The sequence below is a fragment of the Micromonospora sp. NPDC049282 genome, assembly GCF_043197045.1.
Lineage (GTDB): Bacteria > Actinomycetota > Actinomycetes > Mycobacteriales > Micromonosporaceae > Micromonospora.
The window spans coordinates 87826-199277 of the sequence record NZ_JBICSL010000009.1 but is presented as its reverse complement, the minus strand read 5'-3'; the positions used below and the strand labels follow the sequence as shown (position 1 = coordinate 199277).

Sequence of the window (111452 nt, the reverse complement as noted above, 5' to 3'; positions counted from 1 at the left end):
GAAGGAGGGAACGCCGCTGCGCGCCGTCACCACCGCCGGCAGCGCCGAGTCGGCGGCCATCCGGCGCCACAGCGGGGGCAGCCGCTCGTCGGCCTCGTCGAGCAGCTCGCCGCGGATCCGGCGGACCATCCGCCACGCCGTGCCCTCGTCGACGGCGAAGGAGACCCGGTCGGCGTCGAACGAGTGCAGGCAGTAGCGCAGCGTCACCCGGGCCACGTCGTCCAGGGTGAGGGTGCCGGAGAGCGCCGCGGCGAAGTCGCTCAGGCTCTGCAACTGCCGGGTGAGCTGGGTGGTCTGTGCGGAGACGGTGAGCACGCCGACGATGCGGTCGGTGGAGTCGCGGACCGGGGAGTGGCCGCGGGTGAACACCGCCGGCTCGGCCTGCCGGTCGGCCGGCAGCACGGCCTCCCGCTCGAGGAAGGGCTCGCCCAGCCGGTACACCCGCTCCAGCGCCTCGCCCGCGCCGTCCTCCCGCCACACCTCGGCGAACACCTCCGCCGCCGGGCGTCCCAGCGCGCCCGGGTGCCGGTCGCCGATCAGCTCGGCGTAGCCGTCGTTGTAGAGCAGGACCAGGTCGTCGCCGAGGAGCAGAGCCATCGGTACGGGGGAGGACAGCACCACGTCCGCCACCGCGCGTACCGCCGGGTCCCAGCTCTGCGGGTCGCCCAGCGGCGTACCGGCCCACGGGTGGGCGGTCGCTACCGGAGTGGGGACGGACGGGGTGGGAATCCGACCGACGGTGCCTGGCATGACCGCAGCCTAACCGGAGCGTGGCCGGCGGGTTCCGATCATGCGTCCGCGACCGGGTCCGCTGCCCGGCGGCGGGGACATCAGGGCAGTTCAGAGCCCGTTCGGCAGGTCATGTCGGGAAATTGCCCCGGTCCGGTCCGCGTGCTGCCGAGAGCACTGGGTATGCGGGCGGCGCAGTTCACGCGACAGGAGGGACATCATGCCGAAAACCCTCGCGGTCGGGCAGGTCGACATCAGTGCGGCCTGGACCGACTTCTGGAGGTCGGTGCTGCTCTTCGTACCGAGGGCCATCGCGTTCATCGCGATCCTCGTGGTGGGTTGGCTCATCGCCCGAGCCGTCCTCAAAATCGTGGACGCGGTACTGGAACGGGTCGGGTTCGATCGCGCCGTGGAACGCGGCGGGATCAAACGCGCCCTCGAACGCACCAAGTACGACGCCAGCGACATCCTGGCCAGACTGGCCTACTACGCGGTCCTGTTGTTCACCCTGCAGTTCGCCTTCGGGGTGTGGGGACCCAACGCGATCAGCGACCTGATCCGTGGGGTGGTGTCCTGGCTGCCACGGGCCTTCGTGGCGATCGTGATCGTGGTGATCGCGGCCGCCATCGCCAACGCCGTCCGGGAACTGGTATCCGGCGCGCTGGGTGGGCTCTCGTACGGCCGGATCCTGGCCGACGTGGCGGCGTTCTTCATCCTGGCGCTCGGTGTCATCGCCGCGCTCAACCAGGTGGGCATCGCCACCACGGTGACCACGCCGGTGCTGATCGCGTTCCTCGCCACGGTGGCGGGAATCCTGATCGTCGGTGTGGGCGGTGGCCTGATCAAGCCGATGCAGAGCCGGTGGGACGGCTGGCTGGAACGGGCCACGGAGGAGTCGCGGGCGTTCCGGCAGCAGCGGCAGGCGCAGCAGGTCGGTCGCAGCGACTACGACCGGCAGATGGCCGACCGGGGCGGACAACCCGCACCGGCGAATCCGCAGTCGTCGATGTCCGGAGCGGGCACCTACCGCTCGGGAGAGACGGGCGACGAGACGCAGCAGTTCCGCCGGCCCAACGGCTGACGGCAACGGGTGACGGGGTGTCCGCGGGGCGATCGCGGGCGCCCCGCGCCCGTGTCTCAGGCCAGGTGGCGCGGGTCGAGCGCGCGGGCCAGCAGGCACACCGCGAGCAGTCGGGTGAGCAGCCAGTCCGGCGCCGACCAGTCGACCGAGCCGGCGGGAGGGGTCCAGCCGTGCGCCGACGCGGCGTCGCGCAGCCCCTCGGCGTATCCCGCGAGAGCCGCCACGGTCAGCGGCCGGCGGTCGCCGTGCAGGCTGTCGCGTACGCCGGCGGCATGCTGGTCGACTGCGGCGAGCAGGCCCGGGTTCGCCGCGGCCGCGGCGAGGCCGGCGGCGCCGACGGCGGTGGTGAGCGTGGTGAGGGTCGACCGCGCGGCCACCGCCGCGGAGCGGGTCGCGATCCGGTTGGGCACGCGCATGGTGACCGAGGCTAGCCCCGTGCCGACCGGCGTGGTCTCGGCCGACCGGACGATGGCCGGATCCCCCGGCTGTGCGGGCGGCGTCGGTCGCCGGGATTGAGCCGCCCGTGGCGGGGCAGAAGGGAACCACGCAGACGACGCAGCCGAGTCCGCGGAGGCACACGATGGCACAACAGGTCGACGGACCGGACCGGGCGCACCGGCGGCCGGACGGGGTGAGTGACGCCACGGTCGAGGCGGTGGGCAAGCTCGGTGAGGCGCTGGAGTGCGTCGAGCGGGCCCGTGGCCACCTCTACGAGCTGCACCAGCTGATCGGCCACGCCGACCTGATGTTGGACGAGGCGGTGGAGCTGTTCCGCGCCGCCGGCCACCCGGAGATCGCCGAGCGGATCGACCGTGACCTGCTGGGTCGCAACGTCATCGCCGGGCGGTGGACCTTCCAGCTCGTCGAGGAGTTCGACGACGGCTACCACGCGCTCTTCCGGGAGATGGACCGGCGGGCCCGCGACGAGCTGGTCGGCGGCCGCCGGCACCTGTACGAGGCGGAGATGAAGGAGCGACGCCGTAGCCGGGGCCGGCCGGGGCACGAGGCGCGCCCGGCCGAGCGGTGATCAGTCGGAGGAGCGGGCCTGCGCCGGTCGGCGACGGGCGCCGTCGTCGGCGATGATCACGGTGGCGACCATCAGCGCCACCACCACGCTCAACAGCCAGGAGCTGTCGTCGCTGAACCTCGCCGCCACCGGCGCCTGGACGGCGGCGAGCAGGAAGCCGAGCCAGGCGAGGCGGCGCTGACGAGTGGAGAGGAAAGAGGAACCCTGATCCATCCCGAAAGTCTTACGCGCGACCGGGGGTATGCCGTCAGCCGTTCGGCCGATTCTGGATGGGCTGTCCGCTTTCCCGGCCGGCCGTACCGCATTTTCTGTCGTTTCGGCCGAGCATGACAGGAACGGCTCCGGGCACCGTGCCCGGTGCCCGGAGCCGAGTGGTCACATGCTGTCCGGGCCGGTCCGGCCGGTGGTCGACGGCCGGTACGCCCGGTCCGCGTCGGTCATCTCCCGGCGCTCGGCCTCCGGACCCGCACCCCGGTCCACCGCCTCCGGGCCGTGGCCGAACGCGGCCTCCTCGCCCGCGTCGTTGCCGGTGGCGTCGTCGGCCTGGCCGTCCAGGGTCGACCGGGCGATCGCCTGGTCCAGCTCGTGCAGGGGAGTGCGGTCCTCGTCGCGCCACACGTGGCTGTCGTTGTCGGTCATTCCCCTGCGGTACCCGGGCGGGATGATCGCAAACGGCCGCCGGTGACACCGCGATGGCCGCCGGATCACCGGCGGCCATCGAAGTTCGTGCGGGGGTACGGGGCTCAGGGGGTCGGCCGGTCGACGGCGCCGCGCCAGGCGCCGGTCTCCTGACCGCGCCGCTCGATGAACTGCTTGAACCGCTCCAGGTCGCCCTTGGCCCGGCGGTCTACCACGCCCAGCTTGTCGCCGGCCTGCTCGACCACGCCGTGCGGCTCGAACTCCATCTGCAGGGTGACCCGGGTGTGCCCCTCGTCGAGGCGGTGGAACGTCACCACGCCGGCCTGCTGGGTGCCCCCGGTGGAACGCCAGGCCACCCGCTCGTCCGGCAACTGCTCGGTGATCTCCGCGTCGAACTCGCGCTTCACGCCCGCGATCTCCACGGTCCAGTGCGTCATCTTGTCGGAGAGCTGCCGGATCTCCTGCACGCCCTCCATGAAGTGCGGGAACTCCTCGAACTGGGTCCACTGGTCGTACGCGGTCCGGATCGGGACGTCCACGTCCACGTGTTCCATTACGCCGCTCATGTCGGGGTTCCTCCTGTTCCGCCGGTGTCATCTCGCGAACCGTGGGCCGGTCCACTCACCAGCGCGTCGTCTCGTTCCTGTGCCCGAGTGCGGCCCACACCTCGGAAACCGTCTGGTAACGGGTGCCGTCCGGCAGGCCCTCCAGGGCGGCGACGATGTCCGCCGGCGCCTCGTTCTCCCGCGCGTTGGCCACCAGCGCGTCCCGGTCGCCCGGCAGGGCGGTCATCGTGATGAACCGGCCGAGACGGCTGCGCGCCTCCACGTCCTCCGAGCTCATCCCCTGCGGCGAACCGGTGCGCAGCTCGCCGGCCGGAGCCGTGGTGGCCTCGGGCTGGTCCTCGCCGGCCGGCTCCGGCTGGCGGAACTCGTCGACCCGGGAGCCGCCGACACCCGGGCCCTGGACCAGGCCGCTGACCTCGCTGCTCATCTGATCGTCGACCCTGGGCGAGTGCTTGCTGCTGCCACGTTCCATGCCCCCAGAGATGCCCCGGGTGACCGCCGGTAAACCGGGGCCGCCCCGGCAAGGCGGTCACCCGGTCCGCAACCGGACGCGCCCTGGTCAGGAGCCCGCCGGGGTGCGCGGCGGCAGCACCGGCTCCGCCGGGTCCTCGACCCCGGCCTGCATCGCCCGGCCCCGCTGCAACTCCGCGTTGACCTGCACGCCGAGCATCAGCGCGCAGTTGGACAGGTAGAGCCAGACCAGGAACGCGATGACCGCGCCGAGGCTGCCGTAGGTGACGTCGTACGAGGCGAAGTTGGCCACGTAGAGGCCGAAGCCGAAGGACGCCGCCACCCAGGCCACCAGCGCCAGCCCGCCACCCGGGGTGAGCCAGCGGAAGCGCGGCTGCCGCACGTTCGGCGCGATCCAGAACAGCAGCGACAGCAGCGTCATCGCGACCAGCGCGAGCACCGGCCACTTCGCCACCGACCAGGTGGTCCGGGCCAGCCCGCCGGCATTGATCCGGTCGCCCACCGCGTCGGTGACCGGGCCGCTGACGATCAGCGCGGTGGCCACCACCGCGAGCAGCAGCAGGGTCACCGCGGCCATGCCGATCTGCAACGGGCGGAGACGGTAGAACGGCCGGCCCTCCTCGACCCCGTAGATCGCGTTGGAGGCCCGGGTGAACGCGCCGATGAACCCGGACGCCGACCAGAGCGCCCCGAGCAGGCCGAAGCTCAACAGCGCCTTCGCCGGGCCCTGCTGCTCGACCACGTTGCGCACCACGCCGACGAACGCGTCGTTGCCGACCACCGAGCCGGCGCCGATCTCCCGGGCCAGGTCGATCACCGTGTCCACCGTGCGCGGGCCGTCGGAGACCAGGCCGACCAGGGCCACCACCACGATGGTGGACGGGAAGAGCGCCAGCACCCCGTAGTAGGTGAGCGCGGCGGCCCAGTCGGCGCAGTTGTCCTTGACGAAGCCCTGACCGCTGCGCGCCAGCACCCCCCGCCAGGTGCGCCAGTTGAGCTGGCGCATCCGCCGGGGGAACCGGGGCCGCGCCGGGCCGCCGACCGCCGGTGGTGTCGTCGCCGTCATGACCGCCTCCTCCACGCGCCGGGTGCGCCACCGGGGCGTGGCCCGGCGGTACCCCCCGGCGGAAATCGACAAACCGGCCGTCGGTTTGCCCCGGGAGCGGGCGGGAACGACAAGGGGCACCCGATCGAGCGGAGGTGGACGAGATGCCCGGGCGCGAGGTGATGCCCAGCACGTTGAAGCGCTCCCCGGCCAAGGCGCAGCGGACCTGGGAGAAGACGCACGACTCGGCGGTCGAGACGTACGGCGAGGGGGAGCGCGCGCACCGCGCCGCCTTCGCCGCGGTCAAGCACCGGTACGAGAAGGTCGGCGACCACTGGGAGGCCAAGGGCCGCACGGGACCCAGCGACGAGCAGGCCGCCGGAGGCGGCCCGGCCCGACGCGCCCCGACCGCCGGCGGAGTGGACGCCAACGCCACCAAGGACCACCTCATGCAGGTGGCGAAGAAGCTGGACGTGCGAGGCCGCTCCCGGATGACCAAGCCGGAACTGGTGAAGGCGATCGAGAAGGCGAACAACAACGCCACCCGCAAGGCACGCGGCGGTCGCTGACCCGCCGTCACCGGTACGACCACGAGCCCGGGACCGCGGTGGTCCCGGGCTCGCGCGTACGACTCACCAGTGGCCGCCGCCCGGCGCCTCCAGGTGCACCACCTTCACGGTGCTGAACTCGTCGAGCAGCTCCGGGCCGTACCCGAAGCCCTGGCCGCTTCCCCGGCGCGGCTGCCCGGCGCCGCCCGGCGCGCCGCCGAACACCGAGTTGACCTTCACGGTCCCGACCGGCAGCTCACGCCAGGCCCGCTGGGCGTGACTCATCGAGCCGGTCAGCACGGTGGCCGCCAGGCCGTACGGGGAGTCGGCGGCGCAGCGCAGGCCCTCGTCGAACGAGTCGACCACCACCACCGGCGCGACCGGGCCGAACGTCTCCTCGCGGACCAGCGCCATCTCGTGTCGGCAGCCCTCGACCACGGTGGCCGGGTAGAACGCGCCCGGCCCGTCCGGCAGCGTCCCGCCGGCGCGTACCCGGGCGCCCTGCGCCACCGCGGCGGCGACCTGCCCGTGCACGTGGTCCCGGTGCCGCCGGTCGACCAGCGGGCCGAGCTGCGTGCCCGGGTCGGCGCCGGCGCCGACGGTGAGCGCCTCGGCGCGGGCCACCAGCGCGTCCACGAAGTCCCCGGCCACGTCACGATGCACGTAGACGCGTTCCACCGCGACGCAGATCTGCCCGGCGTTGGCGAAGCAGCCCGTCGCCGCCTGCTCGGCCGCCCAGGCGGGGTCGACGTCGGCGTCCACCACCAGCGGGTCGCTGCCGCCGTTCTCCAGCAGCACCTTCGCGCCGGTGCGCGCGCCGGCGGCGGCGATCGACCGGCCGGTGGCGGTGGAGCCCACGTGCGCCACCACGTCCAGTCCGTCCTGGCCGGCGAGCGCCGCGCCCACCTCGCCACCGCCGGTCAGCAGCGACAGCACGCCGGCCGGCAACGCCGAGTCCAGCGCCCGGGCCAGCAGCCAACCGGTGGCCGGGGTGCGTTCGCTCGGCTTGTGCAGCACCACGTTGCCGGTCACCAGGGCCGCGCCGAGCAGGCCGCAGGAGACCGCCACCGGGTCGTTCCACGGGGTGATCGCGGCGATGACCCCGCGCGGTTCGGGCGCCATGAAGTCCAGTGCCGCGTGGCCGCCGTGCAGCGTCCGGCCGCCCCGCACCGGGGCCAGCTCGGCGTACTGTCGCAGCGTGCCGACACCCGCCGCCACGCCACCCCGGGCGTCGTCGAGCGGCTTGCCCATCTCCGCGGTGGTCGCCCGGGCCAGCTCCTCGGCGGCGGCCTCGACCGCGTCCGCCGCGCGGTGCAGCGTCGCGGCACGTTCGGCCGGGGCGGTCGCCGCCCACTCGGCCGCCGCGTCCCGGGCCGCCTCCACCGCCTTGGCCACCTCGTCCGCGGTGGCGACCGGCGCCCGGGTCACGGGCGTCCCGTCGGCCGGATCGTGGACGACCAGCTCGCCGCCCTCACCCCCGGCGCCCCACACCCCACCGATGAGCTGCGCAACCGTGTACATGCCCGTGCTTGCCCCGGTTCGGGTCGGGCAAACGCGTTTCGCCCTATGAGCGGCCGGGTAGGCGGATCGGATGATTTCCACCGCCGACGCCGTCGTCATCGGGGCCGGACACAACGGGTTGGTGGCGGCGAACCTGCTGGCCGACGCGGGCTGGGACGTCCTCGTGCTGGAGGCCACCGAGGCGCCGGGTGGCGCGGTGCGCTCCGCGCACGTGACCGCGCCCGGCTACCTCAGCGACCTGTACAGCTCCTTCTATCCGCTCGGCTTCGCCTCCCCGGTGCTGGGCGGGCTGCACCTGGAACGTCACGGCCTGTCCTGGGCGAACGCCCCCGACGTGCTGGCCCACCTGTTCCCGGACGGCCGGGCCGCGGTGGTCAACCGCGACCTGGACGTCACCGCCGCGTCGCTGGAGGCGTTCGCCCCGGGCGACGGTGAACGCTGGCGGCACGCGTACGCGGACTGGCAGCAGGTGGCCGAGCCGATGCTGGACGCCATCACCAGCCCGTTCCCGCCCGTGCACGGGGGGCTGGGCCTGCTGCGCCGGCTCCGGGTGGGCGGCGCGCTGCGGATGGCCCGCCGGTTGGTGCTCCCGGTGCGCAAGCTCGGCGCCGAACTCTTCGACGGAGAGGGCGGGCCGGCGTTGCTGGCCGGCTGCGCCCTGCACACCGACCTGTCCCCGGAGGAGGCCGGCTCCGGGGTGTACGGCTGGCTGCTCGCCATGCTGGGCCAGCAGATCGGCTGGCCGGTGCCGGAAGGCGGCGCGCAGCGGATCACCGACGCGCTGGTGGCCCGGCTGGTCGAGCGCGGCGGCCGGATCGAGTACGACGCCCGGGTCGAGCGGGTGCTCACCGCCCGCGGGCGCGCCATGGGTGTGCGTACCGCCGACGGTGCGGACTGGCGGGCCCGCCGCGCGGTGCTCGCCGACGTTCCCGCCCCGGCGCTCTACCTCGACCTGGTCGGCGCGGCCGCGCTGCCGCCCCGACTGGTCGAGGACCTGGCGCACTTCAAGTGGGACGGCTCCACGCTCAAGGTCGACTGGGCGCTGTCGACGCCGGTGCCGTGGCGGAACCGGGACCTGGCCGGCGCCGGCACCGTGCATCTCGGCGCGGACATGGACGGGCTCACCACGTACGCCGCGGCGCTGGCCCGGGGTGACATTCCGCGCGACCCGTTCCTGCTGGTCGGGCAGATGACGGTGGCCGAGCCGAGCCACTCGCCGCCGGGCACCGAGTCGCTCTGGTCCTACACCCACCTCCCGTTCCGCCGGAAGTGGCGGGCCGAGGAGGTCGCCGGGCACGTGGAGCGGATGGAGGAGGTGCTGGAGGCCGCCGCGCCGGGCTTCCGCGCGTCGATCGTCGGGCGGCACGTGGCCGGCCCGGCCGACCTGGAGGCCGCCGAGCCGAGCCTGGTGGGTGGCGCGCTGGGCGGCGGCACCGCGGCGGCCTACCAGCAGCTGTTCCTGCGGCCGATCCCCGGCCTGGGCCGCGCCGACACCCCGGTGGACCGGCTCTACCTGGCCAGCGCCTCGGCCCACCCGGGCGGCGGGGTGCACGGCGCGCCGGGCGCGAACGCCGCCCGCGCCGCGCTGGCCCGCGACCGCGCGCTCACCGGCGCGGTGTACGCCCGCGCCATCGCCGCCGCCCACCGCACCGTCTACCGCTGACCGACTGACTGCTGACTGCTGACCGCTGACCGCTGACCGCTGACCGCGTTAGGCGTCCGGTTGTCGGCGGCGCGGCTGACGGTTGTCACCCTTGGTGACGGAACTCGGGGGCGACACGCTTGCCCGTCGCGGCCTTTGCTCTGCAGCCCCATACGCATCGGTTGCGCTGCGTATGGGCGCGTGGGCCCGCTGTGCGTTGAGCTTCCCCTATCGGTGCAGCTCAGCGGGGTGTTGCATGGATGGCTGCAGAGCAAAGGCGGAGAGTGCGCGCCTTCCGGGCCGGCACGGACATCACGCCGCGTCACAATGACGCGGCGTGATGATCCGACGGGCGGGTCAGGAATCGATGTTGCGGTGGCGGGTGCGCAGCTTGAACGGCATCAGTGCGCTCTCGATCTTGGTGGCGGTGGTCATCTTCGAGTCGCCGTCGCGGCGCTCCTCGAAGCGGATCGGCACCTCGAGGATGGTGTGCCCGAGCTTGGTGGCGAGGTAGTGCATCTCCACCTGGAAGCTGTAGCCGTTGGACTGCACCCGGTCCAGCCCGATGTCCCGCAGGGCGTCGGCCCGCCAGATCTTGAAGCCGGCGGTCAGGTCCCGGATCCGCACCCGCAGCAGCGTGTGCACGTAGAGGTTGGCCCAGCCGCTGAGCGCCCGGCGGTAGAGCGGCCAGTTCTCGTCCAGCTCCCCGCCGGGCACGTAGCGGGAGCCGATGACCACGGACGCCTGGGTCGAGAGCAGGGCGCCGAGCATGCCGGGCAGCGCCTCCGCCGGGTGGGACAGGTCGGCGTCCATCTGGGCGACGAACTCCGCCCCGCCGTCGATCGCGCGGCCGATGCCGTCCACGTACGCCCGGCCGAGGCCCTCCTTGCCGGGGCGGTGCACCACCAGCACCCGGTCCGGGTGCTCGATGGCCAGCTTGTCGGCGACCTCGCCGGTGCCGTCGGGCGAGTTGTCGTCGGCGACGAGCACCTTCAACCCCGGAAGCGGCAGCGCGAGGAGGCGCTCGACCAGCACCGGGAGGTTGCCCGCCTCGTTGTAGGTCGGAACGACGACGGTCAGGCGCGCGTCCGCCCACGGGGAGGGCAACTGCACGGGTTGGATCATCACGGACTTCCTCAATCGGCCGACAGGTTCACCTGAGAGGGTAGCCAGTCCGCTTCGCAGGGTTCGCAGTGACGCCCCGGGACCGGCGCGCTCACCGATCCGGCCGCTGCCGCGTCGCGATGTCCGACAGCCGGGCCAGCGTCTCCTTGTTGCGCAGATGCAGCACCAGGTCGTTCAGCTTGGTCCGCACCCAGCGCAGCGGCCCGGCCGCGAAGTCCTCGCCGATGGTGACCCGGGTCCGGCCGTCCGGCAGCGGCTCCAGGACGAACGCCACGATCGCCTCACCGGCCGGCCAGAGGCCGGCGCGCAGCACGAGTCGCTCCGGCGGCCGGCACTCCAGCACCGTGGACGCGTCCTGCAGCGAGAGCGGCCAGGGGCCGGCCCGGTGGTGCAGCCGGCTGCCCACCCGGGGCCAGGCGTCGTCGACGTCGCGCACGTGCGCGGTGCCCACCACCCAGTCGCTGTAGGTCCACCCGTCGGCCAGCACCTCGAAGATCCGCTCCGGGGACGCGTCGATCACTTTCTCCACAACCGCCACGCGGAGTTCGGTACCCCGCCGGGCCCCTCGCTAACAACGGCCGGGTTAGCTTCTCGGGGACGGCGGGTACCCGAAGCTGACGTTTACTCCTCGGGGCGTCGGGAACCCGCCGCCCGTGCGACGGGACCACGAGCGGGATCAGTGCAGGTCAGCCGGGGTCGACCCGGCTGGCGGGCCCCCGCCCGGCCTGTACCAGGCGGTGCTGCTCGACCGGGACGGCACGCTGGTGGAGGACGTGCCCTACAACGGCGATCCGGAAAAGGTCCGGCCGGTGCCGGGCGCCCGCGAGGCGCTGGACCGGCTGCGCGCGGCCGGGCTGCGACTGGCCGTGGTGACCAACCAGTCCGGGCTGGCCCGAGGCCACTTCACCGCACACGACCTGCGCCGGGTCAACGCCCGGGTGGAGGAGCTGCTCGGGCCGTTCGACAACTGGCAGATCTGCCCGCACGCGGAGCCGGACCGGTGTGCCTGCCGCAAGCCGGCGCCGGGGATGGTGCACGCCGCGGCCCGCGCGCTCGGCACCACGGCGAGCCGGTGCCTGCTGATCGGGGACATCGGCGCCGACATGGCCGCCGCCGCGGCCGCCGGCGCCGCCGCCGTCATGGTGCCCACGCCGGCCACCCGCGACGCCGAGGTGGCCGCCGCGCCGACCGTCGCCGCCGACCTGCCGGACGCGGTCGACACCGTGCTGGCCCGGATGCGGCTGGTGGCCGCGCCGGACGTACGCCGGCCGGGGCGGGGCACGGTGCTTGTGGTCCGCAGCGACGCGGCGGGCGACGTGCTGGTCACCGGTCCCGGGATCCGGGCGGTCGCGGCCGGCGCCGACCGGGTCGTCCTGCTCTGCGGCCCCCGCGGCCGGGCCGCCGCCGACCTGCTCCCCGGCGTCGACGAGACCATCGAATGCCCGCTGCCCTGGATCGACGCCCCCGCCCCACCGGTCGACCCGCGCGCGATGCGCGCGCTCACCGACCGCCTCGCCGCCGTGCACGCCGACGAAGCGGTCGTCTTCACCTCCTTCCACCAGTCACCCCTGCCCCTCGCCCTGCTGCTACGACTGGCCGGCGTACCCCGCATCAGCGCCATCAGCGACGACTACCCCGGCGCCCTGCTCGACGTCCGCCACCGCGTCCCCGTCGGCGTACCCGAACCGGAACGCGCCCTCTCCCTCGCCGCGGCCGCCGGCTACGCCCTGACCCCCGACGACGAACCCGCCCTGCGGCTGCGCACCGACCGACTGCCGCCCGTCCCGGCCGCCGCCGGGCCGCCCGGCTACGTGGTGCTGCACCCGGGATCCTCGGTGGAGACGCGCGCCTGCCCGGTCGAGCTGGCCACCCGGGTGGTCCGGGTGCTCGGCGCCGCCGGCCACCGGGTGGTGGTCACCGGCGGCCCGGACGAGCGGGAGCTGACCGCGCGGGTCGCCGCGGCGGGCGGCGTCGACCTGGGTGGACGGACCGGGCTGGACGAACTGGCGGCCGTGGTCGCCCGGGCCGGCGCGCTGGTGGTCGGCAACACCGGGCCGGCGCACCTGGCCGCCGCGTTGGGCGTGCCGGTGGTCAGCCTCTTCGCCCCGACCGTCCCGTTCGGCCAGTGGGGGCCCTACCGGGTGCCGACGGTCCGGCTCGGCGACGCCGCGGCGCCGTGCCGGGACACCCGCGCCACCACCTGCCCGGTCCCCGGGCACCCCTGCCTGTCGGCGGTCGAGCCGGGCCGGGTGCTGGAGGCGTTGCGACTGCTCGGGGTGGGCGGATGAACATCCTGCTGTGGCACGTGCACGGCTCCTGGACGACCTCTTTCGTGCACGGCAAACACCGCTACCTCGTCCCGGTCAACCCCGACCGCGATGCCTACGGGCTGGGCCGGGCCCGCACCTACCCCTGGCCGGACAAGGCCGTCGAGATCAGCCCGCAGGACCTGCGCACCGCCGACGTCGACCTGGTCGTCCTGCAACGCCCCGAGGAACTGCAACTCGCCGCCGACTGGCTGGGCCGCCGCCCCGGACGCGACCTCCCCGCCATCTACGTCGAGCACAACACCCCCAAAGGCGACGTCCCCCACACCCGCCACCCCATGGCCGACCGCGACGACCTGCTGCTCACCCACGTCACCCACTTCAACGAACTGTGCTGGGACAACGGCGCCACCCGCACCGCCGTCGTCGAACACGGCGTCGTCGCCCCGGCAGGCGACTGGACCGGCGAACTGGACCGCCTCGCCGTGGTCGTCAACGAACCGGTACGCCGCTGGCGGGTCACCGGCACCGACCTGCTCGCCCGGTTCGCCGCGGTGGCGCCACTGGACGTCTACGGCATGAAGGTGGCCGGGCTCGCCGCCCACCTGGGGTTGCCGGCCGACCGGCTGACCAGCCACGACGACGTGCCGCAGCACGCCATGCACGCCGAGCTGGGCAAACGGCGCGCCTACCTGCACCTGTGCCGCTGGACCTCGCTCGGGCTCAGCCTCATCGAGGCCATGACCATCGGCATGCCGGTCGTCGCGCTCGCCACCACCGAGGCGGTGGAGGCGGTGCCACCGGCCGCCGGCGCGCTCTCCACCCGGGTCGACGTGCTGGTCGACGCCGCCCGGGGTCTGCTGGACGACCCGGCGGCCGCCCGCCGGGCGGGCGCCGCGGCCCGGGCCGCCGCCCGCGACCGCTACGGCCTGGAGCGTTTCCTCGCCGACTGGGACCGGCTGCTGGAGGAGGAAGTATGCGCATCGCGATGATCTCGGAACACGCCAGCCCGCTCGCCGTCCTCGGCGGGGAGGACGCCGGTGGCCAGAACACGCATGTCGCCGAGCTCTCCGCCGCGCTGGCGGCCGCCGGCCACGACGTCCGGGTCTACACCCGGCTGGACGCGGTCGACCTCCCGCCGGCCGTCCACACCCCGGGCGGCTACCAGGTGGTGCACGTGCCGGCCGGCCCGGCCGAGCCGGTGGCGAAGGACGACCTGCTGCCGTACATGCCGGCGTTCTCCGACTGGCTGACCTACCGGTGGAGCGCCGGTGACTGGCAGCCCGAGGTGGTGCACGCGCACTTCTGGATGAGCGGCCTGGCCGGGCTCGCCGCCGCCCGGCGCGCCGGCGTGCCGGTGGTGCAGACCTACCACGCGCTCGGCACGGTCAAGCGCCGGCACCAGGGCGCCCAGGACACCAGCCCGCCGGGCCGCATCGACCACGAGCGTGAGTTGGGCCGTTCGGTGGACCGGGTGGTCGCCCAGTGCCAGGACGAGGTGGCCGAGCTGGTCCGGCTGGGCGTGCCCCGGTCCCGGATGACGGTCGTGCCGTCGGGGGTGAACCTGTCCACGTTCGGCCCGCTGGGCCCGGTCGCCGACTCCGACGGTGGCCGGGCCCGCATCCTCACCGTCGGCCGGCTGGTCGAGCGCAAGGGCTTCCAGGACGTCATCCGGGCCGTCGCCGGGGTGCCGGACGCCGAGTGCGTGGTGGTCGGCGGACCACCGGCCGGGCTGCTGGAGAACGACCCGTACGCGATGCGGTTGCGCGCGCTCGCGCACTCGCTCGGCATCGCCGACCGGGTACGCCTCGTCGGCGCGGTGCCGCGCGAGGAGATGGCCCGCTGGTACCGCTCGGCGGACGTGCTGGTCGCCGCGCCCTGGTACGAGCCGTTCGGGCTCACCCCGCTGGAGGCGATGGCGTGCGGCGTGCCGGTGGTCGGGACCGCGGTCGGCGGGCTCACCGACACGGTGGTGCCCGGACGGACCGGTGACCTGGTGCCGGCCCGCGAGCCGGCGGCGCTCGGCGCGGCGATCCGCGGCCTGCTGGGCGACCGGATCCGCCGCTTCGCCTACGCCACCGCGGCGCTGGAACGGGCCCGTACCCACTACTCCTGGGCCACCGCGGCGGAGCGGCTCGGCGAGCTCTACGGCGAGGTGGTCACCGTGCGCCGGCCCTCCCGGGTGGTCGCCTGATGGCGGCCACCCCGGCCACCGGTCCGACGGTGCTGGAGGACCACCTGACCCGGCTGGCCGCCGCCCTGCTGCCGCTGCGCGACGCGGAGCACCTGCTCGCCCGCTGGGGCGGTGAGCTGGCCTGGACGCTGGCCCGGGGCGGACGGCTGCTGGTGGCCGGCAACGGCGGCAGCGCCGCCGAAGCCCAACACCTCACCGCCGAACTCGTCGGCAAACTCCGCCACGACCGCCAACCCCTCTCCGCCATCGCCCTGCACGCCGAAACCAGCGCACTCACCGCCATCGGCAACGACTACGGCTACGACGAGATCTTCGCCCGCCAGGTCCGCGCCCACGGCCGACCCGACGACCTCCTCCTTCTCCTCTCCACCAGCGGCACCAGCACCAACCTCCTCACCGCCGCGCACGCCGCCCACGACACCGGCCTCCGCTGCTGGGCCTTCACCGGCCCCGCCCCCAACCCCCTCGCCGACCTCTGCCACGACGCCCTGGCCGTGCCGTCGGACGACAGCCAGGTCGTGCAGGAGCTGCACCTGGTCGCCGTGCACGTGCTCTGCGAGTACGTGGAGACGGCGCTGCCGGCGGCGCTCGCCGCCCGCGCCCCGGCCGGCGGCGTGCGCACCGGCGTCGAGGTGGTGCTCGGCGACCCGGATCCGGAGGTGCAGGCCCGATGAGAAGGTCGAGCATGACGGGACCCGTGGTGGTGCTCGGTGACACGTTGCTGGACCGGGACGTCGAAGGTCTGGTGAACCGGCTGTGCCCGGACTCCCCGGTGCCGGTGCTCGACGAGACCACGTCCGTCGACCGTCCCGGCGGCGCCGGCCTGGCCGCCGTCTTCGCGGCCGCGCAGGGCGCCGAGGTCGCCCTGGTCACCGCCGTCGCCGACGACGCCGGCGGGGCCCGCCTCGGCACCCTGCTCGCCGCCGCCGGGGTGCAGCTGTACGCGCTGCCGCTGGCCGGCGCCACGCCCGAGAAGATCCGGCTGCGGGTGCGCGGGCGGGTGCTGCTGCGCCACGACCGGGGCGGCGCCACAGGCGTGCCCGGTGAGCCGAGCGAGGCCGTGCTGCGGCTGCTCGCCACCGCGTCCGCGGTGCTGGTCAGCGACTACGGGCGGGGGGTCGCCGGCCAGAGCGCGCTGCGCGCCGCGTTGGCCGCCACCCGGGCGCCGGTGGTCTGGGACCCGCACCCGCGCGGCCCCGCGGCCGTCCCCGGGGTGCACCTGGCCACCCCGAACGAGCCGGAGGCCCGCGAGTTGGCGAAGACGCCGCCGGGCGGTTCCCGCCTGGCGACCGCCTCCCGCAGCGCGCAGGCGCTGCGCCGGCGCTGGCAGGCCGGCGCGGTCGCGGTGACGCTGGGCGGGGACGGCGCGTTGCTCTGCCACGCCGGCTCCACCCCGCTGGTGGTGCCGGCGCCGGCCGCCGAGGGGGACACCTGCGGCGCGGGGGACCGGTTCGCCGCCGCGGCCACGCTGGCGCTGGCCCGGGGCGCGCTGGTGTCGGAGGCGGTGCAGGCGGCGGTCACCGAGGCGTCCGCGTACGTGGCCGGCGGGGGAGTGGCCACCGCGCTGCCGGCGCCGCCCCGGACCGTGGCCCCGGCGGCGGTCACCGGCGGCGGTGAGCGGATCGGCGCCGGGGCCGCCGGTGAGGTGGTGGCCCGGGTACGCGCGGCCGGCGGCACCGTGGTGGCCACCGGCGGCTGCTTCGACCTGCTGCACGCCGGACACGTGGCGACCCTCCAGGCGGCCCGCCAGCTCGGCGACTGCCTGATCGTCTGCCTCAACTCCGACGTCGGGGTGGCCGGGCTCAAGGGGCCGGAGCGTCCGGTCGTGCCGCAGGGCGACCGGAGCCGGCTGCTCGCCGCGCTCGGCTGCGTCGACGCGGTCCTGGTCTTCGACGAGCCGACGCCGCACGCGGCGCTGTCCTGGCTGCGCCCGGACATCTGGGTCAAGGGCGGCGACTACGGCAGCGGCGGCGGCGCCCAGACGCTGCCCGAGTCGGAGATCCTGGCCCGCTGGGGCGGGCACACGGTGGTCGTGCCGTACCTGGACGGGCGGTCCACCACCGACATGATCGCGGCGGCCCGGGCCGGACGCGGCAGCGCCGGCTGGCCGGCCGGCACGGTGGCCCCGACGGGAACCGCCCCGGAGACGGTCGTCCGCTCCACGGCGAAGGGAGCACGATGAACGCACCACGCATCCGGCCCGGTGAGGTGCCCGGCGCGGGGCCCACCGTCCTGGTCACCGGCGGATCCAGCGGTCTCGGCGCGGCGGTGGTCGCCGCGGTCGCCCGGGCCGGCGGCCGGCCCCTCGTGCTGGACCGCCAGCGCCCCGCCGACGGGGTGCCCTGGGTCGAGTGCGACCTGGCCGACACCCGCGCCGCCGAGTCCGCCACCCGGGAACTCGCGGAACGCTCCGGCGGGCTGGACGGCGTGGTCACCGCCGCCGGGATGGACGTGCCGGGCAAGCTGGCCGACGTGCCGGCGGAGACCTGGGAGCGGATCGTCACGGTGGACCTGCTCGCCACCGCGGCGGTGATCCGGGCCGCGCTGCCCTACCTGGAGGCGTCCCGGGGCACCATCGTCACCGTCGCCTCCACGCTCGGCGTCAAGGCGGTGGGCGACGCCACCGCGTACTGCGCGGCCAAGTTCGGGGTGGTCGGCTTCACCCGGGCGCTCGCCGCCGAACTCGCCGGCGCGGTGGGGGTGACCCTGCTGGTCCCCGGCGGCATGCGCACCGCCTTCTTCGACGAGCGGGACGCGCAGTACCGTCCCGGCCCCGACGCGGTGCTCAACGAGCCGGCCGACACCGCCGCCGCGGTGATGTTCGCGCTCTCCCAGCCAGCCGGGTGCGCGGTCCGCGAGATGGTGGTCTGCGCCGAGCAGGAGTCCTCGTACCCGTGATCCTGGTGCTGCGCGCGCTCGGAGTCGGTGACCTGGCCACCGCGGTCCCGGCGCTGCGCGGGCTGCGTGCCGGACTCCCCGGGCGGGAACTGGTGCTCGCCGCCCCGGCGTGGCTGGCGCCGCTGGCGGAGCTGACCGGGGCGGTCGACCGGGTGCTGCCGACCACGGGGCCGCACCGGGTCGGGTGGACCGGGCCGCCGCCGGAGGTGGCGGTGAACCTGCACGGCCGGGGACCCGAGTCGCACCGGGCGCTGGCCGCCATCCGCCCGGGGCGGCTGCTCGCCTACCGGAACCCGTCGGCCGGCCACCTCGACGGCCCGGCCTGGGACGGCGACGAGCACGAGGTCCGCCGCTGGTGCCGGCTGCTGCACGCGTACGGCCTGGCGGCCGACCCGGGTGACCTGGCGCTGCGACGTCCGGCCCGGGCCGGCGTACCCGCCGGCGTGACGGTGCTGCACGCGGGCGGCAAGGTCCCGGCGAAGCGCTGGCCGGCGGACCGCTTCGCCGGGCTGGCCCGGGCGCTTGCCGCGTGCGGGCATCGGGTGGTGCTCACCGGCTCGGCGGACGAGCGGGCGCTCGCCGCCCGGGTGGCGGCCGACGCCGGCCTGCCGCCGTCGGCGGTGCTGGCCGGCCGGACCGGCCTGGCCGAGCTGGCCGCGTTGGTCGCCGACGCGCGCCTGGTGATCAGCGGCGACACCGGCGTGGCCCACCTCGCCACCGGCTACGGCACCGCCTCGGTGGTGCTGTTCGGGCCGGTGCCGGCGGCACACTGGGGTCCGCCGGCCGACCGGCCCCGGCACCGGGTCCTCGGCGTGCCGGAGCGTGCCGGACCCGGCGGTGACCCGGCGGGTTCCGGCGGGGCGGGAACGCACCCGACTCTGGACGCCATCGGGATCGACGAGGTGGTGGCCGCGGTGGCCGAGGTGGAGCGGGTGCCGGGTGCGGTTGCGGCGTAGTGATCCGGGCCGGCCGGGGTACGGGCGTCGGCGACGCGGCAAGGGCTGGCTCTTCCTCGACGCGAAGGGCGAGCCGGTCCGCGACGCCGACGAGCTGGCCCGCCTGGGCGAGCTGGTGATCCCGCCGGCCTGGCGGGACGTGTGGATCTCGCCGTACCCGAACGGTCACATCCAGGCCACCGGCATCGACGCGGCCGGGCGCAAGCAGTACCTCTACCATCCGCAGTGGCGCCGCAAGCGCGACGAGGCCAAGTTCGACCACGTGCTGGAGGTGGCGCACCGGCTGCCGGCGCTGCGCGACCGGGTCGCCCACGACCTGGCGCTGCGCGGCCTGCGGCGGGAGCGGGTGCTGGCCACCGTGGCCCGGCTGCTCGACATGGGCGCGTTCCGCGTCGGCAGCGACCAGTACGCCACCGGCGACGACCCGACGTTCGGCGTGGCCACGCTCCGCCCCGAGCACGCCCGGTCCCGCGGCGGATGCGTGGTCCTCGAGTTCCCGGCCAAGGGCGGCGTCGAACAGGTCCGCCGGATCGAGGACGCCGAGCTGTGCCAGGTGCTGCTGAACCTGCGCCGGCGGCGGCAGGCCCAGGAACGGCTGTTCGGTTACTGGGACGGGCGGGCCTGGCGTGACGTGCGCAGCGACGAGGTGAACGAATACCTGCGCGACGCCAGTGGTGGGGAGATGACCGCGAAGGACTTCCGCACCTGGCACGCCACGGTGCTGGCCGCCGCGGAGCTGGCGACGGTGGGCCCGCAGCGGTCCGCCACCGCCCGGAGGCGGGCCGTGGCGGCGGTGATGCGCTCGGTCGCCGAGCTGCTCGGCAACACGCCCACGGTGGCGCGGACGTCCTACGTGGATCCGCGCGTGGTCGACCTCTACCACGACGGGGTGCTCGCTCCGGTGCGCCCGGAGATGCCGCGGGACGCGGTGGAGAGGTTCGTGCTGACGCTGCTCGAGGAGGAGACCGACTGACCCGACCGACCCCGTCGGTCCTGGGGGGAAGCGACGGGGTCGGAGACCGGGGTTGTGGGTCGCCGGGGGCCACCGGGGCGGGCCGCCCGCGGCTGGACAGCCGCGGGCGCCACGCCACGGCCCCCCGTTACCAGTGGGCCGCCGCCGATGTGCCCGGCGTCGGCCCGGGTTCAGTGTGTACGTGGCGAGTTGACGTCGGATGCCGCGCTGTTGACGTTCCGTGCCTGTTCCAGATGACGCGCCCGGTACGCCTGCGGTGTCTCCGCCTGTGCGGCCCGGAAGGCGCGGCTGAAGTGGGCCTTGTCCCGGAAGCCCCAGCGGCCGGCGATGAGCTGGATCGAGCGGCTGCCGAGCGCCGGGTCGGCGAGGTCCCGGCGGCACCGGGCCAGCCGCTCGTCGCGGATGTACGCCGCGACCGTGGTCTCCTCGGCCTCGAAGAGCCGGTGCAGGGAGCGCACCGAGATGTGGTGGGCGTCGGCGATCGTGCCCGGGTCCAGTGTCGCGTCGCCCAGGTGCTGCCGGACGTACGTCTGCACCTGGGCCAGCAGGGCGCGGCGCCGGACCTCGGTCGGGACCGCCTCCTCGGAGACCAGGTGGCGGCCGAGCAGCGTGGTGACCAGGTCCAGGCCGACGGTGCCCAGCCGCTCGGCGTCGACCGCGTGGTACTGCTCCGGGTGGCTGGTGATCCGGATGAGGTAGTCGGCCAGCAGCGCGCCGACGCCCTCGCTCCCGGACATCCGGCCGGCGAACAGGGGAGTGAGCCGGCGGTGCGGCAACGGCAGCGCGTCGTACGGGATGAGGGCCACCACCGACGCGGCGGCCCGCCCGTCGTCCGCGTGGTGGCTGATCTCCTGCGGCCGGGCACAGTCGAAGAAGGTGAAGTCGCCGGGCGGGCAGACGCCGCGTTGCCCGTCCTGGTCGGTGATGCCGGTGCCGTTGAGCGACAGGGCGAGCACGTAGTAGTCCGCGTCGGATCGGTTGATCAGCTTGCGGGTGCGGATCCCGTCCAGCGACGGGTAGCGGTGCTGGATGAGCTGCATCGGCCCCAGGTCGAGGAACTCCGCCCGGGCCAGGAAGTTGTCGGCGTGCTCGGTGCGCACCCGCATGAGCGCCGGGGTCTCGGCGAGCACGTCCAACCAGAGCGCCAACCGGTCGGCGGCGGGTGCCGCAGCGGTGTCGAAGATCCGCGGTTGCAACAGTGTGTCCATGAACGACCCCCGTGGTTCGTCATCCCTGATGAACACGACGCCCCACGGGGCCGAAAAGCGACAGCCCGTGGGGCGTGACCTCCGTCATAGACGGACATGAGATCTTCTGTCAGGAGCCCGGTCAGTCGTTGAGCACCTGGGACAGCCGGTCCCGGAACCGGCGCTCCGAGTCACTCACCACGTCGCCGCCGATGCCCAGGATGCCGCCGGTGGAGGCGGCGCCCACCACCTGCTCGGCGATCTCCACCAGCCAGTGCCGGTACGCCCCGGACTGCCCCTCGTCCACCTTGCCGGTGAGCAGGGCGGAGGCCTGGCCGGCGCGGGCGAGCACGTCCTCGATCATCGCCGTCGGGTCGTCCGGCGTGATCACCGGAAGCTCCGCGCCGGTTTCCGGGTCACCGACCCGGGAGACGATCTCGCCGGCCACGGCCGCGACCAGCGGGCTGGCCGACTCCCGGCCGGCGGCGATGGTCTCCAGCCCGGCGGCGTTCTCGGCCATGGTCCGCCGGGTGCCGTCGGACTCGGCCGCGGCCGCCGCGGTGAGCACCGCCTGCGGCAGACCGACCAGCAGCCCCCACTCCTCGTCGGAGACGCCGAACCGGGTGTACGCCGGCTGCTCGATCACGATCAGGTTCCTTTCGCCGTGGTCGTCGTTGTCGACGGGCGCCGTCACGGCGCCCGGGTCAGGCTAGTCCAGCTCGAGCAGGCCCTGTTCGGACACCACGCGCACGGACAGCGTCTTGTAGCCCACCTCGTCGAAGAGCACCGTCATCCGGTCGTCCTCGTAGTTGAGCACCAGGCCGGATCCCCACTCGGCGTGGCGGACCTGGCTGTGCACCGGGAACGGTCCGACCGCGCCGTCGTTGGCCACGCTGGTGCCGGCGTGGCAGTTGTCGCAGTGCCCGCAGACCTCGTTCATCTGTTCACCGAAGTAGGCCAGCAGGACCTGCCCGCGGCAGCCGGTGGTCTCGGCGAACGCGCGCATCATGTCGGTCCGCGACCGGGTCACGGTCTGCTGCCGCTCGGCCTCGGCGCGCGCGGCCCGTCCGGACTCGACCGCGTCCGGGGCGTAGCGGGGCGCGCCGACACGCTGGCGGGCCCGCGGCTCGGCGGCGCCGATCTGCTCCAGCAGGGACAGGTACTGGCCGAGCTTGCGCGGGCCCAGGCCGGTCAGCTCGCGCAGTTCCTTGCGGGTGCGGGCCTTGCTCCGCAGCACCGCGGCGAGGTCGGCCAGCTCCTTCTCGTCCGGCAGGCCGCCGCTGAAGTAGCGTTGCAGGCCGACGTCCTCGGCCCGCCAGAGCAGCAGCAGCCGCGACGGCGAGCCGTCCCGGCCGGCCCGGCCGATCTCCTGGAAGTAGCTGTCCGGCGAGTCGGGCAGCGCCATGTGCACCACCCAGGCGATGTTCGGTTTGTCGATGCCCATGCCGAACGCCGAGGTGGCCACCATGATCGGCACCCGGTCGGCGAGGAACGCCTCGTGCAGCTCGTGCCGCGCCGCGGTGGGCATGCCGCCGTGGTAGAACTCGGTCGGGAAGCCCGCGGTGGTCAGCCGCTCGGCCAGTTCCTCGGCCGCGCGCCGGGTCGGCACGTAGATGATGCCGGGGCGCTCGTCCTCGCGCAGCAACGCGATCAGCCGCCGCCACCGGTAGTCGTCGGTCGGGCAGTAGGCCACCTCGAGGAAGAGGTTGGGCCGGTCCAGCCCGGAGACCACCACCTCGGGCTCGCGCAGCCGCAGCCGGGCGATGATGTCGTCGCGGACCGGCGGGGAGGCGGTGGCGGTCAGCGCCACCACCGGTGGCCGGCCGAGGCCGTCGATGAGGTGGCCGAGCGCGAGGTAGTCCGGCCGGAAGTCGTGGCCCCAGGACGAGATGCAGTGCGCCTCGTCGATCGCGACGAGCGCCGGCGAGAGCGAACGGACCTCGGCGAGCCGGTCCGGGTTGCTCAGCGCCTCCGGCGTGATGAAGAGGAACTCGGCCCGACCGGCCCGGATCTCCTCGATCGCCTCGGCCTGCTGCGCGGCGCTCTCGTCCGAGCTGATCCGCACCGCTCGCAGCTCCGGCCGCTGCCGCTCGTTGAGCGCGGCGATCTGGTCCTGTTGCAGCGCGAGCAGCGGCGAGATGACCACGGTCGGTCCGGGGATGAGGCTGGCCGGGATCTGGTAGATCGCCGACTTGCCGGCACCGGTGGGCAGCACCACCAGGGCATCGTGGCGCTTCATGACGGCGCGCATGGCGGCGAGCTGGTTGGGCCGCAGCGCGGTCCAGCCGAACAGGTTCTTCGCCGCCCGGCGCAGGTTGGTGGCGTGCGTGGTCAGTTTCATCAACGGCCACAGCTACCCCCGCGCTCCGAGCCCGAAACCGGGGTGCTGCTCGCCGCCGTCCGGCCGGGCGACCGGGTGCTCGACGTCGGGTGCGGCACCGGCCAACTGACCCGCCTGGCCGCCGGCCGGAGCGCCACCGGCTCGGCGCTCGGGGTCGATCTCTCCGCGCCCATGACGCCGGGACTCTTTGCCGCCGGGGCCGGCTCGCACGGGGGAGCCGGCCCCCGCGCACCCCTGGGATTCTCGGTGATGGCACCCAGGAGAGCGGCCGCGCTGCGCGGCGGTGAGCAGAGTCTGCGCGAGCACCTGATCGCGGCCGCCGCGCGCCTGCTGGACCGCCGCGGACCGGCCGGGCTGACCGTGCGCGACGTGGCCCGGGAGGCCGGCGTCGCCGACGGGGTGGTCTACAACCATTTCGCCGACAAGGGCCCGGCTCGCCGAGCTGCCCGCCCTGCCCGGCGGTGACCCCGGCGTACGGGCGGAGTTCGCCGACTACCTGCGGGCCGAGCAGCGCCTCGGCCGGGTCGCGCCGGCGGCCGACCCCCGGGCGGCGGCGACCCTGCTCGTCGGCGTCTGCCACGACCTGGTGCTCGGCCGGCTGCTCGACCTGGCCGGCGCGCCGCCGCAATTCGACCCGGAGCTGGCGGACGCCCTGGTCGACACGCTGCTGCGCGGGGTGGCGCCGGCCGGGTCCGGCTGAGGCGGCGCTCACCGCAGCCGGGGCAGCACCTCCCGCTGGTAGAGGTCGAACAGTCCCTGCCAGTGCGGGCCGGTGTTGGCCACGTAGACCTCGTCGAAGCCGGCCTTGGCGTACTGGTCGATCATGTCCAGGTGGGCGTCGGCGTCCCGCCCGCAGACGAACGCCTCCCGCACCTGCTCCGGTCGGACCAGCTGCGCGGCCTGCTCGAAGTGTCGCGGCGAGGGGAGCACCTGGGACAGCTCGCCCGGCACCCCCGCGTTGGGCCAGCGCTCGTACGCGATCCGCGCGCCCTCGTCGGCGGTGTCGGCGTACGCGGCCTTGAAGCCGCCCTGGCACGGCTTGTCGCCGCCGCCGGCGTCGCGGAACCGGCGCACCATGTCGGCGTCGGGCATCATGCTGATGTAGCCGTCGCCGATCCGCCCGGCCAGCTCGATCGCCTTCGGCCCGAAGCCGGAGACGTAGATCGACGGGGCCGTCTCGGGCCGGGTGTAGATCCGGGCGTGCTCCACCGTGTAGTGGGCGCCGTGGTGGTTGACGAAGTCTCCCCGCCACAGCTCCCGGATCACCCCGACCGCCTCCTCGAGCATCTCCAGCCGGACGTCGGCCGGTGGCCAGGCGTCGCCGAAGATGTGCTCGTTCAGGGCCTCCCCGGTGCCCACCCCGAGCACGAAGCGTCCCTGGTGCAGCACCGCGCTGGTGGCTGCCGCCTGGGCGATGACCGCGGGGTGGACGCGCACGGTCGGGCAGGTGACCGCGGTGCTCACCGGCAGCCGGCAGACCTGGCTGAGCGCGCCGATGGTGGACCAGACGAACGGGCTCTGGCCCTGCGCGTCGACCCAGGGGTGGTAGTGGTCGGAGATCCACAGTGCCTCGAAGCCGGCCTGCTCGGCGCCCCGCGCCTGGGCCAGCAGCTCCGCCGGCGTGTACTCCTCGCTGGACAGGAAGTAACCGATCCTCATTGCGTCCCCTCCGCCGTGTCCGGACACCGGCCTCCTACCCGCGCGGAACGGTCCGAATCCCGGGGGTCAGCGGCGGAACATCGCCCGGATCGCGATCAGCAGGAACAGGGCGCCGACCACCAGGCCGAGCAGGCGTACGCCGGGGATGTCGGCGACGCCGGTGGCGTCGGCGAGCGGCAGGACGGGCATGCCTGAACTCTCGCACGGCGGACCGCCGGTCGCCAGCGCCTAACAGTAAGGATTGTTGACTATTTAGCTGCGCGGTGTGACCATGTCAGCACCCGCCGGTCGTGGCGGGTCGGTGGGGGAGACGGGGGTACGTCAGCGCATGAGCGAGCGCACCGAGCGGATCGTCGGAGCGACCGGAGACCTGGCGGCGCTCGCCGCCGCCGTCCTGCAACCCGGCTTCGTCGGCACCACCCCGCCACCCTGGGTCTGCCGCTGGCTCGGCGAAGGGCTCGGCTCGGTGGTCCTCTTCGCCCGCAACGTCGTCGACCACGAGCAGGTCGCGACGCTGACCGCCGACCTGCGGGCGGAACGGCCGGACGTGATCGTGGCGATCGACGAGGAGGCCGGCGACGTCACCCGGATCGAGTCCGCCCGGGGCAGTTCCCGGCCCGGCAACTTCGCCCTCGGCGCGGTGGACGACCCGGCGCTGACCGAGGAGGTCGCCCGCGACCTGGGCGCCGAGCTGGCCGCGGTCGGTGTCACCCTCGACTACGCGCCGGACGCCGACGTCAACTCCAACCCCGCCAACCCGGTGATCGGGGTGCGCTCGTTCGGCGCCGACCCCGACCTGGTCGCCCGCCACACCGCCGCCTGGGTACGCGGCCTGCAGGCCGGCGGCGTCGCCGCCTGCGCCAAGCACTTCCCCGGGCACGGCGACACCCACGTCGACTCCCACCACGACCTGCCCCGCATCGGCGCCGACCGGGCCCGCCTCGACGCGATCGAGCTGGCCCCGTTCCGGGCCGCGGTGGCGGCCGGGGCGCAGGCGGTGATGACCGGCCACCTGCTGGTGCCGGCGCTCGACGCGGAGCTGCCGGCCACGCTCAGCGCGCGCATCCTGGGCGGACTGCTCCGCGAGGAGCTGGGCTTCGGCGGTGTGGTGGTGACCGACGCGGTGGAGATGCGGGCGGTGTCCGACCGGTACGGCTTCGCCGGCGCGGCGGTGCGCGCGCTCGCCGCCGGCGCCGACGCCATCTGCGTGGGCGGGGAGCGGGCCACCGAGGCCGACGCCCGCGAGCTGCGCGACGCGATCGTCGCCGCGGTGGTGACCGGTGAGCTGCCCGAGGAGCGGCTGGCCGAGGCGGCCAAGCGGGTCGGCCAGCTCGCCGCGTGGAGCGTCGCGGCCCGGGCCCACCGCAGCACCGGCCCGGCCGCGCCGGACGGGTCACCGATCGGCCTGACCGCCGCCCGCCGGGCGCTGCGGGTCACCGGCGACGCCGCGCTGCTGCCGCTGGCCGGGCCGGCGCACGTGGTGGAGTTCGCGCCGCCCCGCAACATCGCCATCGGCGAGGAGACGCCGTGGGGGATCGCCGCGCCCCTGGCCCACCTGGCGCCCGGCACCACCACCGCCCGCTACGCCGCCGACGCCGTCCCGGCCGATCCGGCGACCGGGTCGGCGGACCGGCCGTTGGTGCTGGTCGTGCGCGACCTGCACCGGCACGGGTGGATGCGGGACGCGGTGACCCGGGCCCTGGCCGTCCGCCCGGACGCGGTGGTGGTCGAGCTGGGCGTGCCCGAGCTGGCCGCCGGTCGGGTGCACCTGGCCACGCACGGGGCCACCGCGGCGGCGGCCCGCGCCGCCGCCGAGCTGCTGGCCGGCGCCCGCTGAACTCCCGGACCGGCCGGGTGGGGAGGTCCCCCGGTCGGGCCGGGCCTCAGGGCGCGTCGACCACCAGGTCGGCGTAGTCCGGATGGCGCTCGATGAACGCGGCCACGAACGGGCACCGGGGCACCACCCGGCCGCCGCGCGCGCGGACCTGGTCCAGCATGCCCCGGATCAGCGCGCCGCCCACGCCCTGCCCCTGGTAGCGGTCGTCGACCTCGGTGTGCGTGAAGACCAGCACCTCGCCGCGCGGCAGGTACGCGCTGAACCCGGCCAGCGCGTCGTCGACCAGGATCTCGAAGCGGTGCTTGGCGGGGTTCTCCTCGACCAGGAAGTTCACCGGACCATCGTCCCCCCGTCGGCGGCCAGCCGGTCGAGTTCGGCCAGCAACCGGTCCACCTCGTCGACCGTGTTGTAGTGGTAGACGCTCGCCCGGACCGCGCCACCGGAGTCGCGCAACCCCATGGCCTGGAAGTATTCGTAGGCGTAGTAGTCGCCGGAGGAGAGGCAGAGCCCCGCCTCGCCCAGCGCCGCGGCGGTCTCCGCCGGGGTCCGGCCGGCCACCCGGAACGACACCGTCGGGCAGCCCCGCCCCGCCTCGCCGAGCACGCCGCCCGGTGGCGTGGCCGGCGGGCGGTACCGTGGGGGAGGTGACGAACCGACGCGCCACCTTCGCCCCGACCCCCGCCCGTCGCGCCGCCGGGCTGCTCGCCGGTCTCGCCCTCGGTGCCGCGCTGCTGGCCGGATGCAGCTCGAACGGCGCCGACACCGACTGCGGCCTGGACGCCTGCACCATCGCCTTCGATCGTGGCGTGGACGCCAGCGCCACCGTCCTCGGCATCGAGGCCAAGCTGATCGGCGCCCAGGACGACCAGGTCACCGTCGAGGTGGCCGGCGAGCAGCTCTCGCTCACCACCGGCCAGCAGGCCACCGAGGTCGGCGGCTTCCAGGTCAGCCTGGACAGCGTGACCGACCAGCAGGTCGTGCTCCGGGTGGCCCGCAACCCCAACGGCTGATCCCTTTCGGCCGGGCGACCGGCGGCGGGCGGCGGGCGGCGACGTTTGGAAAACCGCACGTCGGGAGATTGAGGGCGCATGTCTCTCACCCGGAACGCCGGAGCCACCGCCGCCCAGGCCAAGAACAGCCGGTGGCTCGAACTGTTGACCCGCGCCGGTTTCATCGGCTACGGAATCGTGCACCTCCTCTTCGCCTGGCTGGCGCTGCAGATCGCCTTCGGCAAGTCCGGGGAGGAGGGCAACCAGAACGGCGCCCTGCGCACCCTCGGCGAGCAGCCGCTCGGCAAGTTCATGCTGGTCGTGATCGCGGTCGGGCTCTTCGCGATGGCCATCTGGCAGGCCTCCGAAGCGCTTGTCGGCCACCAGTCGAAGACCGGCAAGGAGCGGACCTTCGAGCGGATCGCCTCGGTCGTGCGGGTGATCGTCTTCATCTGGCTGGGCTGGACCGCGATCAAGGTCGTCCAGGACGCCAGCTCCAACTCCTCCGACCAGCAGCAGCAGCTCACCGAGAAGCTGATGGCCTCCGACGGCGGCCGGTGGCTCGTCGGGCTGGCCGGTCTGGTGCTCGCCGCGGTCGGCGTCGGCATGGTGATCTACGGCCTGAAGAAGAAGTTCGAGCGCAACCTCAAGACCGGCGAGATGAACCCGAAGACGCACAAGCTGATCCGTCGCCTCGGCATGGCCGGGTACGCCGCCCGCGGCGCGGTCTTCGCCGTCGCCGGCCTGCTCATCGTGGTCGCCGCCGTGAAGTACGACCCGGAGAAGGCGCGCGGTCTGGACGCCGCCCTGCGGACGCTGCGCGACCAGGCGTACGGCCCGTGGCTGCTGGCGCTGATGGCGCTCGGCATCGCCGCGTTCGGCGTCTACTGCTTCTTCCAGTCCCGGTTCCGCAAGGTCTGAGCCTGGTCGATATCCGGACCGCCGGGCACCATTGGGCCTTTGCCCGATTCCCGCCCGGGCCAGAGGGAGAGATTTCGTGCAGAGCTATCTCGTGACCGCCGCCGCCGCGCTCGCCGCGGCGGCGGTCGCGTTGGTGCTGGTCCAGGTGGTGCACCGGGTGATCCGGCGACTCGGTCGCCGCTCGCTGCTGATGACCGAGCTGACCGCGCACTCGCACCGCGCGTTCCAGGTCGCCGCGACAGTGGTCGGCGTGCAGCTCGCGGTCCGGTTCACCACGCTCTACGCGGTGGGCAGTCCCTGGCGGCAGTTCGTCCTGCACACGCTGGTGCTGGCCATGATCGCCGCCGCCGCGTGGCTGGTGGCCTCGCTGCTCGTGGTGGCGGAGGAGACCGCGTTGGCCCGGTTCCGGGTGGACGTGCCGAACAACCGGCACGCCCGGCGGGTGCGGACCCAGGTGGTGCTGCTGCGCCGGTTGACCATCGCGGTGATCGTGATCCTCGCCGTCGGCGTGATGCTGATGACCTTCCCGGCCGTACGCGGCATCGGCGCCGGCGTGCTCACCTCCGCCGGTGTGGTCGGTGTCGTCGCCGCGCTCGCCGCGCAGAGCCTGCTCGGCAACGTCTTCGCCGGCCTCCAGCTCGCCTTCAGCGACGCGGTCCGTCTCGACGACGTGGTCGTGGTCGAGGGGGAGTGGGGTCGGATCGAGGAGCTGACGCTCAGCTACGTGGTGGTGCAGGTCTGGGACGACCGCCGGCTGATCCTGCCGACCTCGTACTTCACCAGCAGGCCGTTCCAGAACTGGACCCGGACCGAGGCGGCGGTGCTCGGCACCGCCGAGTTCGACCTGGACTGGGCGATCCCGGTGCAGGCCATGCGGGAGGAGCTGCGCCGGCTCTGCGAGGGCACCGACCTGTGGGACGGTCGGGTCTGCGTGCTCCAGGTGACCGACGCCACCGGCGGGATGGTCAAGGTCCGCGCGCTGGTCAGCGCCGCCGACGCCGGCAGCCTCTGGGACCTGCGCTGCCTGGTCCGGGAGAACCTGGTGACCTGGGTACGCGACCACCGCCCCACCGCCCTGCCCCGGCTGCGCGCCGAGGTGGGCGAGACCACCGGCCCGCTGCCCTGGCAGGCGACGCAGCCGCGCCGGACGAGCCGCCGGCCGGCCGACACCGAGGCGCCCGACGACGCGCGGGTCTTCGGCGGCAGCGACGACGGCGACGCCCGCAGCGAGGTGTTCGTGGGCCGGGAGGACCACGCCGAGGCGCGGCGCTGACCCGCGTACCCCCGATCGGAGCCCCCGGCCGCCGCCCGCGGCGCCGGGGGCTCCGCGCGTCCGGCCAGGTTCCGCGACCCGGCGCCCGCGCGGCGTCGTCCCGGCCGGGACGGTACGCGGCCGGCCGGTCCGTTCGCGGAGTGTCCGGCCGAGTGGGTTTGATCGGCCCGTTCCGGGGGACGTGCTGCCCATGCCCCGGATTCCGGCCGGCCGACGCCGGACTCCGGCGGCGCGCGGCCGGGACCCACCGGCCGCTCCGCGCAGGATTGACGGGCGGCGACTCCGGGCATACAGCGCGGTGATGATGAAAGGAGGACAGCATGGCTGACGTCGCGAGTCGCACCACGTCCCGGACCGGGACCGAGCCGTCCACCGCGGAACTGGTGCAACGGGCCACCGAACAGGTCACCCGCCTGGTGCGGGACGAACTGGCCCTGGCCAGGGCGGAGCTGACCCAGAAGGGGAAGCACGCCGGGATCGGAATCGGTCTGTTCGGCGGTGGCGGGGTGATGGCGTTCTACGGCGCCGGCGCGCTTGTCGCCACCGTGATCCTGCTGCTGGCGCTGGTCATGCCGGCGTGGCTGGCCGCCCTGATCGTGGCGGTGGCGCTGTTCCTGCTCGCCGGGATCCTGGCGCTCGTGGGCAAGAAGCAGGTCAGCCGTGCCGTCCCGCCGGTGCCGGAGGCGGCGGTCCGCAGTGTGCGGGCGGACGTCGACACGGTCACCGCCGCGGTGAAGGACGGGAGGCGGGCATGACCGGCAACGGGACCGGGGACGTGGCGGCGCTCCGGGAGGAGATCCGCCGGACCCGGGTGGAACTCGGTGAGACGATGGAGCTGCTGGCCGCCCGGGCCGACCCCAAGGCGCTCGTGCGGCACTCCGCCGAGCAGGCCAAGGCGCGGATGCGCGAGCAGGCGGCGCTGACCGTGGCCCGGGTGCGGGGGCGGGCGGCCGAGCGGGCCCGGCTGCTCCGGGCGCAGGCGTACGACTCGGGCAGCGCTCTCGGGCGCAGCCCGTTGCCGTGGACGGCGGTGGCGGCCGGCGCGGTGGCGACCGTGGTGGTGCTGTTGGTGGTCCGAGGGAGGCGTCGGTGAGCGGCAGGATCGGTAAGGCGGCGTACAAGCCGGTGGGGGTGCTGCTCGGCCTGGCCGCCGGCGCGGTCGCCGGGATGGTCTTCCGGCAGGTCTGGAAGCTGGCGGCGGGCGACGACGACGCGCCGAGCGCCACCGACGAGGAGCGCCACTGGGGCGAGGTCCTCGCCGCCGCGGCCCTGCAGGGGGCGATCTTCTCGGCGGTCCGGGCGGCCGTGGACCGGGGCGGCGCGGTCGGTGTGCGCCGGCTGACCGGGCACTGGCCGGACTGATCGGACACTCGAACTGACCCCTTCCCCGCGACCTGGGGAAGGGGTCTTTCGCACGGCCACATCGGCCCGGGCGGCGATCATCGGCCAACCTTCAGGTCACATGTCGGAGAATTTCGTCCGGTAGGCTGTGCGAAGTTTTTGCGTACGTGGTTTGCTTTCTCACGCTGTTGCGAGACGCGTGGGTTGAGAGAGGTTCCCCGGACGGGGGGCCACCTCAGGCGCCGCTGCTCGAAAACGGCCAATCGGCCGCACGGCGTGCTCGGCCGCCAGTTTTAGAAGGAGTTGCACATGGCGCAGGGAACCGTGAAGTGGTTCAACGCTGACAAGGGCTTCGGCTTCATCACCGTCGACGGCGGGGGTGCTGACGTGTTCGTCCACTTCTCGGCCATCCAGTCCAGCGGCTACCGCTCGCTGGAGGAGAACCAGCGGGTGGAGTTCGAGATCGCCCAGGGTCAGAAGGGTCCGCAGGCCGAGCAGGTCCGCCCCATCTGAGCTGACACAACGCCGGCCGCGCCGGTCGGTGCGCGAAGCCCCGCATCCCGCACGGGAGGCGGGGCTTCTCCATGTCCGGCGCGCCTCAGCGGCGTCGGGCCCGCATGCCGTACCAGAGCGCGACGAGTCCGATCAGGACCACCACCGGGCCGACCATCGCCCAGATCCGCTGGTCGGTCAGCGCGCTGCCCTCGACGTAGCCGAGCCCCAGCACCGTCCAGAGCGCACCCAGCACCACGGCCAGCAACCCCACGGTCAGCCGGAACCAACCCCTCATCGCGCCCCCTCCACGACGTCCGCCCCGCCTCCAGCATGCCCGCCGGCGTCCGGCGCCGGTGGCGCCGCGCCGACGGGCCGGGCCGAACCGGTCACCACCGGTCGTGCACCTGCGGCCGGATCAGCTCGTCGTAGGTGGCCCGCACCGAGGCCAGCTCCACCTCGGTCAGCGGCGGCCGGCCGGCCGCCTCGGCGTTGCGCCGGGCCTGCTCGGCGGAGCGGGCGCCGGGGATCACCACGGTCACGCCGGGCTGGTCGAGGATCCAGCGCAGCGCGAACTGGGCCATGGTGCGGTCGTCGCCGACCAGCGGCGCGAGCCGGCGCACCGCGGCCAGGCCGAGGTCGTAGTCGACGCCGGAGAACGTCTCGCCGACGTCGAACGACTCGCCGTGTCGGTTGAAGGTGCGGTGGTCGTTCTCCGGGAACGTGGTGTGCTCGTCGTAGCGACCGGAGAGCAGGCCGCTGGCCAGCGGGACCCGGGCGATGACGCCCACCCCGGCCGCGGCGGCGGCCGGCAGCACCCGCTCCAGCGGCTTGTGCCGGACCGCGTTGAGGATGATCTGGACGCTGGCCACCCCGGGTCGGGCGATGGCGGTGAGCGCCTGGTCGCAGGTCTCCACGCTGACCCCGTACCCGGCGACGCGCTTCTCGGCGACCAGCGTGTCCAGGGCGTCGAAGACCCGGTCGTCGGCGAAGACCGCGGTGGGCGGGCAGTGCAGCTGGACCAGGTCCAGCGTGTCGACGCCGAGGTTGGCCCGGGACCGGTCGGTCCAGGCCCGGAAGTTGTCCAGGGTGTACGCCTCCGGCGTCTGCGGCACCCGGCGGCCCATCTTGGTGGCCACGGTCAGCCCGTGGTCCGGGTGGGCCCGCAGGAACCGCCCGATCAGCTGTTCGCTGCGGCCGTCGCCGTACACGTCCGCGGTGTCCAGGAAGGTGACGCCGGCGTCCACCGCGGCGGTGAGCACGTCGAGCGCCGCGTCCTCGCTGACCTCGCCCCAGTCGGCGCCGAGCTGCCACGCGCCGAGTCCGATGATGCCGACGTGCCGGCCGAGCCGGTCGAAGTTGCGCTGTTCCATCCGGCCGAGCCTAGTGAGCGGGTTGCCGCTTCGCCCGTCGGGCCGTACGGTCTCCAACAAGACGTACGTACGGTTTGGAGAATGTCATGTGGGATCCCCGCGCCTACCTGCGCTACGGCGACCAGCGCTCCCGGCCCTTCCACGACCTGCTGGCCCGGGTCGGCGCGAGTCGCCCGCGCGCGGTGGTCGACCTCGGCTGCGGGCCCGGCACGCTGACCGCCACGCTCGCCGAGCGTTGGCCCGGCAGCCGGATCACCGGCCTGGACTCCTCGCCCGAGATGATCGCGCGCGCCGACGCCCTGGCCTCCCCGGTCACCTTCGCCGTGGCCGACGTCCGCGACTGGCGCCCCGCCCCCGAGGTGGACGTGCTGGTCGGCAACGCGGTGCTCCAGTGGGTGCCGGAACACCGCGAGCTGCTCGCCCGCTGGGCCACCGAGCTGCCGTCCGGCGCGTGGCTGGCGTTCCAGGTGCCCGGCAACTTCGCCGCGCCGTCGCACCGGGCGCTGCGCGAGGTCGCCGGGCGGGACCGGTGGCGCGACCGCCTCGCCGGGCTGCTGCGCGAGGCCCCGGTCGACGAGCCGGTCGACTACGCCACGCTGCTGACCGGCGCCGGTTGCGCGGTGGACGCCTGGGAGACCACCTACCTGCACCTGCTGCCGGCCGCCGGCGCGGACCACCCGGTGCTGGCCTGGATGGAGGGCACGGCCCTGCGCCCGGTCCGCGCCGCGCTGGACGCCGCCGGCTGGGCCGACTTCCGCACCGAGCTGGGGGTACGGCTGGCCGAGGCGTACCAGCTGCGGCAGGGTCAGGTGTACTTTCCGTTCCGCCGGATCTTCGTGGTGGCCCGCACCGGCGCCCGCGCAGAGGAGAACTCGTGACCGACCTGCCCACCTTCATCGCCGACCTGCCCAAGGTGGAGCTGCACGTACACCACGTCGGCTCCGCCTCGCCCCGCATCGTCGCCGAGTTGGCTGCCCGGCACGAGGGGCGCAGCCCCGTCCCGGCCGACCCGGAGGCGCTCGCCGACTACTTCGCGTTCCGCGACTTCGCCCACTTCGTCGAGGTCTACCTGAGCGTGGTCGACCTGATCCGCGACGCCGACGACGTCTGGCTGCTCACCCACGAGGTGGCCCGCGAGCTGGCCCGCCAGCAGGTCCGGTACGCGGAGCTGACCGTCACGCCCTACTCGCACGTGCACCGGGGCATCCCGGCGCCGGCGTTCTGCGAGGCGATCGAGGACGCCCGCAAGCGGGCCGAGGCCGACTTCGGCATCGTGCTGCGCTGGTGCTTCGACATCCCAGGCGAGGCCGGGTTGCCGGCCGCCGAGCAGACCCTGCGGATCGCGCTCGACGAGCGGCCGGACGGGCTGATCAGCTTCGGCCTGGGCGGCCCCGAGATCGGGGTGCCCCGGCCGCAGTTCAAGCCGTACTTCGACCAGGCCCGCGCGGCCGGCCTGCGCTCGGTGCCGCACGCCGGTGAGACCACCGGCCCGGAGACGATCTGGGACGCGTTGCGCGAGCTGGGCGCCGAGCGGATCGGTCACGGCATCTCCGCCGCGCTCGACCCGGAGCTGCTGGCCCACCTGGCGGAGCGGCGGATCCCGCTGGAGGTGTGCCCGACCTCCAACGTGCGGACCCGGGCGGTGTCCAGCCTCGACGAGCACCCGCTGCCGCAGCTGATCGAGGCCGGCGTGCCGGTCAGCATCAACTCCGACGACCCGCCGATGTTCGGCACCACGCTCAACGACGAGTACGCGGTCGCCGCCCGGCTGCTCGGCATCGGCCCGGAGGGGTTGGCCGCGCTGGCCCGGGACGCGGTGACCGCCGCGTTCCTGGCGCCGGCAGAGCAGGCCCGGATCAGCGCCGAGATCGACGCGTACCTGGTGAGCGCGGCACGCTGAGCGGCCGCACGGGCGCCGGCCGCCGGGACAGCCGGGGCGGCCGGCGCCGGGTGGCCAGGAGCACCCCGAGCACGGCCGGCGCGAGCAGCGCGACGGCGAAGCCGGACATGCCCGGTGCGGTGCGGCCCGGACCGTGCGCGAGCACCGGGTCCTGCCAGACGGCGAGCGTGAGGGCGATACCGAGGCCGATCACGGCGGCCCAGCGGAGCAGGCGGCTGACGGTCGGCGTCATCACGGTCACCTCCGCCCGGCTCGACACCGAGAGCGGCGCGCGACGGGAGCGAGGTGTGGGGGGACCGGACTCCCGCCGCGCGCACGGATCCGCCGGCCGGAAGGTGTTACGGGGCGTCCCGGCCGACGGAACTGATGGGTTCTGTCGGAGATACTGGCATTCCGCGGCCCCGTGGCGGCCGTCGTTAAAACACTCCTAAGGAGAACTTGCGCCGCCGCACAGCCACGGGTCAGCGCGGGCGCGGCCAGCGCCGCCCGGTGCGTGGTTCGCGGGCCTCCCGGGCCATCCGGCCGACCAGCCCGAACCGGTTGACCTGTCGCGGCGCCGCGTCCGGGTCGGCCAGCAGCATCACCACGCTGGCCCCGCCGAGACGCGCCCGGTCGAGGCTCACCGAACCGTTCGCCTGCAACGCGACCCGCTTGGCGATGTCCAGCCCGAGCCCGGTGGAGCCCTGGTCGCTCTCACCCCGGCGCAACGCCCGGTCCGGGTTGGCGATGCCCGGCCCGGCGTCGTCGATCCGGATCGCCACCCAGCCGTCGCGGCGGCTCACCGCCACCTCGAACGCGGTGCCCTGCGGCGTGTAGCGGAAGACGTTGCCGATCACCGCGTCCAGCGCCGCGGCCAACTCGGCGCGGGGCACCGGCGCCGGGATGCGCAGCTGCGCCCCGACCACCCGGTGCGGCCGGTTCTGGTCGCCGGCCAGCGCCGACCAGAAGACCATCCGGTCCCGGACCACCTCGCTCACGTCGCAGGACGCCGGCGCCGTCTCCTGGCTGACCGCCTTGCGGGTGGTCTTGATCAGCTGGTCGACCTCGCCCTCCAACGTGACGATGGCCTGCCGGATCCGGCGGATGCCGCGCCGCCGGTCCAGCTCCGCCTCGCTGAACGTGCCGATGCTGGTGTCGTCGGACTCCAGGGCCTCCGCGTCCAGCCGCAGCGCGGTCAGCGGGGTACGCAGCCGGTGCGACAGGTCGGCGACGAGTTCGTGCTCGTCGGCGCGGAGCGCCACCAGCCGCTCCGCCATCCGGTTGAACGCGTGCCCGGCCTCGGCCAGCTCCCGCGGACCGGCCGGCTCGACCCGTACGCCGAGCTCGCCGTCGCCCACCGCGAGCGCCGCCTTGACCAGGTCGCCGGTCGCGTCCACGGCCCGGGCGGCCACCCGGTCGACCACGATCACCGCGGCGCCGACCAGCGCCAGCGCCACCGCGAGCAGCAGCAGCCACCGCCCGCCGGCGCCGGCGTCGAGCACCTCGTCGGGTACGAAGACCTCCACCACGGCCACCCGGTCACCGAGCACCACCGGGTCCAGCCGCAGCACCCCGCCGTCCACCTCGGTCACCACCGAGCGCCGCTGCGCGGCGGCGTCGGCCAACGCGGCGGAGTCGGCGCGACCGGCCGACTCGTCGGTGCCGATGCCGTGCACGACCGGCCGCAGCGCCGGGTCGTCCCCGCTGGCCGCCACCGCCCGCTTGACCACCTCGGCGTCGGTGCTGACCGCCAGCGCGCCGGTGACCAGCGCGCCACGCCGGGCGGCGTCGGCCAGCTTCTCCTCGCGGGACTGGTCGGACAGGGTGATGCCGAGCGGGATGAGGAACGCGAACGCGACCAGGCTGCACATGCCGGCGGTGAGCCAGGCCAGCGCCGGTCTCAGTCCGGCGCCACCAGCCGGAAGCCGACCCCCCGCACGGTGCGCAGGTAGCGGGGCTTCGCCGCGGACTCGCCCATTTTGCGGCGGAGCCAGTAAAGGTGAACGTCGATGGTCTGGTCCTCGCCGACCGATGGCTGCCGCCATACCTCCTCCAAGAGTTCCCGCCGGGACACTACCCGGCCGGGACGAGCGGCGAGATACGCCAGCAGGTCGAATTCCTTGCGGGTCAGGGCCAGTGACTCCCCGTCCAGCACCGCGCTGCGCTCGCCCACGTCCACCCGCAGACCGCCGACCGTGTGCACGGCCGGTTGCACGGTACGGCTGGCCCGCCCGGCCCGGCGCAGCACGGTGGTGATCCGGGCGTCCAGGTGCGCGCCGGTGAACGGCTTGACCATGTAGTCGTCCGCGCCGGCCCGCAGCAGCCGGACCACCGACTGCTCGTCGTCGCGCGCGGTGGCGATGATGATCGGCACGTCGGTGATGCCCCGCAGCATGCGCAGCGCGTCCGAGCCGTCCAGGTCCGGCAGGCCCAGGTCGAGCACCACCAGGTCGGGCGTCTCCGCGGCGACCCGGCGCAACGCGTCCAGCGCGGTGCCGACGGCGTGCACCGCGTGCCCCCGGTCGGTCAGCGACCGCAGCATCGCGCCACGCACCACGTGGTCGTCTTCGACCAGCAGGACGGTTGCCACGTCAGCACCGTACTCGGCGTGGCAAGTCGATCGCGTTGCGACGGCCCGGGGAACCGGGCAAGCTGGGACGGCGATGACGTTCATCCTCTTCCCCGACACCCGCCTCACGCTCGCCCGCGACGCGCTGGCCGGCCTGTCGGTGGGCGATGCCCTCGGCTCCCGGTTCTTCGTCCCCGGCGGGACCGTCGCCCCCTGGCCGGACGCGCTGCCGCCCGGCCCGTGGCCCTGGAGCGACGACACCGAGATGGCGTGCTCGGTGCTGGGTGTGCTCGCGGCGCACGGCCGGATGGAGCCCGACGCGCTCGCGCTCGCCTTCGCCACGCACTACGACCCGACCCGCCGCTACGGCGCCGGCGCGGTCGAGTTGCTGGAGCTCATCCGCGCCGGCACGCCGTGGCCGGTGGCCGCCGCCTCGGCCTTCGACGGGCAGGGCTCCTGCGGCAACGGCGCGGCCATGCGCGTCGCCCCGCTGGGCGCCTGGCACGCCGACTCCACCCGGCGCGCCGCCGACCAGGCCCGTGCCTCGGCCGAGGTGACCCACGCCCACCCGGAGGGCGTCGCCGGAGCGGTGGCGGTGGCGGTGGCCGCCTCGCTGGCCGCCCGCGCCCGCCTCGACGGCGACCGGCCCGAGCCGGCCCGGCTTCTGGGCGCGGTGGCCGGCGCGCTCGACCCGGCCGGCGAGGTGCACCGGGGCGTACGCCGGGCCGCCGCGCTGCTCGGGCACCCCGCCGGCGAGGTGGCCGAGGCGGTGGGCAACGGCTCGCGGGTCACCGCGCAGGACACCGTCCCGTTCACGCTCTGGGTCGCCGCCACGCTGCTGCACGACTACCCGGCCGCGATCCGCGCGTGCGTGGAGGCGGGCGGCGACGTGGACACCACGGCGGCGATCGTCGGCGGGATCGTCGCCGCCCACACCGGGGTCGGCACCCCCGGTGGCGTTCCCGAGGGTTGGCTGACCGCACGCGAGCCGCTGCCCGGCTGGCTCGCCACTTCCGCCTGACCGTTCCACCTCGCGCCTCGCGCCTCGCGCCTCGCGCCAGATCTTGGTAGGAAACGGCCCCCCTGGGGGCTGTCATGTCCCGCGTGCGGCGTCCGGGGTGGCCGGCTGGCGGTCAGGAGCGTGCGGGGTGGGGGCGGCGGCGGTCAGGAGCGTGTGGGGACGGTGCCGGCGGTAACGGGCTCGTCGGAGGCCGGGGCGTCGGTCGCGGGCGCCTGGGCGGAGTCACCGCCACCGGATCGGGCGCCGGCACCGGGCCGGGTGCCGGCACCGGGGTTGGCGTCGGCGTGCCGGGTGGGGGAGTCGGTGGTGGGCTCGGAGACGGTGGTGGGGGAGTCGGCGGTGTCCGGCGGGAGGGTCATGGTGCCGCGCCGGCGGCGGCTGAGCAGCCAGCCGATCGCGGCCCCGCCGGCCAGCCCGGCGAGCAGGCCGCCACCGAGCAGCAGGTCCGCGCTCGGCCCGTCGTCGGCCGCCGCTGCTCCGGCGGGGTTCCCGGCCGGCGCGGTGTCTCCCGGCGCGTCGCCCGCGGCGCCGTGACCGCCGTGGCCCCCGGCGCCCGCGCCGGCGTCGCCGTCGTGGGTGGCGGTGCCCGGCAGCGGGGGCAGCAACGCGACCGACGGCGCCGGGTGCGCGCCGCCCGCCGGGTCCGCCCACCGGACCACCGTGCCGTCGGAGTACGTCTGCACCACGGTGAAGGTCAACCGGTCGGTGGCCGGCATCGGTCCCATGCCGAGCGGCAGCCGGGCCGCGCCGGTGCCGCCGCCGGGCACCCGCAGCCAGGTCACCGCATGGGTCACCTGGTTCAGCTCGGAGGCGTGGATGCCGGCGACCGGCTGGTCCAGGGTGCGGGTGGTGATGGTCGGCGCCCAGTCCGGCACGGACAGCGGATAGACCTCGCCGATCGGGGCGTCCGCCGGCATGGTCAGCTCCACCTTGGTGGTCCGGCTGCCCGGTCGGTCCGCGGGCACCACCACGGACAGCTCGATCGCGTCGCCCTGGCGCACCTCACCGGGGGAGGTCGTCACGGTCACGTCGGCGGCGCTGGCCGGGCCCGGCCAGCCCACCGCCCCGGCGAGCGCGGCGGCCAGCAGCGCCGCCGCCCACCGGCCCTGACGGGTCATCCTCATCGTCGTCCCCATCCTTCTCGACCGGGGTCGGTACCGGCTCCGGCCCCACCCGGTAGTTCGGACCGGACGGTCGAAAGGTTCAACGCGGCGCCGAACTCGTGCCCCGTGCGCCGCGTCGCCGACGGCGCGGATCCGGGCGACCGATACCATCGCAGGGGCCGGTCACCCGGCAGATCCGTATCGTCGACGACAGGAGTCACCGTGTCCGCACCCCGTATCCCCGTCGTGGCCGACCCCGTCGTCGTCGCCGCCGGGACCACGGCGGCCGACGCGGTGGCCGCGGCCGGCCTGCCCACGAACGGGCCGAAGGCGATCGTGGTGGTCCGCGACCCGCAGGGCCGGCTGCGCGACCTGGACTGGAAGCCGGCCGAGGAGACCTCGGTCGAGCCGGTGCCGCTGAACAGCCCGGCCGGCCTGGAGGTGCTGCGACACTCCACCGCGCACGTGCTCGCCCAGGCCGTGCAGGACGTCTTCCCGGAGGCGAAGCTCGGCATCGGCCCGCCGATCGAGAACGGCTTCTACTACGACTTCGGCGTGGACAAGCCGTTCCAGCCGGAGGACCTGACGAAGCTCGAGAAGCGGATGCAGGAGATCGTCAAGTCCGGCCAGCGGTTCCGCCGCCGTCGCTTCTCCAGCCTGGACGAGGCCCGGGGCGAGCTGGCCGCCGAGCCGTTCAAGCTGGAGCTGATCGAGGTCAAGGGCGAGGGCCTCGACTCCTCCGAGGTGATGGAGGTGGGCGGCGGCGAGCTGACCATCTACGACAACCTCGCCGCGAACGAGGACAAGGTCTGCTGGTCGGACCTGTGCCGGGGCCCGCACCTGCCGAACACCCGGCTGATCGGCGCGTTCAAGCTGATGCGCTCCGCCGCCGCCTACTGGCGCGGCTCGGAGAAGAACCCGCAGCTGCAGCGGGTCTACGGCACCGCCTGGCCGACCCGGGACGAGCTCAAGGCGTACCTGAAGCTGTTGGAGGAGGCCGCCCGGCGCGACCACCGCAAGCTCGGCACGGACCTCGACCTGTTCAGCTTCCCCGACGAGATCGGCTCCGGCCTGCCCGTCTTCCACCCCAAGGGTGGCGTGCTCAAGCGGGTGATGGAGGACTACGTCCGCACCCGCCACATCGAGGAGGGCTTCCAGTACGTCGGGACGCCGCACATCTCCAAGGAAGGTCTCTTCCACACCTCGGGTCACCTGCCCTACTACAAGGACACGATGTTCCCGCCGATGGAGATGGAGGGCAGCGACTACTACCTCAAGGCGATGAACTGCCCGATGCACAACCTGATCTACCGGTCGCGCGGGCGGTCCTACCGGCAGCTGCCGATCCGGCTGTTCGAGTTCGGCTCGGTCTACCGGTACGAGAAGTCGGGCGTGATCCACGGCCTGACCCGGGTCCGCGGCTTCACCCAGGACGACTCGCACTCCTACTGCACCCGGGAGCAGGCGCCGGCGGAGATCAAGCATCTGCTGGGTTTCGTGCTCAGCCTGCTGCGTGACTTCGGCATCGACGACTTCTACCTGGAGCTGTCCACCCGCGACGACACCCGGCCGGACAAGTTCGTCGGCACCGACTCCGACTGGGCCACCGCGACCGAGGTGCTGGAGCGGTGCGCGCTGGAGACCGGCCTGGACCTGGTCCCCGACCCGGGCGGCGCGGCCTTCTACGGCCCGAAGATCTCCGTGCAGGCCAAGGACGCCATCGGCCGCACCTGGCAGATGTCGACCATCCAGTACGACTTCAACCAGCCGAAGGGCTTCGGCCTGGAGTACCAGGCGGCCGACGGCACCCGGCAGCAGCCGGTGATGATCCACTGCGCCAAGTTCGGCTCGATCGAGCGGTTCATCGGCGTGCTCACCGAGCACTACGCGGGCGCGTTCCCGGCCTGGCTCGCGCCGGTGCAGGTGGTCGGCATCCCGATCCGCGACGAGCACGGCGACTACCTGGAGGACTTCGCGGGCACGCTGCGCCGGCACGGCGTCCGGGCCGAGGTCGACCTGGGCGACGACCGGATGCAGAAGAAGATCCGCAACGCCCAGCAGCAGAAGATCCCGTTCATGGTGATCGCCGGCGACGACGACGTGGCGGCGGGCACGGTCTCGTTCCGCTACCGGGACGGTTCGCAGCGCAACGGCGTGCCGCTCGCCGAGGCGGTCGCGCACGTCCGCGAGTTGGTCGAGTCCCGTGCCAACAGCGGCCCCACCGCCGCCTGAGGTGTGAGGCGGGGCCCCCTCCTGACGCCTCCGGTAGAGGCGGGGGACCCGCTTGACCGTGCGGCGCGGTTCGGTGGTGCGGCGGCGCGGATCGTAGGATCGCCGGTGTGACAGGGGTGGAGCGGCACGCGGACAGTGGTCTGGCGGACGGGTTGGAACGGCTCTGGACGCCGCACCGGATGACCTACATATCCGGCGAGGACCGGCCCGAGGGCGGTTACGAGAAGCCGACCGGCTGCCCGTTCTGCCTGGCCCCCGGCCGCCCGGCGGAGGAGAGCCTGGTGGTCGCCCGCGGCGAGCACGTGTTCGCGGTGCTCAACCTCTATCCGTACAACCCCGGCCACCTGCTGGTCTGTCCCTACCGGCACGTGGCCGACTACACCGAGCTGGACGCGCCGGAGACGGCCGAGCTGGCCGCGTTCACCAAGGACGCCATGCGGGTGGTCCGCCACGTGTCCAACGCGCACGGCTTCAACCTGGGCATGAACCAGGGTGGTGTGGCCGGCGCGGGCATCGCCGCGCACCTGCACCAGCACGTGGTGCCGCGCTGGGGCGGCGACGCGAACTTCATGCCGGTCATCGGCCGCACCAAGGTGCTGCCGCAACTGCTCACGGACACCCGTGACCTGTTCGCGAAGGTGTGGCCGGTCCGGCCGGGCTGACTCAGCGCAGCCGGCCCCGCACCCGGGCGAGCCGGCGGCGGGCGCCGGTGGCGGTCCGCTGGGCGGCGGCGGCCCGGTCGGCGGCGAGTTCCGCACGGACCGCGAGCTGGCGCAGCCGCCGCTGCACCATCCGGTCGCCGTGCCGGGCGATCCACAGGCACACCCCGGCCAGCGGCAGCTCGACCAGCGCCGCCAGCACCACCGAGACCACCAGGTCGGTGCCGGGCGGCGTGGTGGTCACGTCGAACCAGGCGTCCACCGCGAGCATCGTCGCGGTGGCGGCGGCCGCGAGCACCACCTGCCGGTTTCCCCGGTACGCGTGCCAGGCGGTCAGCCCGAGCAACGCCACCAGGCCGAGGTCGAAGCCGACCCAGGCGGCCCGGTAGTGCACGGTCACCTGGTGCCGGGGCAGGGTGAACGCCAGGTATCCGATCCAGGGCAGGGTGAGCACGGCCAGCGCCACGAACGTGGGCGCCACCCAGCGCGGCGCCGGGCGTACCCGTGCCGCCTGGTCGACCTGTTCCACCGACGTCTCCATCCGCGCCTCCCGGCCCCGGTGGTGCCCGCGCCGCCGGGCTCGGCAAACCCGACGGCCACCTTTCGACAGTACGATCTTGCGCATGGCCCTGCTGCATCGCGCGGAACTGCGCCCCTCGAAACTGGAGTTGCTCGTACCCTGGCTGCCCGGCCGGCCCTGGTTCGCCGGGGAGGCCGGTGCGACGGTCAGCCGGGTGGCGGCCTACCGCTTCGACGACCCGGCCGGTGAGGTCGGCATGGAGACGCTGCTCGTGCGTGCCGGTGACGGGCCGGTGCTGCAGGTGCCGTTGACCTACCGGGGCGCCCCGCTGGCCGGCGCGGACCGCTTCCTGGTCGGCGTCGTGGAGCACTCGGTGCTCGGCCGCCGCTGGGTGTACGACGCCGTCGGTGACCCGGTCTACCCGCCGGCGTTGGCCGCGGCGGTGCTGGCCGACGCCGGCCAGGCGGAGGAGTACTTCGAGGTCGACGGCGAGCGGCAGGTGCGCGGGCCGAGCATGACGGTGTCGGGCAGCCGCACCGACCGGGCGCTGCCGGCCGGCCCGGCCGACGAGGTGGTGGACGGCGACCCGACGCTGATCCGGGCCGGCGGCGTCGAGCTGGCCCTGGTCCGCCGGCCCGTCGAGGCGGCGGATGCCGGTGGCCCGGCGACACCGGCCGGACTTCCGGTGGCGGGCCGGCTCACCGGCGCCTGGCCGGGGCAGGACGCCGCGGTGCTGCTGGCCTACGCCCGCTGAACTGTCCGGTGCTCCCGGCCTGAGCCGCCCCGGTGCCGGGGCGGCTCAGGCCGCTGAGGCCGGGGCGGCCCAGGCCGCTGGTTACCTCCGACCCGCCGCCGGACGTACCGTTCTCGGACGATTTGACCACGGGTCATGATGATGACTCTGCGGTATACCGCTCTTGTCTCGACTGCCGACGGCGAGCCACATCACGGAGAGTGACGATCAACCCGGGTGTGGGGTGACGAAACCATCCACGGGTGCCGCGAAGGTGACAGGATTCGGCGATGGTAGTCAGCACGCGGCCGCTCGGCCGCAGCGGCATCGAGGTGAGCGCCCTCGGCATGGGATGCTGGGCGATCGGCGGCCCGTGGGCCGAGGGCGCCCGCCCACTGGGCTGGGGTGAGGTCGACGACGACGAGTCGGTGCGGGCGGTCCGCCGTGCCCTCGACCTCGGGGTCACGCTCTTCGACACCGCCGACACGTACGGCGCGGGGCACGGCGAGCGGGTGCTGGGGCGGGCCCTCGCCGGCCGGCGCGACGAGGCGGTGGTTGCCACCAAGTGGGGCTACACGTTCGACGAGCACAGCCGGCAGGCCACCGGCGAGAACGCGTCGCCGCAGTACCTGCGCCGGGCGGTGGTCGACTCGCTGCGCCGGCTGGGCACCGACCGGATCGACCTCTACCAGCTGCACCTGGGCGACCTGCCGCTGCCCCGCGCCGAGGCGCTGATCGGCACGCTCGACGCCCTGGTCGCCGAGGGCCTGATCCGGGCGTACGGGTGGAGCACCGACCGGGCCGACCGGGCTGCCGCGTTCGCCCAGGTCGCCCGGGGCGCCGCCGCCGTGCAGCACACGCTGTCGGTGCTCCGGGACGCCCCGGCCATGCTGGCCGCCTGCGACAAGCACGACCTGGCCAGCCTGGCCCGGGGGCCGCTCGGGATGGGGTTGCTCACCGGCAAGTACACGCCGGAGTCGACGCTGCCCCGCGACGACGTACGCGGTCTCGGGTCGACCTGGCTGGAGTGGTTCCGCAGCGGCCGGCCCGCCCCGGAGTGGCTGCGCCGGGTGACCGCGGTGCGGGGCGCGCTCACCGCCGACGGGCGCACCCTGGCCCAGGGCGCGCTCGGCTGGATCTGGGCGCGCAGCGACCGGGCGGTGCCGATCCCCGGCGCGCGCACGGTCGCCCAGGTCGAGGAGAACGCCGCCGCGCTGGCCCGGGGCCCGCTCGAACCGGATCACTTCGCCGAGGTGGAGCGGCAGCTCGCGGCCCTACGCTCGGCCGCCCGCCGCGACGCCGACCGCCCGCACTGGCCGATGCCCCCGGTTCCCGCCGTCCGCCCCTGACCCACCCCCCCACCCACCGCGCGCTGATGCACGGAAAGCGTGGCAATCCGACCCGGAATGGCCACGCTTTCCGTGCGTGAGGCGCCGGCACGCGGGGTGCGGGGTGCGGGGTCAGGGGTGGGTGGTGGCTTCCTTGCGGGCCTGGTCGGCCAGGTGGGCTGGCATGGGGTCGTGGCGGGCGAACTCCCGGCGGAACGTGCCGGTGCCGGCGGTCATCGCGCGCAGCTCGACCGCGTACCGCAGCAGTTCGGTGGCGGGCACCTCGGCGCGGACCAGGGTCCGGCCCTCGGCCTCCGGGTCCGGCTCGGTGCCGAGGACCCGGCCGCGCCGGCCGGACAGGTCGCCCATGACCGCGCCGACCGAGGAGTCGGCCACCCGGACGGTGATCTCGTCGACCGGTTCGAGCAGCGTCGGCTGGCCCTTCTCGGCGGCGTCGCGCAGCGCCAGCGCGCCCGCGGTCTGGAACGCGGCGTCGGACGAGTCGACGCTGTGCGCCTTGCCGTCGACGAGCGTCACCCGCAGGTCCACCACCGGGTGGCCGGCGACCAGGCCGCGTTCCATCTGCGCCCGGACACCCTTCTCCACCGACGGGATGTAGTTGTGCGGGACCGCCCCGCCGACCACCCGGTCGACGAACTCGAAGCCGGCGCCCCGGGGCAGCGGCTCCACCTCGATGTCGCAGACCGCGTACTGGCCGTGGCCGCCGGACTGCTTGACGTGTCGGCCGTGCCCGCGCGCGGGCACGGTGAACGTCTCGCGCAGCGCCACCCGGACCGGCTCGGTGTCCAGCTCGACCCCGCCGCCGCGCAGCCGGTCGAGCACCACGTCGGCGTGTGCCTCACCCATGCACCAGAGCACCAGCTGGTGGGTCTCCGGGTTGCGCTCCAGCCGCAGCGTCGGGTCGCCGGCGACCAGCCGGGACAGGTTGCGCGCCAGCGCGTCCTCGTCGGCCCGGCTGCGGGCCACGATCGCCACCGGCAGCAGCGGCTCCGGCATGTCCCAGGGCGCGATCAGCAGCGGCTCGTCCTTGGCGGAGATGGTGTCGCCGGTCTCCGCGCTGCCCGACTTGGTGAGCGCGCAGAGGTCGCCGGCGACGCAGGCCGACACCTCCCGCAGCGCCGCGCCGAGCGGACTGTAGATGTGCCCGACCCGCTCGTCGGCGTCGTGGTCGGGGTGGCCGCGCTCGGCCAGGCCGTGACCGGACACGTGGATCACCTGGTCGGGGCGGAGCGTGCCGGAGAAGACGCGGACCAGCGAGACGCGCCCGACGTGCCGGTCCACGGTCGTCTTGACCACCTCGGCGACCAGCGGACCGTCCGGGTCGCAGGTCAGCGGCGGACGGGGCGAGCCGTCCAGGCCGGTGACCGCCGGCAGGTCGTGCTCCGGCGGCGACGGGAACGCCGCGACCAGGCCGTCCAGCAGCGCGTCCAGGCCGACCCCGGTCTCCGCGCAGACCGGCACCACCGGATAGAAGTGGCCGCGGGCGACCGCCGTCTCCAGGTCGGTGATGAGCACCTCGGGGTCGATCTCCTCGCCGCCGAGGTAGCGGTCCATCAGGGTCTCGTCCTCGCTCTCCGCGATGATCCCCTCGATCAGCTCGTCGCGGCTCTCCCGGATCGCCGGCAGGTGTTGCGGGTCCGGCTCGCGCACCGCCGGTGGCAACCCGGCCGAGTAGTCGAGGACCCGGCGGGTGATCAGGCCCATCAGGCCGGCCACCGACTCGCCGTCGTCGCCGAGCATGGGCAGGTAGAGCGGGAGCACGTTGTCGCCGAAGACGCGCTGGCAGAGCGCCACCGCCTCGTCGAAGTCGGCGCGCGGGTGGTCCAGCCGGGAGACGGCCACCGCGCGCGGCATGTCGACCGCGGCGCACTCCTCCCAGAGCGCGGCGGTGGCGGCGTCCATCCCGTCGACCGCCGACACCACGAACAGCGCCGCGTCGGCGGCGCGCAGCCCGGCGCGCAGCTCGCCGACGAAGTCGCCGTAGCCGGGCGTGTCCAGGAGGTTGACCTTGACGTCGCGGTGGGTCAGCGGGGCGCAGGCCAGGCTCACCGAGCGCTGCTGGCGTACGGCCGCCGGGTCGTGGTCGCAGACCGTGGTGCCCTCGGTGACGGACCCGGCCCGGCCGATCGTGCCGCTGGCCGCGAGCAGCGCCTCGACCAGGGTGGTCTTGCCGGCGCCGGAGTGCCCGACGAGCACCACGTTGCGAACCCCGCCGGGCTCGGTCACCACCGGCGCGCCGCCGGTGACACCCTTCTCGTTCTTCTGCGCCATCGCGGCGCACCTCCCTCAACCGGTGGTGGTGGCGACCGCCGCGGGCGACGGGGAGCGGACCCGATGGGCGCCGCGGCGAGTATCTTCCGGTGGACTCCTGCGGGGCGGGCACGCCGACCGGTGTTCCGGTGAAGTGGCTCACCTCCCACGCTCGATCTCACACCCGTGCCGGTGCCGGCACAAGGCCCGCCGGGCGGGTCGTACGCCCGGCTGTGTCCCCGGCCGCTGCCGGCCGTTATCGTGGGACCGCCATGGCGAAGATCTTCCAAGTGACGGCCCGAGCGGGCATGACCCGCGTCGTGGAGCCGATAGCGCGCGGACTGCTCCGCGCGGGTGTGTCCCCCAACGCGGTCACCGTGACCGGCACGGTCGGCGTGCTCGTCGGCGCGCTCGGCTTCGGCGCGCGCGGCCAGCTGGTCGCCGGCGCGCTGATCGTCACGGTCTTCGCGCTCACCGACCTGCTCGACGGCACGATGGCCCGGATGAGTGGCGGATCCACCCGGTTCGGGGCGTTCCTCGACTCGAGCATGGACCGGGTCGCCGACAGCGCGGTGTTCGGCGCGGTCGCCTACTGGCTGGCCACCCAGCACCAATACTCCGGGGTGGCCGCCGCGCTGCTCTGCCTGGCCGCCGGCGGGCTGGTCTCCTACGTCAAGGCCCGCGCCGAGGGGCTCGGCATGACCTGCAACGTGGGCATCGCCGAGCGCACCGAGCGGCTGCTCATCGTCGGCGTCGGCGGCGTGCTCACCGGCGTCGGTCTCGAGCGGGCCCTGGAGGTCGCGCTCTGGCTGCTCGCCGCGGTCTCGATCTTCACGGTGGGGCAGCGGATGACCCACGTGTACCGGCAGGCCCAGCGGGTCGGCGCGGAGTGAACCTCACCGAGGCGGGCTTCGTCGCGGGCTGGCGCCTGATCCGGGCGCTGCCCCGGCCCGTCGCGGCCGCGGCCTTCCGGGTGGGCGCCGACCGCGCCCACCGCAAGGACGGCGGGGGTACCCGGCGACTGCGCGCCAACCTGCGCCGGGTGGTGGGCCCGGAGCTGCCCGAGGCGGAGCTGGACGCGCTGGTCCGCGCCGGCCTGCGCTCGTACGCCCGCTACTGGCTGGAGGCGTTCCGGTTGCCCGGCCTGAGCCGGCCGGAGATCCTCGCCGGGTTCCGCCTCGACGGCGCGGAGAAGCTCGCCGCGGACGTGGCAGCCGGGCGGGGCGCGGTGGTGGCGCTGCCGCACGCCGGCAACTGGGATGCCGCCGGCGCCTGGGTGGCGGCCAGCGGCTGGCCGATGACCACGGTGGCGGAGCGCCTCCCGGACGGCGTCTACGAGCGGTTCGTCGCGTTCCGGGAAGGGCTGGGGATGGAGATCCTGCCCAACCGCGGCGGCCCTCGCCCGGCGTTCGACGTGCTGGTGGACCGGCTGCGCGCCGGCGCGGTGGTGCCGCTGCTCGCCGACCGGGACCTCTCCGCCCGGGGCGTGGAGGTCGACTTCTTCGGCGGGCGGACCCGGATGCCGGCCGGCCCGGCGCTGCTGGCGCTGCGCACCGGCGCCCCGCTCTACGTGGCCTCGATGTGGTACGAGCCGGACGCCGCCTGCGCCTCGATCGAGGGTCCGCTGGCCCTGCCGGCGGAGGACAGCGCCCCGCTGGACGCCCGGGTCCGGGTGGTGACCCAGCGGATAGCCGACGGACTGGCCGCGGGCATCGCCCGGCATCCGCAAGACTGGCACATGTTGCAGCGGATGTGGCTGGACCAGGGGCCGGGCGGGGCGCCGACGTCGGCGCAGCCACCGGCCACCACCGGGACGGTCTAGGGGGGACGCCATGCGGATCGGCATCGTGTGCCCGTACTCCTTCGACGTCCCGGGCGGGGTGCAGAACCACGTCATGGACCTGGCCGAGGCGCTGCTCGGGCTCGGCCACGAGGTGAGCGTGCTGGCCCCGGCGGACGAGGACTCGGCGCTGCCGCCGTACGTGGTGTCGGCGGGGCGGGCCGTGGCGTTGCCGTACAACGGGTCGGTGGCCCGGATCGCGTTCGGCCCGGTGTCCACCGCCCGGGTACGCCGCTGGATCAACCGCGGCGACTTCGACGTGCTGCACGTGCACGAGCCGCTCACCCCGAGCCTGTCGATGCTGGCGGTGCTCTGCGCCCGTGGCCCGGTGGTGGCCACCTTCCACACCGCGATGACCCGGTCCCGGGTGCTCTCCGCGGCCCAGGGGGTGCTGCAGATCCTGCTGGAGCGGATCACCGCCCGGATCGCGGTCAGCGCGCTGGCCCGCAAGGTGCAGGTCGAGCACATGGACGGCGGCGCCGTGGAGATCCCGAACGGGGTGGCGGTGGCGAAGTTCGCCGGGGTGGATCCGCTGCCCGGCTGGCCGGGGGAGTGCGCGCCCGGCAGCGGCGGCACGCTTGGTTTCCTGGGCCGGTTCACCGAGCCGCGCAAGGGCTTCCCGATCCTGCGCGACGCGTTCGTCGCGCTCGCCCCGCGCCGTCCCGGGCTGCGCCTGCTGGTGGCCGGTCCGGGTGACGCCGACGAGCTGTTCGGGCGGTTCCCGGCCGACCTGCGTGACCGGGTGACGTTCCTCGGCCTGGTCTCCGAGCCGGACAAGGCGCGCATGTTGCGCAGCGTGCACCTCTATGTCGCGCCGAACACCGGCGGGGAGTCGTTCGGGATGATCCTCACCGAGGCGCTCGCCGCCGGGACCGCCGTGGTCGCCAGCGACCTGGACGCGTTCCGGCGGGTGCTCGACGGCGGGCGGGCCGGGCGGCTCTTCCCGACCGGGGACGCGGTCGCGCTGCGCGCCGTGCTGACCGAGCTGCTCGACGACGCCGGGCAGCGGGCCGGGCTGACCGGCTGGGGCGACCAGGCGGTGGCGAATTTCGACTGGCCCGTGGTTGCGCGCCGCGTTCTGGAGGTATACGCAGCCGCGATCGAGGCCACCGACGGCCGGGTGATGGACCAGGAGTGGGCGGGGCTCGGCTGACCAGGGTGGCCGGTGGGGCCGCTGTGACGAGCGCGTCGACCGGTGCCCGCGCCGGCCGGCCGGGATGAGGAGCAGCACTACGATGCCGGGCATGTGGTGGGTGGTGGGCACGGTCCTGGTGCTCGGGCTGGTCTCGGCGTACCTGATCTGGACGGCCGGCCGGGTGCAGCGGCTGCAGGTCCGCGCGGAGTCGGCGGCCCGCGCGCTCGACGCCCACCTGCTGCGCCGCGCGGCCGCCGCCGCGGTGCTGGCCGAGCAGCGGTACGGCGTGGAGCTGTACGCCGCGGCCCGGATCGCGCTGGACGCCGTCCCGGACGAGCGTGAGGCGGCCGAGAACGACCTCACCCGGCAGTTGCGCGGGGTGCGGCTGGACCCGGACGATCCGGCCTGCGGCGCGGTGATCGCGGCCAGTCGACGGCTGGCGCTGGCCCGACAGGTGCACACCGACCTGGTCCGGGACGCCCGTTCGGCGCGCGGGCGGCCGGTGGTGCGGCTGTTCCGGATGGGGCGGGGGCGCGAGTGGCCCCGTTACTTCGACATCGACGACCCCACGGTGGTCCCGCGCGCGGACGTCACCACCGGCTGAAGCGGGCCGGCGGGGCCGTGACGGCGGACACACGGCAGGCCACCGGGGGTGCGATTGGCTGTCGGAGCGGCGCCGCGCCGGCCGTAGCATTCGGCGCAGCCACCGTCACAGCACGCCGAGGAGCGATGACCCGTGTCTGATTCCCCCGCCCCGACCACCGACGCCACCGTCGGCACCGCCCGCGTCAAGCGCGGCATGGCCGAGATGCTCAAGGGCGGCGTGATCATGGACGTGGTCACCGCCGAACAGGCGAAGATCGCCGAGGACGCCGGCGCCGTGGCCGTGATGGCGCTGGAGCGGGTGCCGGCCGACATCCGCGCCCAGGGCGGCGTGTCCCGGATGAGCGACCCGGACATGATCGACGGCATCATCGCGGCCGTCTCGATCCCGGTGATGGCCAAGGCCCGGATCGGTCACTTCGTCGAGGCGCAGGTCCTCCAGGCGCTCGGCGTGGACTACGTCGACGAGTCCGAGGTGCTGACCCCGGCCGACTACGCCAACCACATCGACAAGTGGGCGTTCACCGTGCCGTTCGTGTGCGGCGCGACGAACCTGGGCGAGGCGCTGCGCCGGATCACCGAGGGCGCCGCCATGATCCGCTCGAAGGGCGAGGCGGGCACCGGGGACGTCTCCAACGCCACCACCCACATGCGGCGGATCCGGCAGGAGATCCGCCGGCTCCAGACCCTGCCGACCGACGAGCTGTACGTCGCGGCGAAGGAGCTGCAGGCCCCGTACGAGCTGGTCAAGGAGGTGGCCGAGCGCGGCAAGCTGCCGGTCGTGCTGTTCACCGCCGGTGGCATCGCCACCCCGGCGGACGCGGCCATGATGATGCAGCTCGGCGCCGAGGGCGTCTTCGTCGGCTCGGGCATCTTCAAGTCCGGCAACCCGGCCCAGCGGGCCGCCGCGATCGTCAAGGCGACCACCTTCCACGACGACCCGGACGTGCTGGCCAAGGTGTCGCGCGGGCTGGGCGAGGCGATGGTCGGCATCAACGTCGACGAGATCCCGCAGCCGCACCGCCTCGCCGAGCGCGGCTGGTGAGCATGTAAGGAGGGGCCCCTTCTCAACGCATCCGGTAGAGCGGGGGCCCCCTCCAACACCTGTGAGAGGAGCGACCGGGTGACCGTACCGGTGATCGGCGTGCTCGCCCTTCAGGGCGACGTACGCGAGCACGTCGCGGCGCTGACCGGCGCGGGCGCCGACGTCCGGCCGGTGCGTCGCCCGGGTGAGCTGGACGCGGTCGACGGCCTGGTGGTGCCCGGCGGCGAGTCGACCACGATCAGCAAGCTGGTGGACATCTTCGAGATGCGCGAGCCGATCGACAAGCGGATCGCCGGCGGCCTGCCGGTCTACGGCTCCTGCGCCGGCATGATCATGCTGGCCACCGAGGTCCTGGACGGCCGCCCCGACCAGCGCGGCTTCGCCGGCATTCCGATGACCGTCCGGCGCAACGCGTTCGGCCGCCAGGTGGACTCGTTCGAGGCCCCGGTGTCGATCGCCGGGGTCGACGGCGACCCGTTCCACGCGGTGTTCATCCGCGCGCCGTGGGTCGAGCGGGTCGGCCCGGACGTCGAGGTGCTCGGCCGGGTGACCGACGGGCCGGCCGTCGGCCGGATCGTCGCGGTCCGCCGGGGCAACCTGCTGGCCACCTCGTTCCACCCCGAGCTGACCGGTGACCTGCGGCTGCACCGCTTCTTCGTGGACGTGGTCCGGGCCGCCGCCTGACCGGCCGCCGTCGACGTCCCGCTCCGGTCGCGGTGACGGGTGTGACGCGCGGTGACCTCCGCTCGGTAGGATTGCCGGGTTCGGCTCCGGCGTGGGCTGTCGACGCAGGCGTGGATCACTAACGGAGGTACTCAGATGTCCGGCCACTCAAAGTGGGCGACCACCAAGCACAAGAAGGCCGTGATCGACGCCAAGCGCGGCAAGATGTTCGCCAAGCTGATCAAGAACGTCGAGGTGGCGGCCCGCACCGGCGGCGGCGACCCGGCCGGTAACCCCACCCTCTTCGACGCCATCCAGAAGGCGAAGAAGAACTCGGTGCCGAATGACAACATCGATCGCGCCGTCAAGCGCGGCTCCGGCCTGGAGGCCGGCGGCGCCGACTGGCAGACGATCATGTACGAGGGCTACGGCCCGAGCGGTGTGGCGATGCTGATCGAGTGCCTGACCGACAACCGCAACCGCGCCGCCACCGAGGTGCGCACCGCGCTGACCCGCAACGGCGGCTCGCTCGCCGACGCCGGCTCGGTGTCCTACATGTTCTCCCGCAAGGGCGTGGTGATCGTGCCGAAGGCGGGCACCTCCGAGGACGACGTGATGATGGCGGTCCTCGACGCCGGCGCCGAGGAGGTCAACGACCTCGACGAGGCGTTCGAGGTGATCTCCGAGCCGGGCGACCTGATCGCGGTGCGCACCGCGTTGCAGGACGCCGGCATCGAGTACGAGTCGGCCGAGTCCTCCCTGGTGCCCAGCGTGAACGTGCCGCTGGACGAGGAGGGCGCCCGCAAGATCTTCAAGCTGATCGACGTTCTGGAGGACTGCGACGACGTGCAGAACGTCTACGCCAACTTCGACGTCTCCGACGAGGTCATGGCCGCGGTCGGCTGACCGCCTGCTTGATCGACTCCAGTTCGGCGTAGTGGCGGTATCCCACGCTCGGGATGCCGCCACTACGGCGTACTGGCGCGCGCCCTCGCCCGGGCCGACGGCCGGGCCGGCGACAGCCGCCGTAGGCCCGTCGGCCGGATGAAGATGGTCCGGCGGGCGACGGCGTCCCCGGCGGCGTTCAGCTCGTAGCCGTCGAGCCAGGCCCACCCGTCGTACGTGGTCCAGTCCAGCGTCCGGATGACGCGGAACATGATCGGCCGGACGAACTGGACCGAGGCGGCCCGGGTGACGTGGAGCAGGTCCCCGGGTCGCGGCGTCACCCGCGCTTCCTGTCCGGCCACGCCCGGAGCGTCTCCGCGGCGCGGGCGAGCCGTTCGCAACCTCCGTCGGGTCGGCACCGGGGACACGAGGCCCGGTGGTGGAGGTCGATCACGTAGCCGGCCAGGATGACCGCGAACGGCGGCTCGGGAAGCCGCTGCTCCGCGTACGCGCCGTACGCCCCGGCCCGGTGGCCGTACGCCGGGCACTCCACCACGTCGACGGGTTCGACCTGCCGCTGGAACCACTTCCACCGACGCATGTCCACCTCCGGAAAGGGCTGCTGATGCCGGGCGCCGACCTTCACGGTCGGTACCGTGTGTGAAACTCTGCGTCGCGGATGCCGGGCCGCAGAAGCGATCAGGCCCTTATGGAGTGCCAGCGGCGAGAAGCATCTCCCCTGGCGAGAGTGGTGAGGAAAAGGTGCGGCGGGTTGGAGGAGGTTTGGGGATCGTGACCATGACCGCGGCGGAGATCCTGCTGGACGAGTTGCGTCGCTCGCGAACCACCAGGGGCCTCAACCAGGAGGAGTTCGGTCGGTTGATCAGCTACTCCGGCACGCACGTCAGCGCGGTGGAGACGGGCAGCAGGCCGCCCACGACGGACTACACAGCGGCGATCGACAGGGCGTTGAGGACCGGTGGCATCTTCGGCCGGTTGCTCGATCGACTCTCGGTCCTGGACATGGCTCCGCCCTGGCTTCGCGAATGGATCAGCGTCGAGGAGCAGGCGACGGCTCTGCGTTGGCACGAACCCGCCTTCGTGCCCGGACTGCTGCAGACCGAGGCGTACGCGCGGGCCATCCTGCACGCGGGCGGGCAACTTACCGTCGAGCAGATAGACCAGCGGGTCCGCTCCCGCATCGAACGTCAGGCGATCCTGAACCAGGAGAACCCGCCTCGCCTTGTGGCGGTGCTCGACGTTGCCGTCCTGCGCCGGACTGCGAACGACGACCGCGCGATCATGCGGGAACAGTTGGAACACCTCACTGCGGCGGCTGAGCTACCGCACGTTCGAATACATGTCGTGCCCGAAGAGACCGGTCTCTATCCTGGGCTGCAGGGCGGCTTCATCCTGGCGACCATGCCTGATGACTCCACCCTCGGCCACGTCGACAACCAGGTCCGTTCGGAGACGGTCAGCGGTGCGGCCGAGATTGCTACGCTCGAACGCACCTGGGAGATCATCGTCCGGGACGCCTTGCCCCGGAAGCTTTCTCTGGCGCTGATCAAGGAAGCGGCACTGACATGGACATGACAACCGCCCGGTGGCGTACGTCGACGAAGTCGGGGACCAATGGCGGGAATTGCGTCGAGGTCGCCGACAACCTCCCGGGTGCCGTTGTAGTCCGGGACAGCAAGGACCAGCGCGGTCCCGTGCTGGTCTTCGCGCCGGGGGCCTGGCGCGCGTTCGTCTCTCACTCGAAGTCATCCGCGTGACCCGCTGACGGCAGGCCCGGCCGAAACCGGGCTGACCGGGGCGCTGACGTGCCCGTACTCTGCCGGAGTGCTCGTACCCGATCTCCCGTTGCGCACCGACCGCCTGGTGCTGCGTGCCTTCACCGCCGACGACCTCGCCGTGGTCCGTGACTACCGGGGCCGTCCGGAGGTCACCCGGTTCCTCTACCACCAGCCGTACGACGACGCCGCCGCGCGGGCGGCGATCGACCGGCTGGTCCGGCGCACCGCGCTGCGCGCGCCGGGCGACGTGCTCAACCTGGCCGTGACGCTGGCGGACACCGGCGTGTTCGTCGGCGATGTGCTGCTGACCTGGACCAGCGCGGAGCACCGGCAGGGCGAGATCGGCTACGTGGCCCATCCCGACCACACCGGTCACGGCTACGTGACCGAGGCGGCCCGGGAGCTGCTGCGGCTGGGCTTCGACGGGCTGGGCCTGCACCGGATCGTCGGTCGGCTGGACGCCCGCAACGCGGCGTCGGCCCGGGTGCTGGAGCGGTTGGGCATGCGTCGCGAGGCGCACCTGCGGGAGAACGAGTTCGTCAAGGGCGAATGGACCGACGAGGCCGTCTACGCGCTGCTGGCGCGGGAGTGGCGGGCGGCGGCCTGAGCGCCGCCACCCGCCGTACCCGTCGATCCCGGTCCGGCGCCCCCGTGTGCGCCGGGCCGGGACCGGGTCTCATCGGGCCGCGCGTCGGGCCTTGACCACGCTGTCGACCACGTCCCAGACCGCGATCAACACGGTCACCACCACCGTGACGCGGGCGACGTCGTCCGCGCCGCCGTCGCGGAGCCAGGCGAAGCGGTCGATCAGCTCCGGGTTGAGCAGCCGGTCGGTCAGCAGCAGCCAGACCACCGGCGCCGTGAACGCCAGGTTGAGCAGCGCGTTGGCCGCCACCAGCGGCCAGGTCCACCGCCCGGCGCGGTACTTCGCGACCTCCAGCCCGACGGTGGCGACGAGCACCACGATCAAGGCCGGGAGCCAGAAGCTCCACAGCGCCGGGTCGAGCACCGGCAGCCGGGAGCCGTCGCCGCTGATCCAGTGCTGGAAGTGCTGCCCGACGAGGGCTCCGACGGTGCCGAGCAGGAGGACGGCGGAGGCGACGCTGTCGCACCGGCTGATCTGCCGGTCGCCGGTCTCCTCGGGGAGCTGGTCGACGGTCCACTCGGGCAGGCCCAGCGGCGCCTGGGCGCGCTCCAGCACGGCGAAGCAGAGCGTGACCCAGAACGTGATCTGCACCGCGGCCTGCATCGCGGCCACGATCGCCGCCCCGATGGCCCCGCCGGGCTCGTCGCCGACGGTGGCTTTGAGCACGCCCGCGATCACGCCGGCGAGCGCCGGGACGTAGGTGAGCAGCATCCGCAGCGCCTGCCACCAGATCAGGTAGTAGCGCGGGCCGATGAGCTGGAGCGTGCGGTCGCTGTAGCGGGCGGCGAGCTGCTCGGGGCGGCCCATCTCGGTGAGCACCTCGCGCTCGGCGGAGGCGTGGTCCTGCCCGCCGGCGGTCCGGTCCTCGATCATGTCGGCGATGGAGGCGCGCAGCTCCTCGGCCAGCTCGGGGCGGCGGGGCGCCGGCACGGTCCGCAGGGTGGCCGCTACGTAACGGTCGGTCAGGGAACTCATCGTCCCGCTCCTTCGATCAGCTGGGTGATGGACGCTTGCACCGCGGACAGGTCGTCGAGCAGGCGGGTCAGGACCGCCTCGCCGTCGTCGCTGGTGCGGTAGAACTTGCGCGGCCGGCTCTCGTCGGTGTTCCACTCGCTGGTCAGCAGCCCCTGTTCCTCCAGGCGGCGCAGCAGCGGGTAGAGCGTGTTGGCGTCGACCGAGAAGCCGTGCACGGCCAACCGTTGCAGCAGGGCGTAGCCGTAGTCGGGGCGGCGGAGCGCGACCAGGCTGGCGACCACGATCGTGCCGCGTCGCAGCTCCTGGAGATGGGTTCGGAGAACCTCTTCGCTGACCATGCGTCACACGATAGTGTGCGCCACACACCATTGCAACCGCATACAGCATCGTGTGTCACGCACCAGGCTTCCGGAGAGACGCGGACCACCCCCGGCGCGGACGGTGGAGCCGCCGAGATCACCTCGGTAGGGTGGGTCGGTCGACTCCGACGCAGCTTGATCCACAACCCGGGGGGCGCCACGCATGGGCGATTCGTTCGCGCATCTGCACGTACACACCGAGTACTCGATGCTCGACGGTGCGGCCCGCCTCAAGGACCTCTTCGCCGAGGCGGCGCGGCTCGGCATGCCCGCGGTGGCGATCACCGACCACGGCAACATGCACGGCGCGAACGACTTCTACAAGCAGGCCATGGCCGCCGGGGTCAAGCCCATCCTCGGCGTCGAGGCGTACGTGGCGCCGGAGTCGCGCTTCCACAAGGCCCGGGTCAAGTGGGGACGCCCCGAGCAGAAGAGCGACGACGTCTCCGGCAACGGCGCCATCACCCACATGACCATGTGGGCGGCGAACCGCACCGGCCTGCACAACATGTTCCGGCTCAACTCCCGCGCGTCAATGGAGGGTCACTACGTCAAGTGGCCCCGGATGGACATGGAGCTGATCGCCGAGCACGCCGAGGGCATCATGGCCACCACCGGCTGCCCGTCCGGCGCGGTGCAGACCCGGCTGCGACTCGGCCAGTTCGACGAGGCGCTCAAGGTCGCCGCCGCCTACCAGGACATCTTCGGCAAGGACAACTACTTCCTGGAGATCATGGACCACGGCCTCGACATCGAGCGCCGGGTCCGCGACGGGCTCACCGAGATCGCCCGCAAGCTCGACATCCCGCCGGTGGTCACCAACGACTCGCACTACACCCACGAGGCGCAGGCCGAGGCGCACGACGTGCTGCTCTGCGTGCAGACCGGCAGCAACGTCGCCGACCCGAACCGGTTCCGCTTCGAGGGCGGCGGCTACTTCGTCAAGTCCGCCGACCAGATGCGCGCGGTCGACTCCTCCGAGCTGTGGCAGCAGGGCTGCCGCAACACGCTGCTGGTGGCGGAGAAGGTCGACCCGACCGGCATGTTCACGTTCCACAACCTGATGCCGCGGTTCCCCATCCCCGAGGGCGAGACCGAGGAGTCCTGGTTCCGCAAGGAGACGTTCGCCGGGCTCAAGCGCCGCTTCCCGAACGGCATCCCGGAGGGCCACGTCGTCCAGGCGGAGTACGAGCTGGGCGTCATCATCCAGATGGGCTTCCCGTCCTACTTCCTCGTGGTCGCCGACTTCATCCAGTGGGCGAAGAGCCAGGGCATCGCGGTCGGGCCGGGCCGTGGCTCGGCGGCCGGCTCGCTGGTCGCGTACGCGCTGGGCATCACCGACCTGGACCCGATCCCGCACGGCCTGATCTTCGAGCGGTTCCTCAACCCCGAGCGCGTCTCGATGCCGGATGTCGACATCGACTTCGACGAGCGCCGGCGCGGCGAGGTCATCAAGTACGTGACCGACAAGTGGGGCGAGGACAAGGTCGCGCAGATCGCCACGTTCGGCACGATCAAGGCGAAGGCGGCGATCAAGGACTCGGCCCGGGTGCTCGGCTTCCCGTACGCGGTCGGCGACCGGATCACCAAGGCCATGCCGCCGGCGGTGATGGGCAAGGACATCCCGCTCTCCGGCATCTTCGACCCGAAGCACCCGCGCTACGCCGAGGCCGGCGAGATCCGCGGGCTCTACGAGACCGACCCCGACGTCAAGAAGGTCATCGAGACCGCGAAGGGCATCGAGGGACTGATCCGGCAGACCGGCGTGCACGCGGCCGGCGTCATCATGTCCGCCGAGCCGATCATCGAGCACATCCCGCTGATGCGGCGCGACGCCGACGGCGTCATCATCACGCAGTTCGACTACCCGACGTGCGAGTCGCTCGGGCTGCTGAAGATGGACTTCCTCGGCCTGCGCAACCTGACCATCATCGACGACGCGGTGAAGAACATCCGGCTCAACCACGGCCGGGAGCTGGACCTGCTCGGCCTGCCGCTGGACGACAAGCCCGCGTACGAGCTGCTCGCCCGGGGCGACACGCTGGGCGTGTTCCAGCTCGACGGCGGGCCGATGCGCTCGCTGCTGCGGATGATGAAGCCGGACAACTTCGAGGACATCTCCGCCGTCCTGGCGCTCTACCGGCCGGGCCCGATGGGCGTCGACTCGCACACCAACTACGCGCTGCGCAAGAACGGCCTCCAGGAGATCACCCCGATCCACCCGGCGCTGGAGGAGCCGCTGCGCGAGATCCTCGCCCCCACCTACGGCCTGATCGTCTACCAGGAGCAGGTGCAGCGCGCCGCGCAGATCCTGGCCGGCTACACGCTCGGCCAGGCCGACCTGCTGCGCCGGGCGATGGGCAAGAAGAAGAAGGAGATCCTGGACAAGGAGTTCGTCCCGTTCCGGGACGGCTGCCGCGAGCGCGGCTACCCCGACGACGCCATCCAGGCGGTCTGGGACGTCCTGGTGCCGTTCGCCGGCTACGCCTTCAACAAGGCCCACTCCGCCGCGTACGGCCTGGTCTCCTACTGGACCGCCTACCTGAAGGCGCACTACCCGGCGGAGTACATGGCGGCGCTGCTCACCTCCGTCGGTGACGACAAGGACAAGATGGCGCTCTACCTGTCCGAGTGCCGCCGGATGCGGATCCAGGTCCTTCCGCCGGACGTCAACACCTCCGCCGGGCCGTTCACCCCGGTCGGCAAGGAGATCCGCTTCGGCCTCGGCGCGGTGCGCAACGTCGGCGCGAACGTGGTCGCGTCGATCATGCGCTGCCGCGACGAGAAGGGCGAGTACGCCGACTTCTACGACTTCCTGTCCAAGGTGGACGCGGTGGCCTGCAACAAGAAGACCATCGAATCGCTGATCAAGGCCGGCGCGTTCGACTCGCTCCAGCACTCCCGAAAGGGCCTGCTGGCCGTGCACGCCGACGCCATCGACGCGTACGCCGACGTCAAGCGCAAGGAGGCGGTCGGCCAGTACGACCTGTTCGGCGCCGGCTTCGGCGACGCGGACAGCGGTGCGGGCAGCACCACGGTCATGCCGGTCATCGGCGAGGGGGAGTGGGACAAGCGCGACAAGCTGGCGTTCGAGCGCGAGATGCTCGGCCTGTACGTCTCGGACCACCCGCTGTTCGGCCTGGAGCACGTGCTCGGCGCGGCGGCCGACACCACCATCGCCGCGCTGTCGGAGGAGGGCACCGTGTCGGACGGCGCGGTGGTCACGTTGGCCGGCATCCTCTCCGGGGTGCAGCGCCGGGTCACCAAGCAGGGCCGGGCCTGGGCCTCGGCCACCCTGGAGGACCTGGCCGGCGGCGTGGAGACGCTGTTCTTCCCCAACACCTACGAGGTGATCGGGCAGTACATCGCCGAGGACGCCATCGTGGTGGTCAAGGGTCGGGTGGACCGCCGCGACGACACCCCGCGCATCATGGCGATGGACATGTCCATGCCGGACGTCACCAGCAACCCGGCCAACAAGCCGGTCACGCTGACCATCCCGGTGCACCGCTGCACCCCGCCGCTCGTCGAGCGGCTCAAGGAGACCCTGGTGCTGCACCCCGGCGACACCGAGGTGCACGTCAAGCTGCTCAACGGCGGCAAGGTCACCACGCTGCGCCTCGGCCCGTTCCGGGTCGCCGCCACCACCGCGCTGATGGGCGACCTGAAGAGCGTCCTGGGCCCGGCCAACGTGAGCTGACCGTGCGGCCCGGGCGGTGATCGGGCAGCATCGCGGGCATGCCGCCCACCGCCCTGCCGCACGTGCGTGACCTGTCGCCCGACGCGCTGGCCTGCCTTCGCGAGTGTCGGTCCGCGCCGGCCGACCGCTGGCCGGAGCTGTGGCGGTCCGGCTACCTGGCCCGGCACCCGGACGTGTTCCGGGCGCTGGACCGCGACGGCGACTGGTCCGACCCGGCGGCCGTGACCGCCGCCGTGGCCGGGCTCCGCGACCGGGTCACCGACCTGGCCGCACGCGCCGAGGCGGTACGCGACCTGCTGCCCGCCGGTGTCGCGGACGCGGTCGGCGCGCTGGGCTGGTCCGGCGAGGGCGGACCGGTCGAGTGCGTGGTGCTCGTCGGGTTGCGCCGGGCCAACGGCTGGGCCGACGACCTGGGCGGCCGGTACGCGCTCTTCCTCGCCGTGGAGTCGCTCGGTCCGGAGGAGGACGTCCACCTGCTGGTGCGGCACGAGGTCGCGCATGTCGTGCACGACCGCCGGGCCGCGATCCGCGACTGGCCGTCGCACGGCGTGGCGAACCAGATCTTCGCCGAGGGACTGGCCACCCAGGTCACCGCGGAACTCGACCCCGGCCGCCCGATCGAGGAGTACCTCTGGTTCGGCCGGCCCGGCCACCGGCCCTGGCTCGACGAGTGCCGCCGCCGCTGGCCGGAGATCCTCGGCCGGATCCGCGCCGACCTCGACGCCACCGACCCGGACCACCACGCCGCGTACTTCCTGACGCGGGCCTCGCCGCTGCGCGGTGACTTACCCACGCGGTCCGGATACCTGGTCGGGTGCGCCGCGGTGCGGCGGCTGCGGGAGCGACACGGCCTGCCCGAACTCGCCGGCTGGCCGCTGCCCCGGGTGCGGGCCGAGATGGCGACCGCGCTCGCGGACCTGCCCGCACCCCGCTGAGCGGCCACCCCGCCCCGGGCCCGGGACTGCAAGATCTGTGTGCGGGTGGGGGTGGGCCACGGGGGTGGGATTGGCGGTGTCGGGGTGGGGTGGGGGTGGCTAGCGTCGCGGATATGGAGCTGGAGCAGGCGCAGAAGTTGTGGCAGCCGGAGCCGGGCTGGTTGAACACCGCCACCTACGGGCTGCCGCCCGACCCGGTGTTCGACGCCGTGCAGCAGATGCTCGTCGACTGGCGGGCCGGCGGGGTGTCGTTCGAGGTGTGGAACGAGTCGGTCGACCGGTCCCGGGCCGCGTTCGCCCGGCTGGTCGGCGTGGATCCCGCCGACGTGAGCATCGGCGCCGCCGTCTCCCAACTGGCCGCGCCGATCGCGGCGGCGCTGCCGCCGCGCGCCACGGTGGTGGTGCCCGAGGGGGAGTTCACCTCGATCCTGTTCCCCTGGCTGGTGCAGGAGGAGCGCGGGGTGCGGGTCCGGACCGTACCGCTCGCCGGTCTGGTCGACGCGATCGACGCCGACACCGATCTGGTGGCGTTCAGCGTGGTGCAGTCCGCCGACGGCGCGGTCGCGCCGTACGACGAGATCGTCGCGGCGGCCCGGGCGCACGGCGCGTTCGTGGTGGTCGACGCCACCCAGGCGTGCGGCTGGCTGCCGTTCGAGGCCGCCCGGGCGGACGCGGTGCTGGTCGGGGTGTACAAGTGGCTGATGGCACCGCGCGGCGTCGCCTTCGCCTACCTGGCGCCGGCGCTGCGCGAGCGGCTGCGCCCGGACGCCGCGGGCTGGTACGCCGGCCAGGATCCGCACGCCTCCTACTACGGCACGCCACTGCGGCTCGCCGACGACGCCCGGCGGTTCGACCTCTCACCGTCCTGGCTGTGCCACGTCGGCGCGGCGCCGGTGCTGGAACTGCTCGCCGACCTGGACCTGACGGCGGTGCGGGACTACGACGTGGCGCTGGCCAACCGCTTCCTGACCGGGCTGGGCCGCCCGCCCGGCGACAGCGCGATCGTCACCGTCGAGATCCCGGGCGCGCAGGAGAAGTTGGATCGGGCCGGGGTGCGGGCCGCGGTCCGGGCCGGCCGGGTGCGCGCCTCGTTCCATCTCTACACCACCGAGGCGGACGTCGACCTGGCCCTGGACGCGCTGACCGGGTGATCAGGCCAGGTGCCCGCCGATCTTCGTGTACCCGCGCAGCAGGTCCCGCGAGATGATCAGCCGCTGCATCTCGTCGGTGCCCTCGAAGATCCGGTACAGCCGCACCTGCCGGTACCAGCGCTCGATCGGCAGCTCCCGGGTGTAGCCCATGCCGCCGTGGATCTGGAGCACCCGGTCCACCACCCGGTTGACCATGCCGGCGCCGTAGAGCTTGCCCATCGACGAGGCGTGCCGGGGATCCATCCCGGCGTCGACCGTCCAGGCCGAGCGCAGGATCAGCCAGCGGGCCGCCTCCAACTCGGTTTCCGAGTCGGCGATCATCCACTGGATGGCCTGGTTGGTGGCGATCGGCGCGCCGAACGTCTCCCGCGTGTTGGCGTGGTCGATCGCCATCTGCAGGGCCCGCTCGGCGATGCCGATCGCGTGCGAGGGAATGGTGTAGCGGCCCTTGCCGATCCACTCCATGCCCAGCGTGAAGCCCTGACCGAGTTCGCCGAGGATGTTGCGGTGCGGCACCCGTACGCCGTCGAAGACGAGCGAGGCGGGGCCGCCCTCACCCATGGTCTGGATGAACTCCGACCGCCAGCCCATCGACCGGTCGACCAGGAACGCGGTGGCGCCGCCGCGCCGGGCGCCCCGCTCCGGGTCGGTCACCGCCACCACGATGGCGAAGTCGGCGTCGTTGCCGTTGGTGATGAACGTCTTCTCGCCGTCGAGGATCCAGTCGTCGCCGTCGCGGCGGGCGCGCAGCTTGATGTTCGCCGCGTCCGAGCCGGCCCCCGGCTCGGTGATGGCGAAGCAGGAGATCCGCTCCCCCTCGATCGTGGGGAGCAGGAACTCCCGCTTCTGTTCCTCGGTGGCGTGGAACAGGATGTTGTCCGCCTCGCCGCCGAACCGGAACGGCACGAAGCTGCGGCCCAGCTCGGTCCAGATCAGCGACTGCACGACCGCCGGCAGCGCCATCCCGCCGTACTCCTCGGGGGTGGCCAGCCCCCAGAAGCCGAACTTCCTCGCCTTGAGTTGGAGTTCGCGCAGCTCGGAGCGGTCCAGGCCGGGCTGGTGCGCGCGTTCGCGGCGTAGCAGCTCCGGCTCCAGCGGCATCACCTCGCGGGTGACGAACGCGCGCACGGTGTCGCGTACCGCGCGTTCCTCGTCGGACAGTGCGAAGTCCACGGTGCCCCCTCGGGTCGTCGTCGCCTCTAAACTAGCGCTGGAAGTTTTCCGCCGTCCAGACCCGAGGCGGAAGGGAGGATGATGACGAGGTGCCACGACCCCGGCAGGCCCTGCTCACCCGGCAGCGGATCGTCGAGACCGCGCTCGCGCTTATCGACGCGGACGGACTGGACGCGCTCTCCACCCGGCGGCTCGCCGCCGCGCTCGGCGTACGCGGTCCCTCGCTCTACAACCACTTCGCGACCAAGGAGGAGATCCTGGACGCGGTGGCCGACAGCGTCACCGCGACGGTCGACGTGGGCGCGTTCGACCGGTACGACTGGGACCAGGCGCTGCGCCGCTGGGCCCGCTCCTACCGGGCCGCGCTCGCCGCCCACCCGCATGTCGTCCCGTACCTGGCCCGGGGGCCGGGCCGGCGGCCGGCCGCGCTCGCGATGGCCGACGCGGTCTACGGCGCCCTGGTCCGGGCCGGTTGGCCGCCCGCGCGAGCTACCCACATCGGCGCGGCGATGCGCTACTTCGTGGCCGGCTCGGCGCTCGGCTCGTTCGCCCGCGGTTTCGTCGAGGACCCGTCGCTCTATGCCGCACACCCGCACCTCCACCAGGCCCACCGGCTCCCCGGCCACCAGCGCAGCGTCGACGAGGGCGCGTTCGCGCTCGGTCTGGACGCGTTGCTGCACGGCCTCGCCGCCGAGTACGCGGCGACGGTCACCCCGTTGGAACGGACCGCCGGTCGGGAGTAGCGTCGAAACTCCCACCGCTAGTTTCCGCCCCCGAAGGACGCCATGGATCTCGCTGACGCGCCCCCCGCCCTGCTGACGCGCCGCCACCTGCACGTCGCCGGCGACTGGGTCGACCCGTCCTCGGGTGACACGATTCCGGTGGAGAACCCGGCCACCGGCGAGACGATCGGCGAGGTGCCTGCCGGCGCCCCGGCCGACGTGGACCGCGCGGTGGCCGCCGCCCGGGCCGCGTTCCCCGGCTGGGCCGCCACCGACCCCGCCGACCGGGCCGCGCACCTGGACCGGCTGCACACCGCGCTCGCCGCCCGCACCGACGACATCGCCCGCACCGTGGCGTCGGAGTTGGGCGCCCCGCTCAAGCTGGCCACCCGGGTGCAGGCCGGCCTGCCGCTGATCGTGCTGCGGAGCATGGTCGAGCTGGCCGCCCGGCCGGCCGCGGAGCAGGTCGTCGGCAACTCGCTTGTGGTCCGCGAACCGGTCGGCGTGGTCGGCGCGATCACCCCGTGGAACTATCCGCTGCACCAGGTGGTCGCCAAGCTCGCCCCGGCGCTCGCCGCCGGCTGCACGGTGGTGCTCAAGCCCAGCGAGCTGACGCCGCTCACCGCCTACCTGCTCTTCGACGCGGTGACCGAGGCCGGGCTGCCGCCCGGGGTGGTCAACCTGGTGCCCGGCGCCGGCCCGGTGGTCGGCGAGGCGCTCGCCGCGCACCCCGACGTCGACCTGGTCTCGTTCACCGGTTCCACCGCCACCGGCCGGCGGATCGCGCACCTGGCCGCCGACCGGATCGCCCGGGTCGCGCTGGAGCTGGGCGGCAAGTCGGCCAACGTGATCCTGGCCGACGCCGACCTGCGCACCGCGGTCAAGGTCGGCGTCGGCAACGCGCTCGTCAACTCCGGCCAGACCTGCACCGCCTGGACCCGGATGCTTGTGCACCGCGACCGCTACGACGAGGCGCTCGACCTGGCCGCGTCGGCGGTGGCCGGCTACCGGCTCGGCGACCCGTTCGACCCGGCCACCCGGCTCGGCCCGCTGGTCTCGGCCGCCCAGGCGCAGCGGGTACGCGGGCACGTGGACCGGGCGCTCGCCGACGGCGCCCGGCTCGTCGCCGGCGGCCCGGACGCGCCGCTGCCGCCGCGTGGCCACTTCGTCGCGCCCACCGTCCTCGCCGACGTGCACCCGGACAGCGCACTGGCGCAGGAGGAGGTCTTCGGGCCGGTGCTCGCGGTGATCCCGTTCGCCGACACCGACGAGGCGGTCGCGATCGCCAACAACTCCCGGTACGGGCTGGCCGGCGCGGTCTGGTCGGCCGACGAGGACGCGGCGCTGGCCGTGGCCCGGCGGCTGCGTACCGGGCAGGTGGACGTCAACGGTGGCGCGTTCAACCCGCTCGCCCCGTTCGGCGGCTACCGGCAGTCCGGGCTCGGCCGCGAGCTGGGCACGTACGGCGTGGAGGAGTTCACCGAGGTGAAGGCGATCCAGCGGTGAGGGCGCTCGTGGTCCGCGGCCCGGGCGCCACCCCGGTGGTCGAGGAGGTGCGCCTGCCCGCGCCCGGCCCCGGTGAGCTGCGGGTCCGGATCCGTGCCGCCGGCATCTGCCACTCGGACCTGGCCATGGTGGACGGCACGCTGGCGCCCGCGTACCCGCTGGTGCTGGGGCACGAGGCGACAGGCGTGGTGGCCGAGGCCGGGCCGGGCGCCCGGCTGGCCGTGGGCACGCCGGTGGTGCTCAACTGGGCGCCCGCCTGCCGCGACTGCTGGCACTGCCGGCACGGCGAGCCCTGGCTCTGCACCGCGAACACGGCCGCGTCGGTGGCCCGGGGGGAGACCGCCACCGGGGAGCCGTTGCAGGTCACGCTCGGGCTCGGGGCGCTCGCCGAGGAGGTGGTGGTGCCGGAGCGGGCGGCCGTGCCGGTGCCGCCCGGGCTGCCGCCGGCGCAGGCGGCGCTGCTGGGCTGCGCGGTGCTCACCGGCACCGGCGCGGTCCGCAACACCGCCCGGGTCACCGCCGGCGAGTCGGTCGCGGTGATCGGGCTGGGCGGCGTGGGGCTGGCGGTGCTCACCGCGGCCCGGTCGGCCGGCGCGGCGCCGATCCTCGCCGTGGACGTGGTGGAGGCCAAGCGGGAGCTGGCGTCGGCCGCCGGCGCGACCGACTTCCTGCGCTCCGACGAGACGCTCGGCAAGGAGGTCCGGGCCCGCACCGGCGGGCGCGGGGTCGACCACGCCTTCGAGTGCGTGGGCCGGGCCGCCACCATCCGCGCCGCCTGGCGGGCGACGCGGCGTGGGGGAGCGGTCACCGTGGTCGGCATGGGCGGCAAGGACGACCTGCTCAGCCTCTCCGCGCTGGACATCTTCCACTCGGCGCGCACGCTGCGGTCCTCGGTCTACGGCTCGACCGACCCCGATCGGGAGGTGCCGGAGCTGGCCGCCGCGCTGGCCGCCGGTGACCTCGACCTGGCGCCGCTGGTCAGCGGCACGATCCCGCTGGCGGAGGCGCCCGCGGCGCTGGCGCGGCTGGCCCGGGGCGAGGGCGCCCGCTGGGTGGTCACGTTCCCGGACTGACCGGCCCCTCGACCAGGGCGGCGACGCCGTCGAGCAGCCGCCGCAGGCCGAAGTCGAAGACCGTCTCCAGGTCCAGGTCGACGCCGCCGGCGGTCAGCGCGTCCATGGTGGCCAGGCCGCCGCCGGCCATCAGCCGCTGGAACGTGTCCTGCTGCCGGTCCACCCACTCCTCGTCGGTGAGCCCGGTGTCCTGCACCGCCTGCGCGCCGGCCTCCAGGTTGACGGCCACCCCCTTGACGTACGTCATCAGGGTGATCGCCACGTGCCAGCGGGTGTTGCGGTCCAGGCCCAGGCCGGCGGTGGCCCGCAGCGCGCGGTCGGTGTGCGCCATGCCGTGCGGCAGCGGCTGCGGCCGGGCGATGGTGATGACGTGCGGCAGCCAGCGGTGCCGCCGGTAGACGGCCCACTGCGCCCGGGCGAGCACCTCCAGCCGGGCCCGCCAGCCGGCCGGCTCGACCGCCGGCAGCGGCGCGCCGGCCAGCGCCGCGTCGGCCATCGCCAGGATCAGCTCGTCGCGGCCGCGCACGTGCCGGTGCAGCGCCAGGGTGGCCACGCCCAGCTCGGCGGCGACCGACCGCAGGGAGACCGCGGCCAACCCGCCGGCGTCGGCCAGCGCGACGGCGCTCCGCAGCACCCGGTCCCGGCTCAGCTCCGGCCGTGCCCGGGCGGGTCGCGGCGGGACGGCGGTCTCCGCCACCACCGTGCCGGCGCCGGGCCGGGTGAGCACCAGGCCGTCGTCGCGGAGCCGGGCCAGGACCCGGGTCGCGGTGGCGATGGCGATGCCGTGCTCGCGGGTGAGCTGGCGGGCCGAGGGCACCCGGTCGCCCGGGCGCAGCTCGCCCCGCTCGATCCGGTGGCGGATCTCGGCGGCGATCCGCCGGTACGGCGGCAGTCGCCCCTGACCGTGCTGCGACATCCCCGGCACCTCCGGGCCGAAGCGTACTAGTGCGGTGGGCGTCGGAGGGACCGCGCGCGGGCGGCGTACTAGGTCGTCGGGGCCGGCGCCGGCCGGACCGACCTAGCGTCCGGCGTGACCGAGGTGTGCGACCAGGGGAGACGTCATGAAGAACCGCACCGTACTCATCTCCGGCGCCGGCGTGGCCGGCCCGGCCCTCGCCTTCTGGCTGTCCCGGCGCGGCTTCGCGGTGACCGTGGTGGAACGCGCGCCCGGGCTGCGTCCCGGCGGGCAGGCGGTGGACGTGCGCGGGGCCGCCCGCGAGGTGCTGGACCGGATGGGGTTGACCGAGCGGGTCCGGGCCGCGGGCGTCCGGGAACAGGGCATGGAGTACGTGGACGCCCGGGGGCGCGCCCGGGCCCGGCTGCCGGTGGCGGCGTTCGGCGGCGAGGGGATCGTCGCCGACCTGGAGATCGAGCGTGGCGCCCTGGCCCGGGTGCTGTACGAGGCGACCCGGGACGACGTCGAGTACGTCTTCGACGACTCGATCGAGACGCTGGCGCAGGAAGACGCCGGGGTGCGGCTCACCTTCGCCCGGTCCGCCCCGCGCACCGTCGACCTGGTGGTCGGCGCGGACGGCTCGCACTCCTCGACCCGGGCGCTGGCGTTCGGCCCGGAACCGGCGTACGTGCGGCCGCTCGGGGCGTACCTGGCGTACTTCTCCACCCCCCACCGGGACGCGGGCGCGTGGTTCCGGATGCACAACGCGCCCGGCGGCCGGGTGGTCGGCACCCGGCCGACCAGCGACGGGCGGACCGCGGCGTTCTTCAGCTTCCGCTCCGATTCGCTGGACGTGGACCGGCGGGACCGGGCCGCCCAGCAGCGGCTGCTGACCGAGCGGTTCGCCGACGTGGGCTGGCGCGCGGCCGAGCTGCTGGCCGCCGCGCCCGCCGCGACCGACTTCTACTTCGACCGGTACGCCCAGGTGCGGATGGAGTCGTGGAGCACCGGACGGGTGGCGCTGCTCGGCGACGCGGCCTGGTGCCCGTCGCCGCTGACCGGGCAGGGCACCAGCCTGGCCCTGGTGGGCGCGTACCTGCTGGCCGGGGAGCTGGCCGCCACGGGCGGCGACCACCGGGCGGGTTACCGCCGCTACGAGGAGGGGTTGCGGGCGCACGTGGTGAAGGGCCAGAAGCTGCCCGGCGGCGGGATCTCCGGCTTCCTGCCGGCCGGCCGGGTCGCGATCCGGCTGCGCGACGCCTCGATGCGGGCGATCGCGTCCCGGCCGGTACGCGGGCTCGCCACCCGGCTGTTCTTCAGCCACGCCGACGGGATCGACCTGCCGGAGTACGCCGCCGACCGGTGACGGTGCCGGACCACATGTCGACGGCCGCCGATCAGTTCGGATCCGCCGGTGCGGGGCCGACCCCGGTGGAGGTCGGCCCCGTGTCGTACCGGGGGAATGTGTGGCGGATCGCCATGGCTCGACCACTTCGGTGCCCCGTAGGTTTCCTGCACGCGGCGGCCCTGTGACCCCGGTCACCGACCTGGCCGTCGCGTGCGGACCTGCGGAGGGTGAGGCGATGGCCGGGCAAGCGATCCTGTCGGCCCGTGGGCTGACCCGGGACTTCCGGGGCTTCCGGGCCGTCGACGGGGTCGACCTGGACGTGGCGCCGGAGACCGTGCACGCCCTGGTGGGCCCGAACGGCGCCGGCAAGACCACACTGTTCAACCTGCTCACCGGCTTCCTGCCGCCCAGCGGCGGGCGGATCGAGCTGGCCGGCCGGGACGTCACCGGGCTGCCCCCGGAGCGGGTGGCCCGCCTCGGCGTGGCCCGGTCGTTCCAGATCACCAGCCTCTTCCCGCAGCTCGGCGCGCGCGAGCACGTGGAGCTGGCCCTCCAGTCGTCGAGCGGGTTGGGCTGGCGGTTCTGGCGGTCGGCGAAGCTGATGCGCCGCTACCGGGAGCGGGCCGACGAGCTGCTGGCCATGGTCGGCCTCGCCGACCTCGCGGAAGCCCCGGCGGAGGCGCTCGCGTACGGGCGCAAGCGGGCCCTGGAGTTGGCCATCGCGCTGGCCCTCGACCCCAAGGTGCTGCTGCTCGACGAGCCGACCGCCGGGATGGGGCTGGAGGACGTCGACCGCACCGTCGACCTGATCTCGACCGTCCGCACCGGCCGGACCGTGGTCATGGTCGAGCACAACATGAGCGTGGTGGGCCGGCTCGCCGACACGGTCACCGTCCTGCAGGCCGGCAAGGTGCTGGTCGAGGGGCCGTACGAGCAGGTCCGCGCCGACGAGCGGGTCATCACCGCCTATCTGGGAGCCGCGGATGCTGCGCATTGACAACCTCTCCGCCGCCTACGGCGAGGCCCAGGTGCTGCGGGAGGTGAGCCTGGAGGTGGCCGCCGGGGAGGTGGTCACCCTGGTCGGGCGCAACGGCGCCGGCAAGTCCACGCTGCTGCGGTGCGTGATGGGGCTGCATCCCGACCAGCGCGGCGCGGTGCACCTCGACGGCCGGGACATCAGCCGGCTGCCGGCGTACCGGCGGGCGCGGGCCGGGCTCGGCTGGGTGCCCGACGACCGGGGCGCGTACGCCACGCTCACGGTCACCGAGAATCTGACGCTGCCGCCGCGGGTCGGCCCCGACCCGTGGCCGCTGGAGCGGGTGTACGAGGCGTTCCCCGCCCTGTACGAGCGGCGCGACTCGGCCGCGACCATGCTCTCCGGCGGCGAGCAGCAGATGCTCGCGCTGGCCCGGGTGCTGCGCATGGGCGCCCGGCTGCTGCTCTGCGACGAGCCCACCGAAGGGCTGTCGCCGCTGCTCGTGCAGCAGGTCGGCGACCTGCTGCGGGAGGCCAAGAAGCACGGCGTGACCGTGCTCCTGGTGGAGCAGAACCTGCACTTCGCCACCGGCGTCGCCGACCGGCACTACCTGCTGGCCGAGGGACGGATCGCGGAGGCGATGGAGAACGCCGAGGTGCGCTCGCGGGAACGCGAACTGCTGGCGTACCTCGGCATCTGAATCTGGACGGCTGACCCGCGCGGACCGCGCGGTACGAAGGGGATGAACATGCGTAGGAGCGTGGGTGTGGCCGCCGCCTCGGCGGCGGCGCTGGTGGTGGCCGGTTGCGGCGGCGGTGGCCCGCAGTCCGGCGGCGACTCGAAGCTGACCGGCGACAAGATCGTGCTGGGCGTGCTCAACGACCAGTCGGGCGCCTACTCGGAGCTGTCCGGGCGCAACTCGGTGAAGGCCGTGGAGATGGCCATCGCCGACTTCAAGGCCAAGCACGGCGGCGACGCGGTCACCAAGGACATCAGCGTGGAGACCGCGGACCACCAGAACAAGCCGGACGTGGCCAACAGCAAGGCCCAGGAGATGTACGACCGCAAGGGCGTCGACGCCATCCTGGACGTGCCGACCTCGTCGGCCGCGCTGAAGGTCGCCGACGTGGCCAAGGAGAAGAAGAAGCTCTACTTCAACATCGGCGCGGCGACCACCGACCTGACCGGCAAGAGCTGCAACAAGTACACGTTCCACTACGCGTACGACACCTACATGCTGGCCCACGGCACCGGCACGGTGACCACCGAGCAGGTCGGCAAGAACTGGTACATCCTCTACCCGAACTACGCGTTCGGGCAGGACATGGAGAAGAGCTTCTCCGCCGCCGTCACCGCGGCCGGCGGGAAGGTGGTCGGCAAGGACGGGGCGCCGTTCCCGAACACCAGTGGCGACTACTCGTCGTTCCTGCTGAAGGCGCCGACGCTGAACCCGAAGCCGCAGGTGCTGGGCACCATGCAGGCCGGCGCCGAGCTGGTCAACGTGGTCAAGCAGTACAACGAGTTCAAGCTGCGGGAGAAGGGCGTCGGGCTGGCGGTCGGCCTGATGTTCATCACCGACATCCACTCGCTCACCCCCGACGCGCTGGCCGGCACCACCTACACCGACGCCTGGTACTGGAACTTCGACCAGCAGAACCGGGAGTGGGCGGACCGGTTCCAGTCCGAGACGGGCACCCGGCCGTCGTTCGCGCACGCGGCGAACTACTCCGCCGCCATGCAGTACCTGGAGGCGGTGCAGGCCGCCGGCACCGACGACGCGGACGCCGTGGTCAAGCAGCTGGAGGGCAAGGACGTCAACGACCTCTTCCTGCGCAACGGCAAGATCCGCGCGGAGGACCACCGGGTCCTGCACGACGCCTACCTGGCCCAGGTGAAGCCGCAGGCCGAGGTGAAGGAGCCGTGGGACTACGTGAAGATCCTCAAGACCATCCCGGCGGCGGAGGCGTTCCGGGCCCCGTCCCCGGACTGCAAGCTCTGACATGTCCGGGTTCCTGCAGAACACGTTCAACGGGCTGGTGGGCGGGGCGTTCTACGCCCTGCTCGCCCTCGGGCTCGCGGTCATCTTCGGCATGCTCCGGGTGGTGAACTTCGCCCACGGCGCGTTCTACATGCTCGGCGCGTTCGGCGCGTACGTGCTGCTCGCCGAGGCGGGCGTGCCGTTCTGGGCCGCACTGGTGATCATGCCGCTGGCGCTGGGCCTGCTCGGCATGGCGCTGGAGCGGGCGGTGATCCACCGGCTCACCCGGCTCGACCCGCTCTACAACTTCCTGCTCACCTTCGGCCTGACGCTGATCCTGCAGGACCTGGTCAAGTCCCGGTACGGCGTGCAGTCCAGCCCGTACGCCACGCCCGCCGAGCTGAGCGGCACGGTCGACTTCGGGCTCTTCGACTTCCCGACCTACCGGGTCTTCATCCTCAGCTTCACCGTGCTGCTCTGCGTGGTGGTCTGGTGGGTGCTCGGGCGGACCCGGATCGGCATGGTGGTCCGGGCCGCCACCGAGCGGCCGGAGCTGACCCGGGCGTTCGGCATCGACGTGGGGAAGTGGGTCACCCCGGTGTTCGGCTTCGGCATCGCCCTCGCCGGGCTGGCCGGGGTGCTCGCCGCCCCGATGCGGGCGGTCAACCCGCTGATGGGCGCCGACCTGATCATCGTGGTCTTTGCGGTGGTGGTGATCGGTGGGCTCGGCTCGATCTTCGGCTCGGTCGCCGCCGGCTTCGGCATCGGCCTGATCCAGGCGTGGGGCGAGGCGTACCTGTCGGACTACCCGCTCGTGTCGCAGACCGTCGTGTTCGTGGTGATGGCCGCCGTGCTGCTCTGGCGCCCGGCCGGCCTGTTCGGCCGTGAGGAGGCACCCGCATGACGAGTGCGGTGGACACGCCCGTCGAGAAGCCGGCCCCGCGGTCCGGCCTGCTCGCCGTGGCCCGGGCGCCCGGCCGGGTCCGGTACGCGCTGCTGGCCGTCGGCCTGCTGGTCGCGCTCTGGCTGCCCAACGGGCTCTACCCGGCGGTCGCGGTGGACATCCTGTGCTGGGCCCTCTTCGCCGTCTCGGTGGACCTGCTGCTCGGCTTCACCGGGCTGATGTCGTTCGGGCACGCCGCGTTCTGGGGCACCTCGGCGTACCTGACCGGGCTGGTCGCGATCCACGCCGGCCTGCCGTTCCCGGCCGCGGTGCTGGCCGGGGCGTTGGGCGCGGCGCTGCTCGCGCTGCCGATCGGCTACCTGGCGGTGAAGCGCACCGGGATCTACTTCGCGATGGTCACCCTGGCGTTCGCGCAGATGGTCTACTACGTGGCCAACGAGTGGCGTTCGGTCACCCAGGGCGAGAACGGCCTGCAGGGCGTGCCGCGGTCGTTCTTCGGCGCCGACCTCACCGACGACTACTACTTCTACTACGCGATCCTGCCGATCGTGCTGCTCGGCCTCTTCGCGGCCTGGCGGATCGTGCACTCGCCGTTCGGCCGGGTGCTGGTCGGCATCCGGGACAACCCGGCCCGGGCCCGCGCGCTGGGCTACCCGGTGCACCGCTACAAGCTGACCGCGTTCGTGCTCTCCGGTTTCCTGGCCGGGCTCGGCGGCGGGCTCTTCGCGGTCGGCCACCGGTTCGTCTCGCTGGACGTGCTGCACTGGACCACCTCCGGCAAGGCGGTCATCGTGGTGGTGCTCGGCGGCATCGGCACGCTCTGGGGCGGCGTGCTCGGCGCGGCGCTCGTGGTCCGGCTGGAGGACTGGTTGTCGTTCTCCGGGTTCGAGGCCATCGGGCTGGTCACCGGCGGCATCTTCGTGCTGGTCGTGCTGCTGTTCCGGCGTGGCCTCTGGGGCACGGTCGCCCACCTGCTCCGGCGTCGGGGCGTCGCTCGGCGCGAATGATTTTCTCCCCGGCGCATCCGGATCCGGCCGGCCGGACGAACCCCCTGGTAGGAGAGCTACCCGGGGGTACGTCCGTTGCTGTGGAACAACTTGCCGGCCGGGGCCGCCGAGACGGCCCGTAAGCGGCTCCTGGCCGCCGCCGAGGACCTGGACGACAACCAGGTCGCCGGGCTGGTGCTCGACCTGGCCGCCGAGGCCGGGGTGGCCCCGGTCTGGGAGCAGGTCTGCCTGCCGCTGCTGGGCGGGTTGCGCGGGCAGAGCCCCGCCGACATCGCGGTGGAGCACGCCCTGTCCGAGGGCGTGCGGGTCGGGCTGGACGTCTTCCGCCGGGACCCGGCCCGGCCGCTGTCCGCGCGGGGGATCCTCCTGGCCGGCGCCGAGCACGAGACGCACTGCCTCGGGCTGCACGCGCTGGCCGCGGCGCTGCGCGAGCGGGGCCGCGGTTGCCTGCACTTCGGCCCGGCACTGCCCTGGTCCGCGCTGGCCGGCGCGGCGGTCCGGGTCCGGCCGCGGGTGGTGGTGGTCTGGTCGCAGACCCCGCTGACCGGCCGGGCGTACCGGCTGGTCCGCCTCCGGCGGGACCTTCCGGGCGTCCGGGTGCTCGCCGCCGGACCGGGCTGGATCGAGCCGTTCCCGCCCGGCCCGGCCGCTCCCCGCCGGGTCGGCACCCTCCCCGAGGCCGCCGCCGCCTGCCTGCAAGGCGGGCCCCCGCTTAACGCCTCCGGTATACGGCCGGACGCCACGACGTGACCTGGCGCACATTCGATACGAACCGGTTCCGTATCGAAATTCTCTCACCTACTCTCGGCGAGAGTTACGAGTCTGCCCCGTATCGTATTTGGACGCGGGTGAACCCGGGGGGAGAACCCGAATGGAACCGCACGAGAACACCGGACACCCGAGGAGGTGGGCGATCCTCGGGGTGCTGGTGATCAGCCTCCTCGTGGTCGTCCTCGACAACACCATCCTCAACGTCGCGCTGCGCACCCTCGCCGACCCGGTACGCGGCCTCGGCGCCAGCCAGGGCGAGCTGGAATGGGCGATCAACTCCTACACGCTGGTCTTCGCCGGACTGCTCTTCACGTTCGGCGTGCTCGGCGACCGGCTCGGCCGCCGGCGGTTCCTGATCCTCGGGCTGGCGCTGTTCGGGCTGGCCTCGCTGCTCTCGGCGTACGCTCAGGACCCCGCGCAGCTCATCGCCGCCCGGGCCCTGATGGGCGTCGGCGGCGCGGCCATCATGCCGGTGACGCTCTCGATCATCTCCAACGTCTTCGACCCCCGCGAGCGCGGCCGGGCGATCGGGGTCTGGGCCGGCGCGGTCGGCCTCGCCGTGGCCATCGGCCCGGTGCTCGGCGGCGCGCTGCTGGAGCACTACTGGTGGGGCTCGGTCTTCCTGATCAACGTGCCGGTGGTGGCGGTCGGCGTGCTGCTGGTCGCGCTCCTGGTCCCCGAGTCCCGCGACCCGTCCCCGGGCCGGGTGGACCTGCTCGGCGTGCTGCTCTCCGTGGTCGGACTGGTCGCGCTCACCTACGGCATCATCGACGGCGGCGAGCACGGCTTCGGCCGCCCGCAGGTCTGGGTCTCGATCGTCGGCGGCCTCGCGGTGCTCGGCTGGTTCGTCACGCACGAGCTGCGCAGCGACCACCCGTCGCTGGACGTGCGGCTGTTCCGGGTGCCCCGGTTCGCCGCCCCGGTGGCCCTGGTCGGGCTGGTGTTCTTCGCCGCGATGGGCGTGATGTTCTTCGGTGCGTTCTACCTCCAACTGGTCCGTGGTTACAGCCCGCTGGAGAGCGGCCTGCTGTACCTGCCGTTCGCCGCGGCCCAGCTGATCTTCGCCCCGCGCAGCGCCGCGATGGTCCGCCGCTATGGCGGTCGGGCCGTCGCGACGGTCGGCCTGCTGCTCACCGTCGTGGCGCTCGCCGCGTTCGTCTTCATCGACGCGGACACGCCGATCTGGATCTTCTCGGCGCTGGGCTTCCTCCAGGGCGCCGGGATGGCGAACATCATGCCGCCGGCCACCGAGTCGATCATGTCGTCGCTGCCCCGGGAGAAGGCCGGCGTGGGCTCGGCGGTCAGCAACACGGTCCGCCAGGTCGCCGGCGCGCTCGGCGTGGCGGTGCTCGGCTCGGTGCTCTCCGCGGTCTACCGCGATCAGGTCGCCCCGGCGGTGTCCGCGCTGCCCGCCCCGGTTCGCGACGCGGCCCGGGAGTCGGTCTCCGGGGCGTACGCGGTCGCCGACCGGCTCGGCCCGGCCGGGGCCCGGCTGATCGACGCGGCGAACGACTCGTTCGTGTCGGCGATGCACTGGGCGGCCGGGATCTCCGCGCTGGTCGCCATGCTCGGCATGGTGATCGTGCGGCGCTGGATGCCGGGCCGGCCGGTCGTCGCGCCCGACGCGGCCCCGGCCACGGAGCCGGAGTTGGCCGGGACCGCCTAGGTTCGTGGACAATGTCTGACATGACTTCCACGTCGGGTGCTCCGCGGTCGCCCGGGCGACCGCGGAGCACCCGCGCGGACGAGGCGATCGTGGAGGCCACCCTCGACCTGCTGGCCGAGGGCAGCACCATCGAGGCGCTCTCCATCGAGGCGATCGCCGCCCGCGCCGGCGTCGGCAAGGCCACCATCTACCGCCGCTGGCCCGGCAAGGAGGCCCTGCTGCTGGACGCGTTGCGCCGGCTCAAGGGCGATCCGCCACGCACCGGCGGACGCTCCGTCCGGGACGACCTGGTGCAGCTGGTCGGCGCCGTCGGCCAGCACGTCGACCCGCGGGCCCGCATGATCATGCCGTGCCTGGTGCCCGAGGTCAGCCGCAGCTCCGCCCACCGCCAGGCCTACGAGGCGATCATCGAGCCCCGGCGGGAGGTGATGCGCGAGGTGCTGCGCCGCGCGGTCGACAGCGGCGAGCTGCGCGCCGACCTCGACGTCGAGGTGGCCATGGCGCTGCTCACCGCGCCGATGCTGACCCAGCGGATGGTGCACTGGTATCCCGGGCCGGACGAGCGGATCCTCCCGGAGCGAATCGTGGACGCGGTCCTGGACGGTCTGCGCGTCCGCTGACCCGCCGGGCGGCTCAGGGGACGCGGTCCTGGACGGTCTGCGCGCCCGCTGACCGGCCGGGCCGGGTCAGCCGGCCGGTGTGCGCAGCCGGTGCAGGCGCAGCGCGAGCTGCACCTCCAGCGCCCGCTCGGGCTTCTGCCAGTCGGCGCCGAGCAACTGCCCGACCCGTTCCAGCCGCTGGGTCACCGTGTTCACGTGCACGTGCAGCAGCTCGGCCGCCCGGGCCAGGCTGCCACCCACCCCGAAGTACGCCTCCAGCGTCTTCACCAACGCGGTGCCCCGCCGCGCGTCGTAGTCGACCACCGGCCCCACCGTGGTGGTCAGGAACCCGCTCACGTCCCGGTCGCCGGCATCGCCGACCGCGCCCAGCAGCAGCCCGACGAAGCCCAGCTCCGCGGTGCTCGCCCCCTGCCCGGCCCGGCCCAGCGCGCCGAGCGCGGTCAGGCAGCGCTCCGCCTCGGCGAACGTGACCGCGAGCGACGCCGGCCCGGTCGACGGCCCGCTCGCCCCGGCGGTCACCGGCCGGCCGGTCACCCGGGACAGGTCCCGGGCCACCGCCCGGGCCGTCCCGCCGGCGTCCCGCCCGGGCAGCATCAGCACCACCCGCCCGTCGCGCGCCGCGGCCAGCCCGCCCCGGGTCGAGGCGTACGTGGTGGCCCAGGAGAGGACCCGCTGTCGGGCCGAACCGGTCTCGGCGAACGCGTCGTCGCCGACCGCCACCAGCACGTGCGGGGCGTCCAGGTCCACCCCGATCCGGCGGGCCCGGCTGCGCAGCGCGTCGGTGTCCCGCAACGGGCGGGCGATCAGGTCGTCCAGCAGCTCACCCCGGACCCGGCCCTCCGCCTCGGCCACCGTCCGGCGGAACAGCAGCAGCAACGCGGTCACCAGCGCCGCCCGCTCCAGGATCCGCTGGTCGGCGTCGACCAGTTCGTCGTCCGGGCGCAGCACCAGCGCGCCCAGGTTCTCCGCGCCGGCCACCACGGCCGCGTACCAGAGCGGGCCGCGCCGGACGCTGCGCCCCTCGGTGCGGGACGCGGCGACCGCCTCCACGATGTCCGCCCGGTCCGGCTCCTCGATCTCGCCCACCCGGGCCAGCCGGCGTCCCTCGGCGTCCAGCGCCAGCAGCGCCCCGCCGAGCACCTCGGTCACCGCCGCCGCCACGTCCCCCATCCCGCCGCCGCGCACCACCAGCGCGGTCATCCGGTCGTGGGCGGCGGCGGCCCGCTCCACCGAGCTGCTGTGCGCCCGGATCGTGCTGTTCGCCGCCGACAGCTCCTCCAGCGCGGCGCGGGTCTCGGCCAGCAGCCGGGCGGTGTCGATCGCCACCGCCGCGTGCGCGCCCAGCGAGACCAGCAACGACACCTCCTCCCGGGCGAACGGGCGGGCCGAGCGGTTGGCCGCGTAGAGCACGCCGATCACGCTGGAGCCCAGCCGCAGCGGCACGCCGAGGATGGCCACCAGGCCCTCCTCGCCCACCCCGCCGTCGATCTCCCCGGTGTGGTGGAACCGCTCGTCCTCCTGGTAGTTCGAGGTGACGTACGGGGTGCCGGTCTGCGCCACCAGCCCGCCCAGCCCGTCGCCCATCTCCAGCCGCAGTCGCTGGAACCGGGCCGAGATCGAACCGTCGGTGACCCGCATGTACGTGTCGCCGCGCTCGTCGTCGTTGAGCGTCATGTAGGCCACGTCGGTGCCGAGCAGGATCCGTGCCCGGTGCACGATCGCCCGCAGCACGTCGTCCAGGTCGCGCAGCCCGGCCAGGTCGCTGGCGGTGTCGTAGAGACCGGACAGCTCGGTTTCCCGGCGGCGACGGCGCTCCAGCAGCGCCCGGACCCGCAGCGCCACCACCTTCGCCTGCTCCAGCTCGGCCAGCCGGTCGGCGGGCAGGCCGGCGGCGCGCGCGGCGACCAGCGGGCCCTCGAACTCGACCGCGGCGGCCTCGCGCGCCAGCAGCTCCAGGAACTCCACCGGCGACGACATGACCGACATTGTGCGCGGTGCCACTAGTTGGCCGTCCAGCCCCCGTCGAGGGCGATCGAGGCGCCGGTGAGGAACGCGGCCGGCGGGGCGCACAGGTACGCCACCAGCTCGGCCACCTCCTCCGGCTCGATCAGCCGTTTGATCGCCGCCCGGGCCAGCATGATCTTCTCGATCACCTCGTCCTCGCCGATGCCGTGGCTGGCCGCCTGGTCGGCGATCTGGCTCTCCACCAGCGCGGTCCGCACGTACGCCGGGTTGATGCAGTTGGCCGTCACGCCGTGCGCGGCGCCCTCCAGCGCCACCACCTTGGACAACCCCTCCAGCGCGTGCTTCGCCGCGACGTACGCCGCTTTGAACGGCGACGCGCGCAGCCCGTGCACCGAGGAGATGTTGACGATCCGGCCCCATCCGTTGGCGTACATCCGGGGCAGCGCCCGGCGGATGAGCAGGAACGGCGCCTCCACCATCACCCGCTGGATGTACTCGAAGCGCTCGATCGGGAACTCCTGCACCGGCGCGACGTGCTGCAACCCGGCGTTGTTGACCACGATGTCGGCGTCCACGTCGAGCCGGTCCACCGCCTCCGGGTCGGCCAGGTCGATCCCCTCGGCCCGGCCGCCGGCCTCGGCGGCCACGGCCTTGGCCGCCTCCACGTTCCGGTCCAACACCAGCACCGCCGCGCCGGCCGCCGCCAGACGCAGGGCGCAGGCCCGTCCGATACCGCTGCCACCACCGGTCACCAGGGCGTTGCGACCGGAGAGGTCAACGTGTACGACGTGGGGGACCGCCACGGGTTCTGCCGTCATGGCGCAGAAGTTACGAGGCGTGTGGCCCCGGGCACATGGGGCAGCGACACATACTCGACCGCTTCAGTGTGTGGTGCGTACCGCGCCGATCGTCCTCGGCGTGTCCGCCCGTCCGGCCACTGCGGCGCACCAGTAAGGTGTGTCGAACACACGTACTGCTGGCGGCTCGGGGAGGAGGCGGCGTGCGCGTGCTGGGCGTCGACCCGGGGCTGACCCGGTGCGGGGTCGGCGTGGTCGAGGGCGTGCCGGGCCGCCCCTGCACCCTGGTCGGCTACTACGTCGTCTACACCGATCCCGCCGACGAGCTGCCGCTGCGCCTGCTGCACCTGGACCGTTCGCTGACCGACCTGGTCGCCGAGCACCGGCCGGACGCGGTCGCGGTGGAGCGCGTGTTCAGCCAGCACAACGTGCGTACCGTGATGGGCACCGCCCAGGCCAGCGGCGTGGCGGTGCTGGCCGGCGCGCGCGCCGGGCTCCCGGTGACAACCTACACGCCGAGCGAGGTGAAGGCGGCGGTCACCGGTTTCGGGCAGGCGGACAAGAAGCAGATGACCACCATGGTCACCCGGCTGTTGCGGCTGGCGGAACCGCCGAAGCCGGCCGACGCCGCCGACGCGCTGGCGCTGGCCATCTGTCACGTCTGGCGCGGCGGCACCCGGTCCAAGCTGGCCGCGGCGGCCGACCAGGCCCGACGAGGAGGGGCGCGACGATGATCGCGAGTGTGCGCGGCACGGTGACCGCGACCGGTCCGGACCACGCCGTGGTGGAGGTGGGCGGCATCGGCCTCGCCGTGCAGTGCGCCCCGGGCACCATCGCCGACCTGCGGGTCGGCCAGCCGGCCCGGCTCGCCACCAGCCTGGTGGTCCGGGAGGACTCGCTCACCCTCTACGGCTTCGCCGACGACGACGCCAAGCAGCTCTTCGAGCTGCTGCAGACCGCCAGCGGGGTCGGTCCCCGGCTGGCCCAGGCGGTGCTCGCCGTGCACACCCCGGACGCCGTCCGCAAGGCCATCGCCAACGCGGACACCGCCGCGCTGACCCGGGTGCCCGGGATCGGCAGGAAGGGCGCCGAGCGGCTCGTGCTGGAGCTGCGGGACCGGGTCGGCCCGGTGGCGATCGGTCCGGACGGCGCGGGCGGGGTGACCGCCGGCGCCTGGCCGGAGCAGGTGCGTCAGGCCCTGGTCGGGCTCGGCTGGTCGGCCGCGCAGGCGGAGCAGGCGGTGGCCGCGGTCGCCGAGACCGTCGACGGCGAGACCCCGCCGGTGCCGGTCCTGCTCAAGCAGGCGATCCGCCTCCTGGGCCGCACCCGATGACGAGCGCGAGGAGTGAGCCGGGTTTGCGAGCCCCGCAGTCGCGAGTGAAGGTCGGCGCATGACGAGCGCGGGGAGTGAGCCGGGTTTGCGAGCCCCGCAGCCGCGAGTGAAGGTCGGCGCATGACGAGCGCGGGGGGAGCGCGCGGATGAGCAACGACAATCTGGTCTCGGCGTACGTCAGCGACGCCGAGCTGGACGCGGAGGCCAGCGTCCGGCCGAAGCGGCTCGCCGAGTTCATCGCCCAGGACCGGGTGCGCGACCAGCTCGACCTGTTGCTGCAGGGCGCGATGCGGCGCGGCTCCCCGCCGGACCACATCCTGCTCTCGGGGCCGCCCGGCCTCGGGAAGACCAGCCTGGCCAACATCGTCGCGGCCGAGCTGGGCGCGGGGATCCGGGTGACCAGCGGGCCGGCGATCGAGCGGTCCGGTGACCTGGCCGCGATCCTGACCAGCCTCGCCGAGGGCGACGTGCTGTTCATCGACGAGATCCACCGGATCGCCAAGCCGGCCGAGGAACTGCTCTACAGCGCCATGGAGGACTTCCGGGTCGACGTGGTGGTGGGCAAGGGGCCGGGGGCCACCGCCATCCCGCTCGACGTCGAGCCGTTCACGCTCGTCGGCGCCACCACGCGTTCCGGACTGCTGACCGGGCCGATGCGCGACCGGTTCGGCTTCGTCGCGCACCTCGACTTCTACTCCCCGGCCGACCTGGAGACCCTGCTGCACCGCTCCGCCCGGATCCTCGGCGTGCCGATCACGCCCGAGGGCGCGGCGGAGATCGCCGGCCGGTCCCGGGGCACGCCCCGGATCGCCAACCGGCTGCTGCGCCGGGTGCGCGACTACGCCGAGGTGCGCGCGGACGGGGTGGTGACGCTGGAGACGGCCCGGGCCGCGCTCACCGTCTACGACGTGGACGGGCTGGGTCTGGACCGGCTCGACCGGGCGGTGCTCAAGGCGCTCGTCGACTCGTTCCGCGGTGGTCCGGTCGGGGTCTCCACGCTGGCCGTGGCGGTGGGGGAGCAGCCGGACACGGTGGAGGAGGTCTGCGAGCCGTTCCTGGTCCGGGCCGGCCTGCTGGCGCGGACGCCCCGGGGGCGGGTGGCCACCGAGGCCGCCTGGCACCACCTGGGGCGTAAGCCCCCGAATGGTACATTTGGCGCGGAAGCCCCTCCGGAGCCCGATCTGTTCTCGACGCAGACCGATCGGCCGTGATCCGTTCGTGATCTGTGCCGCATTCGGTCTTCCCAGGAGCAGGGACTAGACTTCGCCGCGGTCTGTACAGGACGTGAGAATCCGCCTCCGCTGCGGCGCCCTCGGGGCCGACGGAGGCCAACCGGAAGGTCGACACCGTGCTTTACGCAGCAGCGAGTGGCGGGGGAGCCGGCGGTCTGACGCCGATCCTCATGATCGCTCTGCTCTTCGTCGTCATGTACTTCATGATGATCCGTCCGCAGCAGAAGCGCCGCCGCGAGGCGGAGCAGATGCAGTCCGCCCTCGCCCCCGGCGACGAGGTGGTCACCATCGGCGGCCTGCACGGCACGGTCACCGTGGTCGAGGACGAGACGGTCCTGCTCGAGGTGGCCCCGGGTGTGCAGACCCGGTACGCGCGCCCCGCGGTGGCCCGGGTGGTCAAGCGAGCCGAGGCGCCCGCGGCGGAGACCATCAGCGAGGAAGTCGAGCCGGTCAAGGAGTGATCACCTGCCCCGGACGGGGCAGCGGAAACACCCCCACAAGTGGATAGTTGGGTTGGCGTCCGCGCCGGCACGCAGCCAGGCCCGCGCGACGCCCCCGCGTCGTGCCCGGGCCGGCGTGCCGGTGACCGGCGCCGGCCAGCCGGAGCAGTCGGGCGGACACCCCCGGCCCGACAGGTGTCGCCGCCGTGGAAGCGGCGCGACCGTACAGGGAGACAGGACAGCCGTGGCACCACCTCAGGGACAGATGCGCCCCGGACGGCAGCTCGCCGTGCTCGGGTTCATCTTCGTCGTCCTCTATCTTTTGGTGTTCTTCTCGGGCGGCGCCAGCGGTGGCTGGAAGGACCGGCTGGAGCCCCGGCTCGGCCTGGACCTCATCGGCGGCACCCGGCTGACGCTCGAGGCCACCAACACGGTGGACGGCAAGCCGCCGACCTCCGCCAACCTCGAAGAGGCGCGGCAGATCATCGAGAGCCGGGTCAACGCCTACGGCGTGGCCGAGGCGGAGGTGGTCACCGAGGGCAACCGCAACATCGTCATCTCCCTGCCCGGGCAGAACCGTGACCTGACCGACGTCGGCAGCGCCGCCGAGCTGCGCTTCCGCAAGGTGCTCAAGGCCACCGACGGCAGCGGCGCCGCCGCCGCGCCGGCGCCGAGCCCCAGCGCCTCCGCGGCGCCGTCGGGCAGCGCGTCACCGAAGCCGTCCGGGAGTGCCTCGCCGAAGCCGAGCGCGAGCGCCAAGGCCACCGCGTCGCCGAGCGCCGGCGGGCAGGGCGGCATGGCCCCCGCGCCGAGCGCCAGCGCCACCCCGTCCGCGTCGGCGAGCGCCGCCGCGCCGAGCGCCAGCGCCGAGCCGGTGCCGCAGAGCATCGAGCAGCAGCGCCAGGCCGTGCAGCAGAAGGTGGGCGCCGCCGCGTGGGCCGCCGCCTCCGGCCTGCAGGCCCCCGCCGACCTCACCACCGACCCGTCGCTGGCCGACAAGCTCAAGCCGTTCGGCACGCTCTCCCCGCAGGAGATCGCGGTGCTGCCGGTGGAGATGCAGTTCAACGTCCCCACCATCACCTGCGCCCAGCTCGACAAGCGGCCGCCGGCCTCGATCAAGGACCCGAAGCAGAAGGCGGTGGCCTGCGAGGCCGGCGCGAAGAACCTGCTCGACGTGGCCAAGGTGGAGGGCACCGACGTCAAGAACGCCTCCGCCCAGCTCGACCAGACCAGCTCCTGGGTGGTCAGCCTCAACTTCACCGGCAAGGGCCAGGAGAAGTGGACCGCGCTGACCCGCGAGTCGTTCAACAACGAGGGTCAGGCCTGCGACCAGAGCGCGCTCGGCCAGGACGGCAAGTGCCGGGTCGCCGTGGTGCTGGACAACGAGATCGTCTCCTCGCCGGAGATCCAGGGTGTGCTGACCGGTGACTCGCAGATCACCGGCAGCTTCGACAACAAGTCGGCGAACGCGCTGGCCAGCCAGCTCCGCTACGGCGCGCTGCCGGTCACGTTCGTGCCGCAGGAGCAGCAGAACGTCACCGCGACGCTGGGCGACAGCCACCTCAAGGCGGGCCTGCTCGCGGCCGGCATCGGCATGCTGCTGGTCATCATCTACTCGTTCTTCTACTACCGGCTGCTCGGCTCGGTCATCTTCCTCAGCCTGGTGCTCTCCGCGCTGCTGGTCTTCGGCGCGCTGGTGGTGCTCGGCCGGTCGATCGGCTTCACGCTGACGCTCGCCGGCATCGCCGGCATGATCGTCTCGCTCGGTGTGGCGGCGGACTCGTTCGTCATCTACTTCGAACGACTCAAGGACGAGATCCGCGAGGGTCGCAGCCCGCGCAGCGCGGTGCCGCGGGCCTGGATCCGGGCCCGCCGGACGATCATCTCGGCGAACGCGATCACGCTGATGTCGGCCGTGGTGCTCTACATCGTGTCGGTCGGCGCGGTGAAGGGCTTCGCCTTCGCGCTCGGCCTGGCGACCGTGCTGGACCTGCTCGTCGTGTTCCTCTTCCGCCACCCGATCATGACGATGTTCGCCCGCACCCGGGCGTTCCTGTCCCCGCGGGTCAGCGGTCTGGGCCGGGCGTTGCCGGCCCGGTCGGCCGAGTCGGGCACCGCCCGCAACCCGCGTGTCAAGGAGGCCTGAGATGGCTAAGAGTGGTCTGGCCGCCCGGCTCTACCGTGGCGAGGCCGATCTCAACATCGTCGGCAAGCGCAAGCTGTGGTTCGGCGTGGCCGGCGCGCTGGTGTTGATCGCGGTGCTGAGCTTCGCGCTCAACGGCTTCAAGCTCGGCATCGAGTTCGCCGGTGGCAACTCGTTCCAGGTGCCGGCCAGCGTCGGCACCCTGGACCGGGCCGAGACGGTCGTCGACGAGGCGCTCGCCGCCGAGGCCCCCGGCGTCGAGGTGGTCAGCGCGCAGAAGGTCGGCGGCACCAGCGGCGAGTACTACGAGATGCGTACCGGGCAGCTCACCGCCGAGCAGGCCAACGCGGCCAAGACCGCGATGGCGGAGGACTTCGGCATCCAGGCCGACCAGATCAGCGGCAGCCAGGTCTCCGAGGCGTGGGGCAGCCAGGTCACCTCCCGGGCGTTCCTCGGCCTGCTGATCTTCCTCGCGGTGGTGTCGGTCTACCTGGTGCTGCGCTTCGAGTGGCGGATGGCGGTCGCCGCGATCATCTCGCTGCTCACCAACCTGATCCTCACCTCCGGCATCTACTCACTGGTCGGCTTCGAGGTCACCCCGTCGACGATCATCGGCTTCCTCACCATCCTGGGCTTCGCGCTCTACGACGTGGTGGTGGTCTTCGACAAGGTGCAGGAGAACACGCGCGGCATCACCGCGAACAACAACGTCACCTACGGCGAGGCGTCCAACCTGGCGCTCAACCAGAGCCTCATGCGCTCGCTGAACACCTCCGTGGTGGCGCTGCTCCCGGTCGGCGGTCTGCTCTTCATCGGCGCCGGTCTGCTCGGCGCGGGCACCCTGAAGGACCTCGGCCTGGTGCTCTTCGTCGGCATGGCGGTGGCGTTCCTGACCTCGATCCTGCTGGCCACCCCGCTGCTGGTGCTGCTGAAGAACCAGGACCCGCGGATCAGCGCGCACAACAAGCGGGTGCACTCCCGCCGGGCGGCCATCGCCCGGGGCGAGGTCACCCCGAAGGGCGCCCCGCGTCCCGCACCGACCGGTGACCAGCCGGTCGAGGCGGACGCGGACCCGGCCCTGGCCGGCGCCGCCCCGAAGGTCGGCGCCCGGCCGGCCGGCAAGCGTCCCAGCGGCGCCCGGGGCGGTCGCCCCGGCGGCGGCGGGGGCAACCGGCCGGGCGGCGCGAAGCGCCGCTGACCGCAGGGCCCGGACGAAATCGACCGGACGGCGTCCGCCATGCTGTTGCCACGGCATGACGGACGCCGTCGTCGTTTCGAGAGGACATGGGACGCACCGTGACGGAGACCCACACCATCGGCGTACGGGGCGACAGCGGCCCGGAGGTTGCCCAACTGGTCGCCAGCCGGCTGCTGGACGTGCCGAACTTCCCCAAGCCGGGAGTCATGTTCAAGGACCTGATGCCGCTCTTCGCCGACGGTGTCGCGTTCCGCGAGGTGATCGACGGGATCATCGCCTACCACGGGCCGGATTCCTTCGACGTGGTCGCCGGCATCGAGGCGCGCGGCTTCGTGCTGGCGGCGGCGGTGGCCTACGCCACCGGCGTCGGCGTGGTGCCGGTGCGCAAGGCCGGCAAGCTGCCCCGCGCGACCCACTCGGCGTCCTACGCGCTGGAATACGGCGAGGCGACGCTGGAGGTGCACCAGGACGCGTTCACCGCCGGCCACCGGGTGCTGGTGCTCGACGACGTGCTCGCCACCGGCGGCACCGCCGAGGCCACGCTCGACCTGGTGGAGCGGGCCGGCGGCACGGTCTCCGGGTTCACCGTCCTGCTGGAGCTGGGCTTCCTCAAGGGACGGGAGCGCCTCGCGCCGCGCCCGGTCCATGCCCTGTTGACCGTTTGACCCCGGCCGCCGGTCCGGTCCGTCGGCACGGACCGTCCGGCGGAGCGGTGGCGTACCCTGCGTACGGGTAGCATTGCCCTTTGCCTGACCCGGCGGGCGACCGCCCGCCGGCGGCGGAGCCGCCGGGGCGCAGCCCCGGTGACCGGCGCGGAACAACACCGGCCCCCGGGTCGGTTGGACCAGACGTCGGCCGGACGGCCGGCGCATCCCGGCGAACGGTGAGGAGGCCGGTGTCCCACGATGTCGTCCCTCCGGTGGAGGGCACGGTGCACCCGACAGGCGACGCGGACGGCTCGGTGACCGAGCGCAGCGGCAACCCGCAGGCCCGGGCGACCGGCGCCACCGACGGCACGCCGGACGCGACGGGCGACGGCGGGGCGGTCGTGGTGCCGTTCCCGACCGACGGCGATCCCACGTCCAGCGGCGGCTTCGCCCTCTCCAACGCGCCCACCGGCCGGCGGGTCCGCGCCCGGCTGGCCCGGTTCAACGCTCCCTGGCAGACCTCGCAGGTCAGCGAGGTGCTGGAGCCGCTGATCGCCTCCCATCGGGACGCCCATCCCAAGGCCGACGCCCGACTGTTGCAGCGCGCCTTCGACACCGCCGCGCGCTGGCACTCGGGGCAGTACCGCAAGTCCGGCGACCCCTACATCACCCACCCGCTGGCGGTGGCGACCATCCTGGGCAACCTGGGCATGGACACCACCACGCTGGTGGCGGCGCTGCTGCACGACACGATCGAGGACACCGAATACACCCTCGACGCGATGCGCGCCGACTTCGGCGGTGAGGTCGCGCTGCTGGTCGACGGCGTGACCAAGCTCGACAAGGTGAAGCTGGGCGACGCGGCCAAGGCGGAGACCATCCGCAAGATGGTCGTGGCGATGGCCAAGGATCCCCGGGTCCTGGTGATCAAGCTGGCCGACCGGCTGCACAACATGCGGACACTGACCTTCCTGCCCCGCCCGAAGCAGGAGCAGAAGGCCAAGGAGACGCTGGAGATCCTCGCCCCGCTGGCGCACCGCCTCGGTATGAACACGATCAAGTGGGAGCTGGAGGACCTGGCCTTCGGCACGCTGTTCCCGAAGCGGTTCGAGGAGATCAACCGGCTGATCGGGGAGCACCAGCCGCAGCGCGAGGCGCTGCTGCGCCAGGTGACGCAGAAGGTGTCGACCGACCTGAAGGCCGCCAAGATCAAGGCGGAGACGACCGGGCGGCCGAAGCACCTCTACTCGATCTACCAGAAGATGATCGTGCGGGGTCGCGAGTTCAACGACATCTACGATCTGGTCGGGGTGCGGATCCTGGTCGACACGGTGCGCGACTGCTACGCGGCGTTGGGCGTGATCCACGCCAACTGGCAGCCGGTGCCGGGCCGGTTCAAGGACTACATCGCCATGCCCAAGTTCAACATGTACCAGTCGTTGCACACGACGGTCATCGGGCCCACCGGCAAGCCGGTGGAGATGCAGATCCGCACCTACGCGATGCACCGCACCGCCGAGTTCGGCATCGCCGCGCACTGGAAGTACAAGGAGCACAAGGGCACCCAGGTGGTGGGCCCGCCGGCGCACATCGACGAGATGACCTGGCTGCGGCAGCTGCTGGACTGGCAACGCGAGGCGGCCGACCCGAGCGAGTTCCTGGACGCGCTGCGCTTCGACCTGTCCAGCCAGGAGGTGTACGTCTTCACCCCCAAGGGGGACGTCATCCCGCTGCCGACCGGGTCGACGCCTGTGGACTTCGCGTACGCGGTGCACACCGAGGTCGGGCACAAGTGCATCGGGGCGCGGGTCAACGGCAAGCTGGTGCCGCTGGAGTCGACGCTGTCCAACGGCGACGTGATCGAGATCTTCACGTCGAAGTCCGACACGGCCGGCCCGACGCAGGACTGGCTGGGCTTCGTCAAGAGCCCGCGCGCCCGGACGAAGATCCGGCAGTACTTCAACAAGGAACGGCGCGAGGAGGCGATCGAGGCCGGCAAGGACGCGATCGTCAAGGCGATGCGCAAGCAGGGCATGCCGTTGCAGCGGATGCTCACCTCCGACAACCTGATGGCGATCGCCCGGGACCTGCACCTCGCGGACGTGGCCTCGCTCTACGCGGCGGTCGGCGACAGTCAGGTCTCCGCGCAGTCGGTGGTGCAGAAGCTGATGGCCTCCTACGGCGGTGAGGAGGGCGCGGCGGAGGACATCGCCGAGACCGCCGTAGCCACCCGGCCGCCGCGCAGCCGGCAGAGCAGCGCCGACCCGGGTGTGGTGGTCCGTGGCGTCAGCGACGTCTGGATCAAGCTGGCCCGCTGCTGCACGCCGGTGCCGCCGGACTCGGTGTTCGGCTTCGTCACCCGCTCCGGCGGGGTCAGCGTGCACCGCGACGACTGCGCCAACGCCGAGGACCTGCGGGCGCAGCCCGAGCGGGTGGTCGAGGTGAGCTGGAAGCTGACGTCGGCCTCCACGTTCCTGGTCGCCATCCAGGTGGAGGCGCTCGACCGGCACAAGCTGCTCGCCGACGTCACCCGGATGCTCTCCGAGGAGCGGGTGAACATCCTCTCCGCGACCGTGACCACCACCCGGGACCGGGTGGCGGTCAGCCGGTTCAGCTTCGAGATGGCCGACCCGAAGCACCTCGGGCACCTGCTGGCCGCGGTGCGCAAGGTCGACGGGGTCTTCGACGCGTACCGGGTCACGTCCGGGGCCTGAAACACCGACGCACGAGAAACGCCCGCCGGCTCGACCGGCGGGCGTTTCTTCGTGACGCGGGTCAGCCCTGGATGTCGCTCATGCTCACCTTGGTCATGACGATCTCCTTCTTCGGGTGACCGCCGCCGGCCTGCTTCGCGAACGCGCCGTCGTCACCGGCCGCGGCGACCTGCTTCACCACGTCCATACCGCCGGTGATGGTGCCCAGCACGGTGTAGTTCGGGTCGAGCTGGGAGTCGCCGTACACGATGAAGAACTGGCTGCCGGTGCTGCCGGGCTGGCCGGAGTTGGCCATCGCGATGACGCCCTCCGGGTACGGCGGCCGCTTGTTCGTGGGCAGGTTCTCCTCGGCCAGGTTGTAGCTCGGCCCGCCGGTCCCGTCGGTGTCGCGCCAGCCCTTGCCGGTGGCGCTCGGGTCGCCGCACTGCAAGACCTTGATGCCCTCGGTGACCAGCCGGTGGCACTTGGTGTTGTCGAAGAAGCCCTTGCTGGCCAGGTGGGTGAAGCTGCCGGCGGTGCAGGGCACCGCGGCGCGGTCGAGCTTGGCGGTGATCGGGCCCAGGTTGGTGTCGATCGTCATCGTCTGGCTGCCCTTGTTCGCCTGCTGCGCCGGCGGCAGCCCGACGTCCTTGATCTGCGCCGGGCGGCCCTGCTTGGGCACCTCGGTGTAGGCGCACTGGGCGTTGCCGGCGCCGCCGCCGGCCTGCTTCTCGTCGTCGTCGTCGCCGAGCGACGTGGCGAGCCAGACGGTGCCGGCCACGACGAGCACCAGCACGGCCGCGGCGCCGACGATGGCCTGCGTCTGTCGGCGCTTGCGGGCCTTGCCGGACCGTTCGGCCATCTCCCGCTCGAGCCGGGCCCGCGCCGCCGCCCGCTGGCGGTCTCTCGTGGACGTCACGCTCACTCCTCACCTGCTGTGTATCGGGGGGCGGCGCCGCGCGCCGCCGAGTCAACGGTGGATCAACCGGCGCTGGGGCTGCTCGCCGGTGCGCTCGTCGCGGCCGGAGCGGCCTTCGGCTCGCCGACGGTCAGGCTCTGGATCACCACGTCCGTCTTCGGCTTGACCTTGGCGCTGCCGCCGTTGTCCACGGTCGGCAGGGCGCCGATCTTCTCCACCACGTCCAGCCCACCGGTGACCTTGCCGACGACGCTGTAGGCCGGCTTGGCCGGGTTGAAGTCCTTGAAGAAGATCAGGAACTGGCTGCCGTTGCTGCCGGGCGGATTGCCGATCATGGCGACCGTGCCCTTCGGGTACGCCGGCGGCTGCCCCGGCGCCGGCGAAGCCGACGGGCTCGGCTCGGGCGCGGTGGGGACGTTCTCGCCGTAGAACGAGTAGGTCGGGCCGCCGGTGCCGGTGCCGCTCGGGTCGCCGCAGCGCAGCGCGCCCTCGGTGGTGATCTCGTGGCACTTGGTGTTGTCGTAGAACGACCTGCTCGCCAGGTGGGCGAGGCTCGCGCTGCCGCACGGGGCGGCGGCCAGGTCCAGGTCGACGATGATCGGCTGGCCCTGGTTGGTGGTGACCGTCATCGGCCTGGTGCCCGAGGTGGGCAGGTCCTTGGTGGCCGGGGTGCCGACGTCCTTGAGGTTGGTGTTCCCGGCGCCGTCCTGCGGGGTCCAGAGGCAGGTGTCCTCGGCGGCCTGCTTCTTCGGCTCCGAGTCGAACGCGCCGAGCGCCCAGGCCGAACCGGCCACGATCAGCGCGAGCACCACCGCGGCGCCCACACCGGCCTGGATCTGCCGGCGACGCTTCGTGGCCGCGGCCCGCCGGGCGAGTTGCCGGTCGAGCTTGGCCCGCGCCAGTTTGCGCTGCCGGTCCCTGCTGGAAGCCACAGGTGCTCCCCTTCCTCTGCCTGATCGTCGCCGGCGTCCCGGCGCTGCCCGCCGTCGAAGTCGGGGTGCGCCACGCCACACGCCCGCCAGAGTGTACGGGTACGGACTGTGAATGTGGTGTACGAGGTCCCGCCTGCGTTTATCGGATGTTGTCGCTGGGCTGGCTGGGGCGGGTGGGGTCGGTGCGGCCGAAACCCCCTCGCCGGTACGACTAGGCTGCTGGGCGAGGACGACGACCGGACGGAGAGGGGACGGACGTGCTCGTGGCCGGCTTTCCCGCGGACGCCTTCGGCACCAACTGCTACGTGGTGGCGACCGGGCCGGGGGAGCAGTGCGTGGTGGTCGATCCCGGCATCGGGGTGCTCGACCGGCTCGACGCCGTGCTCGCCGAGCACCGCCTGCACCCGGCCGCCGTGCTGCTCACCCACGGCCACCTCGACCACACCTTCTCGGTCGCGCCGGTCTGCGGCGCGCGGGGCATCGCGGCCTACGTCCACCCGGAGGACCGGGAACTGCTGGCCGACCCGGGCAAGGCGCTCTCCATGGACCTCACCGCGCTCTTCGGCGGGCGGCTGCCCTACGCCGAGCCGGACGACGTGGCCGAGCTGACCGACGGCGCGACGCTGTCGCTGGCCGGGTTGGAGATCACCGTCGACCACGCCCCGGGCCATACCGGCGGGTCGGTGCTGTTCCGGATGCCCGGCGCCGGCTCGCCCTGGGAGGCCGACGAGATCTGCCTCTCCGGTGACGTGCTGTTCGCCGGCTCGATCGGCCGCACCGACCTGCCGGGCGGCAGCATGCCCCGCATGCTGGCCAGCCTCCGGGAGAAGGTCCTCCCGCTGGCCGACGACACCGTCGTCCTGCCCGGCCACGGCCCCGCGACCACCATCGGCCGCGAGCGCGCCGGCAACCCGTACCTCGTCGAGGTGGCGGGCACCGGCGGAGCGCGCCCGGCCGCGCCCACCCGAGGCCTCTAGAACCGGCCCGCGCCCCGCGCGGGTTTCAAGGAGTACGCCATGAGCAAGCCCACGCCCATTTCCGGCTTCCCCGAGTGGACGCCGGCGCAGCGGATGATCGAGCAGTTCGTGCTGGACCGGATCCGCGCCACGTTCGAGCTGTACGGCTTCGCGCCGCTGGAGACCCGCTCGGTCGAGCCGCTGGACCAGTTGCTGCGCAAGGGGGAGACCTCGAAGGAGGTCTACCTGCTGCGCCGGTTGCAGGCCGACGCGGACGGGCCGGCCGGCGACGACGCGCTCGGGTTGCACTTCGATCTGACCGTGCCGTTCGCCCGCTACGTGCTGGAGAACGCCGGCAAGCTGCAGTTCCCCTTCCGCCGTTACCAGATCCAGAAGGTCTGGCGGGGGGAGCGCCCGCAGGAGGGTCGCTACCGGGAGTTCCTCCAGGCCGACATCGACATCGTCGACCGGGACACGCTGCCGGCGCACTACGAAGCCGAGATGCCACTGGTGATCGGCGACGCGCTGCGCGCGCTGCCCATCCCGCCGGTGCGCATCCAGGTGAACAACCGCAAGATCTGTGAGGGCTTCTACCGGGGCATCGGGCTGACCGACCCGGAGGCGGCGCTGCGGGCGGTGGACAAGCTCGACAAGATCGGGCCGGCGAAGGTGGCCGAGCTGCTGGCCGAGACCGCCGGGGCGAGCGAGGCGCAGGCCAAGGCGTGCCTGGCGCTGGCCGAGATCTCGGCGCCGGACGCGTCCTTCGCCGACGCGGTGCGGGCCCTCGGGGTGACTGACCCGCTGCTCGACGAGGGCATCGCGGAGCTGACCGCCGTGGTGGAGACCGCCGCCGCGCACGCGCCCGGTCTCTGCGTCGCCGACCTGCGCATCGCCCGGGGTCTGGACTACTACACCGGCACCGTCTACGAGACGCAGATGGTCGGCTTCGAGCGGTTCGGCTCGATCTGCTCCGGCGGCCGCTACGACAACCTGGCCGGCTCCGGCGCCGTACGGTTCCCCGGGGTGGGCATCTCGATCGGCGTGACCCGGCTGCTCGGCCTGCTCTTCGGCGCCGAGGCGCTGTCGGTGTCCCGGTCGGTGCCGACCTGCGTGCTGGTCGCGGTCACCGCCGAGGAGGACCGCGCGGCCAGCGACGCGGTCGCGGCGGCGCTGCGTTCGCGGGGCGTTCCCACCGAGGTGTCGCCGTCCGCGGCCAAGTTCGGCAAGCAGATCCGGTACGCCGAGCGGCGCGGCATCCCGTACGTCTGGTTCCCCGGCGCGGACGGTGACGAGGTGAAGGACATCCGCTCGGGGGAGCAGGTCGCCGCGGCGGCGGGCGAGTGGACGCCGCCCCGGGCGGACCTGGAGCCGCTGGTGGCCGGCACTGGCGTCTGACGACGATTCGACCTACGGTGGCGTAAGTTACGCCACCGTAGGGAGAACGTCGTGACCGTGCTCAGCCAGACCGCTCTGCTCACCGAACTCGAACCGGTCGTGGAGAAGAACCTCGACCGGCACCTGTCGCTGGCGAAGGAGTGGTTCCCGCACGAGTACGTGCCGTGGAGCGACGGCCGCACCTTCGACGGCCCGCTCGGTGGCGAGGCCTGGTCTCCGGCCGACTCGACGCTGCCCGAGGTGGCCCGCACGGCGCTGATCGTCAACCTGCTCACCGAGGACAACCTGCCCTCCTACCACCACGAGATCGCCACGCTGTTCGGACGCGACGGCGCGTGGGGCACCTGGGTGCACCGGTGGACCGCCGAGGAGGGCCGGCACGGCACCGCGATCCGGGACTACCTCACGGTGAGCCGCGCGGTCGACCCGGTGGCGTTGGAGCGGGCCCGGATGGTGCACATGTCCGCCGGCTATCACAACGTGCACGGCGACGAGGTGCTGCACTCGCTGGCGTACGTGTCGTTCCAGGAACTGGCCACCCGCATCTCGCACCGCAACACCGGCCGGGCCACCGGCGACCCGGTCTGCGAGGCGTTGCTGGCCCGGGTGGCGGCGGACGAGAACCTGCACATGGTCTTCTACCGCAACCTGCTGGCCGCGGCGTTCGAGCTGGCGCCGAGCCAGGCCATGCGGGCGGTCGCCGACGTGCTCGCCGACTTCCAGATGCCCGGGGTGGGCATCGACGGTTTCGCCCGCAAGTCGGTGGCGATCGCCCTGGCCGGCATCTACGACCTGCGCCAGCACCGCGACGAGGTGGTGCTGCCGGTGCTGCGCCAGTGGAACCTGTTCGAGGTGACCGGCCTGAACGGTGACGGCGAAACCGCCCGTGACCAGATCGCCGCCCACCTGGACACCCTGGACACCCAGGCGTCCCGCTTCGAGGAGCGCCGCGCCGCCCGAGCCGCCCGCCAAACCACCCCCCGCTGACCCGCCCCGCCCGCCCGCCCCCACCCCCGCGATCTTGCAGTTGCTGCCCCGGCAGAAGACGTGATCCGGACGTCCTGCGGGCCGAAAGTGCAAGATCGCGGGGGTGGGGCGGGGTGGGGGGTCAGGGGGTGTCGAGGGGGAAGCGGAGGCACGTGGAGGTGGCGTGGGCGACCAGGCGGTTGGGAGCCGCGCGACGTGCTGCCGCGCCCCGGTCCGGGGGCCCGCCTCCGCGCCTGAGCGGGCTCGCGACGACTCTGACACCTGGTGACGATGTTGTTGCCCAGGCGTTACATCCGGTGGCGGTGCGAATCCGGGCAAACGCATGTCTTGCTTAGGATCTTAAATATGTGAATACTTTGGTCAGCCCGGACGGTTTCCCCAGGTCGTCCGGGTTGCCCTCGGGCGTTTTCCCATCACAGCGCCCGTTCACCCCCGTTCGGAGGTTGTTACATGCGACCCACGAGGTCCACGCTCCGTCGCGCCGCCGCCGTCGCCGTGGCCGGTACCCTGGTCACCGGTTCCCTGCTCGGCGCACCCGCCCAGGCCGCCCCCGCGTCGCCCGCCTCACCCGACGCCGCCGCCGGCCTCGTCGCCACGCTCGGCGACCGCGCGGCCGGCACGTACGCCGACGCCAGCGGCAAGATGGTCGTCACGGTGACCGACACCGCGGCCGCCCGCCAGGTGCACGCCGCCGGCGCCATCCCGAAGCTCGTCACCCGCGGCGCCAACCAGCTCAGGGCCGCCACCAGCGAGCTGGAGCGCTCCGCCAAGATCCCGGGCACCGCCTGGTGGACCGACGCGGCGACCAACCAGGTCGTCGTCTCCGTCGACAGCACCGTCACCGGCGCCAAGCTGGAGCGGGTCAAGGCCGCCGCCGCCCGTACCGGTGGCGCGGTCCGCATCGAGGCCGAGGCCGGCACGCTCACCACCCGAATCTCCGGCGGCCAGGCCATCTACACCGGCGGCTACCGCTGCTCGCTCGGCTTCAACGTGCGCAGCGGCTCGACCTACTACTTCCTCACCGCCGGGCACTGCACCAACCTCGGCTCGACCTGGTACTCGAACTCCGGCCAGACGTCCGTGCTGGGCACCCGGGCCGGCACCAGCTTCCCGGGCAACGACTACGGCATCGTCCGGCACAGCAACTCGGCCAACGCGGCCGGCAACGTCTACCTGTACAACGGCAGCTACCAGGACATCACCTCGGCCGGCAACGCCTACGTGGGCCAGTCGGTCCGGCGTTCCGGCAGCACCACCGGCCTGCGCAGCGGCTCCGTCTCGGCCACCAACGCGACGGTCAACTACGCCGAGGGCAGCGTCTCCGGCCTGATCCGCACCAACGTCTGCGCCGAGGGCGGCGACAGCGGCGGCTCGCTGTTCTCCGGCACCACCGCGCTCGGCCTCACCTCCGGCGGCAGCGGCAACTGCTCCTCCGGCGGCACCACCTACTTCCAGCCGGTCACCGAGCCGCTCAGCGTCTACGGCGTGAGCGTCTTCTGATCCGTACCCCACGAACGGGCCGCCGGGCGACCGGCGGCCCGTTCCGCGTGTGCCGGAATCGTTCGTCCCGCCGACCGGGCCGCCTCGGCGGGTGCCGGGGAGCCGGCCTTCCCGCCCTGACAGAATGCGGGAAGCAGTCGTGGACCAGATGAGGAGTCGCCAGCCGTGATCCGTACCCACAATGCCGGAAGCCTGCGCGCCACGGACGCCGGCTCGACGGTGACGCTCGCCGGGTGGGTGGCCCGCCGGCGCGACCACGGCGGTGTCATCTTCGTCGACCTGCGCGACGCCTCCGGCGTCGTGCAGGTGGTCTTCCGCGAGGAGGACGCGCACGCGCTGCGCAACGAGTTCTGCGTCAAGGTCACCGGCGAGGTGACCCGCCGCCCCGACGGCAACGAGAACCCCGAGCTGCCGACCGGCGAGGTCGAGGTGACCGCCGCCGCGCTGGAGGTGCTCTCCGAGGCCGCGCCGCTGCCGCTGCCGGTGGACGACCAGATCGAGGCCGGCGACGACATCCGGCTCAGGTACCGCTACCTCGACCTGCGCCGGGGCGGCCCGGCGAAGGCGATGCGGCTGCGCTCCCGGGCCAACCAGCTCGCCCGCACCGTGCTGCACGAGCGGGACTTCCTGGAGATCGAGACGCCGACGCTGACCCGCTCCACCCCGGAGGGCGCCCGCGACTTCCTGGTCCCGGTGCGCCTCCAGCCCGGCAGCTGGTACGCGCTGCCGCAGTCGCCGCAGTTGTTCAAGCAGCTGCTCATGGTCGGCGGCATGGAGCGCTACTACCAGATCGCCCGCTGCTACCGCGACGAGGACTTCCGCGCCGACCGGCAGCCGGAGTTCACCCAGCTCGACATCGAGATGTCGTTCGTCACCGAGGACGACGTGATCGACCTCGGCGAGGCGATCGTCGCGTCGCTCTGGAAGGAGCTGGCCGGGCACGAGATCAGCCGGCCGATCCCGCGGATCACCTGGCACGACGCGATGGCCCGGTACGGCTCGGACAAGCCGGACCTGCGCTACGGCGTCGAACTGACCGAGCTGACCGACTACCTGCGTGGCACCGCGTTCCGGGTGTTCGCCGGCGCGATCGACGCGGGCGGCTACGTCGGCGCGGTGGTCATGCCGGGCGGCGCGAGCCAGACCCGCAAGGAGCTGGACGGCTGGCAGGACTGGGCGAAGGCGCGCGGAGCGCGCGGCCTGGCGTACGTGGTGCTCGACGCGGAGACCGGCGAGGCGCGCGGGCCGGTGGCGAAGAACCTGTCCGAGGAGCACCTGGCCGGGCTGGCCGACGCGGTCGGCGCCAAGCCCGGCGACGCGGTCTTCTTCGCCGCCGGCACGAACACCCGGGAGGCGCAGGAGCTGCTCGGCGCGGCCCGCATCGAGATCGCCAAGCGGGCCGGCCTGGTCGACGAGAGCGCCTGGGCGTTCTGCTGGGTCGTCGACGCGCCGATGTTCGAGCGCACGGACGATGGTGGCTGGACGGCCGTGCACCACCCGTTCACCTCGCCCAACGCCGAGTGGGTGGACCGGTTCGAGGAGGCGCCGGACCGGGCGCTGGCTTATGCCTACGACATCGTCTGCAACGGCAACGAGATCGGCGGCGGTTCGATCCGTATCCACCGGGGCGACGTGCAGCAGCGGGTGTTCGACCTGCTCGGCATCACCCCGGACGAGGCGCAGGACAAGTTCGGCTTCCTGCTGGAGGCGTTCAAGTACGGCGCACCGCCGCACGGCGGCATCGCGTTCGGCTGGGACCGGGTCTGCATGCTGCTGGCCGGCGCGGACTCGATCCGCGAGGTGATCGCGTTCCCGAAGACCCGTGGCGGCTTCGACCCGCTGACCGGCGCGCCGACCCCGATCACCGGGCAGCAGCGCGCCGAGGCCGGCATCGACGCCAAGCCGAAGGCGCCGGCCGCCCCGCACGCCGGCACCGCCGGCCCGGCCGCGCCGGTGGCCGACCCGACCTGATCCTCGCGTCGTCGAAGGGCCCGCGTCATGATGACGCGGGCCCTTTCGATCATCAGGGGGACGGATGAACCTGCTCGTGGTGGGCGCCAGTGGCTTTCTCGGCGCCGAGGTGTGCCGGCAGGCGGTCGCCGCCGGGCACCGGGTGGTCGGCACGTACCACTCGGCCGCCGTCGCGGTGCCGGGCGTCGCGTCGCGCCGCCTCGACGTCACCGACCGCGCCGCGGTGCGCGCGCTGCTGACCGGGGTACGCCCCGACGCCGTGGTCAGCACCCCCTACCGCTTCGACGACTGGGCGGTCACCGCCGACGGGGCGGCCCACGTCGCGTCCGCCGCCGCCGAGGTGGGGGCGCGGCTGGTCCACCTGTCCAGCGACGCGCTGCACGCCGGGCGTGCCGAGCCGTACGCGGACGCGGAGGCGCCCACGCCGGTGTATCCGTACGGGGCGGCGAAGGCGGCGGCCGAGACGGCGGTGCGGGCGGTCGACCCGGGCGCGCTGCTGGTGCGGACGTCGCTGATCCTGGGGGAGGGCAGCAAGCAGATCCAGCGCTGCCGGGACGCGCTCGCCGGCCGGGCCGTCCTGTTCAGCGACGAGATCCGCTGCCCGGTCGACGTCACCGACCTGGCCGCGGCGGTGCTGGAGCTGCTGCCGACCGACCTGGCCGGTCCGCTCAACGTGGCCGGCCCGGACGAGGCCAGCCGCGCCGACCTCGGGCGGCTGCTGGCCCGCCGGCTCGGCGTCGACCCGGCCGGGCTGCGGACCACCACCACGGTCGCCGCCGGTCTGTTCCGCCCGGTCGAGGTACGCCTGGACTCCGCCCGGGCCGCCGGCCTGCTCCGCACCCGCCTGCGCGGCGTCGCCGAACTCTTCTCCTGACCGATCTTTCTTGCACAATCTCTTTGCACGCATCTTGTGCACAGGAAGTGTGCACAGATATTGTGCACGCATGGAGAGTGAACAGACGCGCCCCGAGCCACGGCTCGTCCGCCTCGATCACCAGCAGGTGCGCGTGCTGGCGCACCCGCTGCGGATGCGCCTGGTCGGCGCCCTGCGGGTGAACGGGCCGGCCACCGCCACCCGGCTGGCCGAACTGCTCGGCACCAACACCGGCGCGACCAGCTACCACCTGCGCCAGCTCGCCGAGGTGGGCATGGTGGTCGAGGATCCGGAGCTGGGCACCGGGCGGCAGCGGTTCTGGCGGGCCGCGCACGACGTCACCCAGTGGGAGGTCAGCGACTACGACGACGACCCGGACGCCCGCGCCGCCATCGAGTGGATCGAGGCGGACTACTTCCGTTTCTTCGGCCACCACGCCGAGCGGTGGGCCGCCCAGCGTCACGAGTGGTCACCCGCCTGGCGTGACGCGCTCGGCATGGGCGACTTCTTCATGCGGATCCCGGCCGCCCGCCTGGAAGCGATCAAGGCGGAGGTCTTCGCGGTCTTCGAACGCCACCGGGACGAGACCGACCCCGACGACCCCGACGCCGAGATGGTGCAGCTCTACCTCGCCGCCTTCCCGCTGAGCACCGTCCTGCCACCCGCCGGGGAGAAGCCGTGAGCGCCCTGTCCGTACGCCAGGTCCGGCTCCGCTACCTCACCCTCTACGGCCTGCGCTGGCTGCCCAGCGGCCTGCTGATCCCGGTGATGATCCTGCTGATGCAGGAACGCGGCCTCACGCTGTCGCAGATCGGCCTGGTCGCCACCGCGCAGGGGCTGGTGGTGCTGGCGCTGGAGCTGCCCACCGGTGGGTTCGCCGACGCGCTCGGCCGCAAGCCGGTGCTGCTGGTCGCCTGGGTGGTCGCCCTGGCCTCGCTGGCGCTGATGGCGGTGGCCGACTCGTTCTGGATGTTCTTCCTGGTCTGGGCGTTGCAGGGCATCTACCGGGCGCTCGACAGCGGCCCGCTGGAGTCCTGGTACGTCGACGCCACGCTCGCCGCCGACCCGGACGCCGAGTACGAACGCGGCCTGGGCCATGCCGGCACCGTCATCGGTGTCGCCATCGGCGCCGGCGCGCTGCTCGGCGGCGGCCTGGTCGCGCTCGGCCCGATCGGGCCGATCAGCGCGCTGATCGGCCCGGTCCTGGTCGCCGCCGTGCTCCAGGCGGTCTCCATCGTGGCGCTGCTGGTGCTCATGACCGAGCAGCGACCCGCCTCCGGCGCCGCCGCGCTGCGCGCCTCGGTGACGGAGGCGCCCCGGATGGTCGGCCAGGCCGTCGGCCTGCTGCGCCGCAACCGGGTGCTGCTGGCGCTGGTCTCGGTCGAGCTGTTCTGGGGCTTCGGCATGGTCACCTTCGAGTCGCTGCTGCCGGTGCGGCTGGCCGAGGTGGTCGGTGACGCCGACCGGGCGGCCGCGCTGCTCGGCCCCGCCGGCACCGCGGCCTGGCTGGCCAACGCGGCCGGTGCCGCGCTCACCCCGTTCCTGCTGCGCCGCGTCGGGGCCGCCCCGGCTGCCGCGCTGATGCGCGTGCTCCAGGGCGTCACCGTGGTCGGCATGGGCCTGCTCGCCGGCCCGGTCGGCGTGCTGATCGCCTACCTGGCCTGCTACACCGTGCACGGCGCGTCGAACCCGCTGCACATGGGGCTGCTGCACCGGCAGGTCGACGGGCCGTACCGGACCAGCGTGCTGTCGCTGAACTCGATGATGGGCCAGCCGGCCGGAGCGCTCGGCGCGGTGGTGCTGACCGCGCTGGCGGACGCCACGAGCGTCGGCATCGCCATGCTCGTCGGCGCCGTGATGCTCGCCGTGGCCGCGCCGCTCTACCTGCCGGCCTGGCGCGCCGGCCGGGCCGCCCGGTCCGCTACGGCGGAGTCCGGTCCTGCGCAGTCCGGTCCTGCGCAGTCCGAGGTGGTGCAGTCCGAGGGCGTGGAGTCCGAGGCGGCGCGGGCCGGGGCAGGCCCGGTCCTCGGGACCGGTCCCGACGGGAGTCCCGCCGGCCCCGGTCCGGAGGGCGCTCCGGCCTCGGGACCATCCGCCGGTGCCGGTGCCGGTGCCGGTGCCGGTGCCGGTGCCGTAGGTCGATCCGCCTGACGGATGTCGCCTCGCCCGGTGCCGGGGCGACGAGGTCGCCGGAGGCTACAAACTTGACGGCACGAACGACTCAAGCCGGACACCGGGGGAGCGGGCAGCGCCCGATCCATCCATGCCATCAGGTTTGTAGCCACCCGCACGCCTGCCCGGCGACCTCCGTCGCGCCGCCGTCCCGCCCGCCAGCCAGCCAACCCAGGAGAGGACCAACCATGACCCCCGTCCGCTCCGTCCGGGCGGTCCACCTGCCCGGCCTTCGGTGCGCGCTGCGCGAGTGGACCGACGCCGACGCGCCCGTCCTGCACGCGTTCCTGACCGAGCCCGCCGTGGCCGACGGGCTGCTGGACGACGAGACGCCTACCCCGGAGGCGGTCCGCGCCGCGCTGCCGGCGTGGCGGGAGACGGCCGCCGGCGAGCCGCGCCCGGAGTACCGGTTGGCCGCGGTCGACGGTGACCGGCTGGTCGGCCTCGGCGGGCTGACCGTGACGTCGGTGGAGCACCGGCGCGGTGAGATCGGCTACGCGGTGCGGACCGCGCACGCGGGCGCCGGCCTCGGCACCGAGATCACCCGGCTGCTGCTGGAACTCGCGTTCGAGCGGGTGGGCCTGCACCGGGTGGAGGCGACCACCCATCCCGACAACGTCGGCTCCCGCCGCGTGCTGGAGAAGGCCGGGCTGCGGCCGGAGGGGACGAGCCGCGACCACCTGCTCGTGCGCGGCAGGTGGCGGGACTCGGCCCGGTACGCGATCCTCGCCACCGACCGGTTCCAGGGTGGAGATTGACGAACAGACCGATCGGGTACATCCGTCGCCGACCTACTGGGAACCCCCACCGGAGGAACGACATGCTCGCCATTCTCGCGGCCATCGTGTTCGGCTTCGCGCTGCTGCTCGACTTCATGAACACCGACCTCGGCGCCCCGGATCTGTTCAGCACCTCGACCCTCATGCTGATCGGCTTCCTGCTGCTCTCGCTCTACCTCGCCGGGGTCGGCTCCGGCCCGCGCGGCGGTGGGGGCGGCCGCTGGTACCGCGGTCGCCGTCCGGGCCGCGGCTGACCGGAAACGACCACCCGGGTCGGGTCGGCGGCGCGATTCCGGCGCCGCCGGTCCGGCCCGGTACTGTTCTCGTGATGGAATCCGACGCCCTCTTCACCCTCGGCGAGCCCGCCGGAGCGCCCGGCGCACCCGCGGCCTCCGGCGGTGTCGACGGGTTCACCGCCGCCCGGGCGGATTCGCCACTGCCGGTCCGGATGCGGCCGGCCGGCATCGACGAGCTGGTCGGTCAGGCTCATCTGCTCGCCCCCGGCGCGCCGCTGCGCCAGCTGGTCGAGGGCGCGACGCCGATGTCGGTGATCCTCTGGGGCCCGCCCGGCAGCGGCAAGACCACCATCGCCCACCTGGTGGCCCGCGCCACCGACAGGCGTTTCGTGGCGATGTCCGCGCTGACCGCCGGGGTGAAGGACGTCCGCGCCGTCATCGAGACCGCCCGGCGGCAGCGCCGTTCGGGCGGCCCGCCGACCGTGCTCTTCATCGACGAGGTGCACCGGTTCAGCAAGACCCAGCAGGACTCCCTGCTCGCCGCCGTCGAGGACCGCACGGTGACCCTGCTCGCGGCGACCACGGAGAACCCCTACTTCTCGGTCATCTCGCCGCTGCTGTCCCGGTGCGTGCTGCTCACGCTCCAGGCCCTCGACGACGCCGCCGTACGCGGGCTGCTGCGCCGCGCCGTGGCCGACGAGCGAGGGCTCGGCGGCACACTGGTCCTCGCCGAGGAGGCGGAGGACCATCTGGTCCGGCTCGCCGGCGGCGACGTCCGGAAGGCGCTCACCGCGCTGGAGGCGGCGGCGGCCACCGCGACCGCCACGGGCGCCGAGGTGATCGATCTCGCCGTGGCCGAGCAGGCGGTGGACGTGGCGGCCGTGCGCTACGACCGCGACGGCGACGCGCACTACGACGTGACCAGTGCCTTCATCAAGAGCATGCGCGGTTCGGACGTGGACGCGGCGCTGCACTGGCTGGCCCGGATGCTGGTGGCCGGCGAGGACGCCCGGTTCATCGCCCGCCGGTTGGTGATCTTCGCCAGCGAGGACGTCGGCATGGCCGATCCCACCGCGCTGACCGTGGCCACCGCCGCGGCGCACGCGGTGGAGTACGTGGGCCTGCCCGAGGCGCAGCTCAACCTCGCCCAGGCGGCCATCCATCTCGCCACCGCCCCCAAGTCGAACTCGGCCACCAGCGCCATCGGCGCGGCCGTCGCCGACGTGCGTGCCGGTCGCGGCGGTCCGGTGCCGCGCGGCCTGCGCGACGCCCACTACGCCGGGGCGCGCGGACTCGGGCACGGAGCGGGCTACCGCTACCCGCACGACGACCACCGGGGGGTGGTCACCCAGCAGTACGCTCCGGACGATCTCGTCGGGACGGACTACTACCGGCCCAGCGGGCACGGCGCGGAGCGGGCGGTGGCCACCCGGCTGCCGCTGCTGCGTCGGATCGTGCGTGGGTTGCCGGCACCGGTGACGCGGGGGGAGGCCGGTGCGCCGGCAGCCGCGAACGGGGCCCGGGTGGGCGGCGCCGAGCAGATCGGCGGGGCGAGCGAGGGCGGCGGCGACGCCACCGAGGGGGGTCAGTAGTGATGGCGCGTGGTCCGGAGCGGCCGGCGGACGGCCCCGACGAGCGGCGCGATCCGAAGGCCAAGGGCCGCCGGTGGGGACGCGGCCGGGCCGAGGCCGAGCCGGAGCAGGCTCCGGCCGGCGAGGAGTTCGGCTGGATCGACGACCTGCGCACGGCCAAGAAGCAGCGCGGCGAGCTCGGCCCGGAGGGGCCCGGGCCGGTCGCCGACGCGCCGGGCGGTCCGGCGCCGCGACCAGGGGGCGCGGTCCCGCCCGGCCCGGCCCGGTCCGGCCCCGCTCCGTCGGGGCCCGCCGGCCCCGGCCCGGGTGCGCCACCGCCGGCCGGTGGGCCGACCCCGCCGGATCGGTCCGCTCCACGTCCTCCGGCTCCCGGCCGCACCGCTCCGCCACCGGCTGCCGGCCCGGCCGGTCCCGCGCCGCAGGTTCCGGGCCGACCCCACCCGACGGCCCCCGGAGCCGCCGGCCGCACCGGTGCGCCCATGCCGCCGGTGGCCGGTCGCCCCGGCGCGGCGCCACCCCCGGGGGCCGGGCGTCCGGGTGCCGCGATGCCCCCGGCCCCCGGCCGACCCGGTGCCGCGATGCCCCCGGGCGCCGGTCGTCCCGGCGGAGACCTTCCCCCTGGCGCCGATCGTCCCGGTCCGCAGGCGTCACCCGCTGGTGGCCGGCCCGACCCCCGGGCCCCGGGTGCGCGACGGGGCCCGGACGGGCCCGCGGCGCCGCCCGCCCGCGCGGCCGGTCCCGAGGTGGGCGCCCCCCGTCGTCCCGCGGACGGCCCCTGGCCGGGCATGCCCGAGGCGCCCCGGCCGGGCGGCCTGGCGCCGCGCGGCGGCGCGGACGGTCCGACCGGTCAGCAACCGCCGGTCCCCGGCCGAACGGTCGGCCCGGGCGGCCCCCGGGTCACGGCCCCGGCCGGTCCGGGCTCCGGACGGCCCGTGCCCGACCGTGGACCGGTCGGGCCGGGGCCGGGCCGACCGACGTCCGGGGACGGCGACGGCCCTCGGGTGGTGACGCCACCCACCCCGCGCGGCCGGCACGGCGTGGAAACGCCCGACGTCCCCCCGGTCGGATCCGCTCCCAGGGCTCGGCCCGCCTCCGCCGGGCGCCGCGCGCTGCCCGACGACGACTCCGGTGGCATCCGGCCGGTCTCCGGCGCGGGTCGAAGGGCCCGACCGGACGACGTGCCGGGCGGCAAGCCGCCCGGCGTTGCCGGAGGTCGGCGTGCCCGACCCGACGACGACCCGGCCGGTGTCCGGCCGGTCTCCGCCGGCGGGCGGCGGTCCCGGTCCGCCGACGCGCCGGCGGGCGATGGTCGCCGATCGGCGACCGGTGGGATCGACCCCGCTGCCCGGGCCGTCCCGGGCACCGGCCGGCGCGCCGCCGAGCCGGAGCAGCAGGTGGCCGTGCCGCGCAGCGGAAACGCCCCCGGCCTGCCCGGTGCCACCGCGCCCGTCTCCGGCGGCCCGGTGGAGGCGTCGGGCACGCCCACCTCCCGCCGCGACCCGGGCCGTGGCCACCGGGCCGCGCCCGGCGACGCCGGTTCCGCCACCGACCCGGCCCGGACCCGGCGCCGCGCGGCCGACGAGTCCGGTGAACCACGCCCGCAACGGCCGGAGCGCCCCGCCGACTGGCTGCGGCAGGCCGGTCGTACGCCGCACACCGACCCCGCCATGCCGGCCGCCCGCCGTCCGGCCGGCCCGCCGGTGGACGAGCCGTCCGCCCGCCCCGGCAGCACCGATCGTGGGCCGGGTGGCCGTGCCGGCGCCGCCGTGCCGCCGGTCCGTCCCGACCAGCCCGGCCCGCCCGGGTCGGCGAACCGGGCCGAGCCGCCCGGCCCGGTCGTGCCGCCGGCCCGGGCCGCGCAGTCCGGCCCGGCAAGGGGCGCGGCGCGCCCCGGCGTGCCGCCGGCCGGCGGTGACCGTGTCGGTGGTGGTCCGGGTCGCCCCGGCATGCCGCCGGTGGGGCCGGGTGCGCCCGGCCCGCACGGCGATCCCGAGCGCAGCGGTGGCATGGCGGTCGGCGGCGCCCGCCCCGGAGGGCGTGGCCCGGCCGACGACCCGTCGCGCGCCGGTGGCCGCCCGCCCGGCGGTGGACGCGCCGCTCCCGGCCAGGGGACGGCGGTACGGCCGACCGGTGACGGACGCGGCCCGGCCCGACCCGACGGCGCGGTCCCGTCCGGCGGCGCACCCGGGCCGGCGGCCGCGCCCGGACCGCGTGCGGCCACTGCCGGACCGGTGGTGGCCCGCGCGGCGGCGGGTGTGGCCCGTCCGGCCGCCCCGGACGAGCAGACGAGCGGGCGGGCCGTTCCGCCCAGCCCGGACCCGGTCCGGCCCGCCGGGGCCGGAGCGCCGGGCACGCCGGCGGTGGCGCGGGCGGCTGCGGTCGTACCGCCGCCGGGGGAGCCCGCGGGGGCGCGGCCCGGTGCGGGCGACGGCCCGGCGCCGCGACCGGCCGGCCCCGGCCCGGCCGAGGACGGATCGGAGTCCGGCGGCCCGCGCGGCGCCCGCTCCGACCTGCGGCGGCAGCTGCGCGAGCGGCGCCGGCTGCGGATGGCCGTCCTCGCCCTGGTCAGCCTCGTGCTGCTGGGGGCGGTGCCGCTCTACTTCGGGATGCGGACGCTCAGCCACGACCCGGTCTTCGACACGCTCGACGCGCTCGACGTGCCAGCCTGGGCGGCGACCAAGACGGTCGACAACGTCAGCGGCAGCCGGTGGTGCCTGCAGGACTGCCGGCTGCGGGAACGCGCGGTCGAGTCCGAGCAGGGCTGGAAGCAGACCGTCGCGGTCTATGAGCGGGCGCTGGCCAAGGACGGTTGGCGCCGCTGGAAGGTCGACCGCTGCCCGGAGGAGAAGATCGAGGGCAGCTACACCTGCTGGCGTCGGGACGAGCTCACGCTCGACCTCTGGGTGCGTGACCCCACCTGCACGCCGCCACCGGTGGACGGGGAGCCGGCGCCGTCGGCGCCGCCCGCGAAGGCAGCGGCGACGTGCACCGGCTCGTTGGTGTCGGTGAAGGTGCGCAACGCGATCGACGACGAGCGGACCGGTCCCACGCCGACAACCGATCCGTCACTCACCGGTGAGGATCCGTATCCGACCCTGACCGACGACCCGCTCGGTGAGCCGACCCCCTCACCGTCCTGAGCCGACTTCCATCACGGACGGTAGGGTCTGGGGCTGGCGCGTCCGCCCGCGCCCGGTGACCGGGTCGGCGTGGGGCGCGGTGGGTAGGTACGGTCGCGCGTCCCGGAGCGTTGGTTCCGGAACCCTGGTTGAGGAGGATATGCGTGAGTTTTGGAGAGGTCGCGGCGCTCGTCGCGGCGATCGCGTTCGCGATGCTCGTGTTGATCCTGACGCTGCCGATCCTGCGGCTCCGGCACACCGTCGACGCCGCAACCCGCATGATCAACGACCTCAACGACCGCACCGGGCCGCTGCTCGGTGACGTGAACACCACGGTGAAGAACGTCAACACCGCGCTGGAGCAGGTGCAGACCTCGCTGGACGGGGTGAACCTCCAGCTCGCCAAGGTGGACACCATGACCAGCCACGCGCAGAACGTCACCGCGAACGTGGCGAACCTGGCCACCGTGGTCTCCGCCGCCGCCGCGAACCCGCTGGTGAAGGTGGCCGCGTTCGGCTACGGCGTGCGCAGGGCCGCCTCCGCCCGCCGGCACGCCGAGACCGAGCGCGAGGTGCGCGACACCATCAAGCAGCAGCGTCGGGCCGCCAAGCGCGGCAACCGCTGACCCGACCGGCGTACGCGGGAAGGATGAGAGCATGAGGCGGTTGTTCTGGCTGGGCATCGGCCTGGCCGTGGGCGTCCTGGTGGTGCGCAAGGCCACCCGGACCGCGCAGGCGTACACCCCGGCGGGCATCGCCAGCGGGCTGTCCGAGTCCGCCGGTGGTCTGGTCGAGTCGGTGCGTGCCTTCGTGGACGACGTCCGGGTCGGGATGGCCGAGCGCGAGCAGGAGATCCACGAGGCCTTCGCCCGTGGCGAGGCGTACGACGACGAGTTCGCCGAGCTGCGGGAGGACCCGCGGATCGGCGATCGAGAGATTTTCCCGGAGGAACACCAGCGATGAAGACGGCGGAGATCAAGCGGCGGTTCCTCGCCCACTTCGAGGCGAACGGCCACACCGTGGTGCCGTCCGCTCCGCTGCCCGCCATCAGCGACCCGAACCTGCTGTTCATCAACGCGGGCATGGTGCAGTTCGTGCCCTACTTCCTGGGCCAGCAGACCCCGCCGTACGCGCGGGCGACGAGCGTGCAGAAGTGCATCCGGACGCCGGACATCGACGAGGTCGGCAAGACCAGCCGGCACGGCACGTTCTTCCAGATGAACGGCAACTTCTCCTTCGGTGACTACTTCAAGTCCGGGGCGATCCCGCTGGCCTGGGACCTGGCCACGAAGTCGGTGGACGCGGGTGGCTTCGGGCTGGACCCGGAGCGGATCTGGGCGACGGTCTACCTCGACGACGACGAGGCGTACGACATCTGGCGGGCCACCGGCGTGCCCACCGAGCGCATCGTGCGCCGGGGCAAGGCCGACAACTTCTGGTCGATGGGCATCCCCGGTCCGTGCGGCCCGTGTTCGGAGCTCTACTACGACCGCGGCCCGGAGTACGGTCGCGAGGGCGGTCCGGAGGTCGACGAGGACCGCTACCTGGAGTTCTGGAACCTCGTCTTCATGCAGTTCGAGCGCGGCCCGGGCGCCGGCAAGGAAGACTTCCCGATTCTCGGCGACCTGCCGGCGAAGAACATCGACACCGGCATGGGCCTGGAGCGGATGGCCTCGCTGCTGCAGGGCGTGGACAACCTCTACGAGATCGACGAGGTCAAGCCGATCCTGGACCGGGCGGCCGAGCTGACCGGGAAGCGCTACGGCGCGCACTCGGGGCACGCGGCCAACCAGTCGCACCCCGACGACGTGCGGCTGCGCGTGGTCGCCGACCACGTGCGCACCGCGCTGATGCTGATCGGCGACGGGGTGACCCCGTCGAACGAGGGGCGCGGCTACGTGCTGCGTCGGATCATGCGCCGGGCGATCCGGGCGGTGCGCCTGCTGGGCTACCAGGACCGGGCGCTGCCGGAGTTACTGCCGGTGGCGCGGGACTGCATGGCGCCGTCGTACCCGGAGGTGGCCGAGGAGTTCGGCCGGATCTCCCAGTACGCGTACGCCGAGGAGGACGCGTTCCTGGCCACGCTGCGCGCCGGCACCACGATCCTGGACACCGCGATCGCCGAGACGAAGTCGGCCGGGAAGCCGGCGCTCTCCGGTGACAAGGCGTTCCAGCTGCACGACACGTACGGCTTCCCGATCGACCTGACCCTGGAGATCGCGGCCGAGCAGGGCCTGCAGGTCGACGCGGACGGCTTCCGCCGGCTGATGGCCGACCAGCGCAGCCGGGCCAAGGCCGACGCGCAGGCCCGCAAGACCGGGCACACCGACGTGTCGGCGTACCGGTCGGTGCTCGACGGCGGCGGTCCGGTGGAGTTCACCGGTTACACCGAGCTGACCCGGGAGTCCCGGGTGCGCGCGCTGCTGGCCGGCGGCGCGGCGATCGGCGCGGCGGTCGAGGGTGACACCGTCGAGCTGGTGCTGGACACCACCCCGTTCTACGCCGAGGGCGGCGGGCAGCAGCCCGACCAGGGGCTCATCACGGTCGGTGGCGGTCAGGTCGAGGTGTTCGACGTGCAGCAGCCGGTGCCCGGCCTGATCGTGCACCGGGCCCGGGTGGTGCGCGGCGAGGTGCGGACCGGGGAGACCGGGTACGCGGAGATCGACGTGTCCCGCCGGCGGGCCATCTCGCGCTCGCACACCGCGACGCACCTGGTGCACCAGACGATGCGCAACTTCCTCGGCGAGTCGGCGACCCAGGCGGGTTCGCTGAACGCGCCGGGCCGGTTGCGGTTCGACTTCAACACCCCGACCGGGGTGGCGCCGAGCGTGCTGCACGACGTGGAGCAGCAGGTCAACGAGGTGCTCCTGGCCGACCTGGAGGTGCACGCGTTCGTCACCAGCCAGGAGGAGGCCCGCCGGATCGGCGCGATGGCGCTGTTCGGCGAGAAGTACGGCGAGCGGGTGCGGGTGGTCGAGGTCGGCGACTACGCCCGGGAGCTGTGCGGCGGCACCCACGTGGCCCGCTCGGCCCAGCTCGGGCTGGTCAAGATCCTCTCCGAGGCGTCGGTCGGTTCCGGGGTCCGCCGGATCGAGGCGCTGGTCGGCATGGACGCGTTCGGTTTCCTGGCCCGCGAGCACCTGCTGGTGTCCCGGTTGGCCGAGATGTTCCGGGTGCCGGGCGAGCAGGTGGCCGACCGGGTGGAGCAGACCGTCACCCAGTTGCGTGACGCGGAGAAGGAGCTGGAGAAGCTCCGGGCCCAGCTCGTGCTCGGCGGGGCGGGGGCCCTGGCCGCGCAGGCGAAGGACGTGCGTGGGGTCGCGTACGTGGGCACCGAGGCGCCCGAGGGCGCGGCGGCCAACGACGTGCGGACCCTCGCCCAGGAGATCCGGGGCCGGATCGACCCGGCCCGCCCGGCGGTGGTCGCGGTGGCCGCCCGGGCCAACGGCAAGGCCTCCCTGGTGGTGGCGGTCAACCAGGCCGCCCGGGGGCGGAGCCTGAGCGCCAAGGACCTGGTGAAGGCGGCGTTCTCCGGCCGGGGCGGCGGCAGCGACGACCTGGCCCAGGGTGGCGGCCTGCCCGCCGCGGAGGCGTCGAGCCTGCTGGTCACCGTGGAGAAGGCGGTCGCGGACGCGGCATGAGCGAATGCACCGAGCGGAGCGAGGGCCGTGAGGGCATGCCCGGTCGGCACGGCATGAGCGAATGCACCGAGCGGAGCGAGGGCCGTGAGGGCATGCCCGGTCGGCACGGCATGAGCGAATGCACCGAGCGGAGCGAGGGCCGTGAG

110 protein-coding genes and 1 pseudogene (1 of these 111 running past the window's edge) are annotated in these 111452 nt (G+C 73.8%); 76 read left to right on the top strand and 35 right to left on the bottom strand.

The genetic code is table 11. The annotated features are described in order from the left end of the window. On the bottom strand, positions 1-750 hold the 5' end (the start) of the coding sequence (locus ACGFI2_RS17105) for a SpoIIE family protein phosphatase (RefSeq protein ID WP_393517474.1). 1359 nt of this gene lie to the left of the window's left edge; 750 of the gene's 2109 nt are visible here — the first part of the coding sequence; it begins with the start codon at positions 748-750; the stop codon falls past the left edge of the window. 199 nt (positions 751-949) lie between these two features. Between ACGFI2_RS17105 and ACGFI2_RS17100 the strand changes: the two genes are divergently transcribed. Beyond that, a complete protein-coding gene (locus ACGFI2_RS17100; RefSeq protein ID WP_393517471.1) occupies positions 950-1810 on the top strand; it encodes a hypothetical protein in 861 nt (286 codons plus the stop codon). Between the two features lie 56 nt (positions 1811-1866). On the opposite strand, the gene ACGFI2_RS17095 is transcribed toward ACGFI2_RS17100, so the two are convergent. Then, positions 1867-2226: a DUF6401 family natural product biosynthesis protein gene (locus ACGFI2_RS17095; protein WP_393517468.1), complete on the bottom strand. Its 360-nt coding sequence runs from the start codon at positions 2224-2226 to the stop codon at positions 1867-1869. Between the two features lie 164 nt (positions 2227-2390). On the opposite strand from ACGFI2_RS17095, the gene ACGFI2_RS17090 reads away from it, so the two are divergent. Then, positions 2391-2837: a hypothetical protein gene (locus ACGFI2_RS17090; RefSeq protein ID WP_393517465.1), complete on the top strand. Its 447-nt coding sequence runs from the start codon at positions 2391-2393 to the stop codon at positions 2835-2837. Here ACGFI2_RS17090 and ACGFI2_RS17085 read toward each other — a convergent pair whose 3' ends face one another. From ACGFI2_RS17085 to ACGFI2_RS17065, 5 genes are all read right to left on the bottom strand, one after another. After that, positions 2838-3050 carry a hypothetical protein gene (locus ACGFI2_RS17085; RefSeq protein ID WP_393517462.1) on the bottom strand — a complete coding sequence of 71 codons (213 nt, stop codon included), beginning with the start codon at positions 3048-3050 and terminating at the stop codon, positions 2838-2840. 162 nt (positions 3051-3212) lie between these two features. Next, positions 3213-3476 carry a hypothetical protein gene (locus ACGFI2_RS17080; RefSeq protein ID WP_269692657.1) on the bottom strand — a complete coding sequence of 88 codons (264 nt, stop codon included), beginning with the start codon at positions 3474-3476 and terminating at the stop codon, positions 3213-3215. A gap of 104 nt (positions 3477-3580) precedes the next feature. Then, positions 3581-4042 (bottom strand): SRPBCC family protein, encoded by a 462-nt coding sequence (locus tag ACGFI2_RS17075; protein ID WP_393517459.1) that lies wholly within the window; start codon positions 4040-4042, stop codon positions 3581-3583. Between the two features lie 55 nt (positions 4043-4097). Then, on the bottom strand, positions 4098-4514 hold the full coding sequence (locus tag ACGFI2_RS17070; protein WP_393517456.1) for a DUF2795 domain-containing protein: 417 nt from the start codon (positions 4512-4514) through the stop codon (positions 4098-4100). 87 nt (positions 4515-4601) lie between these two features. After that, positions 4602-5579, bottom strand: a complete 978-nt coding sequence (locus ACGFI2_RS17065) for a YihY/virulence factor BrkB family protein (protein ID WP_393517453.1) — start codon at positions 5577-5579, stop codon at positions 4602-4604. A gap of 143 nt (positions 5580-5722) precedes the next feature. Here ACGFI2_RS17065 and ACGFI2_RS17060 point away from each other — a divergent pair, with 143 nt between their 5' ends. Further along, entirely contained in the window at positions 5723-6127 is a 405-nt protein-coding gene (locus ACGFI2_RS17060) for a ChaB family protein (protein ID WP_393517450.1), read from the top strand. A 63-nt stretch (positions 6128-6190) separates the two neighbouring features. Here ACGFI2_RS17060 and ACGFI2_RS17055 read toward each other — a convergent pair whose 3' ends face one another. Continuing rightward, positions 6191-7627 (bottom strand): aldehyde dehydrogenase family protein, encoded by a 1437-nt coding sequence (locus ACGFI2_RS17055; protein WP_393517447.1) that lies wholly within the window; start codon positions 7625-7627, stop codon positions 6191-6193. 70 nt (positions 7628-7697) lie between these two features. Between ACGFI2_RS17055 and ACGFI2_RS17050 the strand changes: the two genes are divergently transcribed. Further along, a complete protein-coding gene (locus ACGFI2_RS17050; RefSeq protein WP_393517444.1) occupies positions 7698-9290 on the top strand; it encodes a phytoene desaturase family protein in 1593 nt (530 codons plus the stop codon). 336 nt (positions 9291-9626) lie between these two features. Here the strand turns inward: ACGFI2_RS17050 and ACGFI2_RS17045 are convergent, their stop codons facing one another. Together ACGFI2_RS17045 and ACGFI2_RS17040 are read right to left on the bottom strand one after the other, a co-directional pair. After that, a complete protein-coding gene (locus ACGFI2_RS17045) occupies positions 9627-10394 on the bottom strand; it encodes a polyprenol monophosphomannose synthase (protein WP_393517441.1) in 768 nt (255 codons plus the stop codon). Between the two features lie 91 nt (positions 10395-10485). Then, a complete protein-coding gene (locus ACGFI2_RS17040) occupies positions 10486-10932 on the bottom strand; it encodes an SRPBCC family protein (RefSeq protein ID WP_393517438.1) in 447 nt (148 codons plus the stop codon). A gap of 115 nt (positions 10933-11047) precedes the next feature. Here ACGFI2_RS17040 and ACGFI2_RS17035 point away from each other — a divergent pair, with 115 nt between their 5' ends. The 8 genes from ACGFI2_RS17035 to ACGFI2_RS17000 are packed head-to-tail and all read left to right on the top strand — an operon-like array spanning position 11048 to position 19682. Next, positions 11048-12682: an HAD-IIIA family hydrolase gene (locus ACGFI2_RS17035; protein ID WP_393517435.1), complete on the top strand. Its 1635-nt coding sequence runs from the start codon at positions 11048-11050 to the stop codon at positions 12680-12682. Further along, positions 12679-13653, top strand: a complete 975-nt coding sequence (locus ACGFI2_RS17030) for a glycosyltransferase (RefSeq protein ID WP_393517432.1) — start codon at positions 12679-12681, stop codon at positions 13651-13653. Before ACGFI2_RS17035 ends, ACGFI2_RS17030 begins: the two co-directional genes overlap by 4 nt. Then, complete coding sequence (locus ACGFI2_RS17025; protein ID WP_393517429.1) at positions 13638-14855, top strand: glycosyltransferase; 1218 nt, start codon at positions 13638-13640, stop codon at positions 14853-14855. The genes ACGFI2_RS17030 and ACGFI2_RS17025 overlap by 16 nt, the downstream gene beginning before the upstream one ends. Beyond that, positions 14855-15529, top strand: a complete 675-nt coding sequence (locus ACGFI2_RS17020; RefSeq protein WP_393517426.1) for an SIS domain-containing protein — start codon at positions 14855-14857, stop codon at positions 15527-15529. The genes ACGFI2_RS17025 and ACGFI2_RS17020 overlap by 1 nt, the downstream gene beginning before the upstream one ends. 26 nt (positions 15530-15555) lie before the next feature. Beyond that, complete coding sequence (locus tag ACGFI2_RS17015; protein WP_393517626.1) at positions 15556-17037, top strand: PfkB family carbohydrate kinase; 1482 nt, start codon at positions 15556-15558, stop codon at positions 17035-17037. Next, positions 17034-17753 carry an SDR family oxidoreductase gene (locus tag ACGFI2_RS17010; RefSeq protein WP_393517423.1) on the top strand — a complete coding sequence of 240 codons (720 nt, stop codon included), beginning with the start codon at positions 17034-17036 and terminating at the stop codon, positions 17751-17753. Before ACGFI2_RS17015 ends, ACGFI2_RS17010 begins: the two co-directional genes overlap by 4 nt. Further along, the gene (locus ACGFI2_RS17005; protein ID WP_393517420.1) at positions 17750-18709 is read left to right on the top strand and encodes a glycosyltransferase family 9 protein; all 960 of its coding nucleotides are present in this window, start codon (positions 17750-17752) and stop codon (positions 18707-18709) included. The genes ACGFI2_RS17010 and ACGFI2_RS17005 overlap by 4 nt, the downstream gene beginning before the upstream one ends. Then, the gene (locus tag ACGFI2_RS17000; protein ID WP_393517417.1) at positions 18693-19682 is read left to right on the top strand and encodes a DNA topoisomerase IB; all 990 of its coding nucleotides are present in this window, start codon (positions 18693-18695) and stop codon (positions 19680-19682) included. The genes ACGFI2_RS17005 and ACGFI2_RS17000 overlap by 17 nt, the downstream gene beginning before the upstream one ends. Positions 19683-19852: 170 nt before the next feature. Here the strand turns inward: ACGFI2_RS17000 and ACGFI2_RS16995 are convergent, their stop codons facing one another. The 3 genes from ACGFI2_RS16995 to ACGFI2_RS16985 form a co-directional block, all read right to left on the bottom strand. Next, positions 19853-20890 (bottom strand): helix-turn-helix domain-containing protein, encoded by a 1038-nt coding sequence (locus ACGFI2_RS16995; RefSeq protein WP_393517414.1) that lies wholly within the window; start codon positions 20888-20890, stop codon positions 19853-19855. Between the two features lie 121 nt (positions 20891-21011). Continuing rightward, positions 21012-21515, bottom strand: a complete 504-nt coding sequence (locus tag ACGFI2_RS16990; RefSeq protein ID WP_393517623.1) for a hypothetical protein — start codon at positions 21513-21515, stop codon at positions 21012-21014. Between the two features lie 63 nt (positions 21516-21578). Continuing rightward, positions 21579-23210: a RecQ family ATP-dependent DNA helicase gene (locus tag ACGFI2_RS16985; protein WP_393517411.1), complete on the bottom strand. Its 1632-nt coding sequence runs from the start codon at positions 23208-23210 to the stop codon at positions 21579-21581. Between ACGFI2_RS16985 and ACGFI2_RS16980 the strand changes: the two genes are divergently transcribed. Next, positions 23193-23675 (top strand): TetR family transcriptional regulator, encoded by a 483-nt coding sequence (locus ACGFI2_RS16980; protein WP_393517408.1) that lies wholly within the window; start codon positions 23193-23195, stop codon positions 23673-23675. The genes ACGFI2_RS16985 and ACGFI2_RS16980 overlap by 18 nt on opposite strands. Before the next feature lie 243 nt (positions 23676-23918). Here ACGFI2_RS16980 and ACGFI2_RS16975 read toward each other — a convergent pair whose 3' ends face one another. Together ACGFI2_RS16975 and ACGFI2_RS16970 are read right to left on the bottom strand one after the other, a co-directional pair. Further along, the gene (locus ACGFI2_RS16975; protein ID WP_393517405.1) at positions 23919-24869 is read right to left on the bottom strand and encodes a TIGR03557 family F420-dependent LLM class oxidoreductase; all 951 of its coding nucleotides are present in this window, start codon (positions 24867-24869) and stop codon (positions 23919-23921) included. Positions 24870-24935: 66 nt separating this feature from the next. Further along, entirely contained in the window at positions 24936-25058 is a 123-nt protein-coding gene (locus ACGFI2_RS16970; protein ID WP_393517402.1) for a hypothetical protein, read from the bottom strand. Between the two features lie 139 nt (positions 25059-25197). Here ACGFI2_RS16970 and ACGFI2_RS16965 point away from each other — a divergent pair, with 139 nt between their 5' ends. Further along, a complete protein-coding gene (locus tag ACGFI2_RS16965; protein WP_393517399.1) occupies positions 25198-26706 on the top strand; it encodes a glycoside hydrolase family 3 protein in 1509 nt (502 codons plus the stop codon). A 46-nt stretch (positions 26707-26752) separates the two neighbouring features. On the opposite strand, the gene ACGFI2_RS16960 is transcribed toward ACGFI2_RS16965, so the two are convergent. Both ACGFI2_RS16960 and ACGFI2_RS16955 read right to left on the bottom strand, forming a co-directional pair. Beyond that, positions 26753-27040: a GNAT family N-acetyltransferase gene (locus ACGFI2_RS16960; RefSeq protein ID WP_393517396.1), complete on the bottom strand. Its 288-nt coding sequence runs from the start codon at positions 27038-27040 to the stop codon at positions 26753-26755. Continuing rightward, positions 27037-27309, bottom strand: a pseudogene (locus ACGFI2_RS16955) (aminotransferase class V-fold PLP-dependent enzyme); the annotation flags it as partial. The gene ACGFI2_RS16960 and the pseudogene ACGFI2_RS16955, both read right to left, overlap by 4 nt. A 41-nt stretch (positions 27310-27350) precedes the next feature. Here ACGFI2_RS16955 and ACGFI2_RS16950 point away from each other — a divergent pair. The 7 genes from ACGFI2_RS16950 (at position 27351) to ACGFI2_RS16920 (ending at position 31743) form a co-directional block, all read left to right on the top strand. Continuing rightward, positions 27351-27716, top strand: a complete 366-nt coding sequence (locus tag ACGFI2_RS16950; RefSeq protein WP_393517393.1) for a hypothetical protein — start codon at positions 27351-27353, stop codon at positions 27714-27716. 78 nt (positions 27717-27794) lie between these two features. Continuing rightward, entirely contained in the window at positions 27795-28616 is an 822-nt protein-coding gene (locus tag ACGFI2_RS16945; protein ID WP_393517390.1) for a DUF1206 domain-containing protein, read from the top strand. A gap of 76 nt (positions 28617-28692) precedes the next feature. After that, positions 28693-29889 carry a mechanosensitive ion channel family protein gene (locus ACGFI2_RS16940; protein ID WP_393517387.1) on the top strand — a complete coding sequence of 399 codons (1197 nt, stop codon included), beginning with the start codon at positions 28693-28695 and terminating at the stop codon, positions 29887-29889. Between the two features lie 320 nt (positions 29890-30209). Beyond that, entirely contained in the window at positions 30210-30644 is a 435-nt protein-coding gene (locus ACGFI2_RS16935) for a phage holin family protein (protein ID WP_393517384.1), read from the top strand. After that, on the top strand, positions 30641-30982 hold the full coding sequence (locus ACGFI2_RS16930; RefSeq protein WP_393517381.1) for a DUF3618 domain-containing protein: 342 nt from the start codon (positions 30641-30643) through the stop codon (positions 30980-30982). The genes ACGFI2_RS16935 and ACGFI2_RS16930 overlap by 4 nt, the downstream gene beginning before the upstream one ends. Continuing rightward, positions 30979-31251 (top strand): DUF4235 domain-containing protein, encoded by a 273-nt coding sequence (locus tag ACGFI2_RS16925; protein ID WP_393517378.1) that lies wholly within the window; start codon positions 30979-30981, stop codon positions 31249-31251. The genes ACGFI2_RS16930 and ACGFI2_RS16925 overlap by 4 nt, the downstream gene beginning before the upstream one ends. Positions 31252-31539: 288 nt before the next feature. Then, on the top strand, positions 31540-31743 hold the full coding sequence (locus ACGFI2_RS16920; protein WP_088962828.1) for a cold-shock protein: 204 nt from the start codon (positions 31540-31542) through the stop codon (positions 31741-31743). 85 nt (positions 31744-31828) lie between these two features. On the opposite strand, the gene ACGFI2_RS16915 is transcribed toward ACGFI2_RS16920, so the two are convergent. Both ACGFI2_RS16915 and ACGFI2_RS16910 read right to left on the bottom strand, forming a co-directional pair. Further along, positions 31829-32020: a hypothetical protein gene (locus ACGFI2_RS16915; protein ID WP_393517374.1), complete on the bottom strand. Its 192-nt coding sequence runs from the start codon at positions 32018-32020 to the stop codon at positions 31829-31831. 91 nt (positions 32021-32111) lie between these two features. After that, positions 32112-33095, bottom strand: a complete 984-nt coding sequence (locus ACGFI2_RS16910) for an aldo/keto reductase (protein WP_393517371.1) — start codon at positions 33093-33095, stop codon at positions 32112-32114. Between the two features lie 86 nt (positions 33096-33181). Here ACGFI2_RS16910 and ACGFI2_RS16905 point away from each other — a divergent pair, with 86 nt between their 5' ends. Both ACGFI2_RS16905 and ACGFI2_RS16900 read left to right on the top strand, forming a co-directional pair. After that, entirely contained in the window at positions 33182-33973 is a 792-nt protein-coding gene (locus ACGFI2_RS16905; RefSeq protein ID WP_393517368.1) for a trans-aconitate 2-methyltransferase, read from the top strand. Continuing rightward, positions 33970-34995 carry an adenosine deaminase gene (locus ACGFI2_RS16900; protein WP_393517365.1) on the top strand — a complete coding sequence of 342 codons (1026 nt, stop codon included), beginning with the start codon at positions 33970-33972 and terminating at the stop codon, positions 34993-34995. The genes ACGFI2_RS16905 and ACGFI2_RS16900 overlap by 4 nt, the downstream gene beginning before the upstream one ends. Here the strand turns inward: ACGFI2_RS16900 and ACGFI2_RS16895 are convergent. From ACGFI2_RS16895 to ACGFI2_RS16885, 3 genes are all read right to left on the bottom strand, one after another. After that, positions 34952-35227, bottom strand: a complete 276-nt coding sequence (locus tag ACGFI2_RS16895; protein WP_393517362.1) for a hypothetical protein — start codon at positions 35225-35227, stop codon at positions 34952-34954. The two genes, ACGFI2_RS16900 and ACGFI2_RS16895, sit on opposite strands and share 44 nt — an antisense overlap. A 229-nt stretch (positions 35228-35456) precedes the next feature. Then, positions 35457-36845 (bottom strand): ATP-binding protein, encoded by a 1389-nt coding sequence (locus ACGFI2_RS16890; protein ID WP_393517359.1) that lies wholly within the window; start codon positions 36843-36845, stop codon positions 35457-35459. Between the two features lie 29 nt (positions 36846-36874). Continuing rightward, complete coding sequence (locus tag ACGFI2_RS16885) at positions 36875-37564, bottom strand: response regulator transcription factor (protein ID WP_018784999.1); 690 nt, start codon at positions 37562-37564, stop codon at positions 36875-36877. Positions 37565-37637: 73 nt separating this feature from the next. Between ACGFI2_RS16885 and ACGFI2_RS16880 the strand changes: the two genes are divergently transcribed. Then, positions 37638-38564, top strand: coding sequence for an ADP-ribosylglycohydrolase family protein (locus tag ACGFI2_RS16880; protein WP_393517354.1), 927 nt, complete (start codon positions 37638-37640; stop codon positions 38562-38564). 143 nt (positions 38565-38707) lie between these two features. On the opposite strand, the gene ACGFI2_RS16875 is transcribed toward ACGFI2_RS16880, so the two are convergent. Then, complete coding sequence (locus tag ACGFI2_RS16875) at positions 38708-39688, bottom strand: YcnI family protein (RefSeq protein ID WP_393517351.1); 981 nt, start codon at positions 39686-39688, stop codon at positions 38708-38710. A gap of 201 nt (positions 39689-39889) precedes the next feature. On the opposite strand from ACGFI2_RS16875, the gene thrS reads away from it, so the two are divergent. Both thrS and ACGFI2_RS16865 read left to right on the top strand, forming a co-directional pair. Beyond that, on the top strand, positions 39890-41899 hold the full coding sequence (gene thrS / locus ACGFI2_RS16870; protein WP_393517348.1) for a threonine--tRNA ligase: 2010 nt from the start codon (positions 39890-39892) through the stop codon (positions 41897-41899). Between the two features lie 107 nt (positions 41900-42006). After that, positions 42007-42561, top strand: a complete 555-nt coding sequence (locus ACGFI2_RS16865) for an HIT family protein (protein ID WP_393517345.1) — start codon at positions 42007-42009, stop codon at positions 42559-42561. Between the two features lies 1 nt (position 42562). Here ACGFI2_RS16865 and ACGFI2_RS16860 read toward each other — a convergent pair whose 3' ends face one another. Continuing rightward, the gene (locus ACGFI2_RS16860) at positions 42563-43099 is read right to left on the bottom strand and encodes a hypothetical protein (RefSeq protein WP_393517342.1); all 537 of its coding nucleotides are present in this window, start codon (positions 43097-43099) and stop codon (positions 42563-42565) included. A gap of 82 nt (positions 43100-43181) precedes the next feature. Between ACGFI2_RS16860 and ACGFI2_RS16855 the strand changes: the two genes are divergently transcribed. Beyond that, positions 43182-43832, top strand: a complete 651-nt coding sequence (locus ACGFI2_RS16855; RefSeq protein WP_393517339.1) for a hypothetical protein — start codon at positions 43182-43184, stop codon at positions 43830-43832. 269 nt (positions 43833-44101) lie between these two features. Further along, positions 44102-45160, top strand: coding sequence for an aldo/keto reductase (locus tag ACGFI2_RS16850; protein WP_393517336.1), 1059 nt, complete (start codon positions 44102-44104; stop codon positions 45158-45160). Positions 45161-45271: 111 nt separating this feature from the next. Here the strand turns inward: ACGFI2_RS16850 and ACGFI2_RS16845 are convergent, their stop codons facing one another. Then, positions 45272-47431 carry an elongation factor G-like protein EF-G2 gene (locus ACGFI2_RS16845; RefSeq protein WP_393517333.1) on the bottom strand — a complete coding sequence of 720 codons (2160 nt, stop codon included), beginning with the start codon at positions 47429-47431 and terminating at the stop codon, positions 45272-45274. A gap of 251 nt (positions 47432-47682) precedes the next feature. Here ACGFI2_RS16845 and pgsA point away from each other — a divergent pair, with 251 nt between their 5' ends. The 7 genes from pgsA (at position 47683) to ACGFI2_RS16810 (ending at position 53602) form a co-directional block, all read left to right on the top strand. After that, on the top strand, positions 47683-48303 hold the full coding sequence (gene pgsA, locus ACGFI2_RS16840; protein ID WP_393517330.1) for a phosphatidylinositol phosphate synthase: 621 nt from the start codon (positions 47683-47685) through the stop codon (positions 48301-48303). Then, complete coding sequence (locus ACGFI2_RS16835) at positions 48300-49232, top strand: phosphatidylinositol mannoside acyltransferase (RefSeq protein ID WP_393517328.1); 933 nt, start codon at positions 48300-48302, stop codon at positions 49230-49232. The genes pgsA and ACGFI2_RS16835 overlap by 4 nt, the downstream gene beginning before the upstream one ends. A gap of 10 nt (positions 49233-49242) precedes the next feature. After that, entirely contained in the window at positions 49243-50403 is a 1161-nt protein-coding gene (locus ACGFI2_RS16830; RefSeq protein ID WP_393517326.1) for a glycosyltransferase family 4 protein, read from the top strand. 82 nt (positions 50404-50485) lie between these two features. Beyond that, the gene (locus tag ACGFI2_RS16825) at positions 50486-50989 is read left to right on the top strand and encodes a hypothetical protein (protein ID WP_393517324.1); all 504 of its coding nucleotides are present in this window, start codon (positions 50486-50488) and stop codon (positions 50987-50989) included. Positions 50990-51121: 132 nt separating this feature from the next. Then, positions 51122-52033: a pyridoxal 5'-phosphate synthase lyase subunit PdxS gene (gene pdxS, locus ACGFI2_RS16820; protein ID WP_393517322.1), complete on the top strand. Its 912-nt coding sequence runs from the start codon at positions 51122-51124 to the stop codon at positions 52031-52033. Positions 52034-52111: 78 nt separating this feature from the next. Beyond that, positions 52112-52717, top strand: a complete 606-nt coding sequence (gene pdxT / locus ACGFI2_RS16815; RefSeq protein WP_393517319.1) for a pyridoxal 5'-phosphate synthase glutaminase subunit PdxT — start codon at positions 52112-52114, stop codon at positions 52715-52717. Between the two features lie 135 nt (positions 52718-52852). Continuing rightward, complete coding sequence (locus ACGFI2_RS16810; RefSeq protein WP_091067368.1) at positions 52853-53602, top strand: YebC/PmpR family DNA-binding transcriptional regulator; 750 nt, start codon at positions 52853-52855, stop codon at positions 53600-53602. A gap of 62 nt (positions 53603-53664) precedes the next feature. Here ACGFI2_RS16810 and ACGFI2_RS16805 read toward each other — a convergent pair whose 3' ends face one another. Further along, positions 53665-53922, bottom strand: a complete 258-nt coding sequence (locus ACGFI2_RS16805; RefSeq protein ID WP_393517316.1) for a hypothetical protein — start codon at positions 53920-53922, stop codon at positions 53665-53667. Beyond that, on the bottom strand, positions 53919-54182 hold the full coding sequence (locus ACGFI2_RS16800) for a hypothetical protein (RefSeq protein WP_393517313.1): 264 nt from the start codon (positions 54180-54182) through the stop codon (positions 53919-53921). Before ACGFI2_RS16800 ends, ACGFI2_RS16805 begins: the two co-directional genes overlap by 4 nt. A gap of 197 nt (positions 54183-54379) precedes the next feature. Here ACGFI2_RS16800 and ACGFI2_RS16795 point away from each other — a divergent pair, with 197 nt between their 5' ends. From ACGFI2_RS16795 to ACGFI2_RS16785, 3 genes are all read left to right on the top strand, one after another. Beyond that, positions 54380-55177 (top strand): helix-turn-helix transcriptional regulator, encoded by a 798-nt coding sequence (locus tag ACGFI2_RS16795; RefSeq protein ID WP_393517620.1) that lies wholly within the window; start codon positions 54380-54382, stop codon positions 55175-55177. Beyond that, the gene (locus ACGFI2_RS16790) at positions 55168-55359 is read left to right on the top strand and encodes a DUF397 domain-containing protein (protein ID WP_393517310.1); all 192 of its coding nucleotides are present in this window, start codon (positions 55168-55170) and stop codon (positions 55357-55359) included. The genes ACGFI2_RS16795 and ACGFI2_RS16790 overlap by 10 nt, the downstream gene beginning before the upstream one ends. Before the next feature lie 67 nt (positions 55360-55426). Further along, positions 55427-55987, top strand: a complete 561-nt coding sequence (locus ACGFI2_RS16785; RefSeq protein WP_393517307.1) for a GNAT family N-acetyltransferase — start codon at positions 55427-55429, stop codon at positions 55985-55987. Positions 55988-56056: 69 nt separating this feature from the next. Here ACGFI2_RS16785 and ACGFI2_RS16780 read toward each other — a convergent pair whose 3' ends face one another. Both ACGFI2_RS16780 and ACGFI2_RS16775 read right to left on the bottom strand, forming a co-directional pair. After that, complete coding sequence (locus ACGFI2_RS16780) at positions 56057-57001, bottom strand: permease prefix domain 1-containing protein (RefSeq protein ID WP_393517304.1); 945 nt, start codon at positions 56999-57001, stop codon at positions 56057-56059. Beyond that, on the bottom strand, positions 56998-57339 hold the full coding sequence (locus tag ACGFI2_RS16775) for a PadR family transcriptional regulator (protein ID WP_393517301.1): 342 nt from the start codon (positions 57337-57339) through the stop codon (positions 56998-57000). Before ACGFI2_RS16775 ends, ACGFI2_RS16780 begins: the two co-directional genes overlap by 4 nt. A 184-nt stretch (positions 57340-57523) precedes the next feature. Between ACGFI2_RS16775 and dnaE the strand changes: the two genes are divergently transcribed. From dnaE to ACGFI2_RS16760, 3 genes are all read left to right on the top strand, one after another. Then, complete coding sequence (gene dnaE / locus ACGFI2_RS16770; protein ID WP_393517298.1) at positions 57524-61060, top strand: DNA polymerase III subunit alpha; 3537 nt, start codon at positions 57524-57526, stop codon at positions 61058-61060. A gap of 38 nt (positions 61061-61098) precedes the next feature. Further along, positions 61099-61995 carry a DUF2268 domain-containing putative Zn-dependent protease gene (locus tag ACGFI2_RS16765; RefSeq protein ID WP_393517295.1) on the top strand — a complete coding sequence of 299 codons (897 nt, stop codon included), beginning with the start codon at positions 61099-61101 and terminating at the stop codon, positions 61993-61995. Positions 61996-62108: 113 nt separating this feature from the next. Next, positions 62109-63146 carry an aminotransferase class V-fold PLP-dependent enzyme gene (locus ACGFI2_RS16760; RefSeq protein WP_393517292.1) on the top strand — a complete coding sequence of 346 codons (1038 nt, stop codon included), beginning with the start codon at positions 62109-62111 and terminating at the stop codon, positions 63144-63146. Here ACGFI2_RS16760 and ACGFI2_RS16755 read toward each other — a convergent pair whose 3' ends face one another. Next, entirely contained in the window at positions 63147-64319 is a 1173-nt protein-coding gene (locus ACGFI2_RS16755) for an acyl-CoA dehydrogenase family protein (protein ID WP_393517289.1), read from the bottom strand. A gap of 89 nt (positions 64320-64408) precedes the next feature. Here ACGFI2_RS16755 and ACGFI2_RS16750 point away from each other — a divergent pair, with 89 nt between their 5' ends. From ACGFI2_RS16750 to ACGFI2_RS16740, 3 genes are read left to right on the top strand one after another with little or no spacing between them, the layout of a single operon-like run. Then, positions 64409-65062, top strand: coding sequence for a TetR/AcrR family transcriptional regulator (locus tag ACGFI2_RS16750; protein WP_393517286.1), 654 nt, complete (start codon positions 64409-64411; stop codon positions 65060-65062). Positions 65063-65104: 42 nt separating this feature from the next. Beyond that, positions 65105-66547 (top strand): aldehyde dehydrogenase family protein, encoded by a 1443-nt coding sequence (locus ACGFI2_RS16745; RefSeq protein ID WP_393517283.1) that lies wholly within the window; start codon positions 65105-65107, stop codon positions 66545-66547. After that, entirely contained in the window at positions 66544-67620 is a 1077-nt protein-coding gene (locus ACGFI2_RS16740; RefSeq protein WP_393517280.1) for an alcohol dehydrogenase catalytic domain-containing protein, read from the top strand. Before ACGFI2_RS16745 ends, ACGFI2_RS16740 begins: the two co-directional genes overlap by 4 nt. Here ACGFI2_RS16740 and ACGFI2_RS16735 read toward each other — a convergent pair. Further along, entirely contained in the window at positions 67604-68536 is a 933-nt protein-coding gene (locus tag ACGFI2_RS16735) for a TetR/AcrR family transcriptional regulator C-terminal domain-containing protein (RefSeq protein WP_393517277.1), read from the bottom strand. The two genes, ACGFI2_RS16740 and ACGFI2_RS16735, sit on opposite strands and share 17 nt — an antisense overlap. Positions 68537-68681: 145 nt before the next feature. On the opposite strand from ACGFI2_RS16735, the gene ACGFI2_RS16730 reads away from it, so the two are divergent. The 9 genes from ACGFI2_RS16730 (at position 68682) to ACGFI2_RS16690 (ending at position 77785) form a co-directional block, all read left to right on the top strand. Next, a complete protein-coding gene (locus tag ACGFI2_RS16730) occupies positions 68682-69881 on the top strand; it encodes an FAD-dependent monooxygenase (protein ID WP_393517274.1) in 1200 nt (399 codons plus the stop codon). A gap of 217 nt (positions 69882-70098) precedes the next feature. Beyond that, positions 70099-70860, top strand: coding sequence for an ABC transporter ATP-binding protein (locus ACGFI2_RS16725; protein WP_393517271.1), 762 nt, complete (start codon positions 70099-70101; stop codon positions 70858-70860). Next, on the top strand, positions 70847-71539 hold the full coding sequence (locus ACGFI2_RS16720; protein ID WP_393517268.1) for an ABC transporter ATP-binding protein: 693 nt from the start codon (positions 70847-70849) through the stop codon (positions 71537-71539). Before ACGFI2_RS16725 ends, ACGFI2_RS16720 begins: the two co-directional genes overlap by 14 nt. Before the next feature lie 42 nt (positions 71540-71581). Beyond that, complete coding sequence (locus tag ACGFI2_RS16715) at positions 71582-72838, top strand: ABC transporter substrate-binding protein (protein WP_393517265.1); 1257 nt, start codon at positions 71582-71584, stop codon at positions 72836-72838. Position 72839: 1 nt separating this feature from the next. Continuing rightward, complete coding sequence (locus ACGFI2_RS16710) at positions 72840-73721, top strand: branched-chain amino acid ABC transporter permease (protein ID WP_393517262.1); 882 nt, start codon at positions 72840-72842, stop codon at positions 73719-73721. Continuing rightward, positions 73718-74728 (top strand): branched-chain amino acid ABC transporter permease, encoded by a 1011-nt coding sequence (locus tag ACGFI2_RS16705; protein ID WP_393517259.1) that lies wholly within the window; start codon positions 73718-73720, stop codon positions 74726-74728. Before ACGFI2_RS16710 ends, ACGFI2_RS16705 begins: the two co-directional genes overlap by 4 nt. Before the next feature lie 75 nt (positions 74729-74803). Beyond that, positions 74804-75478, top strand: a complete 675-nt coding sequence (locus tag ACGFI2_RS16700) for a transcriptional regulator (RefSeq protein WP_393517256.1) — start codon at positions 74804-74806, stop codon at positions 75476-75478. 121 nt (positions 75479-75599) lie between these two features. Next, complete coding sequence (locus ACGFI2_RS16695; protein ID WP_393517253.1) at positions 75600-77165, top strand: MFS transporter; 1566 nt, start codon at positions 75600-75602, stop codon at positions 77163-77165. Between the two features lie 11 nt (positions 77166-77176). Then, complete coding sequence (locus ACGFI2_RS16690; RefSeq protein ID WP_393517250.1) at positions 77177-77785, top strand: TetR/AcrR family transcriptional regulator; 609 nt, start codon at positions 77177-77179, stop codon at positions 77783-77785. 66 nt (positions 77786-77851) lie between these two features. Here the strand turns inward: ACGFI2_RS16690 and ACGFI2_RS16685 are convergent, their stop codons facing one another. Together ACGFI2_RS16685 and ACGFI2_RS16680 are read right to left on the bottom strand one after the other, a co-directional pair. Beyond that, the gene (locus ACGFI2_RS16685; RefSeq protein ID WP_393517247.1) at positions 77852-79771 is read right to left on the bottom strand and encodes a helix-turn-helix domain-containing protein; all 1920 of its coding nucleotides are present in this window, start codon (positions 79769-79771) and stop codon (positions 77852-77854) included. 14 nt (positions 79772-79785) lie between these two features. Further along, positions 79786-80568 (bottom strand): 3-hydroxybutyrate dehydrogenase, encoded by a 783-nt coding sequence (locus ACGFI2_RS16680; protein ID WP_393517245.1) that lies wholly within the window; start codon positions 80566-80568, stop codon positions 79786-79788. 182 nt (positions 80569-80750) lie between these two features. Between ACGFI2_RS16680 and ruvC the strand changes: the two genes are divergently transcribed. From ruvC to ACGFI2_RS16640, 8 genes are all read left to right on the top strand, one after another. After that, entirely contained in the window at positions 80751-81281 is a 531-nt protein-coding gene (gene ruvC / locus ACGFI2_RS16675) for a crossover junction endodeoxyribonuclease RuvC (RefSeq protein ID WP_393517242.1), read from the top strand. After that, on the top strand, positions 81278-81880 hold the full coding sequence (gene ruvA / locus ACGFI2_RS16670) for a Holliday junction branch migration protein RuvA (protein WP_393517239.1): 603 nt from the start codon (positions 81278-81280) through the stop codon (positions 81878-81880). Before ruvC ends, ruvA begins: the two co-directional genes overlap by 4 nt. A 146-nt stretch (positions 81881-82026) precedes the next feature. Continuing rightward, the gene (gene ruvB / locus ACGFI2_RS16665) at positions 82027-83091 is read left to right on the top strand and encodes a Holliday junction branch migration DNA helicase RuvB (protein ID WP_393517236.1); all 1065 of its coding nucleotides are present in this window, start codon (positions 82027-82029) and stop codon (positions 83089-83091) included. 137 nt (positions 83092-83228) lie between these two features. After that, complete coding sequence (yajC, locus tag ACGFI2_RS16660) at positions 83229-83573, top strand: preprotein translocase subunit YajC (protein WP_393517233.1); 345 nt, start codon at positions 83229-83231, stop codon at positions 83571-83573. A gap of 223 nt (positions 83574-83796) precedes the next feature. After that, a complete protein-coding gene (gene secD / locus ACGFI2_RS16655; RefSeq protein ID WP_393517230.1) occupies positions 83797-85698 on the top strand; it encodes a protein translocase subunit SecD in 1902 nt (633 codons plus the stop codon). Position 85699: 1 nt separating this feature from the next. Continuing rightward, positions 85700-86893: a protein translocase subunit SecF gene (gene secF, locus ACGFI2_RS16650; protein WP_393517227.1), complete on the top strand. Its 1194-nt coding sequence runs from the start codon at positions 85700-85702 to the stop codon at positions 86891-86893. A 98-nt stretch (positions 86894-86991) separates the two neighbouring features. Then, a complete protein-coding gene (locus tag ACGFI2_RS16645) occupies positions 86992-87558 on the top strand; it encodes an adenine phosphoribosyltransferase (protein ID WP_393517224.1) in 567 nt (188 codons plus the stop codon). Between the two features lie 230 nt (positions 87559-87788). Continuing rightward, on the top strand, positions 87789-90254 hold the full coding sequence (locus ACGFI2_RS16640; RefSeq protein ID WP_393517221.1) for a RelA/SpoT family protein: 2466 nt from the start codon (positions 87789-87791) through the stop codon (positions 90252-90254). 61 nt (positions 90255-90315) lie between these two features. Here the strand turns inward: ACGFI2_RS16640 and ACGFI2_RS16635 are convergent, their stop codons facing one another. Together ACGFI2_RS16635 and ACGFI2_RS16630 are read right to left on the bottom strand one after the other, a co-directional pair. Next, positions 90316-91152, bottom strand: coding sequence for a peptidylprolyl isomerase (locus ACGFI2_RS16635; RefSeq protein WP_393517218.1), 837 nt, complete (start codon positions 91150-91152; stop codon positions 90316-90318). Positions 91153-91214: 62 nt separating this feature from the next. After that, entirely contained in the window at positions 91215-92084 is an 870-nt protein-coding gene (locus tag ACGFI2_RS16630) for a peptidylprolyl isomerase (protein ID WP_393517215.1), read from the bottom strand. Positions 92085-92341: 257 nt separating this feature from the next. Here ACGFI2_RS16630 and ACGFI2_RS16625 point away from each other — a divergent pair, with 257 nt between their 5' ends. From ACGFI2_RS16625 to alaS, 15 genes are all read left to right on the top strand, one after another. After that, a complete protein-coding gene (locus tag ACGFI2_RS16625; protein WP_393517212.1) occupies positions 92342-93061 on the top strand; it encodes an MBL fold metallo-hydrolase in 720 nt (239 codons plus the stop codon). Between the two features lie 39 nt (positions 93062-93100). Continuing rightward, complete coding sequence (hisS, locus tag ACGFI2_RS16620) at positions 93101-94435, top strand: histidine--tRNA ligase (protein WP_393517209.1); 1335 nt, start codon at positions 93101-93103, stop codon at positions 94433-94435. A 51-nt stretch (positions 94436-94486) separates the two neighbouring features. After that, complete coding sequence (locus ACGFI2_RS16615; RefSeq protein WP_393517207.1) at positions 94487-95422, top strand: acyl-ACP desaturase; 936 nt, start codon at positions 94487-94489, stop codon at positions 95420-95422. Positions 95423-95872: 450 nt separating this feature from the next. Continuing rightward, positions 95873-96922: a S1 family peptidase gene (locus ACGFI2_RS16610; protein ID WP_393517205.1), complete on the top strand. Its 1050-nt coding sequence runs from the start codon at positions 95873-95875 to the stop codon at positions 96920-96922. Positions 96923-97087: 165 nt separating this feature from the next. After that, positions 97088-98893: an aspartate--tRNA ligase gene (gene aspS / locus ACGFI2_RS16605; RefSeq protein ID WP_393517202.1), complete on the top strand. Its 1806-nt coding sequence runs from the start codon at positions 97088-97090 to the stop codon at positions 98891-98893. Positions 98894-98957: 64 nt separating this feature from the next. After that, positions 98958-99767 carry an SDR family oxidoreductase gene (locus ACGFI2_RS16600; protein ID WP_393517199.1) on the top strand — a complete coding sequence of 270 codons (810 nt, stop codon included), beginning with the start codon at positions 98958-98960 and terminating at the stop codon, positions 99765-99767. Between the two features lie 70 nt (positions 99768-99837). Beyond that, on the top strand, positions 99838-100449 hold the full coding sequence (locus ACGFI2_RS16595) for a helix-turn-helix domain-containing protein (protein ID WP_393517196.1): 612 nt from the start codon (positions 99838-99840) through the stop codon (positions 100447-100449). Further along, entirely contained in the window at positions 100446-101918 is a 1473-nt protein-coding gene (locus ACGFI2_RS16590) for an MFS transporter (protein ID WP_393517193.1), read from the top strand. Before ACGFI2_RS16595 ends, ACGFI2_RS16590 begins: the two co-directional genes overlap by 4 nt. Positions 101919-102127: 209 nt before the next feature. Then, on the top strand, positions 102128-102697 hold the full coding sequence (locus ACGFI2_RS16585) for a GNAT family N-acetyltransferase (protein WP_393517190.1): 570 nt from the start codon (positions 102128-102130) through the stop codon (positions 102695-102697). Between the two features lie 62 nt (positions 102698-102759). Continuing rightward, entirely contained in the window at positions 102760-102972 is a 213-nt protein-coding gene (locus ACGFI2_RS16580) for a hypothetical protein (RefSeq protein WP_018785054.1), read from the top strand. 74 nt (positions 102973-103046) lie between these two features. Continuing rightward, on the top strand, positions 103047-104546 hold the full coding sequence (locus ACGFI2_RS16575; protein ID WP_393517188.1) for a replication-associated recombination protein A: 1500 nt from the start codon (positions 103047-103049) through the stop codon (positions 104544-104546). Positions 104547-106801: 2255 nt separating this feature from the next. Then, on the top strand, positions 106802-107686 hold the full coding sequence (locus ACGFI2_RS16570; RefSeq protein WP_393517617.1) for a hypothetical protein: 885 nt from the start codon (positions 106802-106804) through the stop codon (positions 107684-107686). Positions 107687-107829: 143 nt separating this feature from the next. Further along, entirely contained in the window at positions 107830-108291 is a 462-nt protein-coding gene (locus tag ACGFI2_RS16565; RefSeq protein WP_393517185.1) for a DUF948 domain-containing protein, read from the top strand. 31 nt (positions 108292-108322) lie between these two features. Beyond that, a complete protein-coding gene (locus tag ACGFI2_RS16560; protein WP_091578080.1) occupies positions 108323-108628 on the top strand; it encodes a DUF6167 family protein in 306 nt (101 codons plus the stop codon). Further along, positions 108625-111306 (top strand): alanine--tRNA ligase, encoded by a 2682-nt coding sequence (gene alaS, locus ACGFI2_RS16555; protein WP_393517182.1) that lies wholly within the window; start codon positions 108625-108627, stop codon positions 111304-111306. The genes ACGFI2_RS16560 and alaS overlap by 4 nt, the downstream gene beginning before the upstream one ends. The last annotated feature ends 146 nt before the right edge of the window (positions 111307-111452 follow it).

What these genes read in the sequence shown, in the direction of transcription:
- ACGFI2_RS16685 (WP_393517247.1), bottom strand. Translation starts at nt 79,771, where the DNA reads ATGTCGGTCATGTCGTCGCCGGTGGAGTTCCTGGAGCTGCTGGCGCGC.
- pgsA (WP_393517330.1), top strand. Translation starts at nt 47,683, where the DNA reads ATGGCGAAGATCTTCCAAGTGACGGCCCGAGCGGGCATGACCCGCGTC.
- ACGFI2_RS17080 (WP_269692657.1), bottom strand. Translation starts at nt 3,476, where the DNA reads ATGACCGACAACGACAGCCACGTGTGGCGCGACGAGGACCGCACTCCC.
- ACGFI2_RS16965 (WP_393517399.1), top strand. Translation starts at nt 25,198, where the DNA reads ATGAGCGAGCGCACCGAGCGGATCGTCGGAGCGACCGGAGACCTGGCG.
- ACGFI2_RS16560 (WP_091578080.1), top strand. Translation starts at nt 108,323, where the DNA reads ATGAGGCGGTTGTTCTGGCTGGGCATCGGCCTGGCCGTGGGCGTCCTG.
- ACGFI2_RS16920 (WP_088962828.1), top strand. Translation starts at nt 31,540, where the DNA reads ATGGCGCAGGGAACCGTGAAGTGGTTCAACGCTGACAAGGGCTTCGGC.
- ACGFI2_RS17100 (WP_393517471.1), top strand. Translation starts at nt 950, where the DNA reads ATGCCGAAAACCCTCGCGGTCGGGCAGGTCGACATCAGTGCGGCCTGG.
- ACGFI2_RS17020 (WP_393517426.1), top strand. Translation starts at nt 14,855, where the DNA reads ATGGCGGCCACCCCGGCCACCGGTCCGACGGTGCTGGAGGACCACCTG.
- ACGFI2_RS16880 (WP_393517354.1), top strand. Translation starts at nt 37,638, where the DNA reads ATGACGTTCATCCTCTTCCCCGACACCCGCCTCACGCTCGCCCGCGAC.
- ACGFI2_RS17090 (WP_393517465.1), top strand. Translation starts at nt 2,391, where the DNA reads ATGGCACAACAGGTCGACGGACCGGACCGGGCGCACCGGCGGCCGGAC.
- ACGFI2_RS16595 (WP_393517196.1), top strand. Translation starts at nt 99,838, where the DNA reads ATGGAGAGTGAACAGACGCGCCCCGAGCCACGGCTCGTCCGCCTCGAT.
- ACGFI2_RS17030 (WP_393517432.1), top strand. Translation starts at nt 12,679, where the DNA reads ATGAACATCCTGCTGTGGCACGTGCACGGCTCCTGGACGACCTCTTTC.
- ACGFI2_RS16810 (WP_091067368.1), top strand. Translation starts at nt 52,853, where the DNA reads ATGTCCGGCCACTCAAAGTGGGCGACCACCAAGCACAAGAAGGCCGTG.
- ACGFI2_RS16800 (WP_393517313.1), bottom strand. Translation starts at nt 54,182, where the DNA reads ATGCGTCGGTGGAAGTGGTTCCAGCGGCAGGTCGAACCCGTCGACGTG.
- ACGFI2_RS17010 (WP_393517423.1), top strand. Translation starts at nt 17,034, where the DNA reads ATGAACGCACCACGCATCCGGCCCGGTGAGGTGCCCGGCGCGGGGCCC.
- ACGFI2_RS16905 (WP_393517368.1), top strand. Translation starts at nt 33,182, where the DNA reads ATGTGGGATCCCCGCGCCTACCTGCGCTACGGCGACCAGCGCTCCCGG.
- ACGFI2_RS17065 (WP_393517453.1), bottom strand. Translation starts at nt 5,579, where the DNA reads ATGACGGCGACGACACCACCGGCGGTCGGCGGCCCGGCGCGGCCCCGG.
- ACGFI2_RS16985 (WP_393517411.1), bottom strand. Translation starts at nt 23,210, where the DNA reads ATGAAACTGACCACGCACGCCACCAACCTGCGCCGGGCGGCGAAGAAC.
- ACGFI2_RS16735 (WP_393517277.1), bottom strand. Translation starts at nt 68,536, where the DNA reads ATGTCGCAGCACGGTCAGGGGCGACTGCCGCCGTACCGGCGGATCGCC.
- ACGFI2_RS16855 (WP_393517339.1), top strand. Translation starts at nt 43,182, where the DNA reads ATGGCCCTGCTGCATCGCGCGGAACTGCGCCCCTCGAAACTGGAGTTG.
- secF (WP_393517227.1), top strand. Translation starts at nt 85,700, where the DNA reads ATGGCTAAGAGTGGTCTGGCCGCCCGGCTCTACCGTGGCGAGGCCGAT.
- ACGFI2_RS16715 (WP_393517265.1), top strand. Translation starts at nt 71,582, where the DNA reads ATGAACATGCGTAGGAGCGTGGGTGTGGCCGCCGCCTCGGCGGCGGCG.
- ACGFI2_RS17070 (WP_393517456.1), bottom strand. Translation starts at nt 4,514, where the DNA reads ATGGAACGTGGCAGCAGCAAGCACTCGCCCAGGGTCGACGATCAGATG.
- ACGFI2_RS16690 (WP_393517250.1), top strand. Translation starts at nt 77,177, where the DNA reads ATGTCTGACATGACTTCCACGTCGGGTGCTCCGCGGTCGCCCGGGCGA.
- ACGFI2_RS16610 (WP_393517205.1), top strand. Translation starts at nt 95,873, where the DNA reads ATGCGACCCACGAGGTCCACGCTCCGTCGCGCCGCCGCCGTCGCCGTG.
- ACGFI2_RS16730 (WP_393517274.1), top strand. Translation starts at nt 68,682, where the DNA reads ATGAAGAACCGCACCGTACTCATCTCCGGCGCCGGCGTGGCCGGCCCG.
- hisS (WP_393517209.1), top strand. Translation starts at nt 93,101, where the DNA reads ATGAGCAAGCCCACGCCCATTTCCGGCTTCCCCGAGTGGACGCCGGCG.
- ACGFI2_RS16935 (WP_393517384.1), top strand. Translation starts at nt 30,210, where the DNA reads ATGGCTGACGTCGCGAGTCGCACCACGTCCCGGACCGGGACCGAGCCG.
- ruvA (WP_393517239.1), top strand. Translation starts at nt 81,278, where the DNA reads ATGATCGCGAGTGTGCGCGGCACGGTGACCGCGACCGGTCCGGACCAC.
- ACGFI2_RS16915 (WP_393517374.1), bottom strand. Translation starts at nt 32,020, where the DNA reads ATGAGGGGTTGGTTCCGGCTGACCGTGGGGTTGCTGGCCGTGGTGCTG.
- ACGFI2_RS16825 (WP_393517324.1), top strand. Translation starts at nt 50,486, where the DNA reads ATGCCGGGCATGTGGTGGGTGGTGGGCACGGTCCTGGTGCTCGGGCTG.
- ACGFI2_RS16600 (WP_393517199.1), top strand. Translation starts at nt 98,958, where the DNA reads ATGAACCTGCTCGTGGTGGGCGCCAGTGGCTTTCTCGGCGCCGAGGTG.
- ACGFI2_RS16765 (WP_393517295.1), top strand. Translation starts at nt 61,099, where the DNA reads ATGCCGCCCACCGCCCTGCCGCACGTGCGTGACCTGTCGCCCGACGCG.
- ACGFI2_RS16725 (WP_393517271.1), top strand. Translation starts at nt 70,099, where the DNA reads ATGGCCGGGCAAGCGATCCTGTCGGCCCGTGGGCTGACCCGGGACTTC.
- ACGFI2_RS16790 (WP_393517310.1), top strand. Translation starts at nt 55,168, where the DNA reads ATGGACATGACAACCGCCCGGTGGCGTACGTCGACGAAGTCGGGGACC.
- ACGFI2_RS16680 (WP_393517245.1), bottom strand. Translation starts at nt 80,568, where the DNA reads ATGACGGCAGAACCCGTGGCGGTCCCCCACGTCGTACACGTTGACCTC.
- ACGFI2_RS17050 (WP_393517444.1), top strand. Translation starts at nt 7,698, where the DNA reads ATGATTTCCACCGCCGACGCCGTCGTCATCGGGGCCGGACACAACGGG.
- ACGFI2_RS17075 (WP_393517459.1), bottom strand. Translation starts at nt 4,042, where the DNA reads ATGAGCGGCGTAATGGAACACGTGGACGTGGACGTCCCGATCCGGACC.
- ACGFI2_RS16995 (WP_393517414.1), bottom strand. Translation starts at nt 20,890, where the DNA reads ATGGACACACTGTTGCAACCGCGGATCTTCGACACCGCTGCGGCACCC.
- ACGFI2_RS16695 (WP_393517253.1), top strand. Translation starts at nt 75,600, where the DNA reads ATGGAACCGCACGAGAACACCGGACACCCGAGGAGGTGGGCGATCCTC.
- ACGFI2_RS16860 (WP_393517342.1), bottom strand. Translation starts at nt 43,099, where the DNA reads ATGGAGACGTCGGTGGAACAGGTCGACCAGGCGGCACGGGTACGCCCG.
- ACGFI2_RS17025 (WP_393517429.1), top strand. Translation starts at nt 13,638, where the DNA reads ATGCGCATCGCGATGATCTCGGAACACGCCAGCCCGCTCGCCGTCCTC.
- ACGFI2_RS16795 (WP_393517620.1), top strand. Translation starts at nt 54,380, where the DNA reads ATGACCGCGGCGGAGATCCTGCTGGACGAGTTGCGTCGCTCGCGAACC.
- ACGFI2_RS16705 (WP_393517259.1), top strand. Translation starts at nt 73,718, where the DNA reads ATGACGAGTGCGGTGGACACGCCCGTCGAGAAGCCGGCCCCGCGGTCC.
- ACGFI2_RS16745 (WP_393517283.1), top strand. Translation starts at nt 65,105, where the DNA reads ATGGATCTCGCTGACGCGCCCCCCGCCCTGCTGACGCGCCGCCACCTG.
- ACGFI2_RS16850 (WP_393517336.1), top strand. Translation starts at nt 44,102, where the DNA reads ATGGTAGTCAGCACGCGGCCGCTCGGCCGCAGCGGCATCGAGGTGAGC.
- ACGFI2_RS16775 (WP_393517301.1), bottom strand. Translation starts at nt 57,339, where the DNA reads ATGGTCAGCGAAGAGGTTCTCCGAACCCATCTCCAGGAGCTGCGACGC.
- ACGFI2_RS16875 (WP_393517351.1), bottom strand. Translation starts at nt 39,688, where the DNA reads ATGAGGATGACCCGTCAGGGCCGGTGGGCGGCGGCGCTGCTGGCCGCC.
- ACGFI2_RS16890 (WP_393517359.1), bottom strand. Translation starts at nt 36,845, where the DNA reads ATGTGCAGCCTGGTCGCGTTCGCGTTCCTCATCCCGCTCGGCATCACC.
- ruvB (WP_393517236.1), top strand. Translation starts at nt 82,027, where the DNA reads ATGAGCAACGACAATCTGGTCTCGGCGTACGTCAGCGACGCCGAGCTG.
- ACGFI2_RS16575 (WP_393517188.1), top strand. Translation starts at nt 103,047, where the DNA reads ATGGAATCCGACGCCCTCTTCACCCTCGGCGAGCCCGCCGGAGCGCCC.
- ACGFI2_RS16970 (WP_393517402.1), bottom strand. Translation starts at nt 25,058, where the DNA reads ATGCCCGTCCTGCCGCTCGCCGACGCCACCGGCGTCGCCGACATCCCC.
- ACGFI2_RS16830 (WP_393517326.1), top strand. Translation starts at nt 49,243, where the DNA reads ATGCGGATCGGCATCGTGTGCCCGTACTCCTTCGACGTCCCGGGCGGG.
- ACGFI2_RS16975 (WP_393517405.1), bottom strand. Translation starts at nt 24,869, where the DNA reads ATGAGGATCGGTTACTTCCTGTCCAGCGAGGAGTACACGCCGGCGGAG.
- dnaE (WP_393517298.1), top strand. Translation starts at nt 57,524, where the DNA reads ATGGGCGATTCGTTCGCGCATCTGCACGTACACACCGAGTACTCGATG.
- ACGFI2_RS16895 (WP_393517362.1), bottom strand. Translation starts at nt 35,227, where the DNA reads ATGACGCCGACCGTCAGCCGCCTGCTCCGCTGGGCCGCCGTGATCGGC.
- ACGFI2_RS16945 (WP_393517390.1), top strand. Translation starts at nt 27,795, where the DNA reads ATGTCTCTCACCCGGAACGCCGGAGCCACCGCCGCCCAGGCCAAGAAC.
- ACGFI2_RS16760 (WP_393517292.1), top strand. Translation starts at nt 62,109, where the DNA reads ATGGAGCTGGAGCAGGCGCAGAAGTTGTGGCAGCCGGAGCCGGGCTGG.
- ACGFI2_RS17095 (WP_393517468.1), bottom strand. Translation starts at nt 2,226, where the DNA reads ATGCGCGTGCCCAACCGGATCGCGACCCGCTCCGCGGCGGTGGCCGCG.
- ACGFI2_RS16720 (WP_393517268.1), top strand. Translation starts at nt 70,847, where the DNA reads ATGCTGCGCATTGACAACCTCTCCGCCGCCTACGGCGAGGCCCAGGTG.
- ACGFI2_RS16585 (WP_393517190.1), top strand. Translation starts at nt 102,128, where the DNA reads ATGACCCCCGTCCGCTCCGTCCGGGCGGTCCACCTGCCCGGCCTTCGG.
- ACGFI2_RS17055 (WP_393517447.1), bottom strand. Translation starts at nt 7,627, where the DNA reads ATGTACACGGTTGCGCAGCTCATCGGTGGGGTGTGGGGCGCCGGGGGT.
- ACGFI2_RS17060 (WP_393517450.1), top strand. Translation starts at nt 5,723, where the DNA reads ATGCCCGGGCGCGAGGTGATGCCCAGCACGTTGAAGCGCTCCCCGGCC.
- alaS (WP_393517182.1), top strand. Translation starts at nt 108,625, where the DNA reads ATGAAGACGGCGGAGATCAAGCGGCGGTTCCTCGCCCACTTCGAGGCG.
- ACGFI2_RS16710 (WP_393517262.1), top strand. Translation starts at nt 72,840, where the DNA reads ATGTCCGGGTTCCTGCAGAACACGTTCAACGGGCTGGTGGGCGGGGCG.
- ACGFI2_RS16930 (WP_393517381.1), top strand. Translation starts at nt 30,641, where the DNA reads ATGACCGGCAACGGGACCGGGGACGTGGCGGCGCTCCGGGAGGAGATC.
- ACGFI2_RS16780 (WP_393517304.1), bottom strand. Translation starts at nt 57,001, where the DNA reads ATGAGTTCCCTGACCGACCGTTACGTAGCGGCCACCCTGCGGACCGTG.
- ACGFI2_RS17085 (WP_393517462.1), bottom strand. Translation starts at nt 3,050, where the DNA reads ATGGATCAGGGTTCCTCTTTCCTCTCCACTCGTCAGCGCCGCCTCGCC.
- ACGFI2_RS16910 (WP_393517371.1), bottom strand. Translation starts at nt 33,095, where the DNA reads ATGGAACAGCGCAACTTCGACCGGCTCGGCCGGCACGTCGGCATCATC.
- ACGFI2_RS16580 (WP_018785054.1), top strand. Translation starts at nt 102,760, where the DNA reads ATGCTCGCCATTCTCGCGGCCATCGTGTTCGGCTTCGCGCTGCTGCTC.
- ACGFI2_RS17045 (WP_393517441.1), bottom strand. Translation starts at nt 10,394, where the DNA reads ATGATCCAACCCGTGCAGTTGCCCTCCCCGTGGGCGGACGCGCGCCTG.
- ACGFI2_RS16845 (WP_393517333.1), bottom strand. Translation starts at nt 47,431, where the DNA reads ATGGCGCAGAAGAACGAGAAGGGTGTCACCGGCGGCGCGCCGGTGGTG.